Annotated in this window: 71 protein-coding genes (1 of these 71 only partly in view); 48 read left to right on the top strand and 23 right to left on the bottom strand. The window is 72.3% G+C overall.

All coding sequences use genetic code 11. The annotated features are described in order from the left end of the window. The 3 genes from ACLQ29_RS17300 to ACLQ29_RS17290 all read left to right on the top strand — a co-directional run. Window positions 1-1,386, top strand: partial view of a tetratricopeptide repeat protein gene (locus ACLQ29_RS17300; RefSeq protein ID WP_425772550.1) — the 3' portion only. 126 nt of this gene lie to the left of the window's left edge; 1,386 of the gene's 1,512 nt are visible here — the last part of the coding sequence; its start codon lies beyond the left edge, outside the window; its stop codon occupies window positions 1,384-1,386. A gap of 124 nt (window positions 1,387-1,510) precedes the next feature. Beyond that, window positions 1,511-1,993 (top strand): hypothetical protein, encoded by a 483-nt coding sequence (locus tag ACLQ29_RS17295; RefSeq protein ID WP_425772549.1) that lies wholly within the window; start codon window positions 1,511-1,513, stop codon window positions 1,991-1,993. 49 nt (window positions 1,994-2,042) lie between these two features. Continuing rightward, entirely contained in the window at window positions 2,043-2,315 is a 273-nt protein-coding gene (locus ACLQ29_RS17290) for a DUF6221 family protein (RefSeq protein WP_425772548.1), read from the top strand. Window positions 2,316-2,386: 71 nt separating this feature from the next. On the opposite strand, the gene ACLQ29_RS17285 is transcribed toward ACLQ29_RS17290, so the two are convergent. The 3 genes from ACLQ29_RS17285 to ACLQ29_RS17275 form a co-directional block, all read right to left on the bottom strand. After that, window positions 2,387-4,924 carry a DUF6493 family protein gene (locus ACLQ29_RS17285; RefSeq protein ID WP_425772547.1) on the bottom strand — a complete coding sequence of 846 codons (2,538 nt, stop codon included), beginning with the start codon at window positions 4,922-4,924 and terminating at the stop codon, window positions 2,387-2,389. After that, complete coding sequence (locus ACLQ29_RS17280; protein WP_425772546.1) at window positions 4,921-6,255, bottom strand: SWIM zinc finger family protein; 1,335 nt, start codon at window positions 6,253-6,255, stop codon at window positions 4,921-4,923. The genes ACLQ29_RS17285 and ACLQ29_RS17280 overlap by 4 nt, the downstream gene beginning before the upstream one ends. Window positions 6,256-6,351: 96 nt before the next feature. Further along, window positions 6,352-6,990, bottom strand: coding sequence for a uridine kinase family protein (locus ACLQ29_RS17275; RefSeq protein WP_425772545.1), 639 nt, complete (start codon window positions 6,988-6,990; stop codon window positions 6,352-6,354). A gap of 159 nt (window positions 6,991-7,149) precedes the next feature. Here ACLQ29_RS17275 and ACLQ29_RS17270 point away from each other — a divergent pair, with 159 nt between their 5' ends. The 3 genes from ACLQ29_RS17270 (at window position 7,150) to ACLQ29_RS17260 (ending at window position 8,759) form a co-directional block, all read left to right on the top strand. Continuing rightward, entirely contained in the window at window positions 7,150-7,779 is a 630-nt protein-coding gene (locus ACLQ29_RS17270) for a hypothetical protein (RefSeq protein ID WP_425772544.1), read from the top strand. An 80-nt stretch (window positions 7,780-7,859) separates the two neighbouring features. Beyond that, window positions 7,860-8,504: a hypothetical protein gene (locus ACLQ29_RS17265; RefSeq protein ID WP_425772543.1), complete on the top strand. Its 645-nt coding sequence runs from the start codon at window positions 7,860-7,862 to the stop codon at window positions 8,502-8,504. 42 nt (window positions 8,505-8,546) lie between these two features. Continuing rightward, complete coding sequence (locus tag ACLQ29_RS17260; protein ID WP_425772542.1) at window positions 8,547-8,759, top strand: hypothetical protein; 213 nt, start codon at window positions 8,547-8,549, stop codon at window positions 8,757-8,759. A gap of 13 nt (window positions 8,760-8,772) precedes the next feature. Here the strand turns inward: ACLQ29_RS17260 and iolB are convergent, their stop codons facing one another. From iolB to ACLQ29_RS17225, 7 genes are all read right to left on the bottom strand, one after another. Then, the gene (gene iolB, locus ACLQ29_RS17255) at window positions 8,773-9,597 is read right to left on the bottom strand and encodes a 5-deoxy-glucuronate isomerase (protein WP_425772587.1); all 825 of its coding nucleotides are present in this window, start codon (window positions 9,595-9,597) and stop codon (window positions 8,773-8,775) included. 46 nt (window positions 9,598-9,643) lie between these two features. Then, window positions 9,644-10,828: a glycoside hydrolase family 88 protein gene (locus tag ACLQ29_RS17250; RefSeq protein ID WP_425772541.1), complete on the bottom strand. Its 1,185-nt coding sequence runs from the start codon at window positions 10,826-10,828 to the stop codon at window positions 9,644-9,646. A gap of 84 nt (window positions 10,829-10,912) precedes the next feature. Beyond that, window positions 10,913-11,590 carry a hypothetical protein gene (locus ACLQ29_RS17245; RefSeq protein WP_425755739.1) on the bottom strand — a complete coding sequence of 226 codons (678 nt, stop codon included), beginning with the start codon at window positions 11,588-11,590 and terminating at the stop codon, window positions 10,913-10,915. A gap of 5 nt (window positions 11,591-11,595) precedes the next feature. Next, entirely contained in the window at window positions 11,596-12,489 is an 894-nt protein-coding gene (locus ACLQ29_RS17240) for a carbohydrate ABC transporter permease (RefSeq protein ID WP_393368325.1), read from the bottom strand. Then, window positions 12,489-13,352 carry a carbohydrate ABC transporter permease gene (locus tag ACLQ29_RS17235; protein WP_393368326.1) on the bottom strand — a complete coding sequence of 288 codons (864 nt, stop codon included), beginning with the start codon at window positions 13,350-13,352 and terminating at the stop codon, window positions 12,489-12,491. The genes ACLQ29_RS17240 and ACLQ29_RS17235 overlap by 1 nt, the downstream gene beginning before the upstream one ends. A gap of 116 nt (window positions 13,353-13,468) precedes the next feature. Further along, window positions 13,469-14,773 carry an ABC transporter substrate-binding protein gene (locus ACLQ29_RS17230; RefSeq protein ID WP_425772540.1) on the bottom strand — a complete coding sequence of 435 codons (1,305 nt, stop codon included), beginning with the start codon at window positions 14,771-14,773 and terminating at the stop codon, window positions 13,469-13,471. Window positions 14,774-14,815: 42 nt separating this feature from the next. After that, on the bottom strand, window positions 14,816-16,819 hold the full coding sequence (locus ACLQ29_RS17225) for a DUF2264 domain-containing protein (protein ID WP_425772539.1): 2,004 nt from the start codon (window positions 16,817-16,819) through the stop codon (window positions 14,816-14,818). Window positions 16,820-17,085: 266 nt separating this feature from the next. Between ACLQ29_RS17225 and ACLQ29_RS17220 the strand changes: the two genes are divergently transcribed. From ACLQ29_RS17220 to ACLQ29_RS17205, 4 genes are all read left to right on the top strand, one after another. Next, window positions 17,086-19,035, top strand: a complete 1,950-nt coding sequence (locus ACLQ29_RS17220; RefSeq protein WP_425772538.1) for a heparinase II/III domain-containing protein — start codon at window positions 17,086-17,088, stop codon at window positions 19,033-19,035. Further along, window positions 19,032-20,171, top strand: a complete 1,140-nt coding sequence (locus tag ACLQ29_RS17215; RefSeq protein WP_393368333.1) for a substrate-binding domain-containing protein — start codon at window positions 19,032-19,034, stop codon at window positions 20,169-20,171. Before ACLQ29_RS17220 ends, ACLQ29_RS17215 begins: the two co-directional genes overlap by 4 nt. A gap of 94 nt (window positions 20,172-20,265) precedes the next feature. After that, window positions 20,266-21,657: a protein kinase domain-containing protein gene (locus ACLQ29_RS17210; protein WP_425772537.1), complete on the top strand. Its 1,392-nt coding sequence runs from the start codon at window positions 20,266-20,268 to the stop codon at window positions 21,655-21,657. An 85-nt stretch (window positions 21,658-21,742) separates the two neighbouring features. Then, window positions 21,743-23,509 carry an extracellular solute-binding protein gene (locus ACLQ29_RS17205; protein ID WP_425772536.1) on the top strand — a complete coding sequence of 589 codons (1,767 nt, stop codon included), beginning with the start codon at window positions 21,743-21,745 and terminating at the stop codon, window positions 23,507-23,509. On the opposite strand, the gene ACLQ29_RS17200 is transcribed toward ACLQ29_RS17205, so the two are convergent. Next, on the bottom strand, window positions 23,496-24,692 hold the full coding sequence (locus tag ACLQ29_RS17200) for an MFS transporter (protein WP_425772535.1): 1,197 nt from the start codon (window positions 24,690-24,692) through the stop codon (window positions 23,496-23,498). The genes ACLQ29_RS17205 and ACLQ29_RS17200 overlap by 14 nt on opposite strands. A gap of 85 nt (window positions 24,693-24,777) precedes the next feature. Between ACLQ29_RS17200 and ACLQ29_RS17195 the strand changes: the two genes are divergently transcribed. Together ACLQ29_RS17195 and ACLQ29_RS17190 are read left to right on the top strand one after the other, a co-directional pair. Further along, window positions 24,778-25,119 (top strand): alpha/beta hydrolase, encoded by a 342-nt coding sequence (locus ACLQ29_RS17195; RefSeq protein ID WP_425772534.1) that lies wholly within the window; start codon window positions 24,778-24,780, stop codon window positions 25,117-25,119. Between the two features lie 168 nt (window positions 25,120-25,287). Next, window positions 25,288-26,382 (top strand): glycoside hydrolase family 53 protein, encoded by a 1,095-nt coding sequence (locus tag ACLQ29_RS17190; protein WP_425772586.1) that lies wholly within the window; start codon window positions 25,288-25,290, stop codon window positions 26,380-26,382. Between the two features lie 76 nt (window positions 26,383-26,458). On the opposite strand, the gene ACLQ29_RS17185 is transcribed toward ACLQ29_RS17190, so the two are convergent. Then, on the bottom strand, window positions 26,459-27,544 hold the full coding sequence (locus ACLQ29_RS17185) for a hypothetical protein (protein ID WP_425772533.1): 1,086 nt from the start codon (window positions 27,542-27,544) through the stop codon (window positions 26,459-26,461). Between the two features lie 273 nt (window positions 27,545-27,817). On the opposite strand from ACLQ29_RS17185, the gene ACLQ29_RS17180 reads away from it, so the two are divergent. The 5 genes from ACLQ29_RS17180 to ACLQ29_RS17160 all read left to right on the top strand — a co-directional run bounded on the left by ACLQ29_RS17180 (window position 27,818) and on the right by ACLQ29_RS17160 (window position 54,334). Next, a complete protein-coding gene (locus ACLQ29_RS17180; RefSeq protein ID WP_425772532.1) occupies window positions 27,818-30,508 on the top strand; it encodes a hypothetical protein in 2,691 nt (896 codons plus the stop codon). Window positions 30,509-30,745: 237 nt separating this feature from the next. Continuing rightward, a complete protein-coding gene (locus tag ACLQ29_RS17175; RefSeq protein WP_425772531.1) occupies window positions 30,746-48,259 on the top strand; it encodes a toxin glutamine deamidase domain-containing protein in 17,514 nt (5,837 codons plus the stop codon). Window positions 48,260-48,330: 71 nt separating this feature from the next. Beyond that, window positions 48,331-48,843, top strand: coding sequence for a hypothetical protein (locus ACLQ29_RS17170; protein ID WP_425772530.1), 513 nt, complete (start codon window positions 48,331-48,333; stop codon window positions 48,841-48,843). 65 nt (window positions 48,844-48,908) lie between these two features. After that, on the top strand, window positions 48,909-51,581 hold the full coding sequence (locus tag ACLQ29_RS17165) for a LuxR C-terminal-related transcriptional regulator (RefSeq protein WP_425772529.1): 2,673 nt from the start codon (window positions 48,909-48,911) through the stop codon (window positions 51,579-51,581). Beyond that, window positions 51,578-54,334, top strand: coding sequence for an AAA family ATPase (locus ACLQ29_RS17160; RefSeq protein WP_425772528.1), 2,757 nt, complete (start codon window positions 51,578-51,580; stop codon window positions 54,332-54,334). The genes ACLQ29_RS17165 and ACLQ29_RS17160 overlap by 4 nt, the downstream gene beginning before the upstream one ends. On the opposite strand, the gene ACLQ29_RS17155 is transcribed toward ACLQ29_RS17160, so the two are convergent. Then, the gene (locus tag ACLQ29_RS17155; RefSeq protein ID WP_425772527.1) at window positions 54,319-56,784 is read right to left on the bottom strand and encodes a hypothetical protein; all 2,466 of its coding nucleotides are present in this window, start codon (window positions 56,782-56,784) and stop codon (window positions 54,319-54,321) included. The genes ACLQ29_RS17160 and ACLQ29_RS17155 overlap by 16 nt on opposite strands. A 138-nt stretch (window positions 56,785-56,922) precedes the next feature. Then, complete coding sequence (locus tag ACLQ29_RS17150) at window positions 56,923-58,419, bottom strand: hypothetical protein (RefSeq protein WP_425772526.1); 1,497 nt, start codon at window positions 58,417-58,419, stop codon at window positions 56,923-56,925. A gap of 122 nt (window positions 58,420-58,541) precedes the next feature. Between ACLQ29_RS17150 and ACLQ29_RS17145 the strand changes: the two genes are divergently transcribed. From ACLQ29_RS17145 to mycP, 8 genes are all read left to right on the top strand, one after another. Beyond that, a complete protein-coding gene (locus ACLQ29_RS17145) occupies window positions 58,542-58,829 on the top strand; it encodes a hypothetical protein (protein WP_425772525.1) in 288 nt (95 codons plus the stop codon). After that, the gene (locus ACLQ29_RS17140; protein WP_393368355.1) at window positions 58,826-59,167 is read left to right on the top strand and encodes a hypothetical protein; all 342 of its coding nucleotides are present in this window, start codon (window positions 58,826-58,828) and stop codon (window positions 59,165-59,167) included. Before ACLQ29_RS17145 ends, ACLQ29_RS17140 begins: the two co-directional genes overlap by 4 nt. 38 nt (window positions 59,168-59,205) lie before the next feature. After that, window positions 59,206-60,156, top strand: a complete 951-nt coding sequence (locus ACLQ29_RS17135; RefSeq protein ID WP_425772524.1) for a hypothetical protein — start codon at window positions 59,206-59,208, stop codon at window positions 60,154-60,156. A gap of 188 nt (window positions 60,157-60,344) precedes the next feature. Continuing rightward, a complete protein-coding gene (locus ACLQ29_RS17130) occupies window positions 60,345-60,902 on the top strand; it encodes a sigma-70 family RNA polymerase sigma factor (RefSeq protein ID WP_357522731.1) in 558 nt (185 codons plus the stop codon). 101 nt (window positions 60,903-61,003) lie between these two features. Then, the gene (locus ACLQ29_RS17125) at window positions 61,004-62,776 is read left to right on the top strand and encodes an RICIN domain-containing protein (RefSeq protein WP_425772523.1); all 1,773 of its coding nucleotides are present in this window, start codon (window positions 61,004-61,006) and stop codon (window positions 62,774-62,776) included. After that, on the top strand, window positions 62,773-64,449 hold the full coding sequence (locus ACLQ29_RS17120) for a S8 family serine peptidase (RefSeq protein ID WP_425772522.1): 1,677 nt from the start codon (window positions 62,773-62,775) through the stop codon (window positions 64,447-64,449). The genes ACLQ29_RS17125 and ACLQ29_RS17120 overlap by 4 nt, the downstream gene beginning before the upstream one ends. Window positions 64,450-64,579: 130 nt before the next feature. Next, window positions 64,580-65,476 (top strand): zf-HC2 domain-containing protein, encoded by an 897-nt coding sequence (locus ACLQ29_RS17115; RefSeq protein WP_425772521.1) that lies wholly within the window; start codon window positions 64,580-64,582, stop codon window positions 65,474-65,476. Window positions 65,477-65,478: 2 nt separating this feature from the next. Next, the gene (gene mycP, locus ACLQ29_RS17110; RefSeq protein ID WP_425772520.1) at window positions 65,479-66,678 is read left to right on the top strand and encodes a type VII secretion-associated serine protease mycosin; all 1,200 of its coding nucleotides are present in this window, start codon (window positions 65,479-65,481) and stop codon (window positions 66,676-66,678) included. A gap of 15 nt (window positions 66,679-66,693) precedes the next feature. On the opposite strand, the gene eccCa is transcribed toward mycP, so the two are convergent. Then, the gene (eccCa, locus tag ACLQ29_RS17105) at window positions 66,694-70,665 is read right to left on the bottom strand and encodes a type VII secretion protein EccCa (protein ID WP_425772519.1); all 3,972 of its coding nucleotides are present in this window, start codon (window positions 70,663-70,665) and stop codon (window positions 66,694-66,696) included. A 202-nt stretch (window positions 70,666-70,867) separates the two neighbouring features. Here eccCa and ACLQ29_RS17100 point away from each other — a divergent pair, with 202 nt between their 5' ends. The 13 genes from ACLQ29_RS17100 (at window position 70,868) to ACLQ29_RS17040 (ending at window position 86,946) form a co-directional block, all read left to right on the top strand. Then, window positions 70,868-71,734: a hypothetical protein gene (locus ACLQ29_RS17100; RefSeq protein ID WP_425772518.1), complete on the top strand. Its 867-nt coding sequence runs from the start codon at window positions 70,868-70,870 to the stop codon at window positions 71,732-71,734. An 18-nt stretch (window positions 71,735-71,752) separates the two neighbouring features. Then, on the top strand, window positions 71,753-73,141 hold the full coding sequence (gene eccD, locus ACLQ29_RS17095) for a type VII secretion integral membrane protein EccD (RefSeq protein WP_425772517.1): 1,389 nt from the start codon (window positions 71,753-71,755) through the stop codon (window positions 73,139-73,141). Then, complete coding sequence (eccB, locus tag ACLQ29_RS17090) at window positions 73,141-74,553, top strand: type VII secretion protein EccB (protein ID WP_425772516.1); 1,413 nt, start codon at window positions 73,141-73,143, stop codon at window positions 74,551-74,553. Before eccD ends, eccB begins: the two co-directional genes overlap by 1 nt. 129 nt (window positions 74,554-74,682) lie before the next feature. Continuing rightward, window positions 74,683-75,006: a WXG100 family type VII secretion target gene (locus tag ACLQ29_RS17085; RefSeq protein WP_425772515.1), complete on the top strand. Its 324-nt coding sequence runs from the start codon at window positions 74,683-74,685 to the stop codon at window positions 75,004-75,006. 32 nt (window positions 75,007-75,038) lie between these two features. Continuing rightward, on the top strand, window positions 75,039-75,341 hold the full coding sequence (locus tag ACLQ29_RS17080; RefSeq protein WP_425772514.1) for a WXG100 family type VII secretion target: 303 nt from the start codon (window positions 75,039-75,041) through the stop codon (window positions 75,339-75,341). Between the two features lie 83 nt (window positions 75,342-75,424). Next, window positions 75,425-78,151: a hypothetical protein gene (locus ACLQ29_RS17075; protein WP_425772513.1), complete on the top strand. Its 2,727-nt coding sequence runs from the start codon at window positions 75,425-75,427 to the stop codon at window positions 78,149-78,151. 3 nt (window positions 78,152-78,154) lie between these two features. Next, entirely contained in the window at window positions 78,155-79,072 is a 918-nt protein-coding gene (locus tag ACLQ29_RS17070) for a hypothetical protein (protein WP_425772512.1), read from the top strand. Next, on the top strand, window positions 79,065-79,517 hold the full coding sequence (locus ACLQ29_RS17065) for a YbaB/EbfC family nucleoid-associated protein (protein WP_425772511.1): 453 nt from the start codon (window positions 79,065-79,067) through the stop codon (window positions 79,515-79,517). Before ACLQ29_RS17070 ends, ACLQ29_RS17065 begins: the two co-directional genes overlap by 8 nt. Beyond that, complete coding sequence (locus ACLQ29_RS17060) at window positions 79,510-79,815, top strand: hypothetical protein (protein WP_425772510.1); 306 nt, start codon at window positions 79,510-79,512, stop codon at window positions 79,813-79,815. The genes ACLQ29_RS17065 and ACLQ29_RS17060 overlap by 8 nt, the downstream gene beginning before the upstream one ends. 55 nt (window positions 79,816-79,870) lie before the next feature. Beyond that, on the top strand, window positions 79,871-82,309 hold the full coding sequence (locus tag ACLQ29_RS17055; protein ID WP_425772509.1) for a right-handed parallel beta-helix repeat-containing protein: 2,439 nt from the start codon (window positions 79,871-79,873) through the stop codon (window positions 82,307-82,309). Between the two features lie 249 nt (window positions 82,310-82,558). Then, a complete protein-coding gene (locus ACLQ29_RS17050) occupies window positions 82,559-84,673 on the top strand; it encodes a hypothetical protein (protein WP_425772508.1) in 2,115 nt (704 codons plus the stop codon). 355 nt (window positions 84,674-85,028) lie between these two features. After that, window positions 85,029-86,033, top strand: a complete 1,005-nt coding sequence (locus tag ACLQ29_RS17045; protein ID WP_425772507.1) for a discoidin domain-containing protein — start codon at window positions 85,029-85,031, stop codon at window positions 86,031-86,033. 334 nt (window positions 86,034-86,367) lie between these two features. Continuing rightward, window positions 86,368-86,946 (top strand): hypothetical protein, encoded by a 579-nt coding sequence (locus ACLQ29_RS17040; RefSeq protein ID WP_425772506.1) that lies wholly within the window; start codon window positions 86,368-86,370, stop codon window positions 86,944-86,946. Between the two features lie 34 nt (window positions 86,947-86,980). Here the strand turns inward: ACLQ29_RS17040 and ACLQ29_RS17035 are convergent, their stop codons facing one another. Both ACLQ29_RS17035 and ACLQ29_RS17030 read right to left on the bottom strand, forming a co-directional pair. Further along, window positions 86,981-89,551 (bottom strand): ABC transporter permease, encoded by a 2,571-nt coding sequence (locus ACLQ29_RS17035; protein ID WP_425772505.1) that lies wholly within the window; start codon window positions 89,549-89,551, stop codon window positions 86,981-86,983. A gap of 8 nt (window positions 89,552-89,559) precedes the next feature. Next, window positions 89,560-90,306: an ABC transporter ATP-binding protein gene (locus ACLQ29_RS17030; protein WP_425772585.1), complete on the bottom strand. Its 747-nt coding sequence runs from the start codon at window positions 90,304-90,306 to the stop codon at window positions 89,560-89,562. 242 nt (window positions 90,307-90,548) lie between these two features. On the opposite strand from ACLQ29_RS17030, the gene ACLQ29_RS17025 reads away from it, so the two are divergent. The 7 genes from ACLQ29_RS17025 to ACLQ29_RS16995 all read left to right on the top strand — a co-directional run bounded on the left by ACLQ29_RS17025 (window position 90,549) and on the right by ACLQ29_RS16995 (window position 104,375). Beyond that, on the top strand, window positions 90,549-91,736 hold the full coding sequence (locus tag ACLQ29_RS17025) for a histidine kinase (RefSeq protein WP_425772504.1): 1,188 nt from the start codon (window positions 90,549-90,551) through the stop codon (window positions 91,734-91,736). Further along, a complete protein-coding gene (locus ACLQ29_RS17020; RefSeq protein ID WP_425772503.1) occupies window positions 91,724-92,383 on the top strand; it encodes a response regulator in 660 nt (219 codons plus the stop codon). Before ACLQ29_RS17025 ends, ACLQ29_RS17020 begins: the two co-directional genes overlap by 13 nt. Before the next feature lie 105 nt (window positions 92,384-92,488). Further along, the gene (locus tag ACLQ29_RS17015; protein ID WP_425772502.1) at window positions 92,489-93,364 is read left to right on the top strand and encodes a DUF4132 domain-containing protein; all 876 of its coding nucleotides are present in this window, start codon (window positions 92,489-92,491) and stop codon (window positions 93,362-93,364) included. After that, on the top strand, window positions 93,361-98,091 hold the full coding sequence (locus ACLQ29_RS17010) for a hypothetical protein (RefSeq protein ID WP_425772501.1): 4,731 nt from the start codon (window positions 93,361-93,363) through the stop codon (window positions 98,089-98,091). The genes ACLQ29_RS17015 and ACLQ29_RS17010 overlap by 4 nt, the downstream gene beginning before the upstream one ends. Continuing rightward, window positions 98,088-99,203 carry an ATP-binding protein gene (locus tag ACLQ29_RS17005; RefSeq protein ID WP_425772500.1) on the top strand — a complete coding sequence of 372 codons (1,116 nt, stop codon included), beginning with the start codon at window positions 98,088-98,090 and terminating at the stop codon, window positions 99,201-99,203. Before ACLQ29_RS17010 ends, ACLQ29_RS17005 begins: the two co-directional genes overlap by 4 nt. After that, window positions 99,187-102,645, top strand: a complete 3,459-nt coding sequence (locus tag ACLQ29_RS17000; RefSeq protein ID WP_425772499.1) for a DUF5682 family protein — start codon at window positions 99,187-99,189, stop codon at window positions 102,643-102,645. Before ACLQ29_RS17005 ends, ACLQ29_RS17000 begins: the two co-directional genes overlap by 17 nt. Beyond that, window positions 102,642-104,375: a hypothetical protein gene (locus ACLQ29_RS16995; RefSeq protein WP_425772498.1), complete on the top strand. Its 1,734-nt coding sequence runs from the start codon at window positions 102,642-102,644 to the stop codon at window positions 104,373-104,375. The genes ACLQ29_RS17000 and ACLQ29_RS16995 overlap by 4 nt, the downstream gene beginning before the upstream one ends. A gap of 34 nt (window positions 104,376-104,409) precedes the next feature. On the opposite strand, the gene ACLQ29_RS16990 is transcribed toward ACLQ29_RS16995, so the two are convergent. After that, window positions 104,410-104,715 carry a hypothetical protein gene (locus tag ACLQ29_RS16990; protein ID WP_425772497.1) on the bottom strand — a complete coding sequence of 102 codons (306 nt, stop codon included), beginning with the start codon at window positions 104,713-104,715 and terminating at the stop codon, window positions 104,410-104,412. Window positions 104,716-105,260: 545 nt separating this feature from the next. Then, complete coding sequence (locus ACLQ29_RS16985) at window positions 105,261-105,815, bottom strand: hypothetical protein (protein ID WP_425772496.1); 555 nt, start codon at window positions 105,813-105,815, stop codon at window positions 105,261-105,263. A gap of 158 nt (window positions 105,816-105,973) precedes the next feature. Here ACLQ29_RS16985 and ACLQ29_RS16980 point away from each other — a divergent pair, with 158 nt between their 5' ends. From ACLQ29_RS16980 to ACLQ29_RS16970, 3 genes are all read left to right on the top strand, one after another. After that, complete coding sequence (locus tag ACLQ29_RS16980; RefSeq protein WP_425772495.1) at window positions 105,974-106,726, top strand: MBL fold metallo-hydrolase; 753 nt, start codon at window positions 105,974-105,976, stop codon at window positions 106,724-106,726. 175 nt (window positions 106,727-106,901) lie between these two features. After that, a complete protein-coding gene (locus ACLQ29_RS16975; protein ID WP_425772494.1) occupies window positions 106,902-107,858 on the top strand; it encodes a cyclase family protein in 957 nt (318 codons plus the stop codon). 266 nt (window positions 107,859-108,124) lie between these two features. Continuing rightward, window positions 108,125-108,904, top strand: coding sequence for a hypothetical protein (locus tag ACLQ29_RS16970; protein ID WP_425772493.1), 780 nt, complete (start codon window positions 108,125-108,127; stop codon window positions 108,902-108,904). Between the two features lie 93 nt (window positions 108,905-108,997). On the opposite strand, the gene ACLQ29_RS16965 is transcribed toward ACLQ29_RS16970, so the two are convergent. From ACLQ29_RS16965 to ACLQ29_RS16950, 4 genes are read right to left on the bottom strand one after another with little or no spacing between them, the layout of a single operon-like run. Further along, complete coding sequence (locus ACLQ29_RS16965; RefSeq protein WP_425772492.1) at window positions 108,998-109,420, bottom strand: M55 family metallopeptidase; 423 nt, start codon at window positions 109,418-109,420, stop codon at window positions 108,998-109,000. Window positions 109,421-109,432: 12 nt separating this feature from the next. Beyond that, window positions 109,433-112,807 (bottom strand): S8 family serine peptidase, encoded by a 3,375-nt coding sequence (locus ACLQ29_RS16960; RefSeq protein WP_425772491.1) that lies wholly within the window; start codon window positions 112,805-112,807, stop codon window positions 109,433-109,435. A 43-nt stretch (window positions 112,808-112,850) separates the two neighbouring features. Then, window positions 112,851-114,059, bottom strand: coding sequence for a hypothetical protein (locus tag ACLQ29_RS16955; RefSeq protein ID WP_425772490.1), 1,209 nt, complete (start codon window positions 114,057-114,059; stop codon window positions 112,851-112,853). Further along, complete coding sequence (locus ACLQ29_RS16950; protein ID WP_425772489.1) at window positions 114,056-115,216, bottom strand: ThiF family adenylyltransferase; 1,161 nt, start codon at window positions 115,214-115,216, stop codon at window positions 114,056-114,058. The genes ACLQ29_RS16955 and ACLQ29_RS16950 overlap by 4 nt, the downstream gene beginning before the upstream one ends. Window positions 115,217-115,343: the final 127 nt, after the last annotated feature.

The following is a 115,343-nucleotide window of genomic DNA, read 5'->3' as shown; positions in this document are numbered from 1 at the left end:
CCCGACGACGTGGCGATGAGCGGCGGCCTGGTGACCGTGGACGACCCCGCGGTGCTCGCCGAGCAGATGCGCGCGGTGCGGGCCCGCGAGTCGGATCTCAAGGTCCAGCGGCTGCTGGAGCGCGCCGAACGCGCTGCCGGTCAGGACGACTATGACAGTGCCCTCGACCTGGTGGACGAGGCGCTGGAGTTGACCCGCAGCAGCCTTTCGGCCTGGCTGCTGCGGGGCCGCTGCCAGATCGCGCGTGGCGAGTTCGCCGAGGCCGCCAAGACGATCTCGGTGGCCCGGCAGCAGGCCAAGGATCCGCAGGGCATCCGGCTCGCGGCCGCGCTGGCCGCCGAGTGTGACCGGGCCGAACTGAGCGCGTTCGCGGCCGAGCTGAACCAGCTCATCGACCGGGGCCTGCTGGACAAGGCGGAACAGCGGATCCGGGACCGGCTGCGCGACCGGCCGGACCACCCGATCCTGCAACAGAACCTGTGCGTGGTCCTCCTGCTCGCGGGCAAGCTCGGCGAGGCCCGGGCGACGGCCGAGGCCGGCCGCTTCGAGAAGCTGTTGCGGGTCATCGCCCAGCGTGAGAGCGAGCCGCAGATCGAGGCCGCGCGTCACGCGCTGCGCCGTGGGAACACCCGCGCGGCCCTGGACCTCCTGGACGCGTGCGCGGGCGCGATCGGCGACAGCGAACACTTCCTGGCGATCCGCTCGTACGCCCAGGAACGCGCGGCCGCCCGTGGGTTCCGCCTGATCGGGCGTGCACGGCGGAGGGCCGACGCGGAGCCGATCGACGACGACACCCTGCAGTGGCTCATCGAGTGGCTGGTCCAGGACGAGTTGACCGTCGGCATGGAAGCCCTGGAGAACGAGGACTACCAGGGCGCACAGCCGTACTTCGAAGCGGCCGAAGCGATCGACGACCGCTGCAACCTGGTCGCCTTCCTGCACGCGGTGGCGCTGTTCCGCAGCCTGTTCGATCAGTTCGAGGGGCAGCGGACGCCGACTCTCGACGAGGCGCACGACGTGCTGGTGGAGGCCGAGCGCCTGGCCGCGCAGGCCACCGGGGACCCCAAGGTGGGCGCCCCCAGTCGCGACCTGGCCGGGACGATCCGGGCCAGCCTGGACACTGTCCGGGAGGTACGGAAGCAGGTGGCGCGCGCCGAGGCCGTCGCCGCCTGCGTGGCCACGTTCAACGCGCTGGTGCAGCGCTACGAGCGGTCCCCGATCCGAACGATCGAGCAGCTCAACAGCGCCCGATACAGCTTCCGCGCACTCGCCCGGGACGTGGACCGGCTGAGCCGCGAGGGTTCGTCCGAGGCACGGGAGGTGACCGCCCTGCACGAGCTGACCCAGGCGATTGCCCGGATCCAGCAGCAGCTCAACCGCCACTGACCGCGAACCTCATGGTCGAGGTCGAGGTCATCGCGGTCCTGGACTGGACGCGGACCCGTGCAGGCCCGGCCGGACAAGGCCGGGCCATGTCGCTACGCGGCCAACAAGCAGGCACAATCCGGCTGTGACGATCACGATCACCAACTACCGGGACCTGTTCGCCAACGTCCGCAAGCGTCCTGGAATGTGGCTCATCCGAGAAGACTTCGCCAGTGTCGTGGCCTTCGTCGAAGGGTGCAACCAGGCGAACGCAGGGACCTTGCTGAGCGGCTTCCAACCGTGGCTGGTGACTCGAGCTGCCTGCCTCAACAACCACGTCTGGTGGAGCATTGTCGCTCACCTGACCGAACCCACCGGTCCCAAGAACCTTCGCCACATGGCTCCCGATCTGGACGCCCGCACTGTCGAGGCCCTGTTCGACCTCCTCGACGAGTTTCTCGAACTACGCGACGAGCACGACGGCCTGAACCGCATCTTCGCCGCGCACGAACAGTGGCGCCGCCTCCGCGAACAGAACGGTTGCGACGCCACCGACGCACCCAACTGCCCTACCGTCCAATGCCCCAGAGCCGCTAGCCGGACCACGCCCCAACAACCCCACCCCTGACAACAGGGCAGACACTGCGGATGGTGGTGTGGCGCGCGAGAATCGGCCGGTGGAAGATCTGCTGCGATTCCTGCACGCCCGCTACGAGGCGGACAACCACGCCTTCGCCGAGGTGTCCTACCGCTTCGGGGCTGAAGCGCTGCTCGACAGCCATCTGCCGATGCTCGACCTGGTCGACATGCTGGCACGGGAGTACGAGGCGATGGACCCCTCTGACGAGCGCTTCGCCGGCCTGGCGTACGCGGTCCGGGTGCTGGCGCAGTCCTACTACGAGCACCCCGACTACCGGCAGGAGTGGCGCGTACAGCCGCCCGCGAGGTGATGTCACCTCGCGGACCCGCCCACCCCGATCTCCCACTGCCTTGGTCGCGGGTCATCCCCCTCGGCCAGGCGTCACCTGTCGAGAGCGCCGGCCAGGCGCCGCGCCTCGGTGACCAGCCGGCTCGACCCGCCGCGCGCGGCGACTTCGGCCAGGCCGGGCACGTCGATCCGGGCGCCGGTCGCGCCCGCCGTCTCCGCCGCCAGGCTCAACAGGTCCGGGGTGCCGCGCGGGGCCTTCGGCGAAGCCAGCAGCAGGGGCAACGCGGCGGCGAGCAGGCGCCAGATGCTGAGCGGGGCACCGGCGGCGGCCGCGTCGCGCAGCGGCTGCACGGCGCGGTTCGGCGTGAGGTCACCGACGGCGGCGAGGATGCCGAGGTGGGCTCCGACCCTGGGAGCGTCCAGGTCGCCGGCGGCGGCCAGCATCAGCAGGGTGTCCACGGTGGCGACCCGGTCGGACTCGTGTCGGGCGCCCAGGCCGTACGCGAGGGCGAGGTCGACGGCGGGACCGCCGTCGCCGCCGCACTCGGCGAGCAGTGGCAGGATCGCGGCGCCACCGGACACGTCCTGGTCGGCGCCGCTCGCGATGTCGGGCAACGCGTACGCCGCGACCAGCCCCCGGTAGCCGGGCAGCACGGCCGGCCAGAGCCGGGCGGCGTCGCCGACGTAGCTCTCCACGGATCCGGCCGGCACGGTGAGCAGGCCGAAGGGGTCGTCGACGCCCTCCGGCGGGCTGAGGGCCACGTGGGTCCGCTGCCGAGGCGATTCGTCGTACCCCCGGTAGTAGCTCTGTCGGCGCTCCTGGCGGGGCAGCGTGACCACCCGATGGTCCGGCGTCGGCAGGCCGCCGGCCCGCAGCCATCCGGCGAGCCGGTCACCGGCGGGCGTGCCGAGCGCCGCGGCCCTGGCCGCGAGGGGCTCGTCGACACGCGCGGGCAGCCGCAGCATAGCCTGCGTCAGGTCCACTTCCCACGCCTCGCGCTGGCCGAGCAGGGCCAGGCGGTCGTAGAGCACCTCCGGGTCGATGGCGCCGTTCGCCGTGGTCGGGGCCGCGAGCAGACCGGGGTGCTGGGGCGCGCCGACGCGGTCACCGATCTCGGCCAGCCGGGCGCGTAGCAGCCGATGCGGCGGGGGTACCCGTGGATCGCGGGACGGTCCGCCGGACGTGCGGCGTCGCAACACCGCGAGCGTCGCGGCCCACCGTCCCCGCCGTGCGCCCGCCTCGACCGGGTCGGCCGCCGCGTGCAGCACCCCGCCGAGGAGACCGCACAGGCAGCACGGATCCCACGGGTGTTCCTCCGCGCTGGTGCGGTGCCGTCGCAGCACCGGCAGCAGGGCGTCTTTCAGTCGGGCCCGGTCGGCACCGGCGAGGCGGACCACCGCGTCGAGGACCCGTTCCAGGCCGGACGCCGTCGTGGGGCCGCTGAGCAGGGAGGCGGCCTCCTCCGCCAGCTCGTCCGGGTCGGTGATGGCCGGGGGCGCGGGCAGCGGTCCGGCCGGTGGCGGTAGGTCGTCGCCCACCGCACCGATGACGATCCGTGGGGCGGCCACGTGCCCGTGCCGGGCGGCCAGCGTGCCGGCCCGGTCGCGGATGTCCGCCGCCGGATGGTCGACGGCTGTCGCGACGACCTCGGCGATTTCCGCCGCCCGCTCGGGGTGCCGGCGGGCGAGCTGGTCCAGCCAGCCGAGCTGGGCGCGGACCAGCGCCTTGTCGGGCCGCACGAGGACGGCCCGCGACGCGTCGAGCAGCCCTTCGACCTCCACGCCGTCGAGAGCCCGCAACGTCTTCTGCGCCATCGACGCCACGTTGCCGGGGGCGTCGGCGAGCAGACGCAGGTAGTCTCCGCGACGCCTGTCGACCTCGCTGGCGGTGGGCTCCAGCAGGCCGTGCAGGGTGACGAACGCGCGCAACGCGGCCGGTCGGTCGCCGCGCAACAGCCGGCTCACACAGCCGTCGAGCAGCATCGTCCGGTCCAGGCGGCCCTCGCCGGCCAGCCGCGTCAGCGCTCGCGGCAGGGCGTGATCCTCGTCGGTCATGAACTCGTCGAAGGACATCCGCGTCCCGACGCCGTCCACCTCGAACAGGCGCGGCACCAGGGCGTCGAGGAACACGTCCGCCCGGAGCCGGTCCACGAGCGGGACCGGTCGCTGCGCCTCCGGCGGCCACGCCATCAGGGCGAGCCACCCCTCGACGAACTGGTCACCGGTGGGCGCCGCCGCCTTCTCGGCGGTGATCAGCTCGGCGAGGAATTCCCAGCCGTCCATCGGGTCGCCCCGGCGGAGCCGATCCGCCAGCCGGGTTGCCAGCTCGGCCAGCCAGGGCACCCCGCGCGCCCGCGCGACCTGGACCACCAGCTCGGCGTCGGCGCCCCGCAGCGACACGTTGCGCCGGCCGAGCAGGTCGGCCGTCGCGGCGGCGGTGGGCAGGCACCCCACCGCGGCCACCGCCAGGGCCGTCGCCTCGGTGTTCCACCACCAGGTGTCGCGCCGCCGGCGCACGTGGGCCACCAGCCCGTCGGCGAACGACCGCCGTCCCTGCTCGTCGAGGCCGGTGACCGCGTCGACGGCCGCGCCGACGTCACCCCGGGCCAGGAACTCGTACGGATCGCTCACGCCCCGACCTCCACCGAAGCGCCCACCATCGTCGTGGCGAGCGCGTGCTTGCAGGGCCCGCGCTGGCCGCGGTGTCGCGCCCACCAGGGGCAGGAGCAGGTGTACGAGCCGTCCGGCCGGCGGCGGACCCGGTAGACCTCGTCGCCGTGGCGTACGGTCGCCGCCTCGCCGTCGGGGGTGACCGCGCCCGCCTCGACAAGCGCCCGCGCCCCGACCAGCCGGGGATTGTCCCGCTCGGCACGGCCGGCGTCGTAGGGCAGCACCCGGTGGAAGTAGCCCGCTTCGGCCACGTCGAAGCCGACCCGGCCGGCGGTGCCCAGCTGGGTCAGCGCGGCCCGGACCCGGTCCGCCGAGATCCCCGCCGCGGCGGCCATCGCGTGGATGTCGATCGTCGGCTCCCAGGACAGCAGCGTGCCGACGAGCGCGGCGTCGTCGGCGACGTCGTCCGAGGCGAGCGCGGTCAGCGCGCCGCCCTCGCCGGAGAAGCCCCGGTAGGACTCCGGCGACAGGGTCAGCGACAGCCGCAGCGCGCCCGTGTCGAGCTCCCACACGCTCGGCAGCGGCGGGGACCCGGCCGCCGCCGGTGGCCCGTACACCCGCAGGGTCTTCGCGTACCGGAGCAGCCCCCGCAGCGTGGCGAGCCGTCCGGCGCCGGCCAGGCACACCGCGCCGGGCACCGGGCGCGAGGTCAGCCGCAGCGAACGCCCGGCCGGCACGACCCAGAGCACCGACCGGTCGTTACCCGCCGGCAGTCGGCGCAGGAAGGCGGCCGCCTCCGCCGCCGGGACCTCCGCCCGCCGTCGCATGGTCGTGGCCATCAGATGGACCTCGGCGAACCCCCGCAGCCACCGCCCGGGCAGCGGCACCTTCTTCTCCACCACCGCGGCGTCCAGGGTGGACACCGTCAGGTCATCCGGCCCCACCGACAGGTGCAACGGGTCGATGCCACCCACCCGGGCCAGCGCCTCCCGCAGCGGCGCGTTCACGTCGACGTTCGTGGTGCCGTGCTCGACGATGTCGCCGTCGAACCCGGCCGGCACGACGTCCAGCCGCGCGTAAACCCCGCAGCAGCCGGAGAACGACTCGAAGCGCATCCGGTCCCGGCTGCCGGTGACCACCGGATCGAGGCTCGCCGGGCTGACCGGCTGGTGGTAACGGGTCCGGGCGACTTCGGCGACCGCCAGTAGCCCGGCGGCCGCCGCCTGCGGAGTCGTCAGGAAACCGGAGAAGAACCGCGGGTTGGTCGCGGGCCCGCCGCTGGTCTGCAACGCCAGGTCACCCCGGTGCAGCGTGGACGGCTGGCGGTAGCGGTAGGTCTGAAGGGCGCTCACGGTTGCAGAACCTACGACCGACCCCCGACACCCTGCCAGGGATGCTGCCGCGACGAGGGATTCCGCCTCCCGGACGCACTCAGCCCGCTGACCCCTTTACCCGCCGAATTCTCCGCGATCAGCCCCGTTGTCGAAAACCACATCGCAGGTCGCATGCGGCCGGTGCTTCGCGCGATAGGCCAGCTCCGAGCGTTCCCAGACATCCCACAAGCCGGAGTCGTAGATCCCCCGCCGGATGTCGCGCTGCTTGGCTCGCTCCCTCGCCACCTCCATCGGCGCGTCGACCCAGATCCGACAGTCGTAGTAGCGCCACAGCTCACCGAGGTACGCGGACACGCCCTCCACGATCAGGTACCGCACCGCCGGGACCCGCACCCGCCGGCCCGGTCCGCCCTCGAACCCCGTCAGCGTCCGATACTCCCGCAGCTCTCCGCGCGAAGCCGGCGCCAACACTCGACGGGCGAACTCCGCGCGATCGAAGTCACTCTTGTCCTCGTCGCTGACCACACCCTCGACGAGAAACTCATCCAGGTGCACCAGATGGGAACTGCCCAGGGCACGGGCGAGCCGTCGAGCGAAGACTGTCTTCCCGGCGCCACCGAACCCCTCCACCCCCACCAGCGTCGGCCGACCGGTCGGGGCGATTCGGCTGACCAGTGCCACGATCGCCGCCAGGTCCAGCCGCGCCGCCACCCCCGCACGGAGACCCGCCGGCGTGGGCACCTCAGCCGTCACCCCGACCACACCCCTTCCGACCAGGCTTCACGCACGTCAGACACCCACATCGAATCATCCCAGGGTCGGTCGGCGGGCACGCCACGCTCAGCAGCCCTCGTACCACAGTGGATTGCCGCCCGGGCAGTCCGCCGGCGTCGGGGCCGGTAGGGTCGGACCGTGTCCGCGCTGGTCGCTGTGCCCCGTCGTGTCATGGCGCTCGTCGCGCTGCTCGCCACCGCCGCCTGTGACGGCCCCGCGGATCCGGTGGGCGCGCCGACCACCGGCGCGACCACGAGCAGCGTTGCCGCCACCGCGCCCACCGCCTCGGTCGGCCCCGTCTACCGCGCGCAGGATCTGGACCTGTGCAAGCGCACCGATCTTCGGCCGTTGGCGGACTTGTCCCTGACGGTTGCCCGCACCGATCCGAAGCCGCCGCTGGGGCGCCCGGGTGTGGCGTGCCTGTTCGAGATGCGGACGAAGGATGGGCATGAGGCGAACCTGCGGGTGGAGGCGTCCACTCCGGCCAGCGCAGAGGAGGCCCGGTCGCTCTACCGGTCGACGGAGCGGGTGACGGTGATGACTCCGGCCGGTGCCATCCCCGGTGTCGGCGACGAGGCCGAAGCCTTCACCAAGCGCTCCGAGCCGGGCTTCAAGTACGCCGAGTACATGGTCCACGCGCGCACGGACAACCTGGTGGTGAAGGTCTGGTTTGCCGTCGGCGGTGCCTCGTACGCCGGCACCGAGATGCTCGCGTCGAAGGCGCTGACGTTCCTCCGGGCGACGCAGGCGGCCGTACCCATCGGGTGATGCCCGCGGGCGGTCCTCCTCGGACGGCCTCTGGCCTTCGGCGGGCATCTGCCGGGTCGACCGGCAGGGATACTGAGCGGGTGCGCGAAGACGACGTATTGCGGGGCATCGCCGCTCGTGTGGCAGCTCGCGACTACAGCGATGACGTGTCGATCCGCCCCGGCCACCGTGACGCGGACGGCACGTGGATCGTGAGTCCCCGGCCCGAGGACACCCGGTCGCTTGTGGTGCGGGGGTCGCAGGAGCATCGTGCCGCGCTGGCAGCCGACGCCGTCGACCCGTTGCCGCCGCTCGCGCCCGCCCCCGCGCACGCGGTCAACGACGCGGAACAGGTGCTCGGGCATCCGCTGCCACCGCTGCTTCGACGCGTCTACCTGGAGGTCGCCAACGGCGGCTTCGGTCCCGTGCTGGGCGTCGCGGGCGGTTGCACGGACGATCTCGGGCGTACGGCGATCGACCTGCTCAGCCCTCGAGAACCCGCCGGCTTGCTGCCGATCGCCTATTGGGGATGCGCGATCTACTCGTATGTCGACTGCCTGGGTCGGGGCGCGATGATGTGGGGCTTCGACCCGAACTCGGGCCTTGGCGAGCACTCGTTCTACGCGGAGGGGATCTCTCTGGTGGATTGGCTCGACCGGTGGCTCACCGGGGGCCTCGAGCAGCCGCACCTCGAACCCGATCGGACGCGCTCGTGGAGCGGGACCACCTCCGAGGGAGCGAGCTAGACGCAACTCCTCCGGCGCCTGGAGTACGAGATCTTCGGCCGGGTGTCCCCAGCCCTCGTCATCGGGTCGGTGGCCCTGTTGCTGTTCACGCCGGCGTTGGCCCACTGGTCGCCGATGGCCGGGCTGAGCGTGGTGGCCGGAGTGCTGACCCTGGTCGCACTGCTCGACATGCTGCGAGGCAGGGGAGCGCCGTTGGAGCCTCCCGCCCCGCCGATCGGGCGGGAGGCAACCGACGTTCGCGAGCCCGAGGCGTGACCCAGGGCCGTCGCTACAGGCCCAGACTCCGCAGGGTCGGCACGGTCTGGCCCACCCAGGCGAGGGCGGCGTCCTCGCGGGCGCCCTGGGTGCGCTGTGTGCCGGCCAGGAACCACAGGAAGTAGGTGGTGTAACCGGGCGCGCTGACCACGGTGTGGTAGCCCTCGGGCATCATCTGCATCACGTGGTCGCGGATGGTGACGTTCTCCTCGTACCCCTCGTCGGTGTAGACCCGGCTGATACCGAACCCGTCCGCCGGGTTGACGCGGTAGTAGTACATCTCCTCGTGTGCGGCCTCGGCGGGCAGGTCGTCGACCTTGTGCCGGTGCGGCGGGTAGGTGCTCCAGTTGCCCGAGGGCGTGTAGGTCTCCCCGACGATGAGCCGACGCGCGGGCAGGTCCGGTTGGGCGACCTCGGTGAGGATCTGGTGGTAGTTGCGGCCGAAGTTGGCCGCTCCCCAACGGCCGGTCGCGACCTGCTCCGGCGCGATGACGTAGGGGTCGGTGGCCAGGTCGCTGGGGGCGCTGGGGAGGGCGATCTCCACGTCGGTGACGGCCTCGACGGTGATCGAGGAGCCGGCCGGGAGGTAGACCGAGTGCGGCTTGCCGGAGAACACGTCCGGGCGGCTGCCGACCTGCGGGAAATGGTGGTCGGCGACGGTGAAGTTGGCGGTGCCGCCGAGGATGACGGCCAGGATCTCCCGGTCACCGGACTCGCCGGTCCAGGACTCACCGGCCGACAGCCGCAGCAGGGTGAAGTCCAGCAGCCGACAGGGATTGACGGGCAGCGTGTTCCGGCCGTCGGCGGCGGGAATGGTGCAGTGGTAGCGGTAGTCCATGGTCACCTTTCACAGGATGTGGGGCAGTGCGGGTCGGTCGCGGTGCTCACCAGGGGCTGGTCCAGCCCGGGATCGTGGCGCGGGTGAGGGCTTCCAGGTAGAAGTAGTCGCCCCACAGGGTTCCCTCGTCGACGCCGACGTCCTTGGGTTTGTCGTAGACGCCGTGCAGGATCAGCGCGTTCGAGCCCGGCTGACCGCCGGTGGAGTAGTGGTCGATGAGCGAGCGCAGGATCTCGGCGGCGGCCGTGCGGTACCGGCCGGCGCTGTCCGGGTCGGTGAGGTTGTCGGCGAGTTCGAGCAGGCCGCAGACGGCGATGGCCGCGGCCGAGCTGTCCCGCTCCTGGCCGCTGCCGTCGCCGAACTCCAGGTCCCAGTACGCGACGTGGTCCTCGGGCAGGTGGGCGAGGAAACGGTCGGCGCAGGTCATCGCGGCGGTGAGCAGCGCGGGGTCGCCGAGGTGCCGGTGGTTGAGGCTGAACCCGTAGATGCCCCACGCCTGCCCGCGCGCCCAGCAGGAGTTGTCGGCGTGGCCCTGTTCGGTTTCCCCGCGCAGCGGCGCGCCACTGGCCGTGTCCCAGTAGAAGGTGTGGAAGGTGGTGCCGTCGGGGCGCAGGATGTGCTGGCGCAGTTGCGCCGTGTGCCGGCGGGCCGCGGCGGCGTAGCGGTCGTCGCCGGTGGTCTGGCTGGCCCAGAAGAGCAGCGGCGTGTTCATGAGGCTGTCGATGATGGTGCGGCCCCGCTGGCGGGGGTCGTTCAGGTCGCCCCAGGCCTGGATGATTCCGGCCGGTTCGAGGACGCGCGTCATCAGGTGGTCGGCGGCGGCGAGCGCCGCGCCTCGGGCCCGCGGATCGTTCGTACGGCGGGCCGGGGTGACGCAGGAGAGGGTGTAGAGGAACCCGAGGTCGTGGGTGTCCAGGTCGATGCCCCGGCCCACCCGATCCGCGAAGCTGTCCACGTGCGACAGCGCGGCCCGCAGGTGGCGGTCGTCACCGGTCAGGTCGTGGGCCAGCCAGAGCTGTCCGGGCCAGAAGCTGGTGGTCCAGCCGACGTTGGCGCCCTCGGGTTGGCCGGCGCTCGGTGGCCGCAGCGGGTAGCGGTTGGCGTCGGTGGTGTCCGCGGGGTACCGGTCGCCGAAGGTGGCGATGTTCGCGTCGACGGTACGTATCGCGGCGGCCACCGCGGCCGCCGTGGCCTCTGCGTCGGAGCTGGCACGGACGTCGGTCGCCGTCATGGATGCTGTTCTCCCTCGTGGGTCCGGTCCGGTGCCGGGCGGGTGTGTCGTCGGCGTCCCGGCTCGGTGGCCGGGACGTGCTGGTCAGGCGCGCTGGGGTGCGGCCGTTGGTGGGTCGAGGGCGGCGCGCAGGGTGAAGCGGCTGTTGGCCCAGACGACGTAGAGCAGCGGCGCGGCGGCGAGGCCGAGCGCGATCGCGGGGCGGGCCGCCAGGAGCTGCGCGAGCAGCACGAGCACAAGCAGGGACACGGCGGTGAGGTACCACCGACGCACCGCCAGGTACACGCAGGTGCGGGCCACCTCGCGCAACCGCGCGGTGGGCCGGTCGGCGAGGGTCACCAACCCGAGCAGCGCGGTCGCGACGGTGAGGACGATCAGGGTCGCCAGCACCGGCAGGGCGAGTGCCCCGACCCGGTGGCCCCACGCGGCACGTGCGTCGACGGCGAGTACCACCAGGGCGGTCATGGCAGCCGCCGTCCAGAGCATCGCCGGCCGGGCGGTGGCTCGCCAGGCGCGGCCGTAGGTGCGCAGCACGCCGCCGGTGTCGCCGGCCGAGTAGGCGGACATGACCGCGAAGGCCGCGCAGAGCCCGGGCGCGCAGAGCGGGGCGGTCAGCGCGTACAGCGGCCAGGACCGCGCCGCGTCGGTGGTGAACGCGAGCGTCACCAGTGGCAGGCAACCGAGCACCAGCAGCAGGTTGGTGGTGAGCGCGACGTAGACCCCGTCGAAGACGGCGGTGATGGTGTGGTGGCGCGAACGCACGGGCCTCACCCCTTCAGTCCGGTCGAGGCGACGCCCTCGATGAAGTAGCGCTGGCCGAGCAGGAAGATGACCGCGACGGGCAGCACGGACAGCACCGAGCCCGTCATGATCAGCGCGTACTCGGCGTTGTACTGGGAGATGAAGGTGTTCAGCCCCAACTGGATGGTGCGCAGTTCCGGACTGCGCAGGTAGACGAGCGGGCCGAGGTAGTCGTTCCAGGTGGTCGTGAACATCAGCAGGGCCAGGCTGGCGAGCGCCGGCCGGGACAGCGGCAGAATGATCCGTCGGTAGATGCCGTACTCGCTGAGCCCGTCGACACGCGCCGCTTCGCTGAGTTCCTCGGGGATCGTCTCGTAGAACTGCTTCATCAGGAACACGCCGATCGCGCCGAACGCCTGGATCGCGACGATCGACCACAGCGTGTTCGCCAGGTGCAGCTTCGACATGAGGATGAACTGCGGGATCATGTACGACTGCCAGGGCACCGCGATCGTCCCGACGTACGCCAGGAAGAGCAGGTTGCGGCCGGGGAAGCGGACGCGGGCGAAGCCGTAGGCCGCGAAGCTGCCGGTGAGCACCTGCAGGAAGGTGACGATCACCGACAGCAGCAGGGTGTTCCACAGCCACGTCGTCATGTCCGAGCGCTGCCAGATGTCGACGTAGTTTCGCCACACCACCGGATCGGGGAGCCAGGTGATCGGGATGGTGAAGACGTCGTTGTTCGTCTTCAACGACGCCACCACCATCCAGAAGAACGGCAGCAGCAGCCCGGCCGCCGCGAGCACGAGAGCGGCGTAACCGAGGAGCCGCCCGCCCAGGGACCGGACCCGTCGGCGGGGCGCGCGATTGCCGGGCGCGGCGAGGGCCGGGGTGGGCAAAGAGAGGTCGGTCGCGGTCATCAGCTGTTCCTCCGCTTGTTGACCATGAACTGGATGACCGTGATGCCGAAGCAGATGGCGAACAGGACGATGGAGACCGCCGAGGCGTAGCCGAACTGGTTCTCCTCGAAGCCCTTCTGGTAGATGTACTGCGAGAGCACAAGTGTCGACTGGCCCGGTCCGCCGCCGGTCATCACGAGGATGAGGTCGAAGACCTTGAAGCTTTCGATGGTGAGCAGCACCGTGACGAAGAAGGTCGTGGTTCGTAACCCGGGGAGGGTCACGTGCACGAACCGCTGCCACGGTGAGGCGCCGTCGGTCTCGGCCGCCTCGTAGAGCTGGGCCGGGATGGTCTGTAGGCCGGCCAGGAACAGCAGCATGTAGTAGCCCATGTACCGCCAGGTGCCGACGATGATGACCGCCGGCATCGACCAGGTCGCCGACGCGGTCCAGCCCGGCGGATTGTCCACCCCGAGGGCGCCGAGGAGAGCGTTGATCGGGCCGTACTCCGGGCTGAACAGCTGGTTCCAGACGACCGCGATCGCCACGATCGAGGTGATGTAGGGGAAGAAGGCGATGGTGCGGAAGAACCGTACGCCGCGCAGTTTTCGGTTGAGCAGCAGCGCCAGCCCGAGTGCCGCCGCGAGGGTCAGCGGGATGTGGAAGACGGCGTAGTAGACGGTGTTGCGCAGCGCGGTCCAGAAGCTCGAGTCGTCCCACATCCGCCGGAAGTTCGCGGTGCCGGTCCACTCGGCCACCCCGAAGACGTTCCAGTTGGTGAACGCCACGTAGAACAGCACGACGACGGGAAGCAGGGTGAGCAGGGCGAAGCCGAGAAAGTTGGGAAGGATGAACGACCAGCCGGCGACCGTGTTGCGCGACACCAGCCGCCGGTTCCTGGGTCTCGTGCGCGGCAATGTTGCCATAGGGAGTCTCCGGAAGCGTTCAGCATGGCGGCGGGACCGGCGTGCGGCTCAGGCACGCCGGGCCCGCCATCAGCTCACTGGTTGAGGACTTCGTTCTTGGCGCGGGTCTGCGCCTTGCTCAGCTCCTCGTCGACGCCCTTGCTGTCGGAGAGGATCGCCGAGTGCGTCTCGTTGAGGAGGTTCTGCAGGCCGGCGGTGTGCTTCGACACCGGGTTCTCCGGCTTGATGGTGTGCTTGGAGTAGGCGAACTTCGACAGCTCGTCCTGCGGTACGCCGTCCAGCCCGAACAGCGACGTGGTGACCGCGTCGGTGACCTGGGCCGGGGTGATGCCGATCCCGGCCAGCGCCTTGCCGGCCTCCGGGCCGGCCGCGTACTTGAGGAAGTCCTTGGCCGCGGCGGTCTTGGACTTGCTGATCTTCGGGTTGATCCCCAGGCCGGTCGGGTCACCGAAGGTGACAGGCGTGGCGGAGGTGCCGGTGGTGGACTTGTCGAACTGGGGCGCCGGCGCGATGCCCCACTGGAACTTGTCGGCGTCACCGGTCTTTCGCTGGTTGAGCAGCGTGGCCACGTACCAGGTGCCCATCAGCAGCATCGCCGACTGCTGCTTGCCGAACTGCGCCTGGTAGGTGAGCTTGTTGGTCTTCGCCGTGCCGAAGGTCGGCTGCGCGCCGGCCGCCTGCAGGTCCAGTGACTTCTCGTAGTACGGCTTCAGGAAGCCGAAGTTCCCGGAGAGCAGGTCCGCGTTGGGGGTCTGGGCGAGCGCGAACCCCTGCACCGTCGACTGGAAGGTGTGCTGGTAGGCGCCTGTCGCGTTCGAGCCGGCCCCCTTCAGCCCGGTGTGCAGTCGCTTCGCCGCGTCGGTGTAGTCGTCCCAGGTCCAACTGCCGTCCGGCGGCGTCACCTTCGCCTTGGCGAACAGGTCCTTGTTGTAGAACAACACCCACGAGTCCTGCCGGTACGGCACCGCGTACGCCTTGCCGTCCACCTGGTACGACGCGAGCCCGGGGGTCGAGCCGAGACCGGAGGCGGCGTCGGAGACGTCGAGCAGCTGGCTACCGCTCTGGTACGTGTAGAAGTTCTTGAGGTTCTTCATGACGTAGACGTCCGGGGCGGTGCCGGCGGCCAGGTCGGTGATCATCTGAGTGTCGTAGTCGTTGCCCGGGGCGTACTCCTTGAGCTCCACCGTCACGTTCGGGTGGGTCGCCTTGAAGCCGTCGGCGAGCGTCTTGAACTCCGGCGTGGACGACAGGCTCCAGCCGGCCAGGGTGATCGTCACGGGTGCGTTGGGGTCGACTGGCTCGTCGCCGCCGCCGCAACCGGCGAGAACAAGTGTCAGGGCCGTCGCGGCGCTGATGACGGCCGGTATCGCACGCTTCATCCCTCTCTCCTTCAGGTCAAGGGCCCGGACGGGCCCGCACTGCTACCAGGCCGCTGGGGTGGGCCTGGGATGCTCCGTGTCCAGACGGGTCGACGTGCTGATCCCGTCGGGCCAGTCGACCGCCAGGTGGAGGCCGTGGCCGTCCTCGTCGACCACGGCCTGGCCTGCCTGCCCGACCATGGCCACCGGCATCCTGGACAACTCGGTGAGGGCGGCGACCCATGCGCCCGGCCGGACGGGGTGGTCCAGCCAGGGCACGACCAGCCCGCCGGCCAGGGGCCCGCCGTGCGGGACGGCGGTGACGCCGGCCGTTCCGCCGCCGTGCACGCTCTCCAGCCTGCTGGTCAGGCCGGCGCCGGTCACGACCGCCACCCCGCCGCGGAGGTCGGTCGTCGCATCCCCGGCGATGGCCCAGCCGCCGATGCGCAGCCGCAGCGCAGCCGCCTCGATGTCGTCGGCGAGGTCGTCGACGCGGGTCAGACGCAGCTCCCACGGGCCGCGGACCAGCGAGTACACCGTGAGGTGCCCGGCCGGTCGGGACTGGCCCAGGAGGCCGCCGCCGTGATCGCGCTGACCCGGATCCGGATCGACCCAGTGGGCGAGGGCACGTGACCCGGCCACACCCACGCCGTCGGCGTCGACGCGCACGGTCAGCAGGCGCATGCCGGCGCGGTGGGTGACCCGACCCGCGTCGTCGACGAGAGTGACGGACTGGTCGAGCGGGGTGGCCCAGCCGCTGTCGTCGAGGACGGGGGTGGTGGCGGTGGAGTAACCCAGTCGGGCGTAGAGCGGGGAATCCGAGACGGTGGCACCCTCGACGGCGTGGTCGGTGCCGTGGTTGACGACGCGGACGATCCCGTCGGCACGGGTGCCGGAGACCAGCCAGCCGGGCGCGTGTATCGCCCGTACCGAGTCCCGCTCCCGCACCGGCAGCGGCTCCTCGGGGGCCGTCCAGACCGGATGGTCGGCGGGTAGCGCGATGCCGAGCAGGCCTTTGCAGGCCCAGTACGGCGAGCCCGGCCCGGAGTACGACTGCGCGAGTCGCGGCCACGGCCGGTGCCAGCCGAGGGTGAGCAGGCCGCGCTCGTCCGGGGCGCCGTTGGCGACGAAGTGGCGCACGATGCGGGTGGCCGCGCCGCGCAGCCGGCCGAGGCTGACCGAGGGCACGCCGGCGATGGCGCCGACCCAGAACGGCGCCGCCGCGGCGAAGCGGTAGGTCAGGCTTCGCCCCTGGATCAACGGTGACCCGTCGGCGCCCACGAGCGCGACCGCGTCGCCCAGGAAGCGGTCGAGGCCGGCCAGGTCCCGTTCGCGGCGCGGCTCGGCCAGGTCGGCGGCGCCGGCCATCCGGGCCCACAGCGTCGGGTAGAGGTGCAGGGCCCAGCCCACATAGTGGTCGTAGGCGCGGTCCGGCCCGTCGGACATCCAGCCGTCCCCGCGGACGAAGCCGTCGTGCGTGGTCAGGTCCTCGTTCATCTCGTCGAGCGAGTGCGGCCCGCCCACCGAACGCAGGAACGTCTGGACGACCAGCCGGAACCAGACCCAGTTGATCCGGGGGTACGTGTCGTCGCCGACCGCCGGGCGCAGATAGTCCACCACCCGCTCTCGCGCCGCTGACGGCAGCCGGTCCCAGATCCACGGGCGGGTCAGGTCCAGGACCAGCGCGATGGAGGCGGCCTCCACCTTGGCCTGGGGGTGCTCGTCCAGGCGCACCCAGCGGTCCGGAGAGCTCGGGTCGGTGCCCGCGGCGATGCCGGCCGCGTACCGGTCCACGAGTTCGTCCACGCCCACTCCCCGGGCACCGGCGATGCGGAAACCAGCCAGCAGGAAGGTACGGGCGAAGCCCTCCAGGCCGTCGACGGCTCGCCCGTAACCGCCCTCCGGCCCGGGAAAGGTGACCAGGGCGTGCCCGGGTGACGCGTACGGTCGGGTGGCGGCGAGCATCCGGTCGGCGAGGGCCAACCAGTCGTCCCGGCTCCAGGTCGCGGCGGTGGTGGCATCCGGGTCTGTCCCCGGTGCCGGCCAGCCGGCCGTCCCGAACGTCATCCGAGGTCCTGTCGCATCGAAACGTCTCCGTGGAAGGTGGCGAGCGGGGCGTGCCCCTGAATGTGACGCGCAGGCATCCGCAGGGTTTCCGAAGTAAAACGCTCACAACAGAGCAAGTCAATGCTTCTCTTCGACCGATGTGAACACACCTGATCAAAAGGACGCACGTTGCTGCCTCGATGCGGCGTCGCCGCGGGACCTCGACTGCCATAAGTGCTCTGATACGATCAAAATCGTTCAGACTCGCTCTACCAGTCCGAGGGGCCATGATCGTCGCAGAGCGCTTCGCGGGCCCTCTGGCCGCGGCCTGGCCGGGCAACCGCACCGAGCTGCTGGCACGGGCACTCGCGCCACCGGACCGATCATTGCCGGTGCCGCCGGCGCGCGAGCGTGCCGTGTGGGCGCACCCGCACGCCCCCACGCTGCGACACCTGCGCAGCCGGGCCGAGGACGACCTCGCCGCCCCCTGGCCGCTCCCACTGGCCCACCAGTACGCCCGGTACTTCCGGGACGGCGAACGCGACACGTACGAGCAGTTGGTCTTCGCCCGGCAGCGGCGCCTGACCCGGGCCGCCGTGCTCGCCGCGGTCACCCTCGATCCGACCTGGCTGGACGAGGTGGTCGACGGCGTGACCCTGCTGTGCGAGCAGAGCAGCTGGTGCTGGCCGGCGCACGACGACACCCACGCCGTGCACGGCGCGGTGCTGCCGACCGTGACCGATCCCTATCTCGACCTCGGCGCGGGAGAGGTCGCCGCTCAACTGGCCTGGGTCGACCACCTGCTCGGCGAGCCGCTCGACGCGCACGCCCCCGGCCTGCGGACCCGGATCCGGCACGAGGTCGAGCGGCGCGTGCTCACACCGTTCGCCCAGCGCCGCGACTGGCACTGGCTCGGCCTCGACGGCGACGTGCACAACTGGAGCCCGTGGATCCACGGTAACGTGCTCGTCGCCGTGTTGCGCCTGGTGGAGGACCCAGCCCGGCGCGCCGGGCTGGTCGACCTGGTGGTCGAGGGGCTCGACAGGTACGTGGCGTCGCTGCCCGCCGACGGCGCCATCGACGAGGGCTACGGCTACTGGTGGAACGGCGCGTGTCGGGCCCACGAGGCACTCGACCTGCTCGCCCACGCCACCGGTGGCGCGCTCGACGGCGTGCCGGCCGACGCCCTGCGGCACACCGTCGCCTTCCCACACCGGATGCACCTGGGCGGCGACTGGTACCTCAACCACGCCGACGGTTCGGCCCGGCCCTCCGGGGGCCAGCCCTGGCACGCCCTGCACCGGGCCGCCCGCCGGGTCGAGGACTCCGACGCGGTGGCGCACGCCGCGGCGCACCGCCGCCCCGACGCGCCCGCAGCGGACGAGAAACACGGCCTGGGCCGGCTGCTGCTGGCGTTGACCGACCCGGCGTGGATCTCCGCCACCCCGGGGCCACCACCGCTGCCACGCGACGTGTGGCTGCCCTCCGTGCAGGTGCTTCTCGCCCGCGCGGCGGCCGGCAGTCCCGGCGGGCTGACCCTGGCGGTCAAGGGCGGACACAACGGCGAACACCACAACCACAACGACGTCGGCAGCATCGTGGTGGCCCTCAACGGGGTGCCGGTGGTCGTCGACGCCGGGCGTCCCACCTACACGGCGCAGACCTTCGGCCCCGGTCGGTACGACATCTGGACCATGCGCGGTGACTGGCACAACGTCCCGCGCGTCCGCGGCACCGAGCAGGCGCCCGGCCGCACCCACGCCGCCCGGCAGGCCACCGCCACGACCGACGGCACCGACTCCGAGTTGCGTCTGGACCTCGCCGGGGCGTACCCGCGCGCGGGTGTCCGGCACTGGTGGCGCAGCTCCCGACTGGAGCGCCACGGTGGACGGGTCGTCATCGCCGACGCCTGGGAGTTCGACCCTCCAGAACCCGACCAGGCCGCCCCGCCGACCCACGTCCACCTGCTCGTCGCCGGTCAGGTCCGGCTCGGCGACGGCCGCGCCGAGGTCACCGCGCTGGACGGGGCCGGCCGACTCGGGCTGCGCTGGCAGCCGGCATCGGCGCCCTGCGCCGCGACGATCCGGCAGATCACGGATCCGCTGCTCCTCGACGTGTGGGGAGAACGGCTGACCCGCCTCGCGATCGACGTCACCGCGTTCGGCCCGGCCGGCCAACTCGTCGTCATCATGCAAGAGCTCGCACCGCACGAAGCGTTCCTCGGAGGTCCCCCATGACCAAGGACAATCCCGTCGTCACCACGGCGGAGTCCTCCCGCGGGCCGCTTCAGGTCGTCCGCCGCCAGCAACTGTTGGCAGCCCTGCACCGCGACGGCTCGATGCGCGTCTCCGACCTGTCCCACGCGCTGGGCGCCGCGCCGGTCACCATCCGGCGCGACATCGCCGAGTTGGCCGCCGAGGGGTTGGTGCGCCGCGTCCACGGCGGGGTCGCCCTGATCCTGCCCGACGACGTCCCGGCAGCAGACGAGGCACCGGCCGCCGGCCTGGACCCGCTTGTCGGGCGCGCCCTCGGCATGCTCGTGCCCTCGTTGGACTACTACTGGCCGGACGTGGCGCGCGGGGTCGAGGGAGCCGCCCGGGAGCTCGACATGCGTGTGGTTCTGCGCGGCTCCTCCTACGACACCGAGGACGACCAGCCGCAACTGGCCCGCCTGGTGGAGCGGATGGATGTCGACGGGCTCATCATCGCGCCGAGCATGGACGCGCCGAGCGCCGAGCGCACCATCGACTGGCTCGACCAGGTCGGCGTCCCGGTCGTCCTGTTGGAACGCACCGCCACGGTGGGCAGCCACCACGCGGTCATGGAGTCGGTGGTCACCGACCATGCGCTCGGCGCGGCCATGGCCGTACGCCACCTCACCTCGCTCGGACACCGCAAGGTCGGCCTCGTGCTCGACGCCAACAGCCCCACCAGCCAGCACGTGCGGCGCGGCTGGCTCGACGCCACGACCGAGTGCGGTCTCGACTCGGACGCCACGGTGGTGGCCGTGGCACCCGACGCACGGTCACCGGAGCGGGACGCCGTCCTCAACGACGTGCTCGACAGGTGCCGGGCGACCGGGACGACGGCGTTGCTCGTGCACGCCGACGCCGAGGCCATCGCGCTTGTGCAGCACTGCGAGGAGCGGCACCTCTCCGTCCCCGGTGACCTGTCCATCGTGGCGTACGACGACGAGGTCGCCGGGCTCTTCAGCCCGCCGCTGACCGCGGTCCGACCGCCCCGACGCTCGATCGGACGGGCCGCCGTACGCCTCGTCGCCGACCGGCTCGTCGACCCCGACCGCCCCACCCACCGGATCGTCATCAGCCCGTCACTGCGGATCCGGGGTTCGACCGCGCCGCCACGCGCGTAGGTTCCCTTTCCGTCCTCGGCCACCGGCGGCGGACATGGCACGATGGCCGAGTCCTGCGCCGCCGGTGGCCGGGCGCGACACTTATGGAGTCGGGATGTCAGAGCTGGCCGGCGCGCCGGTGCCGGGGTTGGCGAAACTGTGGACGCACGACCCGGTCACCGCCGGCCCCTATCGGCTGGTCGGGCGGTTGGGCGCGGGTGGTCAGGGGGTCGTCTACCTCGGTGAGGACGACGCCGGTGACCGGGTCGCGGTCAAGATGGTGAACGTCGATCTGAGTGATCCACGGGCGCGGTCGCAGTTCGTGAAGGAGATCGCCGCCGCACGCCGCGTCGCGCCGTTCTGCACCGCGCAGGTGCTCTTCGCCGAGGTGGACGGTGATCGGCCCTACGTGGTCAGCGAGTTCATCGAGGGCCTGACCCTGCACCGGCACGTCCGCGAGCGCGGTCCGGTGACCGGCAACGCCCTGCACCGGCTCGCGGTCGGCACCGTGACCGCGCTCGCCGCGATCCACAGTGCCGGTGTGGTGCACTGCGATCTGAAGCCGGACAACGTGGTGCTGGGCGAGGACGGTCCCCGGGTGATCGACTTCGGCATCGCCCGCGCGTTGGGCGTCACCGACACGGCGACCAGCCGGGTCATGGGGACCACCGCGTACATGGCACCCGAACGGTTCCGCAACGACGCGGTCGGTCCGCCCTGCGACGTCTTCGCCTGGGCGGCCACGATCGCCTTCGCCGCCGGTGGTCGGCCGCCGTTCGGCAACGACTCGCTCTTCGCCGTGATGCACCGGGTGCTGAACGATCCGCCCGAGCTGCCCGCGTTGCCGCCCGTGCTGGACGAGCTGATCCGGGAGTGCCTGGCCAAGGATCCGGCGGACCGGCCGGCCGCCGAGCGCGTGCTGGTGCGGCTGCTCCGGCAGGACGGCAGGGTCGCCGCTCCGCTCCCTCGGGAGAGCCTGCTCGAGGTCGGCAACGAGACCGCGGGCGCGCCGACACCGAACCACCCGCTGCCCCCGGTCACGCCGACGGCAGCGCAGCCGCGCCCGACGCAGCCGCGGATACCGACCCAGGTCCAGCCGACCCAGCCCGTACCCCTGCCGGCGGCGACCCAGCCGGCATACCCGCCGGTGGCGACCCAGCCGGCGTACCCGCGGCCGACCCAGCCGGGATACCCGCCGGTGGCGACCCAGCCGGCGTACCCGCAGGCGCCGACCCAGCCGGGATACCAGCCGGTGGCGACGCAGCCGGCATACCCGCAGGTGACGGAGCGCGGCGGTGGCGCGTTGCGGCGGCTGCGTCGGGAGGCCGCGGATGCCTGGGGCATCTCGACCGCGCTCTTCCTCGGTTCGGTCGGCGCCGCCGCCGGTTACGTCGCGTCGAGCGCGGTCGGCCCGGCCGCCGCGGTCGGGGCGGTCGCCTTCGTCGTGGTCTACCTGGTCCGGCTGCTGGTCGCGACGGCGATCGGGGGGCGGTCCGACCGGCTGTGACAGGTGCGCCGGGGTCGGGGTCGCCGGCTGGCGCCGGATCGATAGGTTGACTGCCACCGCCCCGCCCGCCGAGGAGGACGTCCCGATGCCCCCAACCGCCACGCGTACGCGGCAGTGGTTGCCGTACACCGCCGCCGTCACCGCCGGGCTGGTGGTCATCGCCGGGGCGTTCGTGATCGTCCGGCAGCGCGACGCCGACTGCACCACCACGCTCGAGGTCAACTCCTCGACGGAGAAGGCGGCTCTGCTCGTCGACCTGGCCGAGCGTTACAACCGCAGCGATCGGTCGATCGATGGCGGCGGCTGCGCCCAGGTGCACGTCAGCGCGTTGAACTCGGGCCAGGCCACCGAGGCGCTGGCCGCCGGCTGGACCAACACCGGCCTGCCGCAACCACAGGTCTGGTTGCCGACGTCGAGCCTCTGGACCGGCCAGCTCCGGCTGCTCGACCAGGCCGCCGGGCGGGATCCGCAGACTCCGGCCCAGTACCCGTCGATCGCCAACAGTCCACTGGTGATCGCGATGCCGCAGCCCAAGGCCGACCTGGTACGCCAGCGCGGGGCGCTGGGCTGGGGGGAGGTCCTGGGCCTCTCCGGGCGGGAGGGGTGGGCCGGCTTCGGCAAGCCGGAGTGGGGCCGCTTCACCTTCGGCAAGGACAACCCGAACCTGTCCACCTCCGGGCTGGCGGCGACGATCGCCACGTACTACGCGGCGGCGCAACTGTCCAGCGACCTGACCCGCGCCGACCTGGCCAACCCCGCGGTCACCCAGTTCGTCAGGCGGATCGAGGCCAACGTGTCGCACTACAGCGACGACTCGGTGGACCTGCTGCGCAGCCTCGCCGAGGCGGACCTGGCCGGCGGGGCGGGCAGCACCGGCGACATGAGTGCCATCGTCCTGCAGGAGGAACTGGTGGACCTCTACAACTCGGGTGCGCTGAGCCCTCGGCAGGACGGGCAGGAGCGGGGCCGCCGGCCGAACGTGCCGCTGGTCGCCGTACATCCGAAGGAGGGCACGTTCAACCTGGACCACCCGTTCGTGGTGCTGCCCTCCGCCGATGGGCGGCAGCAGGCGGCGGCTGCCGACTTCCAGAAGTTCCTGACCGAGGACGACCAGCAGAAGAGCTTCACCCGCCTCGGCTTCCGGGATCACCAGCAACGCGCCTCGGCGGAGTTGCTCGCCAGCGTCGGCCCCGAGCCCACCGCCGGACTCACCTACTTCAAGCCCCCGGATCCGCAGGTGGTCGGCGCGATGCTGGACGATTGGCGCACGCTCCGCAAGAAGGCGAACATCCTGATCGCCCTGGACACCTCGGGGTCGATGGACGTGCAGGTCGGCACCGCAGGTAACCGTTTCCAGGTCGCCTCCGCGGCGGCGGGCAAGGGCCTCGCGTTGCTCAACACCGAGGACCGGGTGGGTCTCTGGTCGTTTTCCTCGGAGCCGCCACCGAAGCGCCCCTACCGGGAGGAGGTCCCGCTCGGCGAGTTCGACGAGAAGCGGATCACCAGCAAGATCGCCGGCCTTCACGTCGCAGGCGGCACCGCCCTCTACGCGACGATCCGGGCCGCACACCGGGAACTGCTCGCCAGGTACGACCCGCAGCGGATCAACGCGATCGTCGTGCTGACCGACGGCAAGAACGAGTACAACCAGGACAACGACCTGGACGGGTTGCTCGCCGAGGTGGCGCTGGACCCGGATCGTCCGGTGAAGGTGTTCTGCATCGCCTTCGACCGCGATTCGGACTTCGCCACCCTGGACCGGATCGCCAAGGCGTCGTCGGGCAAGGCCTTCGACGCCACCGATCCGGCCACCATCGACGAGGCGTTCGTGAAGCTGGTCAGCAGCTTCTGACGCCCGCGACGGGGGCGGGCGTTTGGCGTCGGTCCGAGGCCAGCAACGGCTCACCCAGCAGGAGGGCGACTGTGGCGAGGGTCAGCAGTGCCCCGACGAGGAACGCGCCGCGGACCCCGAATGCCGACAGCGCGGCTCCGCCGAGGAGTGCGCCGGCGCCGACGCCGACGTTGAAGGCGGCTGAGTTCGCGGCGAAGCCGATCTCCGTGCGGCCCGGGCTGACGTGCAGGATGCGCGCCTGGGTGGCCGTGAAGATGGGTGCGGCGGAACAACCGAGCAGCGCGAGGCCGGCGATCACCGTGGCCGGACTGCCCGCTGACTGGAAGAGCAGCAGCATTGCCGCCGCCTGCGCGGAGACCGCGAGCACCAGGGACGCGCGCGGACGTCGGTCCAGCAGGTGGCCGAGCGTCACGACGCCGACGATTCCGGCGCCGCCGTAGACGAACAGCAGCGGGCCCACCATGCGTGCCGGGAAGCCGGCGACCTCGGTGATGAACTCACCGAGGTAGGTGAAGCCGGTGTACAGACCGGTCATCGCCACCGCCGTGGTGAGCAGTACGACCACGAAGTGCCGGCGATCCGGGGCCGAGCCGAACGCGGCGTGGCTCTCCTCCGGTCGGGTGGTGGGCAGCAGCACGGCGATGAGGGCGGCGACGGCGAGCGCGCTGATGCTGAGAACGATGAACGGCAGCTGCCATCGGCTGTGTTGCGCCAGCCAGGTGCCGGCGGGTACGCCGAGCAGGTTCGCCAGTGAGCCGCACACGGAGGTCACGGCGAGGACCCGGCCGCGAATCGCGGGTGCGAACAGCCCCACCGCCACCGAACCCATGACCGCCCAGAACACCGCCTGTGCGACGGCCACGACGATGCGAGCACCCAGCAGGACGCCGTACGAGTCGGTGAGTACGGACCCGACGGTCGCCACGGCCAGTACGACAAGCACGCCGGAGAGCACGAAACGGCGGGGCAGGTGGCGGGTGAGGTGCGCCATCGGCAACGACACGACGGCGACGGCGAGACCGTAGCCGGTGACCAGGAAACCGGCGGCCGGGAGGGACACGCCGAGGTCGGACGACATCAGATTGAGCAGGCCGATCGGCAGGTTCTCCGTGGTGTTGAAGATGAAGGCGGAGAGGGCGATCGCCAGCAGGACGCTGACGCGGCGTCCGACATCGAACGACATTCGTCTGTCGTTCCCTTCGAGTCAACGGGTGTCTGCCGCCAGCTCGCCTCCAGGATCACGATGGTGCCGATCCCCTCCGACGACGGTGGCAACGGCAACGGATCAGTACATCCTGCAGGACAAGTTCCCGGAGGTGTTCGCGGCCGACGTCGACCCCGGCACCGCCGAGATCATGGCGGCGACGCAGCGGCCCGCCTCGGCGAGCGCCCAGGAGGAGGGCGTGACGAAGGCCGCCTGGAAGACGATCCCCTCCTGGACCCTCATCAGCACCCAGGATCAGGGCATTCCCCCAGACCTGCAGCGCTTCCTGGCGAAGCGGGCGGGGTCCACCACAGTCGAGGTCGCCGCCTCCCACGCCGTGGCGGTCTCGCAACCCGGCCCGGTCGCGGACCTCATCGACACGGCCGCCCGCGCCACCGCGCGCTAGACGACTATCCCTTTCGTCCTCCGTCGCCCGAGTGGGGTCGGCCGAGGCGTGAGACACGTTGGCTATCATCGATGGATTGGCGCATCGTCGACCTATGACATCGCGGCGCCCGTGTCGTACCTCGTGAACACCTCTTCGCCCACACCGCACCGCCGCCCCAGGGCCCTGATCGGGGCGGTCACGGCCGGCCTCCTCGTCGTCTGCGCCACGCTCGGCGGCGCGCCCGCGCCCGCCTCCGCCGCGAACACGCTCAGCATGCGGGGCGCCGACGTCTCCTCGTTGCAGCGCAGCCTGGATCTGGGCGCCAGGTACTACGACGCCGGAGGGGTGGCCCGCGACCCACTGGACATCCTGAGGTCCGTCGGCGTCAACTACGTCCGCCTGCGTGTCTGGAACAACCCGGCCAGCGGCTACAACAACAAGAGCAGGGCGTTGGCCCAGGCGAGGACGGCCAGGGCGAAGGGCCTCAAAGTGCTTATCGACTTCCACTACTCCGACACCTGGGCCGACCCCGGCAAGCAGTTCAAGCCGGCCGCCTGGGCCGGCCACAGCCTGAGCCAACTGGGCACCGACGTGTACGCCTTCACCTACGACGTCTGCTCCAGCCTCGGTCGGCAGGGCACCCCACCGGACAGCGTGCAGATCGGCAACGAGATCAACGTCGGGATGCTGTGGAACGAGGGCAAGGTCGTCAACAACGACTTCGCCCCGCTGGCCGGGCTGCTGAAGCAGGGCTACAACGCGACGAAGGCGTGTGGCGGCGGCATCCCGGTGATGATCCACACTGCCAACGCCGACAGCACCGCCAACGCCAGGTGGTTCTACGACGGCATCCGCGCCCAGGGTGTGCAGTGGGACATCACGGCCCTGTCGTACTACTGCATGTGGCACGGCACCCTGGCGAACCTCTACAACACCATCGTCGACCTGCGCGGCCGCTACGGCAAGCCGGTGGTGATCGCGGAGACCGCGTACCCCTTCACCCGCGACAACGCCGACAGCGAGCCGAACGCCATCGGCAACGCGACGTGTGACGGCATCAGCGCGACCTGGTCCGGGCAGGCCCAGGAGTTCGACTGGGTCCAGAACACGGCCCGCAACGCGGGGGCCGTCGGCGTCTTCTACTGGGAACCGACCTGGTACGCCGTCCGTGGCAACGGCTGGGACCCGGCCAACATCAACGGCACCGGAAACCAGTGGGACAACATGGCCGTCTTCGACTGGTCCGGGCGGGTGAACCCGGGCGTGCGCTGGACGCCCTGACCCGCCGGGATGACCCGAAGGCCGTCGCCGGGCCCGGCGGCGACCTGGGGACGGCCACCGCCGGTCCGGCCCGGCGTCAGAGCCGGGAGGTGAAGGTGGCCAGGAAGCGGTGTGGGGTGACCACGCCGGCATTGTCGAAGCAGATCACGTCGACGTCGGCGTTCGTGGCGTACGGCCAGGGTTGGGTGAGGTGGCAGTAGTTGCTGCCGGCGCCCTGCGCGACCACCTGGACGTGTGTCTCCTTGAGACCGACCTGCGGGAAGGTCGCCAGGTAGCGGCCGGCGGGCGCCAGCGGCGCCACCGTGTTCGCGCCGACACCGAGCACCGAGTTGTCGTTTGTCGGACCGCCCACGGCGGTACCGAGGTAACCGAAGTGCGACGGTGGGGCCAGCGAGCCGATCACCGGCCGCCGACGGTGGTAGGAGAGGACGAAGTCGGTGTTGACGAACGCGCCGGCCTGGTCGTAGCAGAAGACGTACACCTGCACCCCAGTGCCGACCGCGGCCCAGGAGTAGACCTTGCACCGGCGCGGGCCCGCGTTCGGCTGCACGGCGGTGACCTGCACGTTGCCGGCGAGCACCCCGGCCAGCCCCACCCCGGGCAGCCGCACCAGGTACTGCCCGACGCCCACCGGTCCGGCCGTGTTCACCGCGCCCGTGGAGTTGTACGACTGCGCCAGCAGGGCGCTGCTCCACTGCACGTACGCGTGGGAGGTGCCGGCCGGCAGCACACCGGAGCTGGTCGTCCAGAGCACGGTGAACGGGGTGTCATCGCGTGTGCCGCCCGGCTTGTGGCACTGCACGTCGACGATCTCGTCGACGCCGGACTGGAACCAGCGAACCACCTCGCAGTAGTGCCCGGTCCGGTTCACCGGGGTCACGTGCGGCACGCCCCGCGCGCCGGCGCCCACCTGCGGGAAACGTACCTGGAACCGGCCCGGCGCGAGCTTGATGCCGGTGGCCCAGGCGGCCGGGAACGCGGTCTTCCAACTACCCCACTGCCGGCTGGTGTCCAGCACGGTCCAGACCGCGACGGTGGGGTCCTTGACGTACGCGAAGCCCCAACGGTCAGCGGTGGCCGCCGCGGCCGGTGCCGCCGGCACGAGTGCGCCGGCAGCCAGGACGGCGGCCAGTGCGGCGGTGACGAACGATCGGAGACGCATCTATTCCTCCACTCGACGGGAACATGTCGGAGAGGAGTGTGCGCGTGGTGACTCCATGGTCACAGTCGGCAAGCGTGTGCGGGGATGTCGGCTGTCCGCCACTCCTGACCGAGCTGCCGCACGAGCCTCCGGCGGTCTGGCCGCTGGCGGGGGATTTCCCCCGAAACGACGCCTCCGGTCGATGTCGCAAGCCGTGCCGGTGGCGATGCGTCAGTCTCAGCACATCGGGGTGCGGCTGGTTTGAGACCCCGACGAACTGGGGGGCCGAGGCGGATGGCGCTGCTGTGGTTGCCGCGCTGGCTCCGCCGACCGGTCCGCGCCGCACCGCCCCCCGGCCACGACCTCTTCGTGGAGTGGCACGGCTCGGCCGCGGTGATCTCACACGGGGACGATCCGCCGTCGCTGCTGTGGCAGCTGGTGCGTACCGCCGTCGCGGCGTCCGACGACGTGCTGGTCCTGACCTCCGAGCGCGCCGTGCGCAGCGCCGCCTGCGGTGGCGTGCTGCGCGGGGTGGTCGAGGGTGCGGCCCAGGAGTGGGGCGTCGGACGGGTCTGGGTGGCTGCGAGCGGCCTCGGCCGGCCGGACGAGGCGTACGCCTCCTGGCTGACCCGACTGGCGGCCCGCACCGGCGTCGAACTGCTCGCCCCGGACGGTCCCGTACACGCCACACCGGACGGCACCCTCTACGCGGCGGGCGGCACGGGCGCGTGGGGTTGGCGGTCCTTCCGGCCGGGCGCCAGCAGCCCGGTGGTCGGCAACCGCTACCCGGCCCCGTCCTGGGAGCCGGCGTTGCCGGATGAGGCGGTGGTGCTGCCCGGGCTGGTGGCCGATCCCGTCCCCGCCGGAGTGCTTCTGCGTGCCTCGGCCGCCGCACCCGCTGCGGTGGGTGACCCGGCCTACGACATGCCGGTGGACCGATACCGGCCGACGCTGCTCCTGCGCCATGTCGGCGAGCCACCAGCGGATCCCTGGTCGCTCGCCGGGATCTTCGCGGGTCTGCCGGCAAGGACGATCGTTCGGATCGAGACCGCACTGCTCGACCCGACGGCACCGCCGCCGCGCGCCGACTGGGTGACCGCACTCGCGGCGGCCCTCGACGAATCGGCCGCCGTCGCCGAGCCCGTCGGGGTGCCCGAGCCAGGCCAGCACCGACGTGCATCCGGCCAGTCACCACCCGTGCTGAGTGACGGTTGGGTACGCGCCAGCAGCCGTCTCTACCGCCACGCGACAGTGCCGGACCTGCTCGCCGAGGTCGTCCCATCCGGCGTCCTGCTGCGTACGGCGGGTGCCCGTCGGCCCGACGGCATGGCCTTCGTCGACCCTGCCGAGTGGGTGCTGGCGGTCGACGTCCGCGACTCCGACCGGCTCGTAGACCAACTGTGCCGGATGCTCGTCGCGGCCGGCGGAGCACCGGGCCTCACCCTGGTGGGGCAGACCGGCGAGGCGACGAGGGTACGCCTGGAAGCGGCGCTGCGCGCCGAGGCGGCACCCCTCGCGGGGCTGCCGGCGGACGTCGGGGCGACCTCGGCGACGGGCACCGGCCAGCCTTCCGTGGCGACCGATCGGCGGAGCAGCTTCGCGAACCAGGAGATGTTGGCGGTGCCGCTGTCAGCGCGTCCGCCGGCAGCGGCGGTCGAGGCCACGTCAGCGGAGGCCGCGGCGCAGGGCTGGCCGCCAGCGACCGCGCGCCAGTTCGTGGATCCGGCCAGGGCGGCGCAACGTTCGGCGGAGCCAGCGGTGCCAGCCGGGGTGCACCAGTTCGTGGATCCGGCCAGGGCGGCGCAACGTTCGGCGGAGCCAGCCGGGGCCGTGCACCAGTTCGTGGACCCGGCGGCGCCGGCCGCCGCCGCGCGGCGACGCGTGGAGTCCCTGCCGGTCGCGAGACGGCCGGCAGCCGCTGCCGAGGCGCTGCCGAGCGCTGGCGGCCAACCGGCCGTGCAGGATCTGACCGGCGAGCCCTCGCCCCCGCCTCGACCGGTCGCCGGGCCGCCACCGGTGATCACCAGCTCCGGGCCGTACCTGGGCGAGCCCGAACGCCCGGTTGTCGCCAGCGCCCCCGCCTCGGCAGGCGATATAGCGCTCACCCCCTTGCTTCGAGGCGCGCCTGCCACGTACCCCGGCGGGCGCGCGGCGCACCGTTACGCGCCGGCCGTGGCGGACCCCGTCGAGGACCGGGCCAGCACCGCGGCGGAACAGCGCGACCTCGCTGCCAGCCTCGGCCCGGCCTTCACCGACTCGATCACCACCGTCAACGCCGCCCTGGCCGCGTGGCCCGCGCTGCGGCAGGGCATCTCCGCGTCGGCGAAGACGGACTTCGTCGCCGTGCACGTATTCTTCGGCCGGTCGGAGGCGGGGGCGTCCCGGCTCAACGCGGGACTGCGGGCCGGGCAGGCACCGAGCCTGCCTGGCTACCTGCCGTGCCTGGTGTCCGGGTTGCGTCGCCTGCCGCCGTACCGCCGGGCGATGCTCTGCCAGGGGCGGGTGGCCGACCAGGCGCGACACCTCTACCCCGAGGGCGGCCTGCTGGTGGAGCCCGGGTTCCGCAGTGTCAGCGGCGCCACCGACCTCGCCGTGGAGGGTGCCGACGTCGACTACCTGGTCTGGTCGCGTACGGCGCGGCAGGTCGGCGCGCTTGCCGAACAGCAGGATCTGGACGAGGCGGTGTTCCTGGCCGGGGCCCGATTCAAGGTGCTCGCCGTCCGTGAGGGAGCGGTGGCGGCGGATCGTGTCGGCATCCCGACGACGGCCGTACTGTTGCGGGAGGTGTTGCCCGACGAGCAGTCCGCGTCCGGTCTGGACGATGCCGACCGGAGCGCTCTGAGTCGCCTGGAACGGGCGCTGACCCGGCGGAGAGCGGCCTCGCCTCGCCTGCTCACCGACGCGCACACCATCGAGCGGCTGCTCGGTCCACCGCTCGGTTACGTGGAGGAAACCGGGGTGTCCGTCGGTGCCGGCACCGACTGATCCTCCGGTCATGAGGGATAACCCCCAACTCCGCCGGTACGGCGTCGGAAACCGCCGCGTCGGCGGTCGCCGCCGCATGCTCATCCGGTGCGGGTGTGACAGGAGGGTGAAGCCGAGATGCGAACGCTGTCACTGCGACCGCGCGGCGGCCTGACGGCAGGCAGTCGGGGGAGCGTCGACGGGTCGGCGTGCGCCAGCGCGCCGTCGCCGAGCACCGGATAGCGGGAGCGGCCCGGCATGGACACCCCCATTCCTGACTGGTTGAACCACATCTTGAACTTCTTCGTCGGCGCGACCTGGCCGACGGGCAGTGAGAGCGGGATGCGGGCGCACTCCGGGGAGTGGGAGCACCTTCGGGACGTTCTGGATGCGGCCCAGGAGACGCTCGTGGCTGAGCGTTCTCGGGTGCCGAACGTGTTGAGCGGAATGTTCGCTGACGGGGTCACTGAGTCGCTGGACAGCCTCGTCGATTATCTCGATCAGTTGCGGTCGACTGCGGAAAGCATGCGGAAAGACCTGAAGAACGGTGCGGCCGAGCTTCAGGAACAGAAGATCCTGCTGGTGGTGCAGTTGGCGCTGTTGGCCATCCAGTTGGCCTGGCTCATAGCGTCGCTGTTCGGAGCGTTGGCGATTCCGCTGGTGGTTGGTGGGTTTCGCGCCATCATCACCGCGATTCTTCGCAACCTCTTCGTCGAGGTCGGGCAGGAGATCGCGCAGGAGCCGCTGCTGATGATCGTGATCCAGGCGGCGCAGGACGCCGATGGGGTGCGGGAGGGCATCGACTGGAACGCGATCGAGAAGTCTCTGATTCAGACGGTGATCGCGGGTGCGGCTGCCGGTCTGACCAATTCCGCTGCTTCGGGTGTCGTCGACTGGGCGGCGGGGAGGATCGCCAAGGTCGACCGGGTGGGTGCGGACGGCACGCTCTACATCACCGACGGTGTGTTCCGGTCCGGCGCCCTCTTCACGAAGGGCGCGGCGCAGGCGGCCGTGGCGATGCCGGCCGAGGCCGCCGGACAGGCTGCGGTGGGGGCGCCGATCGAGTGGCGGTGGGGGACAGCGACCAGCGCCTTCGTCGGTGGCCTGTACGAGGGCAACGCCGCTACTCCGGGGCAGTTGGCCGACGGCCTCAACCTGCCGGACCGCAACGGGTACGACAAGGCGGCCTCGCTGGGCGGCGACGGGCAGCAGGGCGGTGGCGACTCCGGCGTCAACGGCGGGCAGGAGAAGTCGACGGGCGAACCACCCGCCTACTCCGTCGTCGACGACAACAACAGCGCTATCGACTGGGACAACGAGAAGTTGGTCGGTGACGAGAAGAGTGACGCCGGGACCGGAGACACGTCGCCCGCCACCGACGAGGTTCGGCAGTCCCTCCTCGGGGACGGCGGTGTCGGCACCGGGCTGGGTGCCGGGCTGGGTGCCGGCGCGTCGAGCGCAGCGGATCAGCAGGCGTCGACAGACGCGGGAACCGGCGGCGTGTCGGAGGGTAGCGCGGCAGGCTCCGGCGTTCAGTCGTCCAACGGCGATGCCGGCGTGGCCGTCAGTCGTGGGGCGGGGATTGCCGATGGCGTAGCGAGTGGTGGTGTGGCGGACGGCCACGCGGCGGCCGGTGGCGTGGCCAGTGGTGGTGTGGCAGACGGTGGCGCGGCGAGTGGGGGTGTGGCGGCTGGTGGCGTGGCCAGTGGTGGTGTGGCGGCTGATGGCGCGGCGAGTGGGGGTGTGGCGGGCGGTGGCGTGGTGGACGGGAGTGCGGGGCAGGGTGCCGGCAATTCCGTAGGCCACGGCGGGACGAATGTGGCCGGCGGTGTCGCGGGCACGCCAACCGGCGATGGCGTCGCTGATCGGTCGGGCGGAGGGCTCGGCGATGGTTCGGTTGTCGGCTCGAACGAGGATGCCGGCCACCTGTCGGGCGGTTTGCCGGCCGAGACCACGGTTGGTGGCCAATCCGGCGAGGTCGCGCAGAGGGACGGCGCTCGCGTCGGCGGTGACCAGATCACCGGCGGCCAGTCCGCGGCCGGAGCCCCCGAAGCCGATGGTGCTGGTGGTGCGTCGCGGGGTGGTGTGGCGTCGGGTTCGGAGCAGGCTGATGGTGGTGCTGGTGGTGCGTCGCGGGGTGGTGTGGGGTCGGGCTCGGGACAGGCCGACGGTGGGGTGGCGTCGTCGGGTGGCGCGGCGTCACCGGTGGGTGACGCTGGCGGTGCCCGAGTGGAGGGCCAGCAGCGCGCACAGGTGGGCGCGGGCCAGTCGATCGATGGCGGCGCCGCCCGATCGGGGCCTCCGACCACGGTGGTCGGGGGCGACGGTACTCATGGGGCCGACCGTGCGACCACCGACCCGGGCAGCTCAGCCGACCTGCGGACCGTCTCGGACCCCGGTGTTCAGCAGACACTGGGCTTCGGCACCGACCGGTCGGACGGGGCGGATCCGGCTCTGCCGCAGTCCGCAGAGGCCCCGGTGGGCAGGAGCGATCCCCGCAGCGGCGATGTGGAGCGCCTGCTGGCGTCGTCGACCCAGGATGTGTCGCACGTGGTGGCCAACACCCGTGCCGCGTTCGAGGGTGCGCAGGACGCGATCATCGGCGCGCTCCAGGCGTCGCCGCCGGACCGGGCCCCGGAGGTGGCGGCCGCCCGCGACGCAGTCCGGTCGGTTCAGCAGTCGCTGACGCACCTGGAGGAGTCGCTGCCGAGCCTGTCGAAGCAGCAGGCGAGGGCCGACATCGCGCGGGTGTTGACCGCCTACGACGCGGTGCACCAGCAGGTGCGCAGTGTCGCCGGCGCGGCGCTCCTGCCGTCGGTCGACACGCTCGTCGGCCTGAGCCGCCCGGAGGTGGTGGGCGGAGACCGCTCGGCGGTGCCGACGTCGTCCGATCAGCGGTTCCAGCAGGCCGCTGTCGACCAGGTCGAGCATCTGCCGGCAACGGCGCAGTCGCCGGCCAACGAGTCGAGCAACGGACCGGCCAGCGAGCCGGCCAATGAGCCGAGCAACGGACCGGCCAACGAGTCGAGCAGCGAGCCGGCCGGCATGGGCCCGGTCGGGCAGGGGTCGGACGGGGCCGCCCCGGAACGCGGCGATGTGGATCCGCGGTTGTGGTCGGCGGTGGGCCAGTTGCCGGCCTGGGACAGGGCGGCGGACTGCGCCGATCGGGTCGCGGGGGTGCTGCGCCGGGTCGGCGTGCCGATCGTGGCCGAGGTGGATGGCCCGCGAGCCCGGGATGTGGTGGCCCAGTCGCTGGGCGGTTGGTTCGGGCCGGCGGGTGGTGTCGGCCGGTTGGCGGGGTTGACCGTTGGTGCGATGACGCCTGTGTGGTTGCCGCCGTCGGGCAACGGCGAGACGCCGGCGCACATGGCCCTGGTGTGGCGTGCTTCCAGGTCACGGTTAGTGCTGGTGGAGACGCAGGGGGACGTCTCGCCGGACGGGTCCGACAGTCGGTTCGTCGACTTCGAGATGGATCGCCCGCCGGGGCCGGTGCGGCTGGTGTCCGACGCCGACGGCGCGTTGCGGCAGGTGGACCTGACGAGCGGCAAGGTGCTGGCCGGGCCCGCCGAGTCGGCGCTGCCGACGCGTGGTGACCGGGTGGCGGACGCCCTCCTCGACCGGGTGCCGCACACCCACGAACCAGGCCTGATCGGCGGCGAGCTGGAGGGTTATGTCCGCATCGGCGCCCCGGTGCGCCCCGCGACAACCGCCCAACAGGAGGCGTGGCTGGGCGAGACCATCGCCACGGTGCACTCACTGGGGCTGAGGGTCAAGGGCGAGACCAAATCCCCGGTGTACGGCCGCTACTCGGACCGTTGGTACCCGTCTCTCGCTCATCTCCGCGCGGTCGAGGGACGGCATTACCAGGGTCACCAGCAGGAGCTGTGGCTCGCCGCCGAGGTGGTCTACGACCCCGGTGCGGCGCTGCCGGGGGAGGAGGGAACCGTCCCCTTCACCGTGGCGCAATATCACGGCCTCGGGAAGGCGCTCATGCGGTGGCTGCAGGACGCGGGACGCATCGGGCTGACGATGGGCGAAGCCCTGCAACCGTCCGCGGACTGGCAACGAGAATATCTCGGCCACTGGCGCGACCAGGTCCCACCGGAGAGCCGCGACTACGCCGACGCGTTGTACCAGGCGTTGCAGACCCCGGACAACGTCCAGGTCGAGCAGGGCATGGCCGATCAGCCGCTCTTTCATCCGACAAACGTCCATGGGCAGAACATCAACCTGCAGCTCTCCGCGGGCGGATCCCTGGCGGCGCTTCCCACCTTGATGAATTCCGCCCAGTGGGACGCCGCCGGCCTCGGCGTTGCCACCGCCGGCGTCGTGTCGGAGGCGGTGGGGGTCGCCGACCGGATTGCCAGGCGTCTGATGGCCGACTTCGTTCGCTCCCTTGCCCCTGGGCAGCCACTCTCCCCGACCGACATCGAGGACCTCATGCAGTTCGAGGAGCCGACGCAACTGCATGGCGCCCTCGTCCAGGTCCTGACGAATGCGACAGGTGAGGTGATCGGTCCGATCGCCGGATCCAATATCAGCAAGAACTCGGTGCTCCTGCTCAGCCGGCAAGACATGATCCACTATGGCGCGAACCTGCCCCCGGCGGTGCGTGACTACGTCAGCCGCAACATCCTGGACATCACCAACGGAATCGAGAACGCCTACCGGCAGGAACAGCAGGGCCTCGATGGTCACCCGGCCGAGCAACAGGGACTGTCGTGGATCGACGCCCTGTACCGGGTCTCCGGCACGGACCGGCGGTATTCGGTGCGACAGCTGATCCAGGAGGGGCTCACCGGCGTGCCGGTGGTGAACATCAGCCAGGGTGACCTCTTCGGAAAGCTGGCCAGCTTCCCCCCACACCTGTCGCCCGACGGCAGGCGCGCGATCTTCGTGCTGGAAAAGCGGAACAACCGCGCGCACCAGGACGCCACCCCCGGGGTGCAGTACGACCCGTACACCACGCTCGACAGCACCGACGACTTCGTCGCCGACATGCTCGCCCTGACGAACGAGGCGCACGAGGTGGCCGAGCGTGCCCGAGCCCGCTCCGAGCAGTGGGCACCCACGGAGACCGCGCCGTTTGGTGGCGTCCAGGCGGCGGCACAGGCGTACGGCGCAGCGCACGGCCAGCTCACGCCGATACCGAACTCGGTGCTCAACGTCGACGCACAGGGCAACTACTGGCAGTCGACCGCGCAGGGCTGGGAACTGGTCACCGATCCGGATCTCGGCGGCTACGCCAACAACCCCTGGGTCTACGCGCAGACGAGCATGCAGAGCAACTCCACCGCCCGGGTGGACCATCTGGTGCCGGCGACCATCGACGGCGTGCGGCACGCCGCACAGGAGGTCCTGGACCAGCTCGACGTGTTGACGGGTCGGATCGAGTCGGCGTTGCGGGAGGCGCTGACCGACCAGGCAGGCACGGCGGACGGCCCGGACCGCGCCGAGCAGGTGGAGACGGCCAGGGCGGTCCTCGACGCGGCCCGGCAGGGGCTCGCCGGTGTGGTCAGCTCGGACCAGAGCCGTTCGGGGCCGGCACGTGAGCACTTCCGCGACGCGCTGCTCCAGGTGGACCACGCCCGCCACGAGGTGAACCGGGCGACCGGCGCGGAGACCGTGCCGACTGTGGAACGCCTGCGGGGCGCGGCGCCCGAGACAGTTGACACCGACGTGACCCCGCCTTCGTCCGGCGTGCTGCCGACGTACACCGTGGGTTTGGCCCGCGTCGACGACGCCGCGCAGCTGGTGGCGGCGCTGCCGGGCAACGCGCAGGACATCGTGCAGGCGTTCGTGTCGCTCCGGGACGACCGGCTGGATGACATCAGGACCGCGCTGGGACAGCCGGGCTCGTCGGCCGCCTTTTCCGCCGTCACCGCGTTCGACCGGCGACTCTTTGCCCTGGAAGCGGGCATGGCCGGCATGTCCGAGCAGACGCTGAGGGCTGGCCTCGTCGACCTGGTGCGCGACTATCGGGTCGCCCGAGGTCAGCTGCTGGCGCTGACCCATGACCGGGACCTGCTCCCGCCGGTCGAGGCGATGCTGGAGTCGTCGACCTCGGACGACGACACACCGACCGGCAAGGGGAAGGGCAAGGCGACGTCGAACACCCGCGGCGCCGGGGGGCAGGGCTCGTCGGCGACCGGGGGCGGTGGGGTTGGCCGGCCGTCGAGTCAGGGCGGTGCGAAGGGCGCGGACGGTCCGGGCAGTGGGGCTGGGCGCCCGTCGGGTCCGGGCGGTGGCAAGGGCGCGGAGAGCCGGGGCGGGGTCCGGGACGGCGGTGACGAATCCACCCCTGCCCCGCGTATTCCCGATGCTTTCGCCGACCATCCCCAGGACGGCGAGCTTTACCCCAATCCGGAGATCCACGCGATGCTCCGGGAGACCAAGCTGCTCCTGAGTTCGGTGCTCGAGCCCGGGCAGCGGGACGCCCAGCACTTCGCCGACAAGGCCGACAAGAGCCTCCGGGACCACCGGGACGAGGTACGGGCGGCGACGCAGACCAGGAACGACCTGGCGAGTGCCGAACAGACGGTGCGGGACCGGCAGCAGCAGACGGATGCGGCGGTGGCGGCGCTGCAGGTCAGCCAGGGCGAGGTGGCCGCGGCAACGAAGGCGCTGGCGGACGCGACCGAGCAGCTCGCAGAGACCGAGCGGCAGCACGACGCCCTGCGGGAGACGCGTGCGGACGCCGAACGGGCCCGGGCCGAGGCCGAGGCCGACCGGGCCGCCGCGCGAGCCGAGATCACCAGGCTGGAGGACGAGCGGGACACGGCGCAGGACCGGTTGGAGGAGATCGAGGAACAGCTCGACAACCTCAGCCAGGAGCGCCTCGCGACGCTCGCCCAGGATGAGCGTACCGCCGGTCAGCGGCGCCGCATCCACCTCATCGAGGAACAGTCCCAGCTCAACGAACGGCTCGACGCGATCGTCGGGGAGGGACGGCAACAGGGCGCCCGGGGCAGAGCAGCCGACGCCGCCCTGACCAAGGCCAGGGCCACGATCACCACGACGGACAAGAGTCTGGAATCGGTGACGGCGAGCCTGCGCGAGCAGCGCGCCGCCCTGGACGGCGACGACGGGCTGCGGGCACGCCTGCGCCACGCCGAGGAGGAGCACGCCGAGAACAGGGCCACCGCCCAGGCCGCCACGGCGAGCCGCGACGAGGCCGCCGCGGAACGGGATGTGCTGCGTACCGAGGTCGAGCGCCTGCCCTCCGAGACGGACCTGGCGAACACCACGACCCGCCTGATCCGGGCGGCCCGGGACGCCGGCGTGGTGCGTGACACGGCCACGGCGCGAGCCGAGGATGCCCGAGAGGCCCTCGACGAGTGGCAGGACATCGCCGACGAGCGCGAGTCGGACCTGACGATCTTCGGCGATCGTGACGAGGCCGAAGGCGACCGTAGCTACCTGAGTATCGGCGCCGAGGGCGTGATCACCGAGCAGGCCGCGGCTCGGATGCGGGAGCTGGCGCTCGCTGCCGTCCGCCCGCTGGGGCGCTGGACTCAGGAGGCGGAGATCCAGGGCGACATCGCCCGCCTGACCACACCGATGGCGTTGGTGGACGATCTGCCGTCCTCCACCGGGCGCAGCGGCTCGGTACAGGTGGTCGGAAGCGGCCGCCACGCGGTACGGCTGACCTTCCACTCGACGCTCACCCGACACGACGAGCGGGACCTCGCCCCGGACTACCCGCCGCCCCCGGTCAGCCAGGGTGAGAAGCGGCGCTTCTCGGATGTCTCCTCCACCAGTAGCCACAGCAACATCAACTACCGCGATCTGCCGCTGCCCATCCAGGAGTTCCTTGGTCTGGGGACGACCGGCCCGCTGCGGGTGCTGAACGTGTCGGCGGTGCCCCGGCTGACCCACAACCGGCAGACCCGCACCGCCTTCGTCGAGACCGGCACGGGGCCGGCGACCATCGAGCGACTGCGGGAACCAGGACTGGCGCACTTCTACACCTGGGAGATGAGGGTCACGGCGGAGCCTGCGGCCCGCCAGCCCCGGCTGGTCACGCCGCCGGGGCGACCCACTCTCGACGATCCCGACGACCCCTGGCAGGACATCGAGGGCGACCCGGAGTCGAACAGCGTACGCGAGCGGTTGGTGGTGTTCTTTCCACAGCACATCGCCGTACCGGACCCTCCGGGGGATACCGTGGCGGACGACGTGGCTCTCGCCTCGTACCCGATGTCACTGGACACGCTGCACGACCCAACGGAGCTGCCGCTGCGCATCCTGAGCGAGTTGCCCGGTCTCATCGCGGAGGCACGCGCCCGGAGCAGGGCCGCCGGGGGCAGGAGCGCCGGCGGTCGGCGCGCCGGCCGTGGCGCGCCGGCCGTGCGCTCGCCCCGCCGTGGGCGGCGGCTCGGTGCCCGGCGGGGGCATCGAGCGGGGCTGCTCAACACGAGGTCGCAGAAGCACGTTTTCAGCTTCGCCGGGCACGGCAACATGCACAACGTCTTCCAGCGGGTGCGCGACGGGGCTGCCTACAGCGACCCGATCCACGACGCGAACGGCAGACTGCTCGGCGTCCTGCGCCTGACGGGAGTGCCGTTCAAGGATGACACCAGCCGTATCGTCAGCCGGGCCAGCGACAACTCGCTGGAGTTCCTGACCGAGGCGCAGATGACCGAGCGGGGATCGGTGGTGCTGCGCAACGCTCTCGACCTGCCGGTCAGCGCAGGCGTGACAGTCCTGAAGGCGCCGACCGAGGAGACCAAGACTCCCGGCACGTTCCTGTCGGGCGGCCCCTCGGTCACCCTCGGCCTCGGGACCGGTGTCACCATCGGCCACAACAGCGGGGCGGTCTCGTTCGTGGGCCGCGGATTCCGGTCCGGCCGGGAACCCGACCCGAAACGCCCCGGCATGGCACCCGATCCCACGGCCACCAAGGCGATCCGACGGGGCATGGTCGCCGACGTCGGCATGAGGTGGAAGCTCGAACTGATCACCGGCGGGAAGGAGCGGCACGCCACGCCGCCCTCCCGCACGTGGTCCGGGAACTCCGCCGGCCATGGCGCCCGGGTGCGATACCTGCCGTACACGCTGCGCGACGCGGACAAGGTTCGCCACCCACCGCGCGGCGTCGTCGACGGGGACGGGCCCGGCATGGCGGTCTTCAAGAACTTCACAGTGGCTCCCCAGGGGACCGCCGCGGATCCGCGACCGGACCTGGACATGCAGGTGGAGGACTACCTGCGCAGCGAGGGGTACCTGCCGAAGACCGCGCCGGGCACCGAGCTGTTGGCGAAGAACCACAGGCGTCTGCTGGAGACCAGCTCCGGTGCGCACCGGATCGGCATGATCGGTGCCCTGCGCGGCACCGGCCTGTGGGTGCCCTACGACAAGCTCACCGCCTCCGGCACGCACCGGAAATGGATCAAGTACTTCATCCCCGCCGACCAGGACCCGGAGGTGGGGTACGAGGGCCTCACCGACGAGCTCGGCGCCAACATGACCATCGACTCGTTCTTCCGGCTGGACAGCTTCCGGTCGATGTTCCGGTCCAAACGCGCCGCCCTCGACGGCAACATCAGCCTGCCGGTCCGGAAGTGGCTGAAGAACCTGCTGCCCGGCTGGACGAACTCGGTGCTCAGCGGCACCGTGATCGGCAAGACCTGGGAGAACATCACCTCCCTCGGGTACGGCCAGGTCCCTGGTCGATCGGTGGTCCTGGACACCGAGCAGGACCAGGCGATGCACAAGTTCGTCCTCTCCACGAACCTTCGCGCCGAGGCCTACGACGAGGGCCACGACACACCGGACGAGACGTTCGCACCGGGGGACCAACCCGTCTCCTACGAGGCGTGGGTGCCCGACATGCGCGTGCTGACGGCACCCGCGCCCCGGCGTGAGCCGATCAGTCACCGGCCCCTCACCGACTTCGACCACGCCATGCTGAGCGTCGGACCCAGCCTGCCGAACCTCGCGGGCATCGACGCCGTGCGCGGCAGCGCCGCGCTCGACAAGATGTTCGCGGAACTCGCCACGAGCCAGTTCGCCCCGCTGCAGGAATGGCTCAGCAACCTTCCGGACATACTCGTCGCACGGTGGTCGAAGCTGATCGGCAACAACCCCGGCTGGCCGACCACCCTGTCCGCGCACACCCGCCGGGTCTTCATCAGCGAGGAGCGGCTGCTGGCGGTGATGGACGTGGTGCTGCGCGGCGCGCACTCCTCGGAGCAGGCATTCGAGCCGGGCCTCCTCGCCGACGCGGAAGGCCGGCACGAGTTGCAGGCCTACATCCATCAGGTGCCCCGATATGTGCCACAGCCCCGGGACTACGAGCTCTACGTGGAGGACGGGATCCCGGTCACCGGCACCAGCGCGTTCACCCGGAGCCGGGAGGAGACGCGGTACCACAGTGGAGGCGCCAATGTGGTGCACCCCTACGGCAACGCGCCGAGTGCCACGTACCTCACGTCCACGCGTGAGCGTGTCAGTGAGACCAAGACGCTGGCGGGCACCGACTACCGGATCAACAACATCAGCGCCCGCGTCTACACGATCACCATCCCGGTCACGATGGTCGGCACCTTCACCGGCGCCTCCCGCAACCTGGTGAGCAGCCTCCGCTCACTCTTCGGCGGGATGTGGGAGGCCGCACTGCCGGCGACGGCGTCGGACAGCGCGATCGACGTCGAGGACGGCATCCAGGCGCTGGTCAGCATCCTCGACATGGCGACCATCTGGCGGGATCTCGAACGGTCCTGGCCCGACGTCGACGACTTCGCCGACATCGACGGCAGGCCGGCCGACTTCCAGCGGCCTGTCGACTTCATCGCGGGGCTGCCCCCCGCGCTGCACGCCCAGGTCAAGGCCGCCCTCGACCTGTTGCCCCCCGAGCCGGGCGAGAAACCGGGCCCGGACGCCGTGTACCCACCACGACGGATCAGCCAGCGGCTGGGCCTGGGTGACGCCTCGGTGCTGGACATCAGACTTCCCGCCGGTCGGGAGCTGCTGCACCACACGCTGCGCAACCTGAAGGTGGACGCCGACGGCGCCACCGACCTGGGTTCCAACAGCTACTCGGCCGGGCTCTACGACTGGATCACCCTGCACGCGTCGAGCATCGTGACGCGCGGCGACATCCGCCGGTACTTCAGCTCCGGGCCGTCCCCGTACCCGGTGGTGGTGACGCGGTTCCAACGCGCGATCACCCACCTGGGCGGCACCATGGTGGTCGACTACAAACTGCTTGCCCGCCCCGACCCACTGCACGACTCGCTGCGGCTGCACGGCCGGAAGATCCCCCACCAGATCGACCCCTCCACGACCGGCGCCGTCGACGAGAACGGTCGCCCCTTCGATCCGGTACCCGCGCCGGAGTCCGACATGGAGATGCACGGGACCCACCTGGAGTCCCGGGGCAAGGCGACACAACGGGTGAAGTCGCACACCGGTCGCCTCTCCGGCCCCGTGCACACGAGGGCGCAGCGGCACAAACCGGTGCGTCTGATCGGGGGGACTCCGCAGATCGAGCTGTCTCGGCAGCGGAGCGAGGCCGACCTTGAACGGGACCGGCAGGAACCGCGGGTGATCACCAAGTCCAAGGGTGGGCTGGCCCGCATGTACTACCCCTTCGAGATCAGCGTCGACGTGCAGGTGATGACACTGAAGGATTGGCTGATGACGGCGGTGACGCCGACCATCTTTTCCTGGGCGAAGTCGCTCTGGACCAATCCGGCCGCCGAGGCGGGTCGGCAGTCTTGGCTGAAGGCCGGCGCCGTGCTGGAGTTCATGGCGGCCGACGGTTCCACCCAGCCGCTGGTGCCGCACGGTACGGGACGCCCGCCCGGGGTCACGGTGTTGCGCGGCGACCCGGCGGGGCGGGAGACCCTGCACGGGGTCCGGATCAACCCGACCTCCCGGGCCAACGAGATGGGCGCGTTCACCCTCGGCGTGCTCCGGTCCTTCCGTCCCACCGAGGGATTGGGACCGGAGTTCCGGGTGAGCTGGTTCAGCGGCCTGCCCAAGCTGCAGGAACTGGTGCTCGAGGTGCTTCCCGGCGTCAACCAGTGGGAGCTCGCCGGGTTCGTGGACGGGGAGGTCGGCGGGGGCAACCTCTACTCGTTGCTCAAACGCGGCGGAGTCGAACAGACCTTCCCGAGCGGAGGACTGGGCGTCGGCGTCGACGGCACGTTGACCATCAAGACGATCGCCGCGTCGCCCTGGCGGCTTCCCGCCGAACAGCACAAGCCCAACCCCGGCGACCCCGATGTGCCTGTCGACTTCGTGCCCGGCCACGACGCCAGCGCGGTGTTCGAGTACTTCCCGATCGTCGGCAAGGTCCTGACCTCCACCAGCCAGGTCGAGCAACGACTGACCGTGGCGCTGGCCCCGCTCGTTTCGCTGAACCAGGGCGACGGGGTCCGGGCGGCGAGCAACCCCACTGTCACGTCGCGCCAACTGGACTCCGGCGACGCGTCGGGCGACAGCGGCGGTGGCACCAGTTCGGCTGGTCGGCCGGAGTTCGGCGCGGCCCCGGGCGGCCAGAGCTTCATAAACTTCACCATCCTGGGCGTGTCGTTCATCGGCTCCGAGACCATCGGCGCAAGCACGCAACTGCGCTGGTCGGACCGGCGCGGTCGGCGTTTCGCGCCGGCCAAGACCGGCTCCCACGAGGAGAAGCACCCGGTCGTACTGCGCCAACGCGACGTGCTCTTGGAGATCACCGGCGAGACCTCGACGGTGTCGAGCGTCGTCCGGGAGGGCATCGTCGACACGGTCCGCAACGCCGGCCAGGCCGTCGGCGACGCGGCCAAGTGGGTCGAGGATCTCGCCGGCTTCGGCGGGTCCATCGACGCCCTCGCCGAGCGGCTGAGCCCGGATGCCCCCACGGGGAGCAAGACCACGCGGACCCGGCTGCTCGCCGGCACCGTGGAGACCCGGATTCCGTTCGCCCTGGTGGACCCCGGCCGGCAGGTCGATGCGGGCGTCTACCTGCCCGGCGCGGCCGACCGGGACACCCATGTCGACGCCATCGAGGGGCTGCGGGGTCACCCGGACGCGCCGATGGTGATCGGCCGCGGCATCACCGTGGACGGCACGACCACCATCGGCGGCCGAACGGCCGCGCAGGTCCTGGACACGTTGGAAACGGCGGGCGTCTCCCGGAGGTCGCCCCTGGTCGTGATGGCCGGGACGGACCGGGCGTTCGTCGAGGAGCTGTCTCGCGGGTGGGTCGGTCCCGTATTCGCCAACCGGCATGTCGTGGTCGACAAGGACGGCCAGGTGCTCGGCTACACAAACGAGGAGGTCCGCGAGGGCCTGCGAGCGGCGCACAACTGGGAGGAGTTCCAGGGTGGTCGGTTCCGCAAGCAGCTTCCCTCGCACAACCTCGCCGACGTGCTGGCCGAGCGGTACGGCGCCGACACCCGACCGCCGGCTCCGGTCCGTACGGAGTCGCAGCCGGTGTCCCTGACGGCACCATCGGCCAGCCAGCCGCTACCGCCCGACCACCAGCCCTACGAGGGTGCACCCAAAGCCGACGGTGTCGGGCAGCCCAGGGGTGTCCTGAAGGCCAGCGGCGGCGGGAAGGCCAGCGGCGGCGGGAAGGCCAGCGGCGCGGGGCGGCAACGGAGGGTGCACTGGGCCTTACCAGAGGATTCCAGCCCGGCTGCCGGCCCGTTCACCGGTCCCCCCACCGGTCCCCCCACCCCGGGGCCCGGGCCGGGGGGTGGTGACCTTGCCGGTGCGACGCCTGCCGACCGCAGCGGGTGGACCGAGGTCGGTCCGCCCCGGGTGGCGAGCGAGGTGCTGACCAGGCATCCGTATCTGCGATCGAGCGGCACGGAGCCCACCACCCCACGGACCGACTGCGTCTTCGCGTCGATGGTGACGGACCTGCGGATACGCACGGGGGGCCAAGGCTCCTTCGTCGTCCCGGAGTCGGTGGCGACCGAGGTGGGCGTGCTGTCCTGGTACGCCGAGCATCCGCTGCGGGACGTCGCGGGCTTCGACGCGGTCACCGAGGCGATGCGCAACGCGGCTGACGGCGCCGCCGGCATCGTGGTGGTCAACGGTGCCGACGGCGACGTGGCGCACGCGTTCAACGTGTTCCGCGACGACGACGGCGAGGCCACCTACTGGGACGACCAGACCGGCCAGCCCGCGACGGCGCCTCCGGATCCGTCCCGGATCCGGTTTGTGGCCACCACCGAGGGCGTACCCGACCCGGTCGCGCCCGCACCGACGGACGGCGCAGTGAACCTGGCCGGAGCGTCGGCCGACGACGGGCCCGGCACGCTGGCCCCGCACCGGTGGCCGGCCGACGGGTTCGTCAACAATCCCGACGAGTTCCGGGCCGTCGAGGACGATGTGCGTCACCGTCTCGACGTGGGTGACGATCCCCTCCCGTACCGCACTGGTGGCGTGCTGTCCGGCCTCGCGCCCGGCGTGGACGCCGCGCTGACCCTGACCCTGGGCCTCGACCCGGCGGATCCGGCGCGTGCGTCGGTCGACGGCGTCGCCGTGGCGGCGCGGCTGCGTCGACCGGGGAACGTCACGGTCGCGCCCGATGGCAGCACGGTCACGATGCGGATCACCGACGACTCCGCGGACACCTGGACCGACCTGCGGGAGCTGGTCCGCCACCTGCGCTCCGCTGGCGTACGACAGGTGCAGGGCGGCATCGAGGCCGCTCTCGACTCCGCTGGCGACACGCAGGGCCTGGCCACGCTCGTCGACGGGTACGCGGCCGAGTGGGGCGTGCTGCTGGCGGCGACGGCCGATCCGCACACGGCGCCCGGCGCCCTCCTGCTCACGCCCGACGCGATCACCGCGCGGATGCCCGCCGCGCGGCTGGACCTCGGCACCATCCAGGCGCAACTCGCCCTGGTGGTGGCGGCGCGGGCCGTGGACCACACTTCGATCGTGGCAACGCCGGGCCCCAGCGCCGTTGCCCGCCCGTCCGCCGCGCGGGCCCTGATCGACCAGGTCGGGGCCGGGCCGGCACAGCGACGTGACCTGGCCCGGCTCTTCCACCTCGGCGGCCGGGTCGCCCCCGACGGCGAGACACGGTCGGAGCAGGCGGGCGTACCCGGGCAGGGGTCGAGGGCCCTGACCGGTGCCGGCCTGCGTCGGTTGTTCGGCGAGGTCGTCGCCGCCGGCCGCGGCGTCGATCCGGCCGGTCTGGTGACGGTGGCGGACTGTCTCGCGGTGGTGCAGGCGCTGGTGTCGCGGCTGTTTCCGGGTGGCCCTCTGGCGCATGCGGTCCGGGTGCCTCGGACGCGGGACGACTCGGATCCCGGTCGGCCGGCGGAGGCGTGGCTGGGAGATCGGCGGGACTGGGAGCGGTTCGACGGCTGGGACGGGCTGACGGCGCGGCTGGGCGCGGACGACCTCGGCCGGCGGTCGGTGGCGGTGGTGTTGGTGGAGCGGACGCGGTCGGGGTTCGGACACGTGTACGCCGCGTACCACACGGCGGACGAGGGTGTGCTGTGGCTGAACCTGACCGATCCGGGGGCGGCGCCGCGGGTGGGTGCGCCGGCAGAGACACCGGGGGAGTACGACGCCGATGTCCACGCCCGTGCGTTGGTGATCGGTCCCGACGGTGTGGTCCGCGGCGGCGGCACGTCCCGGCGGTCGCTGGCCGAGGCCCTGGTGGATCCGGTCGGCAGCAGGGGGTACCGCGGCGGCGGGCTGGAGGGTGAACGCACCATGCCGATGGACTTCAACGTCGACGCCATGGCGCGGGCGCGTTCGGGCAGCATTCTCGCCCGCGCCCGCGACGGCAGCTTCCACATCGAGGTGGAGACGAAGCAGCTGCACCGCGCGGCCGAGGAGGCCGAGGACGGCGAGCCCCGCGGCTATGTGCTCCCCGACGATCCGGCCGCCGGCGACCCGGCGTGGATCGCCGTGCCCGAGCTGGTCACCGGGATCATCAGCAACCTTCCCGGCGAGCAGGGCCGGATCGAGGACACCGAGGACTTCTGGCGGCAGCTTCAGGAGCTGGAGGACCGGTTCGAGGCGGTCCAGGGGCCTGCGGGCCTGCCCACTGTCGCCCTGCCCGCGACTCTCGCCTCCGCCGAGGTGGTGGCCGAACCGGCGGCCAGCGGGACGATCGGTCCGCCACCGCGAGGTGACGGGGGTGGTTGGCACTGGCACATCTCGATGGGTACGCCGATCGAGCGCCTGTCGCGGTTCCTGGCGCACGTCGGGGAGCGCACCTGGCGCGACAGCTCGGTCACCTACGAGTCGGCCCCGCTCGGTCTGCTCGCCTATCGCACGAAGGAGAACCAGCAGGACGGGGTCGCCTTCGGTGATCGCGAGGCAGAGCACGTCCTGCGGTATTTCGCCGGTGCGGGTCAGGTGCCCAGCGCCCGGGTGCTCGACGCGATCAAGGGTGTGCTCGCGCTGGTGTACGCGCACACGGCCGGGGCCGCCGAATACCTGCTCGCCCCGATGAGCCTGACCAAGGCACACGTCGCCGCCCTGTCCCGGCCCGCGTTGGGCCTCTACATCCGACAGTTGCCCTGGTGGGCGCGGCTCTATCTGAGCGATCAGGCGGACGCGATCCACAACCGCTTCGCCCAGTTCTACCTCGACCACAACAACGGCTACCTGGACGAGCTCGGAGCCGTGGCCGGCGCGGGGGTCGGTGTGCGGCTGTCGAGCCGTCAACAGCCCTGGACCGCGTCCCGCGCCGCACCACTGATGTCGCCGATGATGTACCTGCTCTCGGCGCTGCACGGGAAACTGGTCGACCAGCAGCACGTGTTCCCCGGGATGACGACGCACGACCAGCTCGACACGGCGGACGGCAGCCTTTCGGCCGAGCTCGGCGTGGTGGAGGTGCGGTCCTACGGGGCCCGCCGGGGCACAGTCGCGCAGGCCCGCGTGTGGTACCAGGAACTCGCCGGCCTGGCCCGCGACCTGTACCTGGAGGTGAAGGACCTCCCACCGCTGCGGGACGAACCGCTGCCGGAGGCCGGGCCGACCACCACCGCGCAGGCGCGCCCGGTCACGGCACCGCTGTTCGAAGCCGTCAGCCGAGCCCTCGCCGACGACCTGTCGGGCGCGCTCGACGCGCTCGAGCCGGCCCGCCGACACCTGACGGTCAGACAGCGGGCCCAGTGGGCCAGGCAGCTGACGTCGCTGCACCACACGCGGGTCGTGGCGGACAGCCCGGGAGCCGGAAGTGCGTTGCTGGGTCTCGCCGCCGAGATCGCGATGCCGATGATCGGCCTCTGGCTGGCCGCGCCCACCTGGGAAACCGCGAAGCGGGAGTGGCAACCGCTCAACGACATCCTCGCCGTCGACGGCGGCCGGCAGCTGGTGCCCTTCCTCCAGGAGATTCTCCTGCCGGACGATTTCGACGACCCGCCCTGGCAGACGGTCGGCGGTGGCGGCGAGGCCGCGCATCAGGCGGCGGACGCAGTCATCGACCTCGCCAGTGCGGGCGTCGGGAACGAGGCGCTGGCGCTGCTCGCCGCCGACGGCGCCGAGGCCCGCCAGGACGCGTTGCGCGCTCTGGTGGCCAAGGCCGACCTGGATGAGTACGACAGGTTGCACCGGCTCATCGAGGTGGCCAGCCCGCCCGCAGCCGACGTCGCGATGCTGACGGCCCTCGGTCGTGCTGCCGGTGACGACGTCGACGCGGCGGAGCTGATCATTCGGGACACGGTGGTTCACCTCGACTCCACGTCCCGCAACTACTGGATCCATCGGTTGAGCCACCTGGGCGAGCGCGGCGACGTCGGTCTCCCCGAGGTGGACCGGCTGATCCTGCTCATCGCCGACGCACCGGAGACACAGTGAACGGCTCGGGGCCGCATCTCGTTTGAACAGGCGCGTCCGGCGCACCGTCGGGCGTGGATGGAGGCGAGCACGTGGCACGGGTCGGGAACGAAGAGCGGCGCTACCGGATGGTCTGGGCCGCGGGGGAACGCAGCGTCAGCGCCGACGACCCGGCGGCGCTGCTCGCCGAACTGATCCCGGGATACCAGGCCGTGCCGGAGGGGAGGCGCCGGGCGGTCCGCACGGAGCACGCCGAGCTGTCCCTGCGCAGGATCCAGCGGCGGGTGCTCGACGCCTACGACTCCTTCGACTGCGATTCGGAGGAGATGCAGGTCCTGCTCAACGACCGCGCCAACCGCAGGGTCCCGCAGCGGTGGTCGGCCCCGGTGCCGCTGGTGCTGATCGACGCGCACTTCGCCGAGGCTGGCGCGGATCGCCCCCGCGAGGCGGGCGGGCGGATCATCTGGCTGGAGACCGAGGACGAGGAGTCCTATGTACGTTCGCTGGCCGTGGCCGGTGAGATCTTCCTGGTGATCCGGCAGGACGCCGTCGGTGCGGCAGCGGGTGGGCGTGGCCGCCCCGGCGTCGGGGCGCGGGTCGGATGACGGCGCCGGAGGTGCCGCGACCACGCACCGTGCGGCCGGGAGCCATCCCGAGACGGCGGGCGATCGTGGGTCGTGCGGCGCAGTTGGACGCCCTCGACGCGGCCTGTGCGGCTGCCGCGATCGGTGGCCGGTTCGCACTGGTGCGGGGTCGGGCGGGCAGCGGCCGGACGTCGCTGCTGGACGCGGCCGCGGGTGCCTGGCGTACGGCCGGGGTGGTGGTGCTCCGGGTGGCACCTGCCGCACCGGGCGACACCGCCGCCGGCTTCGCGGCGCTGCTGAACGCCGTTCGGGACCAGTACGAGCTGCTGGCCGACCCGCCCCTCGCCGGCCCGCTGAGCGCGCTCGGTGCGCTCTGCGACAAGCCCGCCGGCGAGCATGCCGGACGTGGCATCGCGTTGGCCCAGCAGGCCGCCGCCGCGTTCGCCCTGATCGGCCGGCGGGGGCCGACGGTGCTGATCGCCGACGACGCCGGTCCCGCGCTGGCCCCGGCGCTGGCCGCCGCCGTCCGCGCCGGTTGCCTCGTCGTGGCCGCCGGAGCGCCCGGCGACGGCCGACTCGGCACGCTCGCCGACGTCGTGGTGGACCTGCCGCCGTTGAGCGCCGAGGCCGTTCGCGGAATGCTCGCCCGCCGCTACGCCGTGCCGCTCGACGACGCGGTGCCCTCAGCCCTGTCCACCGCGCTCGGGCCGCTGGCCGGTCACCCCGGCACGGTGCTGGAGGTCGCACACGAGTTGACCCGGGCCGGGCGGCTCGCGGTCGTCCGGGGGCACCTGTGCCTGCTGGACCCGCACGCCCCGATCGCGCTGCCGACGGACCACAGCCTGCTTGCCACGCTGCGGGCGCGCGGCCCGGTCGCCGTCCGGCTGGCCACCATGGCCGCCGTCACCCGGTTCGGCGTCGACGACCTGCCGCTGTTCGCCGACGCCACCCGCGGGCGGCTGTCCGACTACGGCTGGATTATCGACGAACTGATCGACGACGGACTGCTCGTCGCCGGACCGCGGGGCGGGATCGTTCCGCAGAGCCCGGCGCTCACCGCCCGCCTGATCGCCGATGCCGGCCCGGACGCGGTGGCCCGCCTGCACCGCGCCTGTGCCGCGGCGATGTTCCGCCGAGCCGCGTCCGGCCGGCCGGCGGACGGGGCGGCCCTGGCCGACCAGGTCACCTCGGCGGGCGTCGCCCTGCCGTTCGACAGGCGTACGGCGGTGACCCTCGCCGCCACGGCCGACGAGAACACCGACCGTGCGCCGGACCGGGCGGCGCACTGGCTGCGCGCCGCGCTCTGGCACGCCGGCGACGGGCGGGCCGGGGACGACATCCTCGCCCGGCTGCTGCGGCTACTGGTGCGCACCGGCCAGGTCGCCCGCCTCGGCGAGGTGGTGGACACGGCCATCCAGCGAGGCCAGGGCGCGTCGTCCCGGCACGCCGCGGACCTCGCGGCCGCCGCCGCACTTGTCGCCGTGCACACCGGAGTGCCGGTGCCCGCCGCCATCCGGGCCGCGCTGGAGGGAGCACCTGCGGCCCGGGCGATTGTGGACTTCGCCGACCGGTGGCTCACCGGCGCACCGCCCGCGCAGCCGCAGCCGCAGCCGGAGGTGGAGCTGGAGCCGTCGGCCGCCTTCGTCGGCACCGGAGCGCTGCTGCACCCGGCGGAGCTTGCCGTCCTGGCCGGCGCCGTCGGTGCCGGCTGTGCGGATGCGGGTCCGGCGACCGAGGAGTTGCTGCTGGCCGGCGAGACGGGGGACGTCGCCGCACTCCTGGGGCTGGTCCTGGGACCGCACCGCTACGACGTGCCGAAGGACGGGCTCCTGTCCGCGTACCACCGGCTGCACACCTGCCAGGCCGGCGGCGACCTCTCCGGCCTGCTCTCGGCCGCCCGCGAGCTCGACCTGACCGGCACCGAGGCGCCCCTGCCGCGCTGTCTCGCCCGGCTCTGGGCGGCCGAGGCGCTCGGCCTGCTGGGTCGAGCCACGGAGGCGCCCTCCTGGCTGCGCTCGGTCCCGGAGGAACCCCCGTACGCGGCACTTCGGTGGTGGGCCGCGAACGGGCCGGCCGGGGAAGCCCAGACGGCGCAGGAGGCGGCCCGGCGGTTGGGTGACGGGCGGCGGGCGTACGAGAGCCACCGGCGCCACGGCAGCCGCATCGGCGTCGAGCACCTCCTGGTACGCGCGGCGGGTCTCGCGGCACGGTTCGGTCTCGGCGAGCAGATGGCCTGGTTGACGGCGGTGGTCGACGCCGACGCGACCGAGCCTCGGCGTCGGCTCAGCAGGCAGACGACACTGCTGGTCCAGGCGCTGTGCCGGGGTGACGCGAACGCCGCCGCACGCGGTGTCGATCTCGTCCGTGCCGGTGGGAACCGCCTCGCCCTCGCGTACGCGTGTCTGGCGCTCGGCCGGGTCGCCGAGGACCCTCGGCCGTGGCTCGTCGAGGCACAGGCGGTGGCGAAGACGATGACCTCTGGTTGGCTGCGGTCCGCCGTCGCCGCCGCGATGCGGGAGCGCGACGTCCGCCAGCCCCGCACCCGTACGCCCCGGACGGGGTTCAGCCCGGTGGAGACGCACATCATCGAGTTGATCGGTCACGGACGGACCAACCGGCAGATCGCGGCGCAGGTGCGGATCAGCGAGAAGACCGTCGAGAACCACCTGACCCGACTCTTCGCGCGTACCGGCTGCCGCTCGCGTGTCGAACTGGCCGCGGTGAGCCTCACCACGGACATCCTCGGTCCGGCGTCGTGAGCGTCGCGGCGAACCTCCCGGTCGACCTCGACGGGCCCACCCTGACCGTGCTCACCGGTCCGGCCGGCATCGGTCGCACCCATGCCCTTCGCACGCTGCGCAATGCCGCCACGCGGGCCGGCAGACCCGTTCTCGACCTGCGGTTGGCGCCGGGGTGTCGGCACGACGCGGGATATCTCGCCGGGCGGATCCTCGCCGCGCTCATCCCGACCCCCACCCGGTTGGCCGCCGGTCGTGGTCACGCCCTCACCGGCGAGCCGCCAGCGCACGCACTCTCCCGCGTCCTGCGGCGACACCCCGGCCTGGTGCTCCTCGTCGACGATGCCCAGTGGGCTGACGCGGAGTCCGTCGAGGCCCTGCGCGACGTGTTGCACGAGGAGTACCCGGTGCCCGTACGGTGCGTCGCCGCCCTGCGTTCCGACGCCGTCGGTGCGGATTCGGACCAGTCGGCCGCCTTCGACCACCTGCGCCAGAGTGGGCTCGTGCGGATCGAACGGCTGCGGCCGCTGTCCCGTGCCGACGTCGACGTGCTCGCCCGCCAGGCGTTGCAGGCAACGCCACACGACTCCCTCTCGACGCAGCTACACCGACTCGGCTGTGGTGTGCCCGCCGCGGTGCTGGCCGTCGTCGAGGGTTACCGCGCCGCGGCGGCCCTGCGGATCGTCGAGCGCCGCGCCTACCTGACCGATGCGGCAAGCACACCCCGGATCCCCGCCGAGCACGACCTCACCCGGCCGGTACGGCAGCTGGGCCCGGCCACCCACACGGTCGCCCGCGCCCTGGCAGTGCTCGAACCGTTGGGCGGGGCCGTCCCCGGGCTGATCGGGCAGGCGCTCGACACCACACCGGAGCAGGTACACCGGCACCTGGATGCCCTGTGCGCGGAGGGTTTCGTGCGGGAGTATCGGCGCGGCTGGCGGATCCGGGTGCCCGCGTTGGCACTGGCCCTGCGCGCGGGTCTCGGCCCCTACGAACGACGCCGGCTCGCGCAGGTGGCGGTCGAGGCGCTCTGGTCGGGCACCGCCCGGTGCGCGGATCCGGCGTACCTGCCGGATCAGGCCGCCGCCGCCGGTGGCCTGGTCCACGCCGAGCGGGCGGCGGCGCTGCTGCGCCAGCACGCGGACGACGCGGCCGTACGCGCGCCCGCCGCGGCGGCACGCTGGTGGGCCGGCGCGGCCGACCTCAGCGGCGATCCCGCGGACCGCGCCGAGGCCCTGCTGGCCCGAGCCGTCGCCGAAGTCGGCATCGGCGGGTACGCCGTCGCCCAGGCGCAGATGCGCCACCTGCTCGGCGAGTACGCCGACACCCTGCCCGACGCCGCCCGGCAGGAGGCCGAACTGCTCGCCCTCGCCAGCGCGCGGGGCGCGCGTGCGGCGCCTGACGTGCAGGCCATCGCGGCCGGCGAACCCTGGCTGCCCGACGGTCCGCTGCCGACCCGGACGACCCGGGCCGCGGCGCTCTGTTTCCTGGACCGCTGGGCCGAGGCCGTGAGTCTGCTGCCGTCCGACCCGACCCGCTCCGACAGCGAACTGCTGATCGGCACGCCGATCACCGCCGGCCGCGCCCCGGTGGCCGACGCTTCGGCTGGCGATCTCCCGGTGGCCGATGCTCTGGCCGGTGACGGCTCGGCCGGCGGCGTCCCGGTGGCCGACGCTTTGGCTGGCGATCTCCCGGTGGCCGGGGCTCCGGCCGGTGACGGCTCGGGCCTCGGCGGGTCGGTTCGGGGCGCTGCCCGCCGACGTTTCGCGGACACCGTCGCGCGGGTCAGCCTGGCGGCGGTCGTCGGTGCGCTGGACCAAGCGGATCGTGAGCTGACGGCGGCCGGTCTGACGGTGGACGATCTGCCGCCGCCCGAGCGGTGCCTGGTGCACTGGCGCGCGGGCCGGTGGGACGCCGCGAACGACGCCGCGCTGCTCGGTATCGCAGCCGATCTCCCCGTGACGCGCCCGGTGGCACACAGCACCGTGCATCGGGCGGCGGCCGAGATACTGCTCGCCCGTGGTTGGCCGGTGCGGGCCCGAGCAATGCTCGACGTCGCCCGCGCCGACGACGCCCCGTTGCCGTACCTGCTGGCGCCCGTGGCGGCCGAGGCGGAGTGGATCCTCGGCGACGCGCCGGCCGCCGAACGCGTCGTCGGCGACGCCCTGGCCGCCGCCACCCGGCACGGGCTGGTCGTCGGCCTGGACGAACTCTGGCTGGTGGCCGCGGAACTCGCCACCGAACGCGGCGACGGCGAAGCGGCCCGCACCGCCGCCGCATCCGCCGTGACGGCGGCGGACCAGACCACCGCCATCGGCGCGCTGCGGATCGCCACCGCCCAACTGATCGTTCGACCGGACCGGATGCGGGCCGGGGACCTGGTGGCGCTGGCCCGGGTCGTCGGTCAGCCCCACGAGGTGGCCAGGGCGATCGAGCGGGTGGTCCGCTGGACCGGTCGGAGCGTCGAGCTGCTGGGTGAGGCATACGAGATCCTCGGCGACCTGGGCGCGATCCTGCACCGGTCCCGGGTTCGGCAGGCAATGCGGGACCATGGCATCACGGTGCCGGGACGGGCGCAGACCCTTGCCGAGGGCGAACGGTTGCTCGCCGCACTGGTCGCGGAGGGACTGTCGAACCGACAGTTGGCCGCCGCCACGCAGAACAGCGCGAAGAGCATCGAGGGCCGGCTCACCCGACTGTTCAACCGCACCGGTTACCGGTCCCGGGTGGAGTTGGCCACGGCCGTGCTGCTCGGTGACTACCGCATCGGTTGAGGCCGCCACACGTCTGGTGCGGGCCGATGCCCGAGGAGGTTCGGCAGGTCCAGGTCGACTCCTCTCGCCCGCTGCCGCCAGCGCCCGCCGTCGGTGTGCAGCACCTGCTCCACCCGGGTGTCGTCGTAGGAGCCCGGCGGCAACAGCAGCGTCACACCGTCGGCCACCAACTCGGGCAGGCGCGACCGAATCGAGGGATGGGCGGCCAACGCGGCGGCGCTGGCCCGCGCGTCGATCGCCCGGCCCGCCGCCACCCGAAGACGTACCAACAGATATCCGTCGCGCACCGACGGTCGACCCTGGTGCAGTGGCAGGAAGTCGTCAGTCGGCTCGTCCCCGGGGGCCGGGATCAGCGCCCAGACGCCAGCCCTCCGCCCACCTGCGGGCCAGCGCACCACGTCGTCCGGGAGACCGTCCGTGCCGTGTCGCGCACCGGTGCAGCGCAGCACGACGTCATGTCCGGGTAGTTCGGTCTCCTCCTGTGGCCGCCCGGCGTCGTCGATGTCGTAGCCCGCCTGTAGCCGCGCCTGGTCGAGCCAGCCCGCCGGCAGCAGGAACCTGCCCGCCGCCCCGGCGACGCGGTGACCCGCCGGTAGGTCACCGACCCGGTCCAGGTCCACCAGGCCGCCGGCCTCGACCCGCAGGCACAGCAGATGCTGGTACGGGTGGGCACGGGCGACCCGCTCGCCGTCGAGGTCGCCGACGAGGAACAGGTCGGCCGACGGCACACCCTCGACCGCGACCCGCCGCGGCGACCACGGGCTGGCCAGCCAGACCCACACGGGGTCGGCGTTCACCTCGGGGCGGTCCGGCAACCACCGCAGACCGTGTGCTCGGCTGCCGGGTGCGGGGACGGTCAGTGCGGGGCGCGGGCTCGGTGCCGGCAACACCCGCTCGGGCGGCGGCACGGCTGCCGCCGGTGCGGCGGGCGACCGCTCGGCTGCCGGTTCGCCGGGCGACCGCTCGGCTGTCGCCGGCTCGGCGGGCGAGGGCCCCGGCGCAGGTGTCGACGGCTCATCCGCGCCCCGCCGACGCGGGATCAGCCAACCATCGTCGTTGCGCCACCGACCGGTCTCGGCCCGCAGATCCGCACCGGCGGCCCGCAACCAGCGCGCCGGGCGTCGCTGTTCGTCAACGGCCCGGGCCAGGCCGTCGCGGACCACGACGACGGCGCCGGGGGCCAGCGACCAGATCTCGACGCCGAGGTCCGACTCCAGAACGCTCAGGTGCTCCCGCAGGCCCTCGGTCCCCTCGTCGGCCACCGGGGTCAGCAGTTGGAGGTCGGCACCCTGCCATCCGGCGTTCGTCAACAGCGCCCGCAGCTCGACCGCGCTCACCGCGAGGTGGCTGTCATCTGCGTAGCGCAGAGCGAGACGCCCTCCGTCGAGAATTGTCAGATCGACGAGCGTCATGCCCGGCTCGGCCGACAGGTCGGCGTACCGTTCGAGGAACGTGACCTCCGACGGCCGAACCGAGCTGATCAGCGCCACCCCGCCGGCGGCGCTGACCGTGGGCCCGCCACCGGGCACGAGCCGTCCGTCACGATCGGTCTCGAAGCGAGGGGCGCCCGGTGCGTGTGGGGGGCGGTATTCCCGCCAGCGGGTGACCGCGCCGGAGCGGTCCCGGGCGGCCAGGTCCAGGCAGCCGCGCAACAGCACCGCCTCGCCGCCGACCTCCGGGGCCCACACCGTCGCGCCGGTCGCCTCGGCCAGGGCCGTCACCTCGGCGTCGAGGCGCGCGCACTGTGCGGGATCGTCCGGCCAGCGCATCCACAGGCGCAGGTCACCGCCGTACAGGAACGTCGCGGAGAGGGCCGCGGCCACGTCCTGCCCGGAGTAACGGCCCGGTCTCTCCCCGGCGGCGTCCGGCCGGTACGTCGAGAGTCGGAACTGGCCGGCGCGAGTCGCGAGGGCCACCGTCACCAGGTCCGGATGACCGACGCCGAGCCGGGCGGCAGCGGCCCGGCGTACGACGAAGTCCTCGCGGTTGGCGAACTCCAGGCCGCCCGCCAGCGGCAGTGCCGCCAGCCCGCTCCTCGGCAGCACCAGGCCGCCGGCCAGGTCGAACCATCCGGGCCGGGTGGTCTGGAGTGCGGTGGGCTGCACCAGGACCCAGTCGACCACCGCCCCGCTGACCCGGTCGACCGGGACCGCCTCGGCCGGGCCGGCGAGGCCCGGGCCGGTCCGGCGCCGCACGGTCGCTCCGGCGGGCGCGACCAGGACGTCGCAGCTCAGCGCGGTGGCGACCTGCCCGAACAGGGCCGCGTCGCGGGCACCGTCGTCGACGAGGACGCGAAGGTCCCGCCCCGCGACTCCGAGCGCCCGCGCGCATTCGGCAATCTCGTCCGCGGTCAGTGCCGTGCTGTCATCCGCTGGCCGGGCCAACCCGCCGTCCTCGGTGCGGACAAGCACCAGGTCGCACAGGCCGTCGACGGGTAGCGGCACATCCACTGGGGAAAGCTGCTCCGGGCCTGCCCCGAGCGTGCGCTGTCGGCTGGGTCGCAACGTAGTCCTCGCTCTGTGTCCCGTCTCGGGCCGGCACCGGCCGTGAGGCGTCCATTCTGGGCGTACGCCCGGCGCTGGGCCAGCTCACCGTCCGGTCTGGGCCGCGACCGGTGGACCCAGCCGCAACGACCACCGTGCCGTAGGTCCCGCGCCGACGACAATCGGTACGGTTCGTTGGGGGCTGTGCGACAGCGCGCGGAAGGGAGCCCACCGCGCCCCGGCATCGGGGCCTGCGCACACCACCACCCGTACCCTTGTCGACGATTCCTCGGCCGCCAACTCGGCAACGGTGTCGACCCGGCGGCAACCCTCGGGTGCCGCGTCGCCGAGCACGTCACCGACCACCACCAGGTCCGTGTCGGCGTCGAACTGGTCCAGCAGGGTCAGCGTGTGCCGGCGGCAGGCGGCCAGGTCACCGCCGAGGGTGAGTACGTCGGGGGCCACCGCGAGGTCGATCCACAGTCGATGCCCGTCCCGGTCGCCCAGCACGAGAGGCGCACTCGACGGTGGAGGTCGCTGCCCGTCGGTCAGCCACCCGTAGGGGGATCCCCAGCGAGCCGGGCGTGCGCCGACCAGCCGCACGGTCGCCCGGTCCGGGCCGCAGGTCAGATCCGTGACCAGGGTGGCGAACGGGTTGGGACGGGACAGCGGAAGAAGGCCGGCCGCCCGGACGTCGTGCACCGCCCGAGCCGGGGTGCGATCTGCGGCGCGCGGCGACGGGACCGTCACCGGCGGCTGGGCGGGTGGCGCGGTGGTGAGCGCCGCGGGCGGTTGGGTGGGCGGCTCGGTCGCGACCCACTCGGGTGGTTGGGCGGGCGGCGTGGTGGTGAGCGCCGCGGGCGGCCGTGTGGGCGGCTCGGTCGCGACCGGGGGTGGCAGCACGAGGGCTGGTTTCGCGGGCGCCGGGGGAGGTGGTGGCTCCGCCGGCGGCGCGGTCACCGGTGCGGGCCGTGGATCCGGGGGGGTCGTCGTCGGGACGGGGCGGACCGGGCTGCTGGCCGGTGCGGCGCCGCCACGGGCGGGTCGATGCCGTGCACGGAGGGCCACGTGTGCCCAGAGCAGCAGGAGCACGGCGAGCGCGATCAGCGCCACCCGCAGCCCGGTCGGGGACCACAGGGCCGACAGCTGCGGCAGGGTGACGGTGGACGGTGCCGGCGGGTCGGCGGATGCGGTGGACGCGGTCGACGGCCGGGACGGTGACACCGCTGTCGGTGCTGGCGTCGGCGCCGGAAGCGCGCCGGTCTGGACGCCGGGGCCCGTCGCGTCCCGGGGCAGGACGAGGATCCAGCCGGGCTGCAGGCTTGTCGCGTCGGTCAGCCGACGGCCGTCGGGTTGGCGTCGCCCCTCGTTGAGCGCGAAGATCTCCGGGGACCGATTGCCGTTGCCCAGTGTCTTCGCCGCGATCGCGAAGAGATATTCCCGTTGGCCGTCGACCGGAGGTCCGACGACGTAGTACTTGCCGGTCTCGCCCGGAGCGCGCAGCGTCGAGGTGGGTGCGGCGACGGCCGCCGGGGCGACCACCTGGGTGCTGACGCCCAGCATGAGCAGGCAGAGGCCGAGCACCGCGAGCCATCGTCTCATCGTGGCATCGTCCTTCGCCGGGGTCGTCGGGTGCTGCCGCGATCCAAGGATCGTCGGAGGAATGGTGAACCAGGGCGTGCCACCCATCGTTCTCAGGATGTTCTCCCGAGATCGGAGGCGTTATGAGGGGAATTACACCGTATCCGCAGGGCCAGGGCAATATCGCCGAGGCATGCCGCGATGCCGCGGCCGGCATCAGTACGCAACTCGACCGGCTACGCGCCCACCTGGCGAGCCTCGACCCGGCACGCCTGCGGATGTCCGCCTCCCGTCGCGACGCCCTGCTGACCGGGTACGACATCTACGCCCGGATGCTCGACGACGCGCTCCACGACATCGCCGGTGACCTGCAGACGGAGGCCGACCTCCGGCCGGCCGATCTGGCACTCGCCGCCGGTGGGTCCCGATGAGCGGCGCCGAGTGGGCACCGGTCCCCGACGGCGCGGGCGACCCGGCCGACCCGGGGCCGGCCATCAACGCGCTGGCCACCGATGTCGCCAGGCGGCTCGCCACGCTGCGCGAGCAGTTGGAGCCGACGCGGGCGCGGTGGGCCGACAGCCACGACTACCTCGATCCGGCGGAGGAGTGGGCCATCGCGACGGACGGTCTGCTCGGCCCGACCGGCGTGTTGGGCATCATCAGCGACGCGGTGCGGATCACCCTGCCGGACCTTGTCGGCACCAGGTGGTCCGAGCGTACGTCCGGCCTTTCCGCCGGACACGGCGGATCGGCAGCGGGTGGCGACTGATGGCCGCTGCCGCCGCCCCCCGCGGAAAGTGACCTCCCATGGTCACGTCCACCTGCGTCGACGCCACGATGCGGACAAGTGTCTGCATGCTCGTGCTCGGTCTGCTGTCCGAGGTGGAGAGACGCGACGTCGCCAGTCACCTGGACCACTGCGCGAGCTGCCAGGCCGAGCGGGAGGACATCGACCACACCGTCGACACTCTCGGCCTGCTCAGCGCCGCACACGTACGACGCTTGATCGCCGATTTCGGGGCGGGTCCGGCCGAGTCGGACCGTACCCCTCCTGGTGATCATCTTTTCGGCGCACCCGGCGCCGCGCCGGCGCGGGACCGGCCCGCCCGCGCCGAGGCTCCGGTCGTGATCGTGCGCGAGACCCGCGCGGTGCCCCGTCTCGGCCTCCCCGACGACGTCCGTCCGGTGATCCGGGCCCACCCGCCCGGTGTGGCCGACCGGTACCGCGCCGGACCCGGCGAGGGTTTCCTGCCCCCACGCCCCGCGACCGGCCCGTTGTCCCGTGGCCCGCACTCGCACCGCCGCCCCAGGTCACGCGGTCGGCGCCTCGGTGGCGTGGTGGGCCTGACCGGCCTGCTCGCCGTCGCGCTCAGCACGACACTGCTCATCGAGCCCTGGAACGCGACTGACTCGCCCGGCCCGGTCGTGGCGGTGGCGACCACCGACGACGGCGTCAGCGGCGTGGAGTTCTCCGCGGTCCTCTACGACGACGACGGTCAGGTGAACCTGCGGGTCTCCACCGACGGTCTGGCGCCGGACACGTCGTACCAGCTGTGGGCACTCACCACGGCGGGCGAGGAGTTGCTGCTCGGTCGGCTGAACGGCAACCCGGGCCGCGGCGGCTACACCGGTGACGTCGCGGTGTCGGTGGACGACCTGAGTCAGCTCAGCGTCCGTCAGGTCGACGGCGGGGTTCTGGTGACGGCCGACGTGGTCAAGGGATCGCCGCGACCGGACGGGGGACCGGATCCGACGTGAGTCGAGCCGACGCGCGACCCGTCCAATCGCGACCGCACCGGGCCGCACCGCCCGTTTCGATGTTTCGGCAGGTCAGCGTACCCAATGGGGTTCCGACGTCGAGCCGGCCCGCGAGGGTCTGCCAAGATTCCTCGGGAAAACCCCCACGAACACTGAACGCGGGTACCGATGCACTCGTTATCGCTGCCATGAACCAGGCCGCGGGGAACATGCTCTCGGGTGCGTCGTCGCCGGAGCCGACCTACGACGACGCGCTGCGGCTCGCCTATGAGACACATGGGCCGATTCTGCTCAACTACCTGCTGCGTCTGACGATGGGCAATCGTGGCCTTGCCGAGGACATCGTCCAGGAGACGCTGGTGCGTGCCTGGCACCATCCGGAGGCGCGGACGACCGACGGTCAGTGGAGCCGGGGCTGGCTGTTCACCGTGGCCCGACGCATCGCCATCGACCACCTGAGGGCGGCCCGGGGCAGGCCGTCCGAGCAGCTCGACGAGCGCATCGAGGAGCGGCACGCCGCCGTGGACGACATCGACCGCCTGCTCAACGGCCGCGAGGTGCGTGACGCCGTGGCCAGGTTGCCCGAGCGGCTGCGCAGCGCGCTGATCGAGATCTACTTTCAGGAACACACGGTCGCCGAGGCCGCGCGCAACCTCTCGATCCCCGAGGGGACGGTCAAGTCACGGACCTTCTACGCGCTGCGGGCGCTGCGCGAGGATCTCGCCGGGCGAGGGTTCAGCATCTGAGTGGCTCACCGGCAAGAGTTCCGAAGTTGCCCCGCCCAACCGTGAACCAACCGGTCGCTCGGCTCGTTCACAGCGCACACCCGTCGGAGAGGGAAGCAACCGTGACACTGAGATCGGTGATCGGACGCCTGGCCAACCTGCACACCTCGGGCCGGCGCGCATGGGGTTCACTGCGGACGACCCGTCAGCGGATCGAGGCCGGGGTCGCCTTCACCGCGGCCGTCGTCTGCGTCGTGGCGGCCGGCCTGCAGGTCGGGCCGGCGTTGGCCGAGAGCACAGTCGAGGGTGAGCCGGTCCCCGCCGACGTGCTGCCGGCAATCGTCGTCGGCGCCACCTCCTGCCCGGCGCTGACTGGGCCGCGACTCGCCGCACAACTGATGGCCGCCTCGGGGTTCAAGGCGACGGCCGTGTCCGAGTCCGGCGAGGGCATCGCCGGACTGGACTCCCGGGCCTGGCAGGCGTGGGCGCCGTGGCAGCAGGCCCAGCGCGCCGACGTCCGAGCCAACGTGCTCGCGCTGGCGCACCGCACCTGCGAGGCGATCGGTCAGGTCCGGGCCGGCGGTGCCGGCGGCGACCTCTGGAAGGCGGCCGTCGCAGCCGACAAGGTCGGTCTGGACGCGGTGGTCAAGGCCAAGGGCGTGCCGACGTCCGCCCAGGAGCACGTCGACACGGTGGCCGGGTACGCCAACTGGTACGCCAAGCAGCCGCAGTTCTCGGGCGCGACGAAGCCGGCACGGCCGTCCGCCACTCCCGCCGCGGACAAGGTGGGCATTCCCGAGGAGTACGTCGACGCGGTGGTCAAGGCCGGTCAGGTCTGCCCGTCGACCGTGTCAGCTGCCCGGATCGCCGCGCAGCTGAGGTCGCTCTCGGCCTTCAACCCGAACCTGAAGGGCAGCGGCGGCGGCCAGGGCATCGCCCAGTTCACGCCGTCGCTGTGGGAGGAGTACAAGCCGTCCGACAGCGCATCGGTCTGGGACCCGCAGGTGGCCATCCCCACCCTGGCCACCGCGATGTGCGACCTGCGCAACCAGCTCTCCGGAATGAACCTGCGCCAGTCGGGGGAGGAGACCGACCCCTACTCGCTGGCGCTCGCGGCGTACCAGTGGGGCGTCACCGCGGTGCGGGCCAAGGGCGGAGTGCCACGCGGCGCCGCCGTTCCGCAGCTCGTCGACACGGTCGACCTCTACCTCGACGCGTACAACTCGAACAGCCGACTGGCCAGCGCGTTCCCGTCACCGTCGGTGAGTCGCCCGGCCCCGCCGCCTTCCTCGGTATCGCCATCCCCGCCGCCGTCCTCGCCGCCGCCGTCGTCGCCCTCGGTGGTGCCCACCCCCTCGCCGACGAAACCGGCTGCGCCACCCACGCCCGCCACGACTCCGTCGCCCGTGCCGCCTCCCCCGCCGCCGGCCACCGCCCTGCCGGCGAAATGGGACCCGGCGGTCTCCTACCAGTTCACAAACGTCCTGAGCGGCCGGGTCATGGAGGTGCCGGGGAAGGACAATGTCACCGCCGGCGGGACGACCATCCAGCTCAACGACAACCTGCACCAGAAGGACCAGTACTGGCACATCGCCAAGGCCGCCGATCCGAAGTACGTCGTGATCACGAACGCGTTCAACAACAAGGCGCTCGGCATCCGCGGCGGCTCGATCAAGGACACCGCCGAGTTGGTCCAGGTCGACCCGGCGTTCGACAACCCCAGCCAGCAGTGGTCGTTCATCGACGGCGGCACGTGGGTCACCCTCATCAACCGTAATTCCGGCAAGGCGCTCGACATCCTCGGTGACGACTGCTGTGGCAAGAACGGCACCCCGATCACCCAGTGGGGTCGGCAGAGCTGGGCCGTCGACCAGCGCTGGGTGCTCAGCAGATGACCCGGACGCGGGGCACGGCTCCACGCGGCGCGACGGGCTGGGTGGCGGCGATCATCGCGGCGGTCGTGCTCGTCGCCGGCACACCCGCCGCGCCGGCGCGTGCCGCACTCGACGAGTACGTCCTCTACTACACCGTCACCTCGGCCTACCAGGGCAAGCCGGAGAACCTCGGTGAGATCGCTGGCCGGTTGCTGGGCAACTCGTCGCGCTCCACCGAGATCTTCAACCTCAACACGGCCCGGCGGCAGCCGGACGGCGGCGCGCTCACCGACCCGAACACCCTCCATGCCGGTTGGTACCTGGTTGTGCCCTGGGACGCGGTCGGGGCGGGTCTCCAGCACGGCGTGCTGCCCAGCACCGCTCCCGCCGCCGCACCAGCCGCGAGTGCTCCGGCCCTCCCGCCGCAGGCGTCCACGCCGCAGGCGCCAGGCGTTCCCGGCGTTCCCGCCGTTCCGGGCAGGCCGTCGGCTCCGGCCTCCCCTCCCGGCGGAACCCCGCCGATCCCCACCCTGACACCGGGCCCGGCGCAGATTCCGTCCGCGCCGCCACCACCCGCACCGCCGGGCAAATGCGTCACGGCGACCGCCGCCAGCGCACCGTCGAACTGGGCCACCGTGCGGCTGGCCGCCGACCTGGCCTGGCCGCACACCCGGGGCGTCGGGCAGCTCGTCGCGATCGTCGACTCCGGTGTGGATGGTCGCGCGGCTCAACTCGCCGGCCGGGTGTCGGTCGGGGCCAACATCGTGACCGGAGACGGTCGCGGGGACAGCGACTGCCTGGGCACCGGTACCGCGATGGCGGGCCTGGTTGCCGCGCAGCCGGTGGACGGGGACGCTTTCGCGGGTGTCGCCCCGGAGTCGGTCGTCATGCCGGTGCGGGTGGTCACGGAGCAGCCGTCCGCCGACGCGGTCGCCCAGGCGACGGCTATCGAGGTGGCGGTCTCCGCCGGTGCGACGGTGATCGCGCTCGGCTCGTACGTGGATGTCACCGCCGAGGGCGTGCTGCGGGCCATCGAGGCGGCGCTCAGCCGCAACATCGTCGTGGTGGCCGGCGCTCCAGCCGGTACGGGCGCCGCCGCCCCACCCGCGGAGCTGATCAGCGTCGCCGGTGTCGGCGTGGACGGCAAGCTCCTGGAGGAGTACGCCGCGGACCTGGTCGACGTGGTGGCCCCGGGGGTCAACGTCTCCAGCATCGGCACCAACGGCACGAAGCAGTTCGTCGGCAGCGGCACGCAGTACGCGGTCGCACTGGTCGCCGGCGAGGTCGCCCTGGTGCGTGCCGCCCACCCGGACCTGTCGGCCGCGCAGGTCGCCCACCGGGTTCGGGCCACGGCCGACAGGATGGGTGACGCGCAGCCAGCTGCCCGGTACGGCGGTGGCATGATCAATCCGGAAGCCGCGGTGACCCGGGAGCTGCCCGAGGAGGCGACGCAGGTGTCCACCGGTCGGCGTTCCGGTCAGAGCACCGGGGGCGACGGCACCAGGGTCGCGTTCCTGCTGACCGTACTGGCGGGGCTCGTGCTCAGCGCGCTGCTCGTGTTCCGCCTGCGCCGCAGCGTACGGCGGGCCGCGACGGAGACCGGAGGCGAGGACGATGGATTGGACGCGGACTGGCCGGCGGGAACCGCCCCCGACGAACAGCCGAGTCAGCCGACGCTCACCGGCGCGCACTGAGCGACGGTCGGGTTCGTGACAGCACAGACGTCCCCGGTCGTGAACTCCCCCGTGGGCAGTTCCGTTCTTAGAGGGTCGGTGACCGCGGGCGACCAGCCGCGTGGGCGAGGGATTGAGGACTTGGTGCGACATGGCTGACGACGTGTGCGATGAGCCCCAGCTCCGCAGCGCGCTCGGCGTGTACCTGGCCGGCGGGTTGGCCGAGGACCAGCGCGACGCGGTCGAGAGCCACCTTGCCACCTGTGCCCCGTGCTCCGCCGAGGCCGACGCGCTGGCCGAGGCGGTGGCGATGCTCGCCCTGCTCTCCGACCTCGACCACCGGGAGTTGGTGGCCGAGTACGGCGTCCCGCCGAGCGCGACGGTGGCCGGTCCGGCCCGTGTCGACGAGCGGGCAGCAGCACCGGAGCCACCGCCAGCGCCCGAACGGGAGCCCTCCGCGGCCCAGCCGGCTCCGCCGGTCACGGCCCGTACGGCGGAGCCGGCCCGTGGTCCTGCCGCGAACCGCGCCAGCACCGGTCCGGGGCGTACGCCGACCACGGCGGCCACCCGGCCCGGCCGCCAGCAGCGCCGCCGGCGGATGAGACTCGCGGGCGCCGGGCTCGCCGTGGTGACCCTGGTCTTCGCGGGTCTGCTTGTCGGCCAGTCACTGCGTGGCCAGACGACCACTGGGGACCTGGCGGTTCCGAAGGGCCCGGACACCGTCGTCACGCTTGTCACGAACGCCACCGACACGCCCAGCGGTGCAACCCTGTCGGTGGTCGTCTCGCAGCAGGACGGCGCGGTGAACCTGCGGGCGACCCTGGCCGGCCTGCAGGTCGGTGCGCCCTATCGGCTGTTCGTCACCGACGTCGACAATCAGAGCTGGGAGCTGGCCGTGGTGACCGGCGGGGACTTCCGGCAGGAGGTTGCCCGCGGCTGCCCCGTGCCCTTCGACCGACTCGACCGGTTCAGCGTCACCGCGGCCGACGGGTCCCTGGCGGTCGTCGCCGTCGTGGACCGGGCATCGCGGTCGGCGACCCCGCGCTAGCCGTGGCGGGAGGCCTGGCCGGCGCGGTGGTCGTGGCGTTCACGATCGTCACCGGCTGGCCGGTGGCCGTGGCCGCGCCCACCCCACCGGCGCGGGCCGGCGGTTGCCTGCGTCCGCCGGAGACCGTCGAGACCGGCGTGCCCTGGGCGCAGGAACGACTGGGCGTGGAGCGGGCCTGGCCGCTGTCGCGCGGGCAGGGCGTGACAGTGGCGATCGTGGACACGGGCGTGGCCACGAACAGCCCGCAACTCAGCGGCCGGGTGCTCGCCGGCGTCGACCTCACCGCCGCCGGCCGGCCGCGCGCCGACGACGACTGTTTCGGGCACGGCACGTTCATCGCCGGCATCATCGGTGCGGCGCCGGCCGCGGGCACCGGCTTCGTGGGCGTCGCACCCGAGGTGCGGATCCTGCCGATCCGGGTTGCCACCAGCACCGACGACGGAACGGCGGCGCTGCTCGCCAAGGGCATCCGCACGGCGGTGGACGCCGACGCGGACGTCATCAACATCTCCGCCAGCACGTCTGCCCCGGAGCCCAGCCTGGTCGAGGCCATCGCGTACGCCGAGGCCAGGGACGTGGTGGTCGTCGCCGCCGCGGCCAACGGCGCCCAGCACGGCCAGCAGGTGGCGTACCCGGCGGCGCTGCCCACCGTGCTGGCCGTCGGCGCGATCGACGCCACCGGTGCCCTCGCCGGGTTCTCGCAGACTGGCCGGCACCTGGGGTTGACCGCGCCCGGTGTGGACGTGGTGAGCATCGGCCCCGGCGGGCCGGGCCACTGGCAGGGCAGCGGCACCAGCTACGCCGTACCGTTCGTGGTCGGGGTGGCCGCGCTGGTCCGGGCGTACCGGCCGGCTCTGACGGCGGCCGAGGTGCGGCACCGGCTGCTGGTCACGGCCGACCACCCGGCTGTGGCGTTGCCGCACCCTGGCTACGGCTGGGGCGTGGTCAACCCGGCCGCCGCCGTGGCGACCGTGCTGCCGGAGGAGGACGCCGCCCGGCCCGGCCTGCCCATGCCGGCCGCTCGCCACCCCGACCTGCCGACCCCCGACCCGATCGGGCGCTACCTGGTCACTCTCGGTGCGGGGCTCGCCGTCGTGCTGACCGGGCTCGTCGCCCTGCTCACCGTGCTGATGCCCGCCGGGCACCGACGCCGCTGGCGGCCCGCCCGTGTCGTCGAGGTCCGCCGACCGCCGACGACCTGAGGCTCCGGTACGACGTCACTGCTCCGGCCGGTCCGGCGCCGGCACCTCGGGCGTCTGCACCAGGCGGACCGAGCGCCGGCGGTCAACGTACTGGCCGCGGGCGGTGGGTAGCGTCCGCGGCCGGATGTTGCCGAGGAAGGTGCCCTCCTCCCGGGGGCAGGAGAACAGGATCGCGGGAGAGCCCAACTCCCAGGCCCGACGCAGCACCGGGCTCATCATCGCCCGGGACGCGCCCACGGTGCTCCGCGCGATGATCAGGTGCAGCCCGATCTCCGCGCCGTGCGGCAACAGCGGCAGCAGGGGTTGCAGCGGCGAGTCCCGGCCGCCCTCGATCAGCTCGAAGTCGTCGACGATGATGAACAGCCGGCCACCGGTCCACCAGTCTCGTCGGGGCAGCCGGCTCGGTGGGACGTCCGGGCCGGGCAGCCGGCCGGTCAGCACCTGACCCGCCTCGGCGATGGTCGCGGTGAGACGCTCCGCCGACATCGAGTACCCGATCTGGTTCGCCTGCGGGATCGCGTCGTGCAGCTCGCGGCGGAAGTCGCCGAAGACGACACGTGCCTCGGCGGGCGGGTGGTGCGCCACGACGCTGCGGGCGATGTGCCGCAGCAGGTTCGTCTTCCCGGTCTCGGTGTCCCCGAAGATCAGCAGGTGTGGGTTGGCGTCGAAGTCGTGCCACAGCGGAGCCAGGCGTACGTCGTCGAGACCGAGCGGAACGCGGATCTCGGCCTCGCGGGTGGGCGCGGTCGCGACCGGCAGATCCGCGACCGGCAGCACCTCCGGCAGCAGCCGTACCTGCGGTGCGCGCGGTGCGGTGGGCACGTCCAGGGCCTCCACCAGCTCGGCCGTCGCCTCGGCCAGGTCCTCGGTCTCCGGCACCCCGTCGATGCGGGGCAGGGCCGTCAGGAAATGCCGCCGGTCCGGGGTGATGCCCCGGCCCGGGATGGCCGGCACGGTCGCCGCCACCCGGCTGTTGACCTCGGACTCCACCGGGTCACCGAGCTTCAGCTCGAACCGGGTGCCCAGCACGTCCCGCAGCCAGGGCCGGATCTCCGACCACCGACCGGCGGAGACGAGCAGGTGAACGCCGAAGCTCAGGCCCCGCGCGGCGATCTCACCGAAACGGTCGTCCAGCTCCTGGAAGTCCTGCCGCGCCGTGTACCACCCGTCGATCACCAGGAACACGTCTCCGTACGGGTCCTCGTCCTGGTACCCGCCGGCCTGCCGGGCCCGCCGGTAGCTGGTCATCGAGTCGATGCCGTGCTGGGCGAAGATCTGTTCCCGACGCGCCATCAGATTCGTCAGCTCCAACACGGTACGGGTCACCCGGTCGCGGTCGAGCCGGCCCGCGACGCTGCCCACGTGCGGCAGCCGCGACAGTGCCCCCAGCGCGCCGCCGCCGAAGTCGAGACAGTAGAACTGCACCTCGGCGGCGGTGTGGGTCAGCGCCAACGCGCTGATCAGCGTCCGCAGCAGGGTGCTCTTGCCGCTCTGTGGGCCGCCCACCACACCGACGTTGCCCTTGCTGCCCGCCAGGGAGGCCAGCAGCAGCTCCCGCCGTTGCTGCGCGGGCAGGTCGACGAGGCCGATCGGCGCGACGAGCTGGCCGGTGCCGTACCCGCCCACCGGTGCCAGACCAAGGGTGGGGTGGTCGATCAGCGGCGGCAGCAGCTTCTCCAGCGTCGTGGTCTCCGTCAGCGGCGGCAGCCACACCTGGTGCGCGGCCGGGCCGTGCCCGTGCAGCACGGACAGCAGCACGTCGGCCATGACCGGCGGCTTCTCCTCGTTTTCCTGCGCCTCGTCCGGCTCCGGCGTCACCGGCGCCTCGGGGCGCAGATACTCGGTGCCGAACGGAACGAGACCACCCTGGACCGCCTGGAGGCGGCGCTGGTGCGGCGGTCGCCACGGCCCGGAGCAGTAGGCGCCCTTGAACCGGATCAGGGTCTGGGTGTCCGGTCGCAGGTAACCGTTGCCCGGCACGTTGGGCAACTCGTACGCGTCCGGCACCCCCAGCACGCTGCGGCTCTCCATCGAGGAGAAGGTCCGCAGACCGATCCGGTACGACAGGTGGGTCTCGATCTGGTGGATGCGCCCCTCATCGAGGCGCTGACTGGCCAGGAGTAGATGCACGCCAAGGCTGCGGCCCAGCCGGCCGATCATCGCGAAGACGTCGATGAACTCGGGTTTGCTGCTGAGCATCTCGCTGAACTCGTCGACGACGATGAAGAGCGCCGGCATCGGCTCCAGCACGACACCCTCGGTCCGCGCCTTCTCGTAGTCGCGCCGGGACGGGTATCCGCTCGCCCGCAGGTGCTCCTGGCGACGGTTCAACTCACCGGTCAGCGCGTCCTGCATGCGGTCGACGAGCTCCAACTCCTCGGACAGGTTGGTGATCACGGCCGAGGTGTGCGGCAGCCGCTCGAAGCCGAGGAACGCCGCCCCGCCCTTGAAGTCGACGAGGACGAGGTTCAGCTCCTCGGAGGTGTGCCGAGCGGCCAGCGCCAGCACCAGCGTACGGAGCAACTCGCTCTTGCCCGAACCGGTGGCGCCGATCAGCATGCCGTGTGGGCCCATGCCGCCCTCGGCGGCCTCCTTGATGTCCAGCTCGATCGGGGTGCCGGTGGCCGACATGCCGATCGGCACCCGCAGCCGTTGCGCCGCCGTCCGCCCGGCCCGGTAGGCGGTCAGGTCCAGGGCGGTCAGATCACCGAGCTTGAGCAGGCCGGCCAGGTCGTAGTCGGTGGCCAGCGGCTCCTCGGTGTCGGTGCCCGCTCCCACCCGGTAGCGGGCCATCGACCGGGCCAGCGCCGCCGCCGCCACCACGCCCAACCGGTCCGGGCGGCACAGTCGGCTGCTGCTGGACTTGCCGAGGTGGTCGAAGGAGACGATGTCCAACTGCTGCTCGGTGGCCCGCACCAGCAGGGAGTGCGGGTGCGCCTCCCAGCCCAGCGTCGCGCCCACGTCCAGGGTGAGCACGTTGCGATAGCCCTCCATGCCGAGGCGGTGGCCGGCCGGCAGGCGTGGCCCGTCGAGAACGAGCACCACGAACGGCTCGATGGCCGTGACCGGGGAGTCCGGCTCGTAGCCGGGGCGGTCCTGCACGTTCAGCGTGGCGAGGGCCTCCTCGATCTCGGTCCCGTCGATGGCGAACCTCCGCCGGGTGCCGGTGACGTCGGGAACGGTGTCGTCCTGCACGTGCGGCAGCCACTTGGCCCAGTCCCATTCCGGCCCCCGGGCGGTGGCGATCACCACCAACAGATCCTGCGGGGAGTGGGCGACGGTGAGCTGAGCCAGGATCGCGCGCACCGTGGACCGGGCCACCGACACGTCGCCGCCGAACCCGATCCGCGAGAAGCCGCGCAGGTAGATGGCGATCGGCGCGTCCTGCAGGGTGGAGTAGGCCCGCAGGAAGCGACGCAGGGCATGCGCGGCCAACGGCTCCAGATCCTCCAGCGGCTTACTGTTCGGTGCGGCCAACCGCACCGTCGAGCGGCGGGTGCCGAGCCCCACGCGTACCTCGCCGAAGTCGTTGTGCGCCGTACGCCGCTCCCACAGCCGCTGGCTGAGCGCCATCGACCACAGCGCGCCCGGGTCCGGGTGCAGCCAGCGGGCGGCGCGCCGCTCCTCGGTCAGCGCGGCGCGCACCTTGCGCCGAACCTGGCCGAGGTAGCGCAGGTAGTCGCGGCGCTCACCGTTGAGCCGGTGCTTGTGCTGCCCGGCGTTGCGGATCAACGGCACGATCAACATCGCGATCGCCGAGAGCACCATCAGGCAGACGCCGACATAGGCCAGTGCGCCCGCGTTGGGTCGCAAAAACATGAGCACCATCGCGAGCGAGGCGATGGCCATCGGCGCCAGCATCAGCACGGCGCTCAGGCCCCGCTCGGCCGGCTCGGGGATGACAGGCGGCTCCTGGAGCGCGATCTCCTCGGCCGGCGCGACCGGGCCGGCGCGGCGAGCCTTACGGACGTACGGCACCGTGCCCACGTTCGTCTCCTTCGGTGAGGGGTTTCCCTCCGATCGGCCCGATCGCCTGCCGAGCACCCGTCGGGCGCGCGACAGCGGGCTTATCGTCCTGGGGATTCGGCGCTCGACCCGGGAGCGATGTCGGAGGCCGCGGTCTCGCTTGTGGAGGCAGACCCGGCGCCGGAGAAACGAACAGCAGTGACCATAGCAGGAGGGGGCGGTTGTGGCGGAGACACGCGTTACCCCGGACCAGTTGCGGGACATCGGCAAGAAGATCGGCGCCCTTCTGGAAGACCATCAGTCGGTCTTCAACAAGCTGGCGAAGATGAAGCCGAATGCCGGCAAGTTCGACGCGGCGGTATGGCTGGAGGATCTGTTCGCCGACCGCCGGGCCGCAATCGTCGAACACGTGAAGTACCTACAGCGGGCGTTCGACGAGATCAACACCGGTCTGTACGCGATCGCCGACGACTACGAGCGGATCGACGGCACCAACGCCGAGGCGGTGGCCAAGTTCAACAAGGACGCCAAGAAGGTCGTCGGCGGGATGGGCGACGCCGAGTTCACGCCGAAGAAGGTGCGGGAGAAGTCCAGCTACAAGACCGGCGACTACGGCTCCGAGGTGGACAAGTTGACGATCGACCCGGGGAAGGACCTGATCAAGCCCTTCAAGCCGGGCGACATCGAGGGCATGGACGACTTCCTCGACGTCAAGGGCGTGGGGCCGAAGGACGACAAGAACCTCGACCTCCGCGAGAACCCGCACCTCAAGGACATCGACGGCTATCCCGATTCCCGGCTCGACAAGAGTGAGGAGACGCCGGAGAAGCCGGAGGGGGAGAAGCCGGACGAGAAGAAGCCGGAGGAGAAGCCGCTCTCCACCGGTGAGCACTTCGATCCGCATCACGAGCCGTCGGGGGAAAGGTACGTCCACAACCCGTCCAACGACGAAGATTTCCGGGGCAAGACGTACCGGTACTACGAGATCGACGGTAAGCAGCAGACCGGTCCGGGCGGCGTCGAGATCTGGTGGACGGACCTGCAGCCCTACTACTACGACGGCCGCTACTACCGTCCGTACAAGCACTGACCCACCGAGATGGAACGGTTGAGCACGCAGCGCCTCTCGGCACCCGTACGTCTCCGGTTCGTGCTCGGCTCGCATGCCGTGGACGTGGCCCTACCCGGGGACGCGCCGCTCGTCGACCTGCTGCCGTCGGTGCTGCTCCAACTCAACCCGGAGGCCGCCGACCACGGCGCCGAGCACGACGGGTGGGTGGTGCAGCGCGTCGGCGAGCCGCCGCTGCACGAGGAGCACTCGGCCGTCGAGCTGAACCTGCTCGACGGCGAGACGCTGCACCTGCTGCCCCGAGCCGAGCAGTTGCCGCCGATCGACTTCGACGACCTGGTCGACGGTGTGGGAGAGCAGGCGCGTACCAGCCCGTGGCGCTGGACGGTGGCCCGCACCCGCGCGATGCTGCTCACCGACGGCGCGGTGCTGCTGGCGGTGGGCCTGGTGGTGCTCTGGCTCGGTGGGCCGGCGGTGGTGCGTGCCACGGTCGCCGCGGCGCTGACCGTCGTGCTCCTCGCCGCCGCCGGCCTGGTCAGCCGAGCGGTCCCGGACCCGCAGACGGGGACGTTGCTGGCCATGGCGGCGGCGGGATACTCGGCGACAGCCGGTTGGCTCGGGGCGGTCGCGATCGCCCCGCACTCGGCACTCTCGGTGCGGATCTGCCTGGCGGCAATGGCCGCGGTGGTGACGCTCGCCGCCGGGCTCTCCGCGGTGGCCGACGCCGGCCTGCTCTTCGCCGGAGCGCTCGCCCTCGCGGTGAGCGTCGCGGTGCCGGCGCTGCTCACCGCGGCCGGTCCGGTGACCCCACCGGAGGCCGCCGCGTGTGGGCTGGTCTTCTCGATGGTGGCGGCGTTGATGCTGCCGCCGGCTGCGTTCCGCCTCGGCGGGCTGACGTTGCCGCTGCTGCCCGGCAAGCCCGAGCAACTCTCCGAGGACATCGACCCCGAGCCCCACCGGATCGTCGTGGAACGGGGGAGCGCGGGTCTCGCGTACCTGGCCGCGCTCACGATCGGGGTGGGCGCCGCGCAGGTCCTGATGGCCGCGGCGCTGCTGGTGACCGGCGGGCGCTGGGAGATGATCCTGGCGTTGTTGGCGGCCACCCTGCTGGGCATGCGGGCCCGGCACCTGAGCGGCCTGCTGGCACGCTGGGCGACGATGACCCCGGCCCTGGCGCTGGTCCTGTTCACCCTGCTCCGGTACGCGGCGGACCAGGAGGGCGTTGCTCGGGCCGCCGTCCTGGTGCCCACCGTGGTGGCGGTCGCCGGCGCGGTGCTGACCGCGGCGTCCACGCTGCCCGGCCGTCGGCTGCGGCCGTACTGGGCGCGGACCGTGGACGTGCTGGAGATCCTTCTCGCGGTGGCCCTGATCCCGGTGCTCGGCGCGGTGCTCGGGATCTACCAGATGGTCCGGGCCTGGGCCAGCTGATGGAGTCCCGCAAGGATCAGGTCCACGCCTACTTCTACACGGTCAGCCGCCTCAACTCCGCGGTGATGCAGGGCCGTCCCGACCCGTACGAGCCGCCGAACCAACGTCCGATCCTCGGCCTGGTCATCGGGATCCTGCTGGCCATCGTCGTCGCCGGTGGCTTCGGCATCTACGGCATCTTCCGACCCGGTGGTGACTCCTCCTGGCGGCAGGCGGGTGTCGTCATCGCGGTGAAGGAGACCGGCGCGCGGTACCTGCTGATCGAGGGGCAGCTCCGACCGGTGCTGAACTACGCCACCGCCCGCCTGGTGCTGGGCAGCGGCAGCCCGGCACGCCTCGTCCAGGTCTCCCGCAACTCCCTGCGCGGCGTACCGGTGGGGGCCCCGATCGGCATACCGGGCGCACCCGACACGGTGCCGGTGGCGGGCCGGCTCTACTCGGGTGCGTGGACGGTGTGCGCCCAACCGCCCGAGCCCTCGGGCACGGCCGCCACCACGCTGCTCCTGGGTGACCTCGCCAGGCCTGTCGCACTGACCGAGCGGGAGGGGTTTCTGGTTCAGACGACCGACCGCCAGCGATACCTGGTCTGGCAGGGACGCCGTCACCACCTGGCCGACCAGGCCGCGGTGGCGCTGGGCTACGCGGCCGTCGAACCGGTGTTCGTGACCCCGGCGTGGCTCAACCCCATCCCGGCCGGTCGGGACCTCGCCTTCCCCGCGGTGGGCGACCGCGGGCGGCCGGGACCGGCGATCGGCGGGCGAGTCAGCCTGCTCGGCCAGGTGTACGAGGTACGTAAGCCGGTCGGCGACGCACCCGAGCTGTTCCTGTCCCGTTCGGACGGATTCGTGCGGCTGAGCCGCACCGCCGCGGCCCTGGTCCTGGCTGATCCGGCGATTCAGGCGGCGTACCCCGGAGGTGGGGTCGCGCCGATTCCCGCGCGGCCCGACGAACTGGCGGGCGCCACGGTCGCCAGTAGCACCGAGTTCGTGGACGGCTATCCGCCCGAGCCGCCGAAACCGGTGAGCGGTGCGTCAGTGCTGCCCTGCGTGGGCTTCCGGCCGGCGCGGGACGCGGTGACTGTCACCCTGACCAGGATCTCGACGTCGGCGGCGCGGTCCGCCCTGCCGGTGCCGCGGACCGCTGTCGCGGCGGGCGGCATCGTGGACCGGATCCTGATCGCCGCCGGCACGGGGGTGCTCGCCCGCAACCCGTACGCGCCGGGCGGTGGTGGGGCGCTCTATCTCGTCTCCGAGTACGGCGTGAAGTTCCCGCTGCCGCCCAGGGGCGCGGAGGCGCTCGGCTACGCCGGCACGACGCCTGTCGACGTCCCTTCCGAGTTGCTGGAACTGCTGCCGACCGGTCCGGCGCTGGACCCGGCCGCGGCGCTGGTGAGCGAGACCTGGGGTGGTTGACGGGGGTTTTCCCCGCGAAGGGCCCGGCGGGCCCGCCGGGGCGACTCGGCCGCCATACCCGCTGGTTGCATGAGCCCCACCAGGCGAGAAATACCGGATCACCACAGTCCAGAGCAGGGAGAGGAAGCCATGGCGAACGGTAATACCACCCTCGATCCGAGTACCGCCAACCGGGTCGCGGGGGACCACCGACAGACGGCCGGCGACGTCGACAGCGCCAAGAGCAGGTTCAGTGCCGCGGTCGACCTGATGGACGACTACTGCGACGGGGCCATGATCAAGGCGTTGCTGGAGGCGCGCGACGACTGGATGGAGGAAGTGACCCGCATCGTCGCCGACCTCAACGAGATGGCCGGCAACGTGGACGGCACGGTGCAGGACTTCGACGCGCAGGACCTGGCGAACGCCGGCCAGGTCGGCGCCATCGGTGTGGGCATTCTCAAGGACATCTGAGCCAGCACAACCGATCGGAAAGGGACCCGGCAATGACCGACGGCGGCCTCATCGGCTACCAGTACGACCAGATCTTCGAAGGCATCTCGCAGATGCAGCGGGTCAACCGCGACGTCGAGGGTTACATCGAGAAGTTGTCCCAGGAGACCGGCCACGCGCTCGACACCTGGACGGGGCCGGCGGCCGCGAACTACAACCAGCTTTCGAAGCAGATCGAGGACAACTTCGCCGACATGAACACCATCGTCGCGGAGCTCGCCAAGGAACTGGGAATTCGTGCGGACGACATGAAGGAGCAGGACATTCGCTCCGGCAACCGGTTCGGCAACCGCTGAGCGTTTCGAGGTGACGCCGGGGGGCCCACGGGCTCCTCGGCGCATTCCGGCAGATCGTGACGAGTCCGAGCGGTGGGGGAATCGTGCCAACGGGTGAAGTCGGGTCCTTCGACGAGAAGAGCCCACCCACGGGAGAGACGTTCCGCAACTACGAGGTGTGGACGCAGATCGGCCCGTTCGTCGCGGACATCACCGAGCCCGGTCTCAACGCCGAGGGCGGCTGGGCCGACGCGGAGCAGGCGTTGAACAAGGCCGAGGTCGAGCTCGACCTCGTCCTGGAGGAGTTCGACAAGCTGGCCAAGCAACTGACGGGTGGGGCGAAACCAGCCTTCGTCGGAGAGGCCGCCACCGCCTTCGACACCCATGTCGCCGAGCTTGTCGACAAGAGCAGGGAGGGCGTCTACAACGTCCTCGACGGCAACGCGTACGGCACAAAGGTCGGCAACGTCGGCGATGCCATCGTGAGCTTCCGCCGCGATTTCTGGGACATCATCGAAACGGGTCACCGGCTGACCGACCGGCTGCGGGACTGGGTCACCACCGAGATCGACAGGATCTACGACGGCGTCGACGACCAGAGTTCCAAGCAGGCGGACAAGGAGCGTGGCTGGGGGCAGGCCTACCAGGCCGGCGAGCGCTGGATCATGTCGAACCTGCGCGCTCGGCTGATGTCGTTGTCGGCGACCTACGAGGACATCGGTGGCCGGCTGCCCAAGCTCGACATCGCGCTGCTGAAGCCGATCGACACCAGCAGCGGCCACGACAAAAAAGACGACAGGAAGGACGACAAAAAGAACGAGAACAGCGGCAGCGGTAGCGGTAGCGGCAGTGGTAGCGGCGGTAGCGGTAGCGGCGGGAACAGCGGCAGCGGCAGCGGCAGTGGTGGCGGTGGGAACAGCGGGAACAACAAGGGTGGCGACGGCCGTGCGAAGGCCCTCGACGAGGCCGAGGGCGCGGTGTCCAAGGCCATCGACGGGCTGAAGAACGGCGACCCCACGCACGACGCCGCGCTCGACGAGGCGAAGAAGGCCGCGACCGGCGCGATCGAGGGCCTGTCCAACGGCTCCGGCAGTGAAGCGCCACCGACAAAAGGCATCACGACCCCCATGGAGTTAGCTCCACTGACCTCCAGCGGAGGAGCGCCCTCGGGTTCCGGCGGAGGAGCGCCCTCGGGTTCCGGCGGGGGCGCGCCCTCGGGTTTGGGTGGGGGCGCGCCCACCGGCGGTGGCGTCCCTGGTGGTGACGCTGCCCGAAACAAGGCGCTGAGTGACGCGAAGGGCGCGGCGACCGACGCCATCGATGACCTCAAGACCGGTGACCCCGGGCGCGACGGTGCCCTCGAGGACGCCAAGAAAGCAGCGTCCGACGCGATCCAGGGGCTTGGCTCGGCGGGTGCTGGCGCACCCCCCACGAGCGGGGGCGCCGACTCGGGCGCGAAGCGCAGCGCGGGCGCGGCACCCGGCGGGGATGCGGAGCGTCAGGAAGCGCTGAACGATGCGAAGAAGGCCGCCGACGACGCGATCGACGGCCTCAAGGGTGGCGGCGATTCCAAGGAGGGACTACCGCCGACGTCGTCGGCTGACCCGGTCGCCGAGGAGGCGCGCAAGGACGCGCTGGAGGATGCGCGCAAGGCCGCGGACGAGGCGATCAAGGATCTGAAGGGCGGCTCGACCGCCGATCCGGCCGCCGAGCAGGCCCGCGACCACGCACTGGAGCAGGCGCAGGAGGCGGCGGACGAGGCGATCGAGGAGCTGATCGACGAGCCGACAGGTGATCCGGAGAAGGATGCCGCCCGCAAGGACGCGCTGGAGGACGCCCGGGAGGCCGCGGACGAGGCGATCGAGGAGCTGAAGGACGAGAGTGCCGGCGACACCACCCCGAACGAGGCGCGGGAGCGGGCGTTCGAGGAGGCGCAGAAGGCTGTCGACGGTGCCATCGACGATGTCAAGGACGATCGCACGCCGGACGGCGGCGCGGACACCGAGGCGAAGCAGGCCCGTGAGGACGCACTCGGGGACGCCCGCAACGCGGCCGACGACGCGATCGACGACCTGATGGGCCAGGACGACGGCAAGAACGACGGCAAGGACGACGGCAAGGACGACGGCAAGGACGACGGCAAGGACGACGGCAAGAACGACGGCAAGGGCGACAACAAGGGCGACGGCGGTCCAGGGAAGAGCGACGAGGCCGTCGAGAAGGCTCGCGACAGTGCCCTGGCCGAGGCCAGGGACTCCGTCACCGAGACCCTCGACGAGATGATCAAGGATGAGCGGGCCGGCAAGGGCGAGGGCGACACCGCGGCCGAACGCGAGACGCGGGTGGAGGCGCTCACCGACGCCAAGGAGGCCGCCGACGAGGCCATCGACGACCTGATCGACGAGCGCGGCGGGCCCTCGTCCATCTCGGACTACCTCAACGGCAAGTCCACCGCTGGCGCGGGCGGATCCGGTGGCGGCCCGGGTGGATCCGGTGGCGGTTCGGGTGGCGGCTCCGGTGGTGACTTCGGCGGCGGTGGCGGTGGGTCCGGCAGTGGCGGCGAGCGCGGCGGGGAGAACCTGCCCGCCCCACTCGAGCTGGCTCCGGTGGCCTCGGCGGACCCCGCTAGCTCGCCGTCGTCGGCGTTGTCAGCCGGCGCCCAGGCCGGTCAGGCCGCCGGCTCCGGAATGCCGATGTCCCCGCCGATGGGCGGCGGCATGGGCAACCAGGGTGACCGGGACCGCGAACGCAACACGTGGCTCGTCGGCGAGGACGGCATGTGGGGCGACGACGGCGACGCCGTGTCCAGCAAGGCCGTGGGGAGGAGCTGACCCGTGGACATCGCGGGAAGAGGCCCGGCCGGGCAACCACTGACACTCCAGGACATCGCTCTCGCTCTCGACGCGGCGTCCCCGGTGGACATCGAGACGTCCGCCCGACTCTTCGACGAGGCCCGCAGCGGCCTGCGGGCGATCGTCGAGTCGTTCGACCGGGCGTTGAGCGAGTTGGACGAGGCCTGGCGGAGCACCCAGGCCGCAGGGGTACGGCTGAGCGAACCGTCACGTCGTACCCGGCAGTTGGTGCACGCCCTGGACGAAGCCGAGTGCGGACAGCAGTTGCGGGTCACGGCGAACGCCCTCGGCGTCGGGCAGGCGCGGGTACGGGATCTCCAGGCTCAACGAGCTGCCGACAACGGCCCACCCGACGACGAGTGGGACCGCCGGGCGCGGGTCGTACTCGATGGCCTGTCCGAGACGTACCGCGAGGTCGGCATCGGTCTCGGCGGTCAGAACCCGCCGACGGCCGAGACCGACGACGAGCCGGGGGTCCGCCACGCCCGCACCGCGTCCGCGCGGGACGACCCGCCGGGGGTCGTGCTCGCGGCGGATTCCCAGGCCGTCGACCTCTTCCGTCCGGCGGCGCCGACGATCAGGGCGAGTCAGCCCGGTGAGGCTGCCGGTTCGCCGTCCGGAGGCGGCGGCGGGGCGGGCAGCGGCCTCCCGATGATGCCGCTCATGCCGATGGGCGGCATGGGCGGAGGGATGGGCGGCATGGGCGGCATGGGTGGCATGCAGAGCGAGGCCGGTGGGCAGCGTCGCAGCAGCACGCTCGCCCAGGGCGACCCGACGGTGTGGAAGGACGCCGATGCCGGGTGGAACGTGCTCGGGCGCAGCGAACGGGTCGACGAGCACATTCGGGAAGGGCTCCGCAAGGAGCTCGGGGACGGGAGAAGGGGTGACCGGAATGGCTGACCAGACCGACCACGGGCCAGGCGGCTCAGGACTGAACGCGGTCTTCGCCATGCTCGCCGAGGAGCGGCGCAAACTGGATGAGTTCCAGGCCAAGATGCGCGCGGCGAGCACCACCGTCGAGTCGCCCAACAAGATGCTCAGCGCCGTGTTCGACGGCCGGGGCGAGCTGGTGAAGCTGACGTTCCACAACACCAAGTACCGCGGCATGGCACCCAACGAGCTGAGCAGCCTGCTGGTCGAGACGCTGCGCCGGGGCCGCGCCGAGGCGTTCGGGAAGATCGACGAAATGGCCGGCCGGGACGTGGTGCCCGGCGTCTCCTTCGGCGACCTGGCCGGCGGGAAGGTGGATCTCGACGTGGTCGTCGGATCACTGATGACCTCCGCGATCGACCTGCCGTCGATCGTCCGGGCCGCGAAGAGCGAGGCGGGCCGGGCCGATGGCTGACGAGACGAGGGTCGACCCGGAGGGGGCCCACCATCTCTTCAAGGTGGTCGGCAGCGTCGCCGACGACATCGAAGACGCCCTGACCCGGCTCAGGAACATTCGGGCGAGCCTCAACGAACCGTGGGGCACCGACGAACACGGTCGCAAATTCGCGCAGCAGCGGGAGCCCAACGCCGAACAGACGCTGGGTTACGTCGCGACGGTGCGTGACGGGGTCAGAGAGCTGGCCCGTGAGGGGCATGGCGCGGTCGACGCGCTCGTGGACCAGGACAAAGACAACAGCGCCAACCTTTCGTAGGTCCGCGTAACCAGCCGCATCGGGGAGTCTCGGTGTCTGTGGAGGTAGGACGAGCGTGAACCAGCGGCGAATCACCGTCACCCAGTCGGCGGCCTCCGGCTACCGGACGCTCACGGACGCGTTGGCGGCGGCCTCGGACGGGTCGGTGATCAGCGTGCAGCCCGGCAGTTACACCGAGAACCTGGTGTTGACGAAGATCGTCACCATCACCGCCGAGGACGGGCCGGGCACCGTGAAGCTGACCGCGCCGTCCGGCATCCCGGTCGTCCTCGCGGCGGAGTCGGCCGCGCTGTCCGGACTGTCGATCATTGCGACCGATGCCGACAGCCCAGCACTGGCGTTGATGGTGGGCCAACTGAGCGTGACCGAGTGTGAGCTGGTCGCGTCGTCGTGGGCGGCCGTCTTCGTCCGGGACAGCGGCTCACTCACCATGCGCGACAGCCTCGTGACGAACGAGGTCGGCGCCGGCGTCGTGGTGACCTCCCCGGCCGGCAGCGTGCTCGACGACTGCCGGATCGAGCGTCTCGGCACCTCGGGCGTCGTCGTCGCCGAGCGCGGTGAGCTGCGGGTCCGCGCGTGCACCGTGCGGGACGCGGGCGGCAACGGCATCTGCCTCAACGGCCAGGGCCGTATTTCCATCGAGGACAGCGAGATCATCGGTACGAGCAAGCCCGCGCTCGCCGCCGAGCAGCAGGCCGAGATCACCGTCCGCCGGTTGAGCGTCCGCGACACCTTTGGCGTCGGCATCTACCTGGCCACCGCCGGGGCGTGCCTGCTGGAGGACTGCACCGTGGACGGCTGTGCGGCCGACGGGGTCTTCACCGACGAGCGGTGCGCACCTGTCCTACGCCGTTGTCGGGTGAGCGGGGCCCGGCGTACCGGGTTCCGCTTCACCGGCCGCGCGGGCGGGCGGCTGGAGGCGTGCGCCGCCACGAAGATCGCCGGCGTCGGCGTGAGTGTCGGCGACCGCGGCACGCCCGAACTCACCGACCTGGTGGTCAGCGACTGCACCGGGGTGGGGGTCCACCTCGGAGGTGGCGCGGACCCGTTCGTCAACAGGTTGCAGGTCCACGGGTGCGACGGTGCGGCTGTCGAGGTCGTCGACGGTGCCCGTGGCCGGTTCGAGAATCTCACGATCGAACGCTGCGGCGGCGTCGGCATCGCGGTCAGCGGCCGCGCCCAGCCGTCGTTGAGCGGGCTGAGCATGCGGGGCAGCGCCGCCGCGGGTGTGGTCGTCGCCGACGCGACGGCCTCGTTCAGTGACTGCGACATCGCCGACGCGGGCGCCGAGGGGGTGTCGGTGGGCGCCGGTGGGGACATCTCGCTGACCGGGTGCAGGGTCCACGCGGCGAAGGGTGACGCCTGCGTCTTCGGCGACGAGTCGCGGGGGACGGTGACCGACTCGGAGTTCACCGCGAGTGGTGGCGATGGCATCGCGGTGCGGACCGGCGGTTCCGTACGGCTGATCGGCTGCGTGGTGCGCGACAACCAGGGCGCCGGCGTGCGGCAGACCGTCCCGGACGGCCAACTGACTGTCGAGGAGCTCGTCAGCACCCGCAACAAGCTCCCCGACGCGTACGGCACGGCGGCCGTCGCCACCGCCACGACCACCTCCGCCGCCGAGGCGGCGCCCAAGGGGGAGCGACTCATCGTCGCCCGCGGCTCCGACCCACTGCGGGAGTTGCAGTCCCTCGTCGGACTGCACGGGGTGAAACAGGAGGTGACCTCGCTGGTCAACCTCAACAAGATGTCCAAGCGCCGCCAGGAGGCGGGGCTGTCCGCCCCGCCGATGGCACGGCACCTGGTCTTCGCCGGCGCGCCCGGCACTGGCAAGACCACGATCGCGCGGCTGTACGGGCGGATTCTCGCCGAGCTGGGAGTGCTGCGCGAGGGGCACCTCGTCGAGGTCGCCCGCGCCGACCTCGTCGCGCAGATCATCGGCGGCACCGCCATCAAGACCACCGAGGCGTTCAACTCGGCCCTCGGAGGGGTCTTCTTCATCGACGAGGCGTACACCCTGAGCAACAGTCGCGGTGGCAGTGGGCCGGACTTCGGTCGGGAGGCCATCGACACCCTGGTGAAGCTGATGGAGGACCACCGGGACGAGGTGGTGGTCGTCGCCGCCGGTTACTCCGCGGACATGGAACGCTTCCTCCAGGCGAACCCCGGTCTGGAGTCACGCTTCAGCCGGACCATCGAGTTCGCCAACTACACGCCGGCGGAGCTGGTGACCATCGTGGAGAACCAGTGTGTCCGGCACGACTACCAGCTGGACCCCGCCGCGGCGTCGGCGCTGCTGACCCACTTCGACCGAATCCCCAAGGACGGTACCTTCGGCAACGGCCGGGAGGCCCGTAAGGTCTTCGAGCGGATGGCGGACCTGCAGGCTTCCCGGTTGTCGGCCGCGTCAGACGTGACGACCGCCGAGATGGCGCTGCTCACCGTCGAGGACCTGCCGACCGGCGTCGTCGGGGTGGGCGTCGCCGGGGTGTGAGACAGGGCTCAGCCGACGCAGCACGCCGGAAACACCGGGGCCTTATCATTGCCCGACATGCGTCGCGTCCGGCTTGACGAGGCGTGCCGTGGGCGGCATCCCCACCGATTGACAAATTGTTGTCCCGAGTCAACTATGTGGTGGTTCTCGGGGTGGGGTGCTGGTGGAACGAGATGAGACAGGATCGGTGAGGCTCGCGTGGGAGCGGTCTCATCGGTTGCTCTGGATGCGTCCCGGGTGTCGCCGGTGATGTCGGCAGCTTCAGCGCCGCTGAGCAGCGGCCCACGGCGTGGCTCCGCGAACGCGTTGCGGTGGGTCGCGGACAACCTCGCGGTTGTCGGGCCGGACCCGGACGGCACGATCGTCGCGATGGCACGCCTGTTGCCCTCGGAGCGTGGTGTGGTGACAGTGGTCGGCCAGATCGTCGACCCCGACGACTGGGCACTGATCACCGAGGTCCTGCCGATCGCCGTTCCGCCCGGGGCGGCTGCCCGCCTCGCGGTCAGCGGCACCGGCACGACCCCGACAACCGGGCCGCCGCCGGCCGCGGCCCTGGCCCGACAGCTCCAGGCCGACGTGTACGCGCCGAGCGGTCAGCTCCTGCTCGTTCCCGGGGGCGGCCTGTTCGCCGTCGACGGGTGGCGCTGGTTCCGGGTCGACGGCAGCATCTCCGACGGTGGCCACCGGTACCCGCCACCGCCCTGGGAGGCCGAGGTCGACACCCTGGTCCGGCACGTCGGCGCGGGCATCAGAGCGCACTGCGTGCCGGCCGGCCTGTGGCTCTACGCCGACTCGCCGGAGCTGCCAGCCCCGAGCCTGGACGACCTGGCGCTCGCGGTGCCGATGGACGCCGAGCGGGTGACTGTGGTGCTCGGGCGCCCCGGCGCGGCCACGCCCGGCGTCGAGGCGGCACTGTCGATCCTCGACGCGCTGGACCCCTCGATGGTCATCGCCCCGTACGGCGAGGCCGCGGACGAGGCGCTGCGGTTGGCCGCCGCGGTCGCCGACCGCTGGGACCGCCCGGTCGAGGTCGCGGCCGGCCTGCCGATCCTGGATGACGAGCACCGACTGGTGTCGGTCGCGATCGACCCGGGCGGCGACACCTGGTGGACGCCCCCGGTGGCACGGCTGCGGTGCGCTCCGGGCGTCCCGCCGACGCCGATCGGGACTGTCGACTTCCTCGCGGACCTGCGACCGGCCGGCCCGGGCACGTTCCGGCTCGACGAGCGCTGGGTGGTCGAGCCCACCCAGTTCGGGCTCTGGGTCCGGCCCCCCTTCGCCGGCCAGCACACGGGTGACGTCCGCCGTCGTCCGTGGCATCCACAGTGGTTCACGATCGCCGTCGGCCTGCCGGGTCTGCCCCTGTCCGACGACGTGTTGCCGATCCTGCACCTGTTGCTGAACCGACTGCCGGGCAGCGTGCGGGCCCGAACGCGGTTCGTTCCGGAGGAACTGAGCCACCTGCTGGCCCCCGACCCGGTCGACCGACCCGACGTGGTGCTCGCGGCACAGCGCTCGACACCCCCACGCTGGTGGCACCGCGACGACCGGCTCTTCGCGGTGTTGCTCAGCGCCGACGCCCGCGCCGGCACGGTGCACACCGACGCGGGCGAGGTCGAACCCGGCCAACTGGGCGAGATCATCGCCGCGTACCGGGAGGCCGATCCGCGTCCGGTCCTGCTGGTCTCCTCCGTGCCCGTCGCCCCGGAGATCGAGCAGCAGGTGGCCGACCAGATGCAGGTCGTCACGATCGGTCGACGGACGGATGGCTGGTGGGCGAGCCTGCCCCGCCGGGTGGACCGTACGCCCCGCCCGGCGGTGCGCCTCGCCTCGTCCTTCCCCTTTCGGGAGGACGACCTGGTCGAGCTGCGGGCACCGGCCCGGTCCACACCGCCGCGCGCCCAGGGCGCCCCGGATGACGACGAGCCGCTGTTGGCGCTGGCCCGGATTTCCGAGGAATCCGCCGCGGACATCCGGCGACGGGCCGACGGGTCCGGTCTCCGTACCGTGGTGGCGGCGCGCGGGCCGGACTGGCGGCGGCCGTTCCTTCTGGCGGGCCAGCCGGTCACCGCCTGGGACTTCGCCACTGTCGTCGCCGACCGTCGGCCGTCCTGGGTCGGCGGTGGCGAGGTGGTCTGGGTGGAGGGTGGCCAGCTGACCGAGCCCCTGCTGCGGCTGCTCGCCAACTACCTCGGCTGCCCGGTCGGCGCACGGGCACTGCTGGTGGAGGACGCGCCGCCGGCCGCGCTGGCGTCCGGGTGGTGCACGGTGCCGCCGCGTGTCGACGGTGGAGAGAGTGATTGCGGCCAGGACGATCACGGATGCTGCACAGAGCGGGAGAGTCACGAGCATGGAAAGTCCTGAGCGAGGGTCGACGCCCGAGTCCGTGCCGCCCGGCGAAGGCCCAGCGGCAGCGCGCCAACCGACGCCGGAAGCCGGTGACCGGGGTTCGGGCGCGAGCGTGTCAGCGGCCCCGGGCGAACGCCGACCCCCCGTGCAGCGGGCAGTGGCGCTGAGCGGACTGCCACCCTTCGCGACACCGTCCGCCGATTCCGCGACCGTTGCGCCGCCGCGGTCCGCGCCGCCGGTCCCGATCGCCGACCGTACCCGGATGCCGGTGCCGCGCCGGCCCGTCGAGGACCGATCGGACACTGCACCGACTGTGCTCCGGCCACCCAGGGCGGTCACACCGGCGTCGACCGCGCCACCGGCGGTGCCGGTGGCTACCGCCACTCCGACCGGCCCGTCGCCGGCTCGGCCGGACGCCGCCGCCCAGCCGGACGCCGGGACCCCGCTGCCGCCGGCACCGCTTCCGGCCCCGGTCGACCGGTCGTCGGACGACGCGGAACCCGTTGCTGGCGCCGCGCCGCGCACCGCGCCGATGTCGCCCTCAGCCGCCGCTCCTGCCGAGCCGGAGGCCGCGCCCGACCAGCCGACCGCCGCGACCGGGAGTCGTCCCTTCGGTGTTCTGCTCCGGCCCTGGTCGGTGTCGCTCCTGCTGGTCGGGCTGGTAGCGGTCACCGCGGTCGCGCTCGGCAGCCGGCTGCCCAACGATCGCGCCGAGGACCCGACAGCCCCGCCCGGGGACGGCGAGATCGTGATCACCGCAGGTCCGGGTTACGGACCGCCGCTGCCGCCCGGGAGTGGCCCGCCCAACGCGGCACCCACCTCGTCGGCGTCGGTCCCGTCGGCCCCGTCGGCGTCCGCGCCACCCGTTCCGGCACCGCCCGCACCGGCATCGCCCGCGGCAAGCCGCGCCGCCACCGGCAGCGCCGCGAAACCCCCCGGCGGCTCAGCGCCGAAGACCAACGGCGCCGTCTCCGGCCTGGCGAACCCCTCGGGCAGAAACCTGGCGTTGCGCCGCCCGGCGACCGCCTCCAGTTCCGAGAAGGCCTGGTGGAACGCCTCGTACGCGGTCGACGGCGACGCGACGACCCGTTGGGGCAGCGTGTTCGCCGATCCCCAGTGGATCTCCGTCGATCTCGGCGAGGTGTATGCGATCACGACCGTGACGCTGAACTGGGAGCACGCCTACGCCACCGCCTACCACGTCGACGTCTCGGTCGACGGCGCCTCCTGGAAGAGGATCTTCGCCACGACGGCGGGAGCGGCTGGCCCGGTGCTCATCCCGGCTGACAAGGCGGCCGCGCGGTTCGTCCGTGTCACGGGCACCGAGCGCGTCAACCAGTACGGCTACTCACTCTGGGAGTTCGGGGTCTCCTGACGACACGTGCGCCCGCCTCGATCAGGCCGGGTCACCGACGTCGCCGCGATCGAGGGGTGACCAGGCCGGACCCACGCTGACGCACGTCGATGTTGCCAGGGCGCATCCAGACGTGTTGGAATGGGCTCATATCGCCGCAGCGCGGGGGCAACCGTGCTGAGAACGGCCAGCACGGGAGCAGCGCAGTGCCGGCAGCGCGCCGCCTTGGCGGGCGCTCGCCCGCCGTGCCGCCGGGTCATCGCCATGACGACGGGCGTCCTGCCGGGCAGGCATCCGCGCGCCCGCCGTACGTAACTGCCAGCGCACAGACCCGGCGACGAGGTGAGAAGCAATCATGGTTTCCCGAGAGAGTTTCGCGGGTTGGTACCGGCACCGCCTGGTGTGGGTGGCGGTGATCCTGCTGGCGGTGTCGGCCGGCGCGGTCGTACTCGTCAACCGGGACGACCCGGAGACGAAGCCGGCGGATCTGCAGACGCAGATCATGGCCCGGATGCGTACCACGCTCGAACAGGCGGACCCGGGGCAGCACAACCACGCCGGGCACAATGCCCAGCAGGCGGCCGCCGGGGAGAAGCCGGCGGTGATCTGCGGGGTCCGCGTCTACGGCTACGAGCCGACCGAGGTCACCGCGCTCGCCGACGTACGCACGGTCTACGGCTTCCACCTCTGCGGGGTCGCGGAGCGGGGGCGCCCCTGGGACGTGGCGGTCAAGCTGGCCGGTCCCGTGATCATGGACATGTCCAAGGATCCGCCGGGCATCCAGGTCGTCGAGGCGACCGCCGAGGTCATGTTCACCGACCGGGTGAAGCAGATGTTCCCGGCCAAGTACGCGGACCTGGCGCTCAAGGAGGCGCTCGCCGAGTCGGAGATGGCCGACCAGCGCCGCCGGTACGACGCAGCGGCCGGGCTCTGACCAGGCCAGGTGGCCATACCCCGGACCAGGGGTGTCACTCGCGGACACCTATCGCGACGACGGGCCGCGACCGCATGGCGAACCGGGTCGAGATCATGATGGCGGCCGAGCCGAGCAGCGCGGCGACCGCGACGATTCCCAGGTAGACAAGCGGTGGAACGGACGGGATCGGCATCCTGGTCAGCGCGATGCTCGTGCCGACCACCGACGGGGTGGCGGCCAGGCTTCCGATGAGGACTGCCGCCACCACGATGATCCTCGTCTCGCCGCGCATCATCGCGAACACCTGGCGACGGGTGGCCCCGACCAGTTGGAGCAGCGCGAATTCGCGGAAGCGTGCGGCGGTCGCCATCACCAGGGTGTTCACCACGGCGATCGCGAGGTAGCCGAGCAGGACCGCGTTGAGGATCAGACCCGTCGCCGACTCGCCGGCGGCCGCGGCGCTCCGCGCGGCGATGAACGACTCGCGGTCGTTCACCCGGACGGTCGGGAGGTGCTGGACGGCGGCGCGCAACGCATCGCCGAGTGCCCCGACGTCGGTGCCCGCGGACGCCGCGACAAGCATCGCGAAGTCCAGGCGGTCGGTGGTGTGCTCCAGGACAAGGTCGTGCGGCAGCGTGACGTCACCGAGGCCGAGCCCCCTGTCGTACCGCGCCACCACAGTGGGTCTGATCGGCGTGCCGTCACCGAGGCGGAGGTCGACGGTATCGCCGAGTGCGACGCCGAGGGTGTCCGCCGCCATCCGGCTCAACGCCACCGTGTCGCCCCGCAGATTCGCGACGTCGCCGTCGAGAACGGCGAGATCCATGGTCTCGGCGAGCCGGTCACCGATCACCCCCTGAGCCGCGTAGGTCCTGATCTGGGAGCTGCCCTCCGGTCCGAAAACCGCAAGCGTCCGCGTGCGGACGACGGGCGTCACCGCCGAGACGCCGGACACCCCCCGGAGTATGTCCGCGACCTCGGGCGACACGCCGGCGGACGTGGACGTGACCGTGTAGTCCGCGCGCAGTCCGTCCGTGGCCTGATCCTGGGCGGCCGCGCTCGCGGTCGTTGCGCTGAAGAGTTGCCCGGCGGCCAGGGTGATGCCCATGATCAGGGGAGTGGTCGCCGCGGCGAGTCGCCGCGAGTTGGCGTGCGCGTTCGCGGTCGCGAGGAACCCACTGACGCCCGGCCGGCGGTTCAACCAGGGTCCCAGCACGCTGACGGCGCCCTGAAGCAACCGTGGCCCCAGCAGCGCAACGGCGAAGATGAGCAGGAACGCGGAGAAGGCGGCACTCTCCGCGGCCCCCTCGCCGGGTAGCACAAGCGGCAGCACGAACGCCATGGCGAGACCGGCGGGGACCAGCAGCACGCCGCCTGTCAACCGGATCCACCCGAGTGTGGGTGGTTGCACCGCGGCCTCGCCGAGCGCGTCCACCGGCCTGAGCCTGGCCGCGCGCCGGGCGGCTATCCAGCCGCCCAGACGAGCGCCGACCAGGCACAGCACCACTGCCCCGAGTACCGGCAGCGGGCTGATCGACAGCTCGAAGTCGTCGGGTACCGCGCCGACCAGGATGAACGCTTCGCGGAGGAGGAGGCTCAGGCCGATGCCGGGAATCACCCCGAGCACCGCCCCCAGCGTGCCCACCACGATGGTCTCGGCGGAGATCATGCCGAGCACCTGCTTCGGGGTCGCGCCGATAGCCCTCAGCAGCGCCAGTTCCCGCAGCCGCTGCCGAACGGACAGGGCGAGCGTGCTCGCCACGACGATCATGATGACCAGGACCATGCTGCCGCCGAACGCCAGGGACAGCTCGCTGATGAACGAACGCGTGTTGCCGATGTCGAGGAACTCGGCCTCGCTCCGGTCCCGGTGGGCGTAGACGACCACATCGGCGACCGCCGCCTCGATGGCGCTCGCCAACTCGTCGGCACTGACACCCGGTGCGGCGAGCACACCTATCGCGTCCACCCGATCCGGTTGGCCGGTCAGTTCCCGGGCCCGGTCATCGGTGAAGAACACGGCGGACTGCCGGGCGAGTCGACCTCCAGGTGGACCCGCGATGCCCACCACCCGGTACGTCGACGTGTTCGAGCCGACCGCGAGTCGCACCGACGCGCCGACGGTGACGCCGGCCCGCTCGGCCAGCGCGGAGTCCAGCACCACGTCGTTCGGCCCGGTCGGGGCCCGGCCGGCGTTCGTGACGAACGGGCCGAGCGCCGCCGACTGCCAGCCGTGCCCGAGTGTGGGGGTGCCGGCCGGCCCGGCGAGCACCTCGGCGTCCGCCGTCACGAGGCTGACCAGGACGGTGACGTCGGCGATCGCCTCCCGCACGCCAGGCAGCCGCGCGACGTCGCCGACCCGGTCGGCCGGCAGAGTGGCCCGCTCGCCGAACCGGGGATCCACGTCGTCGGCCACCGGCAGCGCCTGCCTGGCGCCCACCACCAGGTCGGCAGCCTGGTAACGCTCGGGCGGCACGCCCGAGCGCTCGCTGCTCTCCAGCAGGATCCCGCAGGCCGTGATCACCGCCGAGCCGCACAGCACCGCGACGAATGCCGCGACGAACCCGCCCTTGCGCCCCCTGATCGTGCTCCAGGCCAGCGCCAGCACGCGCTTCGACAGCACGCGGCGGCTCACGGCTCCCCCAGGTGGGTCATCCGCTCGGCGATCTGCTCGACGGACGGTCGGGCCATCTCGCCGGCCAACCGGCCGTCGGCGAGGAACAGCACGGTGTCGGCCCGCGCGGCCGCGACCGGGTCGTGCGTCACCATCAGCACCGTCTGCCCCAGGTCGTCGACGATCTTCCGGAGCAGTGCCAGGACCTGCCGGCCGGTACGGCTGTCCAGCGCACCCGTCGGCTCGTCGGCGCACACCAGGTCGGGTCGGTTGATGAGCGCCCTGGCGATCGCCACCCGCTGTTGCTGGCCACCGGAGAGCTGACTCGGGTGCCGGTCGTGCTGCTGGGTGAGCCCGACCGCGGCGAGGACATCCGTGAGTCGCTCGGGATCGACAGACCTCTCGGCCAACCGGACGGGCAACGTGACGTTGTCCGCCACGGTCAGCGCACCGAGAAGGTTGTACGCCTGGAAGACGAACCCGATACGGTCCCGGCGCAGCTCGGTCAACCCGGTCTCGGACAGGCCGGACAGGTCCGTGTCACCCAGCACGACCCGGCCCGACGTCGGGCGGTCCAGACCGGCCGCGCAGTTCAGAAACGTGCTCTTGCCGGACCCGGACGGGCCCATGACGGCGGTGAACGTACCGCGCGGGAATTCGGCCGTGACCCCGTCGAGAGCGCGTACCTCGTTCCTCCCCGACCCGTAGACCTTCGACACCGAGTGCAGTCGCACGGCGCACGGTGGCGTCGTGGACGTCGGCATCGCGCCCGGCGGCCGCGACCGGGTCGCGGTGGCCTCGACAAGCGCCCCGCGCCGTCTCGATGGGTTCCTGCTGTCGCACCTCATTCGTCCGACGCTAGGGTCCGCGGTGTCGGATACCGATACCCTGTACCACCGGATGCGAGGTACAGCTGGCTGTAGTGCCGCGGGTGGTGGCCACCGGGCAGACTCGCCGTCGTGTCGGGAACGCGAGGGGACGCCGCCCCGAGCAGAAAGGGCATCCGGTGACGTCGGCTCGACGATGGGCGCAGGTGTGGCGGGCCGGGGTCTACCTCCTGGGATCGCTGGCCACCGGGATCGCCACGCTGCTCGCGCTGCCGCTGCTGTGGCATCCGAGGCTCGCCCGACGGTGGGCGAACTGGCATCGTGACCGCGCCGGGCGACTGCTCGGGACGCCGTTGACGTCCCGCCCGCCCCTGCGGGCGAGGGGACGCCAGGCGTGGACCGATCCGGCCACGCCCCGCGACCTGCTCTGGCTGCCGGTGAACCTCACCACCGGAGTGGCGCTCGGCCTGTTCGCGCTGCTGTGCGTGGGCAACCTCCTGACCGCGGCGGTCGCCACACCACTGTGGTGGGCGTTCGCGCCGGAGAGTCGACCACGGCTGTTCGTCGACATTCCGGTGACCGACTGGGCGGCGGCCCTCACCCTCGGTCCGCTGCAGATCCTGCTGCTCGCCGCGCTGGCGTACCTGGCGTTCGTGCCGATCGCCCGCGCGCACGCCCGGCTCTGCCTGGTGGTGCTGTCGCACTCGGCAGCCGAACAGCTCGCCGACCGGGTCGCCGTGTTGACCCGTACCCGGGCGGACGTGCTCGACGCACACGGCGCGGAGCTGCGCCGCATCGAGCGCGACCTGCACGACGGCACCCAGGCGCGGCTGGTGGCCATCGCGATGCGGCTGGCCGTGGCCCGGCGGGCGCTGTCCGACAATCCCCGGGACGAACAGTTCCTGGAAGGACTTCTTCGCGACGCGCACGAGGGAACCGAGGAGGCGATGACCGAACTCCGCGACGTGATCCGAACCGTCTACCCGCCGATCCTCGCCGACCGCGGTCTCACCGGCGCACTGACCGCGGTGACGGCTCGCTGTGGCGTACCGACCCGGCTGGACGTCGACAACCTCGAAACGGTACCGGCGGCGGTGGAGTCGGTCGTCTACTTCGCCGTCGCCGAGGCACTCACGAACGTCGCCAAACACAGCCGGGCGACCACGGCCGGCGTACGCGTGCGCCGCACGGCGGACCTGTTGTCGGTGGTTGTCACCGACAATGGTGCCGGCGGCGCCGACGATCAGTTGGGCACCGGCCTGGCCGGCATCCGTCGTCGGGTGCTCGCGCTCGACGGCACCGTCGACGTCGACAGTCCGGCCGGCGGGCCGACGACGATCACCATGGAGTTGCCGTGCGGGTCGTGATCGCCGAAGACAACGTGCTGCTGGCCAGCGGACTGGAACTGCTGCTCAACAGCGTGGGGTTCGACATCGTCGCCATCGCGGGCGACGCCAGCGGCTTCCTCACCGCTGTGCGGGACCACCGGCCCGACGTCACAATCGTCGACGTCCGGCTGCCGCCGTCCTTTCGCGACGAGGGCATCCGAGCCGCCCTGCAGGCCCGACGGGAGCACCCCGGCCTGCCGGTCCTGGTGCTGTCGCAGTACGTCGAGCAGCAGTACGCCGCCGAACTCCTCTCCACCACCGGTGGCGGCGTCGGCTACCTCCTCAAGGACCGCGTCAGCCGGGTGGACGAGTTCGTCGACGCGCTGCGCCGGGTGGCCGCCGGTGGCACCGCCATGGACACCGAGGTCATCGCCCAACTCCTCGTCAACCGCAGCGACCCGATCGCCGTTCTCACCCCCCGCGAACGCGAGGTCCTCGCGCTGATGGCGCAGGGGCACGACAACACCACGATCGCCGGCCGGCTTGTCATCACCGACAACGCCGTGCACAAGCACATCGGCAACATCTTCCACAAACTCGGCCTCGCGGTCACCGACAGTGGCCACCGCCGCGTCCTCGCCGTCCTCGCCTACCTCAACGGCGTGGGCCAGACCGACGGCGACTGAGCACGCCGTCAGCCTGCGCACTCTCCCGCCAACCGGGAGAGGAAAGCCGCAGTGTCGGTCGCGGATGGCACAATCCCGCTCACTGCCCCGCGGGAGGAGATCAACATGGGCTGGCTGCCGGCCGGTGCCGACTATGAGGTGAGCCTGCAAGGCGGGAAGGTGGTCGCGCGCAACCGCCAGGGCAGGCTGCTCAAGAGCCTGCCCAAGGCGTTGCGGGACACCGACGCGGTGGTCGGCCTGCGGCAGCTCTCGGAATGGTTGAAGCGCCACGAGGCCTCCTGCCGGCGAGAGGTCGAGCAGTGGATGGTGCGATCGCTGCCCGTGCCGACAACCGTGATCTGTGCGGTGTGGGCCGACGAGGCATGGTGTACGGCGCTGCGTGACCTGGTCGTGGTGCCGATCGACGCTGCGGGGCGATGGGACACCGACCGCGCCGGGTTGCTCCGGGACGCGGACCCCGACAAGGGCCTCGGTGTGGTGGACCTGGACGGCGAGAGCGGCCGCATCACCGCCGTGCAGGTTGTCCTGCCACACCCGGTCCGCCTGCCGGATCTGGCGGACCTGCGGGAGTTCGCCACCGACCTGGGGGTGCGGCAGGAGACGCTGCAGTTGTTCCGCGAGGTGTGGGCGCTGCCGGAGTCAACCGACGAACGGCGACGCGAACTGTCCCGTTACGCCCAGGCGCGGTACAAGGAGTTGCGGCACGTGCAGGCGCGGGCGACGTCGGGTGGCTACCGGGTGCAGGGTGGCGCCGCGTCGGTGCGGGTGTGGGAGGACGGCGTTCCGATTGTCGCGTCGGTGTGGATCGGCGAGGGCGATCCGCTGTACGAGACCGAGACCGGCCCGCTCTATTTCACCGACCCGGAGGGGGCAGCTGTGGCGTTGGCGGCCGTCGGGCCGGTGGCGTGGTCGGAAGGTTTGCGGATGGCGGCGAATCTGCACGCCGGACGGATTGTCGACGAGGACGGTGAGCAGGCATGAGTGAGGCGCTGTTGGAGGCGGGGGCGATCCTGCCCGGCGGTGCGGCGCGGACCGGACGTGATGTGGTGACCGCGCGTCGCTACACCCACCCGGCGCTCACCGGTCGTAGCGTCGTCCGTCTGGCCGGGGCGACCCTGGGCGAGGCCGAGGACCTGTCGATGGAGTTCCTCGGGTTCGGCCGTACCGCCGAGCCAACACCGGTGGGCACCGCCCGGCGGCAGTCGCTCGGGTTCCCGGCGTGGGCGTTGATCAATGATCCGGCCAATGGCCGACACGCACTCGCGATGGTCAAGGACATGGCGCGGCTCGCCCGGACCGCCGCCTCGAAGCCGGGTAACGCCCACGACGGTTACCAGCACCTCGCCGTCCGGCTGGGTGCGGCGGCGCCGCATTTCCTGCCGACGTTCTGGGAGGAGGCCGGGCGGGCGTTCCGCGCCGCCGACAACCCACGGATGGCCGGCGGTTGCTTCGCCGATGCCCGACGGGCCGAACAGGTGCACGGGCTGACTGTGGACGAGGAGCGGCTGCGGGAGGTGCATCTGGAGTTCGCCTTCGCCGGTGCCCTCACGGCGAAGATGCTGACCGAGTACGCGCGCGCGGTCGCGACGCGGCGGCCGGCGCCCGAGGCGTACGAGCTGGTGCGGACCCTGGCCATTCGTCGCGTCGCCGGCGGGCTGCCGCCGTACGCCGGGATGGCGGAGGATCTGCGGCGGCTGGCGAAGGCGGCCGGCGTGGACACCGAGGAGCAGGCCGAGGCGGTGGTCCGGCAGTTGCTGGCGTTCCCGGCGATGACCCGCTCGAGCGAGGCGGTGTGGAAGGCGTACCGCAAACCCCTGCTGCGGCTGGCCAAGCATGATCCGGCGGTGCGCGCGCGGTTGGTGGAGATCTTCCCCGAGCCGCCCGGTTGGTCCACCGACGTCACCGACTTCTGGCTGGAGCTGCTGGACGCGGCGGGCACGCTCGATCTGCTGCGTGACGAGGCGGCGACGGTGTCCGCGGCGCGGTGGCTGGAGCGGCTTATGGCGCTGCGGGAACGGCGCAGCCGGCGTCGTTGTGAGCGGCTCATCCGCGTCGTGGCGGACCTGGCGCCGCGGCTGCGGTCGGAGGGCCGGCCGGTGACGTTGTGGAGCGGCTTCACCCACCGGGCCGACCTGGACGTTCTCGACGTGTGCCTGGCCAACGGGGTGCCGGTGGTCATCGACGGTGACAGCGGCGCGTTCAACGTGTCTCCCTGGGTGCACGACGTCGGCCCCGGCCGGCGGGACCTCCGCGCCGTCGCCGCCGACCCCGGAGGTCGGGTGCTGCTGGCACGGGGGGCCGCCGACACCCTGTCGCAGCTGCACAACAGGCAGGAGTCGGGGCCACTGCCGGCGCGGTTGGTCACCGAGACGCTGGGCGCGGCCGGCCTGCGGGAGGTGCTGTCCGAGCTGCTCGCCGAACGGGCCGCCCGGGTGTCGGAGGGCACCCTGATCGGCGTGGACGAGACACTGGCCCAGCTCGCGGCCGTGTGGTCGCCCGCGGGTGTGGCGTTGGCGCCGGAGGCGTTCACCTCCCTGGCGGAGGTCGACGTGCCCGCGATACTCGCCAGGTCACTGCGGGCCGGCCTGGTCGCGGAGCTGTCCTGGCCGGCGTACGAGCAGGTGGCCGAGGACACGAACGGCCGCCGCTTCGGCGACGGGTGGCCGCAACTGGTGGTGCACGACAACCAGACGGCGCACGTCGTCGACGTCGACGCCCCGACCAGCGAACACATCTTCCGGTATCCGCCCTCGGACAGCCCGCACGCGCGTAACTCCCACGCCGACGCCACCTGCCGGCTGATCAACGGGCAACTCCTGGTCACCTGGTACGGCAGCAGTGGCCGGCACGCCGGCTACTGGTCGGCCGACCCGGACGTGCTTGTCGAGCCCGGCCAACCGACGGACCACGCCCTGTGGGGCCGCCGGTCGCTGCCGTTGCCGTTGCCCGACGGCGCGACGACCACGGGCAGTCGGCCCTGGCACGCCGGGGACACCCGCGTACCGGCCGCGACCTATCCGATCGCCGGTGACGGCGTCTCGTTCTGGCGGTGCGAGCAGCCCACCGGTCCGACGCCAGAGGAGCGGCGCTGGCGGGAGTACGACCCGGCGACGGGCGAGGGCGGCCGGTACAGCCTGCCCGCGTTCTTCGCCGCCGACCTGCCCCCGGGCGCGACCCTCCTCGCTGACCTGTGCGAGTTGCGGCCGGCGCCGGCGCGGTTCGCCTCGTCGCCGCTGGGCTGGCGCGACGGGCTCGTCGGGTGGCGGGTGACCCGCCTGCCGGACGGCACGCAGGTCGGGGAGGGGGTCGACGGGCGGCGGGTGTCCTGGCACTCGCGCGTGGTCCGGGCCAGCCGTAACCCGTTCCACGGCGACGCGCTGGTTGCCGGCCTGCGACTACCGGGCAGCGACGTCGTGTTACCGGTGACCGGGCGGCCGCAGCACCGGGGCGAGTTGGAGCTGACCGTCTGGACTGCCGACGGCCGGGAACCGGTGGACCGGTGCCGGCCGTCTGGGCACCTTCCGCCGCTGGCCTGGTGGCACGCGCTGGAGCCGCGTGACACGCCGGGCTCGACCCGGCTGCGGCGGCTCGACACCGCCGACGCGGCCCGGTTGATGGCGATCGACGACACCGTCACGACGTCCATCGAGATCAATGCGGTGGCGTTGGCCCTCGTCACCGAGGTGCTGACGGAGGTGACCGACCCGGTGCTCCGTACCGCCCTGGCAGAGAAGGTCGTGCGCGCGGTACGGCTGCGCCGGCGACTGGACGGGGTGCCGCAGCTGGTGGCGACCGAACTGGTCGACGAGGCGCCTGTCGAAACCGTCGCCGATGATCTGTTGCGTACCGCCTGGTCCGGGCTGTTGCCGGCGGAACGGTTCACCTACTACAGCGGTGGCGCCCAGCCGCGGCGGGAGATCCTTCGACAGGTCACCGCGGTCGCCGACCTCTTCGCGGCCGGGACGGTCGAGGACGTGCCGCAGGCCAGCCCGACGTGGGTGGGTGCGCTCGGTGGGCTCGGCGCCCTGGCCGTCCGCGCCGCCGCGCCGGTCACCGATGAACAGGAGCGCCAAGCGCTGGCCCAGTTGCTGTCCACCCTGGCCGGTACCGTCCTGGCCGACCCGACACGGGCGGTGCGGGTGCTCACCGCGACGTGGGACGAGGCGCCCCCGAAGGAGCATCAGGTCGTTCAGCGCGACGGCGGCCAGATCACGGTGCTGCTGGCCGAACGTGGCCCGACCTGGTATGCCGGCAACAACAAGCAGTGGCGCCGCACGGCTGTGCAGATGGCCCCCGACGGGCGGTTCACTCCGCCGCCGGGTGCCATCCTCGAGGCGGAGACCGTCGCGGCCGGCTGGCGGGGCGCCGATCGCATCAGGGAGTTCTGCCGGTTGCTCGGCGAGCGAGGTCCGGCCCCGTGGCGGGCGGAACACGTCGACGACCTGGTGCGACACACCGGCATGACGCGAGGCGAGGCCACCCTCCTGCTCGCTGGCCTCCCGGGCATCGACGACTGGCAGGCGAACTTCCTCACCGCCGACCAGCGTCGCATCCTCGGGCTGAACAGCACCCAGGCGCGCACTGCCCGCGACGCGTTGAAGTCCCTGTCGTACGGGCACCGGATCGCGCTCGTGGACGCGGCGATGCCGCAGGACCCGGCCGATCTGTGGCGCACCGGCCCGGACGTGGACCGCCTCGCCGCGGCCTGGCTGGCACTGCGTGGCGCCCGCGTCGTCATCGGCGAGCACCTGCTCGCCGACGCCACCCGCGTCCTGCCCTCGACCCAGGCGGCCGACATCCTGCAGACGATCGCCAACCCGCCACCCGGAAGCTGGTTGACCACCGACGGGGAAAGTCAGCCCGGCGACTGGGGCCGGCTGGAGACCACCGCCACCGGCGGAACCCCGTTCGACGGCAATCACCTGTACGTGTGCACGGTGGCGCTGCTGTGGCTGGCCTACCAGCTGCCGTGGGGCGATCCGATGCGCGACGCCCTGCCGCGGGCGTTGGAGCTGTTGCGGCAGCGGTTGCGCAACCCGCGGCTGCTCATCGGCGCCGGACAACACCAGGTGGGCGAGCCACCCCAGGTGGGACCGGCGCTAGTGGCCGGGCACGTCTTCCGGGACATGGTCACGCACCACCTCGTCCCGGCCCGCCTCAGCGGACCGCAGGACCCGGCGCTCAGCTTCGTCTCCGGTCCGGTTGCGGACACGCTGCGCTTGGTGCTCGCACCGGACATCGCCGCCGTGCTGTCCACCCCGGACGGGGCCAGCGGCGACCATCGCGACCCTCGGGTCAGCGCACCCGACCTCGTCGACACCGTCGCGGCTCACACCGGCCTCGACCGGGACTCGGCCGGCTACTACCTGCAGTTGCTCGCCCTGCCGAACCCCACCGACGGCAACGTGCGCGCCTGGAACGCCTGGAAGCCGGCCGCCCTCAAGCACGCCCAGGCGGCTCTGCTCGACTCCGGGCTGGTAGTGGCGGGCAAGCGGGAACGCGCCGGCCGTGGCGTCTTCCTGCCCGGCGGCTGGATCGCGGCGAAGAGCCCCACCCCGCCCATGGAGAGCTGGAAGCAGTCGCTGTACCTGTTCCTCAACGGGTTGACCCTGGTCACCCGCACGACGCCGGAGCTGTTCCGCACGGCCTGGGACCGCGTGACCGCCGGTGACGAACCCCGCTACCTCGACCTGCAGGAGAAGGCGTGAACGCCCGACAGATCGACCCGCCGGAGCACCTGTACGCCGACGAGCTGGCGTTCCTGGCCGCCGCCGATCGCGGTCCCCGCCCGCCCGGTTGGCAGCTGACCCCCCGGGCGGTGGTCACGTTCATCGCCGGCTCCGCCGGCCGCCCCGTGCCCGGCGCCGACGGCCGGCAGGTCACCATCGCGCCGAAGTTCGTGGGGGAGCGTGCCCTCGTGGAGCGGTGCGTCGTGACCCTGGCCGGCGAGCGGGGCCTGCTGCTCGTCGGCGAACCGGGCACCGCCAAGTCGATGCTGTCCGAGCTGCTCGCCGCCGCCGTGTGCGGCACGAGTGCGCTGGCCGTGCAGGGTACGGCCGGCACCACCGAGGAACAGCTGCGCTACGGCTGGAACTACGCGCTCCTGCTGGCCAAGGGGCCGTCCCGGGAAGCGCTCGTGCCCTCGCCGGTGCTCACCGCGATGACCACCGGCGCGGTCGCCCGGGTCGAGGAGATCACCCGTTGTCTGCCCGAGGTGCAGGACGCGCTGGTGTCGATCCTGTCCGACCGTCGGTTGGTCCTGCCGGAACTCGCCGACGACCCGGTCGCCTACGCGGCTCCGGGCTTCTGCGTCATCGCCACGGCCAACCTGCGGGACCGGGGCGTGTCCGAGATGTCCGCGGCGTTGAAACGGCGGTTCAACTTCGAGGTGGTGCCTCCGATCGCCGACTTCGACGCCGAGGTCGCCCTCGTCACCCGGCAGGCCCGCGCCACTGTGGAACGCGTCGGCGCCGCGTACACGGTGGACGAGGCGGTGCTGGAGACACTTGTGACCGCCTTCCGCGACCTGCGGACCGGCAGCACCGTCGAGGGGTGGGAGGTGGAACGCCCGTCCTCGGTCATGAGCACCGCCGAGGCCGTCGCCGTCGCCGCGTCGATCGGCCTGTCCGCCGCGTACCTGCCCGGCCCGGACCCGTTGTCCCTGCTGCCGGGGCACCTGGTGGGCGTGGTACGCAAGGACGACCCGGCCGACCACGCGCGGCTGTTGGCGTACTGGGACGGCGCCCTGCGCCGCCGCGCCGAGGCCGGGGGTCGGATGTGGCGGCAGCTCTGGGAGCAGCGCGATGCCCTCCGCGACTGACGACGGCGTCGCCGACGACCCGCGCACCGCCGTCGCGCGTCTCACCGACACCGGCCGGGTCACCCTGGTCGGGGTGCGGCACCACTCGCCGGTGCTCGCCGCCGCGATCCCCGCACTGCTGGAGGCGGCCGCCCCGGACGCGGTGCTCGTCGAGCTGCCCGCCGACATGCAGCCGTGGCTGACCTGGCTGGCGCACCCCGACACCCAGGCCCCGGTCGCGCTCGCCGCCGCCGACGGCGACGAGGGCGGACCGCTGGCGTTCTACCCGTTCGCCGACTTCTCCCCGGAGCTGGCCGCACTGCGGTGGGCGCGCCGCCGAGGCGTGCCGGCCCACTGCTGCGACCTGCCGCTGACCGATCCGGCCTGGCAGGAGCGCCCGGCCGCCGCCGGTCCCCGAGCAAGCGGGTACGCCGACACCGTGCGGGCCGCCCTGACCGGCCGGACCGGGGACGACCTGTGGGACCGCTGGGTCGAGGCCGTGGCCCCCGGCTCACCGCCCGAGGCGGTACGCCGGTCGGCGCTGGCCGTCGGCTGGGCGTTGCGTACCGATGCCGCCGTCGACGGAATCGGTGCCCTGGATCGGCGGCGCGAGGCGTGGATGCGACAGCGGATCGCGGAGACCCCCGGTCGTCTCGCCGTCGTCGTCGGCGCCTTCCACGCCCCCGCTCTGACCACGTCCGGTCAGCCATCGCCGGCCACACCACCGACACCCGACGCCGAGCCGACGTGGCGAGCCCCGGTCATCTCGTTGGTGCCGTACTCGTTCGACCTGCTCGACGCGCGATCCGGCTATCCCGCCGGGATCCGCGATCCCCGCTGGCAGCAGTCCGTCCACGACGCCCGCGCCGACCCCACCGCGTTGGCCGCCCGCCTGCGCGGCTTCGCCGTCGAGATCACCCGGCACCTGCGGGACCAGGGACACCCCACGGGCCCGGCGGAGGCCGCCGAAATCACCCGGCTCGCCCACGATCTGGCCCGACTGCGCAACCTGCCCGCCGCCGGACGCGGTGAACTCGTCGAAGCGGTGCAGACAGTTCTCGCCCAGGGCGAGCCGGTCGGCCGGGGCCGGGCGGTCGCCGCCGCCCTGCAGCACACCCTGATCGGACCGCACCGCGGCCACCCCTGCCCGGACACCCCCGTCAGCGGGCTGACTCCCGCGGCCACGGCGCTGCTGCGGCAGCTACGCCTGCCCGGCCCCGGTGAGCCGCCCCGCACCGTTCGCCTTGATCCATTGCGTACCCCGCTCGACCGGCGACGAGAGACCACCCTGCAACGACTGCTCGCCTGCCAGGTGCCCTACGCCGAGCCCGGCGAGGCCACCACGCCCGACACCCTCACCAGCCGGTGGCGGCTGCACTGGCAGCCCGGCACCGACGCCGGGCTCGCCGCCGCCGGCCCACACGGCGTGACCCTCGCCCAAGCCGCCGCCGGCATGCTGAACACGCGGCGCCGCCGAGAGGTGGCCGACGGCGGCCCCACCGCCGCGCAGGCTGTCGCCGGGCTCGCCCGCGCCGCCGCCTGCGGCCTACCCGACGCCGTCGACGTCCGCCTCGCCGACCTGCAGACCGCCGTGACCGGCAGCGCCACCCTCGCCGACCTCGCCGCCGCCGGCCACCTGCTCCAGCGGCTGCAGCGCGGGCACATCCCCGCCACCCCGGCACCACCGATCGGCCTCGACGAGCACCTGACCCACCTGCACGCCGCGGCGGTGCGCGCCATCGACGGGCTCGCCGGATCCACCGACCTCGGGGACGCCCGCGCGCTGCTCGACCTTGTCCGGCACGCCGACGACAGCGGCCATCTCCTGCGCCTCGGCGACGCCGTCGACCGCCTCGCCCGCGACGGATCACCGTTGATGCGGGGAGCGGCCCACGCCGTCCAGGTGCTGCTCGGCCTCGTCGCCCCCGGCGTGTTCGGCGCGGCCCTGGCGTCCTGGACCGAGATGCCCGCCGCCGAGTGCACCGACCGGCTCCGCGGAGCGCTCAGCCTCGCCGGCGCACTGCTCGAGGCCGGCGGGGACACGCTGGCTCCGCTGCTGGACATCGTCGACGGCTGGGACGACGACCACTTCGTCCGCCGGCTGCCCGCGCTGCGAGGTGGCTTCGACGCGTTGAGCCCCGCCGATCGGGACCGGCTTCTGAGCACCGTCCGTGATCGCATCGGTGACGTCGACGCGACGGTGCACGTCTCGCCGGGCCTGCTCGCCGAGTGGCTCGCCGTCGACAGGTCCGGCAGGCAGGCCCTCACCGCGCTCGGGTTCTCCGCGGGCAGCGGCGACCGGAGCGCCGAGCGCTCGGCGCCATCTCCGTCTGCGGCAGCGCCTCGCCCGGCTACCCGACCGCAGACGCTGCCCGCCGCGCAGCGCTGGCGCCTGCTGCTCGGTCGCCGCCCCGACGAGCTGCCACCGCGCGCCCGCCAGCTCGCCACCGCTCTCGACGAGCTGTACGGCAGCGGCAGGGGAGAGGGCTCCCACACCGCGACGGGACCCGGCGGCGGACGGCAACCCGCGTACCCCCGGGTGCGGGACTGGGCCGACGACCTCGAAGCGCTGTTCGGCGCGGCAGTACGCGACGAGGTGCTGGCGCGCGCCGCCGAACGCGGACGCGCCGACGCCCTCCTCACCATCGCGCCCGAGCACGTCCGGCCCTCGGTGGCGCTGCTGCACACCGTCCTGGCCCTGGCCGGCGGTCTGCCCGAGGCGCGGCTGCATCGACTGCGCCCACTCGTCGCCCGGCTCGTCGCCGAGCTGACCGAGCAGTTGGCCCGAGAGATCAGACCGGCACTGAGCGGGCTCGCCACACCACGACGCAGCCGCCGACCCACCGGGCGCCTCGACCTCGGGGCCACCGTCCACGCCAACCTGCACACCGCACACATCGACTCCCGAGGCGCAGCTCAGCTCCGCCCCGAACGTTTCGTCTTCCGCAGCCGCGGACGACGCAGCGTCGACTGGCAGATCATCCTTCTCGTCGATGTGTCCGGGTCGATGGAACCATCCACGATCTGGGCGGCGCTGACCGCCTCCGTCCTCGCCGGCGTGACGACCCTGCGCACCCACTTCGTCACCTTCTCCACCGAGGTGGTCGACCTGACCGACCGGGTCGTCGACCCGCTCAGCCTGCTGATGGAGATCAGCGTCGGTGGCGGCACCCACATCGCCGCCGCCCTGCGCTACGCCCGGCAGATCGTCACCACCCCGAGCCGCAGCCTCGTCGTGCTCGTCAGCGACTTCGAGGAGGGGCATTCCATCGGCGGACTACTGACCGCCGTCCGGGCGCTCGCCGACGACGGGGTCACCCTGCTCGGCTGCGCCAGCCTCGACGACCGGGGCCAACCTCGCTACAGCACCGCCGTCGCCGGGCAGCTCGTGGCCGCCGGGATGCCCATCGCCGCGCTGAGCCCCACCGAACTCGCCCGCTGGATCGGAGACCAGGTCCGGTGAGCCTGCCCCCCGTCGCACCACACGTCACGGCCGCCGCCGTCGCCGCCCTCCCCACCCGGCTGCGGTCCAAGCTCGACCAGGCTGTCGAGAGGCAGGCCACCTGGACGGTCACCGCGTCCGACTCCGGCGTGACGATCGCCATCGACGACGACGTCACCGTCATCCTCACCACCCCTGTCGACACCCCGGACGGGGCCACCTGCACCTGCCTGCTCGCACCGCGGTGCCTGCACCGAGCCGCGGTGCTCAGCGCCGCACCCGTTCTGACCACGCACCCACACCAGGCGGCCGCCGCCGGACCGGACGTAGCCACCCCCGAGGCCGTCGCGACCACCGAAGCAGCGGTGCCCGATCCGCCCATCACCGCCGCCGAGTTGGCCGCCGCCACCCAGGTACGCGACGTCGCCGCGCGGATCCTCGAACACGGGGTGGCAGGCGCTGGCGCGGTGACCCAGGCGGACCTGCTCCGCGCCGTCCACCAGGCGCGCGCCATCGGGCTGCCCCGACTGGCGACAGCCGCCACCAGAGTGGTGGAACACCTCCGTGCGGCCCGCCGGAGCACCCCCGGATTCCACCTGGCCGACCTCACCGAAGAGCTACGCGAGACGCTCACCGTCTGCCACCTCCTGAGTGCGGGCATCGGTGACCGACGAGCTGCCCGGGGCACGAGCCGGCGCGGCTACGACCCGGTCGGCGATCTGCACCTGTACGGGCTGTGCACCGAGCCGCTGCGGACCTCCACGGGCCACGTCGGCGCGATCAGTTACCTGACCGACGGCACGGCGACCATCTGGAGCCTGACGCAGGCCCGCCCCGGTGACGGCGACACGGTCCGCACCGCCGCGCACGCGAGCGTCAACCTCGGCGACGTGACGCTCAGCCACCGCGAGGTGGGCCGCGCCGGGATCATCGCCAGCAACGCGCGTGCCTCCGGCGACCGGCGCCTCAGCCACGGCAGTGCGGTGCAGGCCGTACGTTCCACGGGCCGCACCTGGCACGAGGCGCCGGCCGACGCCCTGTGGCGGCAACCGCTCCCGGAGCAGGCCGCCCGTTGGCTGAACGCCCTCGAACTCGCCCGAACCGAGCGGCCCGCCGGCCACGACCTCGCCTTCCTCGACGGCGTCCTCGCCGCCGACCAGCGAGGGCTACTTCTGCGGACGGCACAACTGCCGGGGCCGGTCATCGTCGTCGCCCCACACGATGATCCGGTGCTTCCGTACGTCGCGAACCTGCGTCTGCTCGCCACCCACGCCACCGGCCTGCCGGTACGGATGGTCGGACGCTTCCACGGCCCCCGCCAGGTCCACGGCCTCGCCGTCGCCGCGTCCTGGCTGCCGGACCGCTTCGGCGGACACGTCGACCTTGGCGTCGACCAGATACAGCGCGCCGACCTACCCGGCGGCACCACCACGGAGCCTCCCGGCGCCGACCAACCTCAACCGCCGCTGCATCTGCTCACCCACCACCTGCAACGAGTGGTCGCCGTCGGCCGCAGCGCCCTGGTGCCGGACGTCGACCGGGATGCGCGGGCGCTCCTGGACGCCCAACTCCCGACGGCCGCGTCCGTGCTGTGCGAGCTGCGGCGCGCGGGTCACCGGCGGAGCCGGGACGCGTTCGGCCGCCTGAGCCAGCAGGACTCCGTCACCCTGGCGCTGGTCTGGCTGGCCGCGGCGGCCTATCAGCAGGCCGCGGTGACAGCCGCAACCGCAGGATCATGGCGATCCACCTGAGGCGAGCCGCCTCGTCCGTCGCCTGAACGCGGCGTCACCGTCCGGAACGGAGCGTGCTGGCGATGCGGTCCACCGCCTGCTTCGCCTCGACCAGGCTCGCGCCAGTCTCGTTGCGGTAGGCGCGAACAGCGTGAATCGTCCGACCGCCCTCCAGGTGCCGGACGACCTCCGGGTCCACGGGCTCGGCGATGCCGAGGTGATCCATGATCAGATCGAGCTTCCGCTGCACGGCCGCGAGTTGGGTCGCCGAGCGGCGCCTCTCCTGGGACATGGCCCCGACCGCGATTCCCACCGAGCCGATCGCGGCGATGACGAGAAACGTTAGTTCCCACGGATCCATCCGCACATCCAATCACCGCTGCGCAAGCGAGGGCACCACCGAGTCGGCACCGTCCGTATTGAACTGGTTCTGTCGATCACTAGACTGCGGTGGTCGGACGGGCGGACCGGTCAACGATCACGAAACCGTGAGGACCATGGCCAGCAACGGGATCGTCGTGCTCTCCGGCCCTCCGTGCTCGGGCAAGACCACGGCGCGAAAGGTTCTGGCGCGGCAACGGGCCACTCCAGGCCGGGTCCACCTGGAGGTCGACAGCCTGTTCGCTCTGCTGTTCCCCGAATCCGACCGCAATCGTGACGACCGCATGCACGCGTACGCCGGTTCCGGGAGCGTCACCAAGCCACGGATCTCGACGAGACGCTCGTCCGCGAGCGGGCGGGGGCGTTCCCCTACTTCGACGGAGCCCTGCGCGTGGAGTCGTCCTCGGCGGCCCCGGAGGAGCACGCCGAGCGCATCGTCACCTGGCTGCGACAGGGCCCTCGACCGGTGGACCGGGACGCGTGGGTCCGGTCCGGAAGAGCCTGGAACTGAGGGCCCGGTCGTGGTCAGCCCAACGTGAGAGTCACGTCGTCGACGTCGAAGGCGGTGACGCCGTTGCCGGCGGTCTCGCTGGCGAGGAAGCTGACCGTCGCGGTGCGATCGGTCGTCGCCGTCCCGGTCGACATGCCGTACTGCCGCCACGGCGACCCGCCGTCGAAGGCCAGCGAGAACCTCGTCTTCGGGGGTACCCCGGTGACGGCCAACCCGACATTCAGGTAGTCACCGCGGCTGGTCTCCGTGGTGGTGGTGCGGACCCAGAAGCGGACCGTCAGGTCGCAGCCGGCCGGCACGGTGGCTGTGGTGCGCAGCAGGTCGCCACGCGTCACGTCCAGTCCCGCGAAGGTGGCGTACGCGTTACCGGTGTGCGCGGGCCGGGCCGGGTCGCCGAACACGACGATGCGGGGGCCGGCGGTCCAGCCGGTGGTGCCGTGCTCGAAGCCCGGGTTCGGGTGGATCTGCCCGGCGCAGGGCGCGTCGGCCGCTTGTCGGACGGGGGACGCGCCGCCCGTGACCAGGAGCAGCAGAGCCGCGGCCGAGGCGGTGGTGACGAGGGCCTTCATCAGTTCTCCTCATGGCAAGACATTCGGGACGGTCGATCTCATCTGACCATGCGTGCTGCCCGTCCGCGCGTCAAGGCCCTGGCGGTGTCGGCTCTGCTGCTGGCGGCCGGACGTCGTCCGGGCCGGTGCGACTCCCGGCGGTCGGGCATGCTGTGCGGATGCGACAGGTCACCGTGCTCGGTAGTTGCGGTGCCTTTCCCGAGCCGGGCCGTGCCTGTAGCGGGTTCGCGGTGGAATGGGGCGGCTACCGCCTGGTCCTCGACCTGGGCTACGCCACGCTGCCGCGGCTGCTCGGGCACTGGCCGGATGGCGCCGTCGACGCCGTCGTTATCACCCACGAGCATCCCGATCACTGCATTGACCTGCACGGGCTGTTCCGGATGCGGTTGTACGGTGACGTCGCTGGACCACGGCTGCCGTTGTACTGCCCACCCGGAGTGCTCGACCGGCTCGGCGGCCTTGAGCCGGACGCCGACCTACGGGCGGTCTTCGACGTGCATCCGCTGCCCGGCGCCTACCGGGTGGGACCGTTCGACCTGACCGGGCTGTCGCTCCCGCACTACGTGCCGAACGTGGGTATCCGACTACAGGCTGACGGGGTGGCCCTGGCCTACTCCGGGGACACCGGCCCGACCCCCGTGCTGGCCGATCTCGGTCGCGACGCCGACCTGTTCATCGTCGAGGCCACCGACCATGCCGGTGAGACCAACCAGCCGACACGCAATCTGATGACCTCCACCGAGGCCGGTCACTGGGCGCGCCGGGCGGGCGCCCGCCGACTGATGCTCACCCACTTCTGGCCGGGCAATGACCGGGCCGCCGCCGTGGCCGCCGCAGAGCTGGAGTTCGACGGAGCGGTGCTCGCGGCCGAAGAAGGCCTCGCCGTCCTGCTCGGGGCAGCAGATCGCTGACCACCCCGGCCGCCGTGATGCGCACTGGCAACCGCCGCCGCTTCACGGGTACGCCGCGCCTGATCCGCTGCTGGCCCGCTGCGGTAGTGTCAGGCCAGCTCAGCGGGCCGTGGCAGGTCAGGGAGAGGCTGCCGGCGGCGCCTCGGGCCGCGTGACCGGAGGAGTCGATGCCCAGATGACGGCAGGGCGATCCTTGCCCACCCAGGACGACGTGCTCGGATACTTCGACACGCTGTCGAACTGGGGACGGTGGGGCGACGACGACGAGCGCGGGACGTTGAACCACGTCACCGACGACGTCCGGCTGGCGGCGGCCCAGGCCGTTCGCCACGGCAGGAGCGTGTCGTGCGCGTGGGAGATCGCCGTACCGGAGGACATGGAGCGGGCGACGACGACGTGCCCGTGTGCCGCCGACATGCCCGGTGCCGAGAACATCCCGGTGCCCGCGTTCCACGCCGACCGGCGCTGGGGTTTCTCGACCGAGCGGCTCGGCATCACGTTCCACGGCAACACCCTCACCCACATCGATTCGCCGTGCCACCTCTTCTGGGACGGCGCGATGTACAACGGGCGGTCGCACTCGTTTGTCGACGCCGCGACCGGATCGGCGTGGGCGGCCGTCACGGCGGCGGCGAACGGGATCGTCACCCGAGGTGTCCTGCTGGACGTCGCGGCGGTCCGCGACGTGCCGTGGTTGGAGCCGGGGGAGGGTGTGTTTCCCGACGATCTGGAGAAGGCCGAGCGACGCCAGGGTGTGCGGGTGCGACCCGGCGACGCGGTGCTCCTGCGGACCGGCTTTGGTCGCCGCCGGCACGAGACCGGCGCGGCCATCGGTCTCACGCAGGCCGGCTGGCATGCGTCCTGCCTGCCGTGGCTGCAGGAACGGCAGGTCGCGCTGATCGGCGCGGACACCCCCCAGGACGTTCAGCCGTCGGGGTACGAGGACGTGTTGATGCCGGTTCACGCCGTGAGCCTCGTCGCGATGGGTCTGTGGCTGCTCGACAACTGCGACCTGGAGGCGTGCGCCGCAACGGCGGCTGAGCTGGGCCAGTGGGACTTCCAACTCGCTGTCGCGCCGATCCGCTTGGCCGGCACGTCCGGCAGCCCGGTCAACCCGATCGCCACCTTCTGAGCGACGGTCGGCCCGGGGCCGTACATCTCCGGCGTGCGCCGCGAGGAACGGCGTAGCGACACCAGTCGATATTGCTGGATCGACCGCGGGTGTGCTGGAATGGCTGGCATCGCCGCAGCACGGGGGCAACCGTGCTGGAGAACGGGCAGCACGGGAGCAGCGCGGTGTCGACGTGGAGCCACGTCGGCAGACGCGCGCCGCATCGCCGGGCCACTTCCACGGTATTCCGGCTCCGCCCACACGGGTGGGGCCCAACATCATGGAGGATGACCATGCGCCGTTTCCTCGCGGTGTGCACCGCCGCCCTGATCCTCGGCACCACGGCCGGCAGCATTCCGGCCGCCGCGTCCAGTGCCTCCTCGCGCTCGTGCACCCGTGGCCTGCTCTTCTGCGAAGACTTCGAGCGGTTGCCGCGCGGCGGTGCCAGCACGCTGGACTGGGGCATCGACACGCGCAACGGCACGCTCACCGTCGAGCGTGCCCGCCACGGCAACCAGGTGCTGCGCGTCCACACGGTGGACAACGGGCGCGCCTTCCTGCGCGTCGACGACTTCGCCGCGCCGGGCAACCGCTTCTACGGCCGGATGCGGCTGCGCGTCGACGCCTTCCCCACCGCGCCCGACTGGGCGCACTTCACACTCGTGGAGGCGACCGGCAGCGGCAGCCCGGAGGTCGTCCGTCCAGTCGGCGGTCAGTACGCGCCCACGGTCCCCGGGATCTTCTGGGGTGTGGGCGCCGACGGCGGCCCGACCGGCGACTGGACCAACTGGCGGGAGTCCGCCCCGGTCACCGAGGACACCTGGCAGTGCTTCGAGTGGAAACTCGACCCGACGGACAACCGCGTCACGGTGTGGATCGACGGCGTGGCGAACCCGGAACTGACCGCTTCCACGACCGAGCACGGCGGCAACGACGTGCCGTTCATCCTGCCGACGGTGAACACCGTAAAGATCGGCTGGCAGCTCTACCAGGGCGGCACCACACCGGGGGAGTTCGACCTCTGGATCGACGACATCGCGCTCTCCACCAGGAGGCTCGGCTGCTGATCCCGTTCGCACGTGTCACGGCGGCCCGCCACCGGGCCGCCGTGACCGGCCCCGCCGGTGGGCGACACCGGCCGGCGGCACGGACGCGAAGCGTCAGCCAGGTTTGACGCTGGCGAGGTGGACGAGCAGGTGCACCAGCCGATAGGCCTCGGCGATGTCGGCGGCGCGGAAGGCGACCGTCCGGCCGCCGGCCAGGCGGCTCACACCCGGCACCAGGAGCGCGAGGTCGACCATGTACGGGCCGTACAGGTCGACCTCGACGTCCACCGGCCCGGTCAGCTTCGGCGCGGGGATCGACGCGCGGCGGGTGACCGCGTCGTTCCGGAACGTGCCGTGTGCGTCGGCGACCCACACCACGGCGTCGGGTTCGGCGTCGAAGACACCGGCGATCGCCGCGTTCGCCTCGGCCGTCATCAAGGCCCGGCCGCGCTCGTAGTCGTACCGATCCGGATTCGTCTCGTTGGGGTGCACGATCCCCGAGATGCCCTCCAGGTCCACCGAGATCAGCGCCTTCATGGTTCTGGGACCCTACGCGTTTCCGGCACCATGGTCGACCGCACCACCACGCACCGTGTACGAGTAGGGCACCGCGGCCACCTCCGTGGCGAATCCGGTACGGGCGTCGAGGGTGGTCACCGTCAACGACCCGGTGACCGGTTCTCCCACCGGTTCGTCCGCGCGGAAGAGCACGGTGACCCGGCCGCTCTGCCCCGGCGTCAGCGTCAGCGGCGTGGTTGGCCCGGCCGACCCTTCGACCACCCGCCGCCAGTGACTGCCGGTGGACGAGGTGACCCGCCGGTCGAACAGTCGAGTCAGGGCGTTCGCCCGGCAGTCCACTCGGGCCGGCCGCTGGGGAGCACCGCCGAACGGCCCGGCCCGGTTGGCGTTGCAGATCCAGGTCGTGGCCGACACCTCCGTCGACGAGACGAACACCTCCGAGCGCCGGCCGGCGGTTCCGGCCAGGTCCGGGTCACCGACGTAGTAGCCGTTCTCGCCGTACGGCTGCGTGTCCAGCACGTGCGGCACCGTCGAGTCGGCCGACATCCGCAGCCGGGTCGTGCCGGTCGGAACCGCGAAGCGAGGGTAGACGTCGACGGTGGACACCGGTGTCTGATACGTCGCCGACGTCACCGGCCGCAACGGCACCTCGCCCACGACGTCCAACCGGGCGTCCACGAGGTACGACGCCGGCGCCGTGCCGGTGTTGGTGATGGTGAGGGTGGCCTCGGCCGGCCGCCCCGCCGGCAGCGCGGCTCCCGCCGGCACGCCGGTGGCCAGCACCGACGCCGGGGCGAACCCCACCCGGCCGTGGAACGGCTGGCTGGTCCGGACAGTGGCGGTCGGTGCGGTGAGCACCAGCACCACGGTCCAGCGACCTGGCTGCGGGGCACGCCGGACCAGGTCCAGCCGGGGCGGCGCCGTGGTCCCCGCGGAGCGCGAGCTGCTGGCCGCGAGCGGCATCCCGGCCGGGTCGACGAGCAATCCCCACACCTCCAGCCCCGGGTCGTCGCCGGCCCGCACCGACACGGCAAGCGCCGGCTTCTGAGCCGGTACGTCGAACTGGAAGCTGCGCCGCTGCCCGAGCAGCGCCCACCCGGCGAGGGCGCCGTTGCCGCCGGAGAAGGTGCCGCCGAAGCTGCCGCCCGCGGGACCGGTCGGGACCAGTGCCCGCAGTCCCAACGGAAGCGCCGCGTACCCCGTCGCGCCGGCGACGGTCACGGCGGCCGACGAGTCACCGGGCGTGGTCGGCAGGCGGACCGGCAGCGAGGCGGTCGTCGTACCGCCGGGCGGCACGACGACCGAGGGGCCGTCGCGCACGGTCAGCCGCAGCGCGGTGACGTCGTACCGGACCGCGCCCACCGGCGGCGTCCCGTCGTCGCGGGTCCAGATCGCCACGGTCCAGCGGCCCGGCCGCGGCTGGGCCACCGTCACCCGTCCGTACCCTCCGTTGCCCAGCGGCAGTGAGTAACCGGCGAGCCGGCCGGCGGGATCGAAGACGCTCACCGCGACCGGCGCGGCATGCGCTCGGGGGTCCCAGGCCACCGCGGTCTGGAGCTGGTCGGTCCCGCCGGGCACGGTGACCGGCACCCGGCGGGCGTTCGCCGGTACGCCGTCGGAGTCGACGAAGGCTGTCCCCGCCCCCGCGGCCGGCGTCACCTGACCGGCGGCGAGGCTGCGGGCCGGCGCGGTGGACCGCAGGCCGACGGTGACGCGACGGGCGCGCCCGCCCGGATTGGTGAGGTGCACCGCGACCGGCGTGACCTGCCCCGCCGCGCCGGTGACGCTCGCCGTCGAGGTGGCGACGAGCAACCCCGCCGCGTCCCCCGACACCGGCCGACCGGCGGCGTCGGCGGGGGCGGCGGGATCCGGATGGTCGGTCAGAGCTGCGGCCAGCCGCACCGCGGCGAGGGTGTCCACCCGCCCGGCGCCCTGCTGGTCGGCCGGCTGCCGCAGGTCGGTCGCGGAGCTCAGGAGGATGCGTTTGACCTGCTCGGGGGTCGGTGTTCCACCGGTGTGCCGGCGGACCGTCTGGATCACCAGCGCCGCCGCCCCGGCCACGAACGGCGCGGCCGCGCTGGTGCCGCCGAACAGGAAGAACGGGCTGGGGGTGCCGCCGTCGAAGAAGGAGACACAGCTCTGGTAGCGCGCGGTGTCGGTCGAGCAGGCAGCCCACCCGGTGTCGCCGGGCGCCACCAGGTCGACGGTGCGGGGTTCGGCCTGCGCGGTGCCGCCGGAGCTCAACGCGGACACCGAGTCGGACCGGTGGCCGCCGTCGCCGAGCGGCGACCCGCCGTACCCGAGCTGGCCGTAGGCGCGCAGCTGGGTGCTCGCGCCGACGGCGATGACATCCGGGTCGCTGGCCGGCGAACCCAGGGTGCCGTCCGGCCCGGCATCCCCGCTGGCCACCACCACCGTCACTCCCGCGGCGACGGCCGCGTCGTTGGCCAGCCGCAGCGCGTTGGCGGCCGTGTCCGGATAGCCGTAGCCCACCAACGACTCGTTCAGCACGTCGACGCGTTCGTGCAGCACCGCCCACTCGATGCCCTGCAGGACAACGGACGTGGGCGCCGCGACGTTGCTGAACACCTTGGCGACGTGCACGGTGGCGGCCGGTGCGACGCCGAGGATCCGCATCGGGCACGGTCCGTCGGGCCGGTGCGCTGGATGCGCGTACCGCCCGGCGTCGTAGACGCCGACGCCCTGGGCCGCCACGACACTCGCGTCGCCGAAGGATTCCAGGATGTAGGAGGGGGCGTCCAGGCCGTCACCGGTGAAGTCGGCGTAGCCGGCCACGACCGACCGCCCGTCGCGGACGAACTCGGCCGCTGCCGGGTCGATCGCCCCGCCGAGCACGCCGACCCGCACCCCGGACCCGTCGGCCAGGTCGTGGGCGCCGGGCCCCAGGGCCGATCCGACGGTACGCGTCAACGCCAGCCCCTCCGGCTCGGTCAGCGGCGGCACATCCGGCCCGGCGCAGCTACGGGCACCCGTCGCGGCTCCGCCGGCCGGTGGCACGGGCCGGCTCGAAGCGACCGGTTGGCGCAGTCGCAGCGGGGTGTCGGGCAGGACGGCTCGTACCCCGGGTCGGGTCGCCAGCTCCGTGACGGCCCGCTCCGGCAGGGTCGTGGCGATGGCGTTCACCAGTCGGAAGGGTGCCACCCGGGTGGCGCCGACGCGGCGCAGGTCGGTGAGCATCGGCTGCTGGTCGGCGGTGATCCGGGCGGCCCGGTCGGCGAGCAGTCGCCCGCCGGCGGTGTCGTGCTGGTCGGCGAGGACGACGATGACGGCCCGGACCGGGCCGGCGCCGACTGCCGCCGGTGGGGCCATGGCGGCTACCGGTCCGGCGGCCAGGGTCGGCGTCAGGAGGGCGGCCAGCAGTCGGTGCGGGGCGGTCAGTGGCACGGTAGGCGTCCTTACGTGCTGGTAGTGGCGGTGGACGAGCCGATCAGGCGGCGGCGCGACGTTCGGTGACGAGGACCCAGCCGAAGGTGGCGAGTTGCAGGGCGACGAGCGCGAGGAAGCCGACGCCGTTCAAGAAGGCGAGCCCGTCGACCGGAGCGTCGAGCCCGTCGACGGCCAGCCGGACCATCGTGACCATGGCGGGCACCGTGAGGGCCAGCAGCGCCGCGGTGACGGCGAGCGACCCCAGCAGGTAGAACGGCGCGTACCAACGGATGATCCGCAGTTCCCGGGCCGGCACACCGCCGAGGTCGTGGCCGGGGTCGCGGCCGACCAGCCGCCGTACCTGGTTGGCCAGCCACCGCCGGGTGTCACCCATCAGGTCACCCAGCCGCAGCCAGTTGCCCAGCACGTAGTAGACGTCCGTGCGCATGAACACCAGGAACTGGTAGACCACCGACAGCGTGAGCGTGTAGACGACGCCGCGCACCAGCCGCTCGTGCACACCGACGAGTTGCAGCACCAGGCAGACCGACATGAGCAACAGGTCCCAGGTCAGCCCCGCCAGGTACGGGGCGTAACGGCGGCGTCGGGGCACGGACCGGACGGCTGACATCTCCGTCTGCGCCACCAGGAACCACAGTCTTCGGCTGATCGAGAGCCGTCCGGTGACGCCCAACGCCCGCACGGTGGCCGCGTGCGCCAACTCGTGCAGCAGCACCAGCACCCAGGCCACCATCGCGACGACCAGGGCGTTGGCCAGCACCCCGTCCAGCAGGAACGCGTCGGCCGGGGTGGGCCGCAGCGAGGGTACGAGCGCCAGTAGCGACGGCACGGTCAACCAGCTGCCGACGTAGAGCAGCCGCATCGGCGGCGCGAGCAGCCAGGACACCCGATGCGGCGGCAGGTTCGCCAGCACCGCTATTCCCCGGCGGTCTGCGGTCGCAGGGCTGCCGGCCCCGGTCGCCGGCGGCCCTGCGTCACCCGCGTCCCCGCGCAGGAAGCCGCAGGACGCGATGCCGTCGAGGAAGTCGGCGAGGTCCGGCTCGGTGCCGTACCGGTCGGCGAACCGCCGGCGGACCTCGCCGAGCGGCAGCCCCTCGCCGAGCCACCGGACGAGGTCGACGCCCTCGGCCGGCAGCTCGACGAAGTCGCCGGTGTCGACCCGACCGACCTCGCACACACCGTCCTCGCTGTCGCCGATGTGCAGCGGATACAGCAGGACGACAGTGGTGTCGGCGAGCGCGCTGGTCACGCCGCGGACCCGGAGGCGACGGTGGCCCGCAGGCCGCCGGGGCGGGGCACCCGGCCGTCCGGGCCGCAGGCGGCGCAGTCGTCGAGCAGCGTGCCCTCGGCGAACTGCGTCTCCATCCGGTGCACGTCGACGACGAGCTTCCGGCCGACGATGACCGGCTCCGCCATGCCGGTGAGGTGCTTGACGGCCTCCAGGGCGGCCAGGTTGCCGATCATGCCGGCCATCGGCGCGTTGCACGGGTTGATGGTCCGGTCGCCGATCACCCCGACCACGTACTCGGCCATCGGCGTGTACTCCGGGTGGTTGGCCGCGGCGTCCTGCTCGACGCACTGGAAGCAGGCGGTCTGGTAGGGCACGTGCAGGAAGAGGCTGACCGTGAGCCCGTCGTTGGAACCACGCATCCACGCGGTGCCCTCCCGCAGGGCAGCCTCGTTCAGCCACTGGTAGAGCGTCAGGCGTGGCCGGTCCGCGGCGCAGATCACCAGGTCCCGGCCGGTCATGGCGGCGCGGGCGGCCTCCACCCCGTCGACCCGCGCGTTGCGTGCGCTGATCCGCACGTGCGGGTTGATCTCGGACAGCCGGCGGACGGCGGCGGTCACCTTGGGCTGCCCGACGTCGGCGTCGGTGTACAGCACCTGGCGGTTGAGGTTCATCAGCTCCACGTCGTCGTCGTCGACGAGCAGGATGTCGCCGACCCCGATGGCGGCCAGGCTCATGGCCACGTACGACCCGAGGCCGCCGATCCCCAGCACCGTGACCCGGGCGTCGCGCAGCCGGAGCTGGAAGTCGGCCGCGGTCAGCGGCGGCTTGTGGAAGTAGGAGAAGAACTCCAGGTTGCGCCGGTACCGTTCGCGTTCCACGGCCGGCAGCCGAGCCGGCGGGGGTACGGCGGCGTCCTCCACGAAGCCCATCCCGATCAGCGCGTCGACGGAGTCGTCGACGTCGCCGGCGCTGATGCCCGGATCGTGCTCCGCCATCGCGTCCGCCAGCTCGGGCCGGGTCCGGGTACCGTCCAGCAGACTCAACAGGTGCCAGGTGTTGCCGCGCTCGTCGTCGACCATCTCCGAGGCGATGCCGTAGTCGCCGCCGCCGATGCGGATGCGGCCGTCGCCCAGCGGGATGGGTGGAAACACGCTCTTGATGCGGGGTCGCCTCATCCGTACTCACTCCTTCGGGTGCTCAGGTCGTCGTGGCGGTCCTGGTCACCGCCCGCCCTGGCGGGCGGTGACCAGGACACTCGGGTCAGCAGTCCGTGCAGGGGCTGCAAGCGCAGATGACAGTGGT

It is taken from the genome of Micromonospora sp. DT228 (assembly GCF_049841595.1).
Taxonomy (GTDB): domain Bacteria; phylum Actinomycetota; class Actinomycetes; order Mycobacteriales; family Micromonosporaceae; genus Micromonospora.
Note: the sequence above shows the minus strand (reverse complement) of the source record. Positions and strands in the feature narration are given on the sequence as shown.

Excerpts from the sequence above, each read along its gene's own strand:
- iolB (WP_425772587.1), bottom strand. The coding sequence starts at position 9,597 with ATGGACTACCGCTACCACTGCACCATTCCCGCCGCCGACGGCCGGAAC.
- ACLQ29_RS17250 (WP_425772541.1), bottom strand. The coding sequence starts at position 10,828 with ATGACGGCGACCGACGTCCGTGCCAGCTCCGACGCAGAGGCCACGGCG.
- ACLQ29_RS17240 (WP_393368325.1), bottom strand. The coding sequence starts at position 12,489 with ATGACCGCGACCGACCTCTCTTTGCCCACCCCGGCCCTCGCCGCGCCC.
- ACLQ29_RS17230 (WP_425772540.1), bottom strand. The coding sequence starts at position 14,773 with ATGAAGCGTGCGATACCGGCCGTCATCAGCGCCGCGACGGCCCTGACA.
- ACLQ29_RS17225 (WP_425772539.1), bottom strand. The coding sequence starts at position 16,819 with ATGACGTTCGGGACGGCCGGCTGGCCGGCACCGGGGACAGACCCGGAT.
- ACLQ29_RS17220 (WP_425772538.1), top strand. The coding sequence starts at position 17,086 with ATGATCGTCGCAGAGCGCTTCGCGGGCCCTCTGGCCGCGGCCTGGCCG.
- ACLQ29_RS17215 (WP_393368333.1), top strand. The coding sequence starts at position 19,032 with ATGACCAAGGACAATCCCGTCGTCACCACGGCGGAGTCCTCCCGCGGG.
- ACLQ29_RS17210 (WP_425772537.1), top strand. The coding sequence starts at position 20,266 with ATGTCAGAGCTGGCCGGCGCGCCGGTGCCGGGGTTGGCGAAACTGTGG.
- ACLQ29_RS17205 (WP_425772536.1), top strand. The coding sequence starts at position 21,743 with ATGCCCCCAACCGCCACGCGTACGCGGCAGTGGTTGCCGTACACCGCC.
- ACLQ29_RS17200 (WP_425772535.1), bottom strand. The coding sequence starts at position 24,692 with ATGTCGTTCGATGTCGGACGCCGCGTCAGCGTCCTGCTGGCGATCGCC.
- ACLQ29_RS17185 (WP_425772533.1), bottom strand. The coding sequence starts at position 27,544 with ATGCGTCTCCGATCGTTCGTCACCGCCGCACTGGCCGCCGTCCTGGCT.
- ACLQ29_RS17180 (WP_425772532.1), top strand. The coding sequence starts at position 27,818 with ATGGCGCTGCTGTGGTTGCCGCGCTGGCTCCGCCGACCGGTCCGCGCC.
- ACLQ29_RS17175 (WP_425772531.1), top strand. The coding sequence starts at position 30,746 with ATGGACACCCCCATTCCTGACTGGTTGAACCACATCTTGAACTTCTTC.
- ACLQ29_RS17150 (WP_425772526.1), bottom strand. The coding sequence starts at position 58,419 with ATGAGACGATGGCTCGCGGTGCTCGGCCTCTGCCTGCTCATGCTGGGC.
- ACLQ29_RS17145 (WP_425772525.1), top strand. The coding sequence starts at position 58,542 with ATGAGGGGAATTACACCGTATCCGCAGGGCCAGGGCAATATCGCCGAG.
- ACLQ29_RS17140 (WP_393368355.1), top strand. The coding sequence starts at position 58,826 with ATGAGCGGCGCCGAGTGGGCACCGGTCCCCGACGGCGCGGGCGACCCG.
- ACLQ29_RS17135 (WP_425772524.1), top strand. The coding sequence starts at position 59,206 with ATGGTCACGTCCACCTGCGTCGACGCCACGATGCGGACAAGTGTCTGC.
- ACLQ29_RS17130 (WP_357522731.1), top strand. The coding sequence starts at position 60,345 with ATGAACCAGGCCGCGGGGAACATGCTCTCGGGTGCGTCGTCGCCGGAG.
- ACLQ29_RS17120 (WP_425772522.1), top strand. The coding sequence starts at position 62,773 with ATGACCCGGACGCGGGGCACGGCTCCACGCGGCGCGACGGGCTGGGTG.
- ACLQ29_RS17115 (WP_425772521.1), top strand. The coding sequence starts at position 64,580 with ATGGCTGACGACGTGTGCGATGAGCCCCAGCTCCGCAGCGCGCTCGGC.
- eccB (WP_425772516.1), top strand. The coding sequence starts at position 73,141 with ATGGAGTCCCGCAAGGATCAGGTCCACGCCTACTTCTACACGGTCAGC.
- ACLQ29_RS17085 (WP_425772515.1), top strand. The coding sequence starts at position 74,683 with ATGGCGAACGGTAATACCACCCTCGATCCGAGTACCGCCAACCGGGTC.
- ACLQ29_RS17080 (WP_425772514.1), top strand. The coding sequence starts at position 75,039 with ATGACCGACGGCGGCCTCATCGGCTACCAGTACGACCAGATCTTCGAA.
- ACLQ29_RS17065 (WP_425772511.1), top strand. The coding sequence starts at position 79,065 with ATGGCTGACCAGACCGACCACGGGCCAGGCGGCTCAGGACTGAACGCG.
- ACLQ29_RS17060 (WP_425772510.1), top strand. The coding sequence starts at position 79,510 with ATGGCTGACGAGACGAGGGTCGACCCGGAGGGGGCCCACCATCTCTTC.
- ACLQ29_RS17050 (WP_425772508.1), top strand. The coding sequence starts at position 82,559 with ATGTCGGCAGCTTCAGCGCCGCTGAGCAGCGGCCCACGGCGTGGCTCC.
- ACLQ29_RS17040 (WP_425772506.1), top strand. The coding sequence starts at position 86,368 with ATGGTTTCCCGAGAGAGTTTCGCGGGTTGGTACCGGCACCGCCTGGTG.
- ACLQ29_RS17030 (WP_425772585.1), bottom strand. The coding sequence starts at position 90,306 with ATGCCGACGTCCACGACGCCACCGTGCGCCGTGCGACTGCACTCGGTG.
- ACLQ29_RS17015 (WP_425772502.1), top strand. The coding sequence starts at position 92,489 with ATGGGCTGGCTGCCGGCCGGTGCCGACTATGAGGTGAGCCTGCAAGGC.
- ACLQ29_RS17010 (WP_425772501.1), top strand. The coding sequence starts at position 93,361 with ATGAGTGAGGCGCTGTTGGAGGCGGGGGCGATCCTGCCCGGCGGTGCG.
- ACLQ29_RS17000 (WP_425772499.1), top strand. The coding sequence starts at position 99,187 with ATGCCCTCCGCGACTGACGACGGCGTCGCCGACGACCCGCGCACCGCC.
- ACLQ29_RS16990 (WP_425772497.1), bottom strand. The coding sequence starts at position 104,715 with ATGGATCCGTGGGAACTAACGTTTCTCGTCATCGCCGCGATCGGCTCG.
- ACLQ29_RS16985 (WP_425772496.1), bottom strand. The coding sequence starts at position 105,815 with ATGAAGGCCCTCGTCACCACCGCCTCGGCCGCGGCTCTGCTGCTCCTG.
- ACLQ29_RS16980 (WP_425772495.1), top strand. The coding sequence starts at position 105,974 with ATGCGACAGGTCACCGTGCTCGGTAGTTGCGGTGCCTTTCCCGAGCCG.
- ACLQ29_RS16975 (WP_425772494.1), top strand. The coding sequence starts at position 106,902 with ATGACGGCAGGGCGATCCTTGCCCACCCAGGACGACGTGCTCGGATAC.
- ACLQ29_RS16970 (WP_425772493.1), top strand. The coding sequence starts at position 108,125 with ATGACCATGCGCCGTTTCCTCGCGGTGTGCACCGCCGCCCTGATCCTC.
- ACLQ29_RS16965 (WP_425772492.1), bottom strand. The coding sequence starts at position 109,420 with ATGAAGGCGCTGATCTCGGTGGACCTGGAGGGCATCTCGGGGATCGTG.
- ACLQ29_RS16950 (WP_425772489.1), bottom strand. The coding sequence starts at position 115,216 with ATGAGGCGACCCCGCATCAAGAGCGTGTTTCCACCCATCCCGCTGGGC.